This window comes from Streptomyces ficellus, from assembly GCF_009739905.1.
GTDB classification, from domain to species: Bacteria; Actinomycetota; Actinomycetes; order Streptomycetales; family Streptomycetaceae; genus Streptomyces; species Streptomyces ficellus_A.
In genome coordinates this window covers 5,340,832-5,454,199 of sequence record NZ_CP034279.1, presented here as the reverse complement: position 1 = coordinate 5,454,199, position 113,368 = coordinate 5,340,832, and the positions used below count along the sequence as shown (strand labels likewise).

Below are 113,368 nucleotides of genomic sequence, written 5' to 3'. Positions count from 1 at the left end.
TGCCGTACTGGCCGGTCTCGTCCGGGAGCGGCTCCGGGGCGTAGACGGCCGTGGTCTCGGCGGCCGTCGGCTCGTGTTCCCGGTCCTCCTGCTGCTCGTAGGCGAGGCTGGACACCTCCAGCGTCGGGCCGGCCGCGGCGGTCGCGGAACCCGCTTTCCGGCGGCGGCTGGCCCCGGGGCGGCCACCGATGGCCCACCCGGTCGAGAAGCCGCGCCGGAAGGAGAGCGTGACGTAGGTCTGGCCGATCGCGAAGGCGATCGCGCCCGCGGCGATCACCGGGACGGACGGCAGCAGCACCCCGAGGACCACGCCCAGGAACCCGGTGAAGGCGAGCAGCCGCCAGCGCAGCCGGGCCTTGTACTGCAGGAGCACCTCACCGAGCAGCCACAACGCCACGACACCGAACGCGATGTAGAGGACCGTCCAGCCCATGCCCGCCCCTCTCGTACGGCCGCCGCCACGAGGGGTGTGACGGGTACGGCCGGTCAGGACTGCTCGTGCAGTCCGAGATTCTCGTAGATCTCGAGCGTGGCGGTGGAGTTGTTGAGCGTGATGAAGTGCAGCCCGGGGACACCCTCGGACAGCAGCCGCGCGCAGAACTCCGTCGCGTACTCGATGCCAATGGAGCGTACAGCGGCCGGATCGTCCTTGACGGCGTGGATCCGTTCTTTCAGCTCGGGCGGGAAGTGGGCGTTGCTGAGCTGGGCGAACCGCTCGATCTGTTTGACGCTGGTGACCGGCATGATCTCCGGGATGATCGGCGTCTCACAGCCCTGGGCGGCGACGCGGTCGCGCAGGCGCAGATAGTCCTCGGGAAGGAAGAACATCTGGGTGATCGCGTAGTCCGCGCCGGCCCGGCACTTGTCCACGAAGTGCCGGATGTCCGTGTCCCAGTCGGTGGAACGGGGGTGCATCTCGGGGAAGGCGGCGACGCCGACGCAGAAGTCGCCCGACTCCTTGATCAGCCGCACCAGGTCCGCGGCGTACCGCACGCCCCGGGGGTTGGGGACCCACTCGCCCATGGGGTCGCCGGGCGGGTCCCCACGCACGGCGAGGATGTTCCTGATATCGGCGTCCGCATACTGGCCGATCATGTTGCGCAGCTCGGCGATCGTGTGGTTGACCGCGGTGAGGTGCGCGACGGGGGTGAGCGTGGTGTCGGCGGCGATCTCCTGGGTGGCCTTGACCGTCCCGGCCCTCGTCGACCCGCCGGCCCCGTACGTCACGGAGACGAAGCTGGGGGCCACCGCCTCGACCCGGCGCAGCGCGTTCCAGAGGTTCCGCTCGCCCTTCTCGGTTTTGGGCGCCCAGAACTCGAAGGAGTACGTCGTCTTGCCGGTCGCGAGCAGGTCACGCACCGTTCGCGCGCGATCTGTCCTGGTGGAAGGTGTGCCAAGGGCCATACGGGCAGGTTAGCCACGGGTCGGGCGTCACCCAACCAGAGCAGGGTAATTTGTCGGTATTGCCTGGTTGTTGTCCACGCCTTGGACACTCGTGGACACTTGGCGGCGTGCGCGGCGGCAGGTCAGGCGGAACGCTCCCGGACCCGCTTGGCCAGGGCGGCGGTGGCCGCGGCCGGGTCGTCGGCCTCGGTGATCGCCCGGACGACCACGATCCTGCGGGCACCGGCGTCCAGCACCTGGTCCAGATTGCCCGCGTCGATGCCGCCGATCGCGAACCACGGACGCCGCTGGTCGAGCGAGGCCGCGTACCGCACCAGGTCCAGCCCCGGCGCGTACCGCCCGGGCTTGGTGGGCGTGGGCCAGCACGGGCCGGTGCAGAAGTAGTCCACGCCGGGCTCGGCGACCGCCGCGTCCACCTCGGCCTCCCCGTGTGTGGAGCGGCCCACCAGCACGTCCTCGCCGAGGATGGCGCGGGCGGCCGGGACGGGCAGATCGCCCTGACCCAGGTGCAGCACGTCGGAACCGATGGCGTGCGCCACGTCGGCCCGGTCGTTCACCGCCAGGAGCGTGCCGTGGCGTCGGCAGGCGTCGGCGAACACCGACAGGTGCTCCAGCTCCTCGCCGGCCTCCATGCCCTTGTCGCGCAGCTGCACGATGTCCACGCCGGAGGCGAGCACCGCGTCGAGGAACTCGGGCAGGTCGCCCTGGCGCTTGCGCGCGTCCGTGCAGAGGTAGAGCCGGGCGTCGGCCAGCTGGGCGCGTGCGGTGGACATGAGGTGTTCCCCCCGTTGGTACGGCGGCGCCCGGGCCGGGAAGGAGCCTCCCCGGCCCGGGCACCGCCGGGTGTCGGTGTGCCGCCCGGCGTGCGCCGCCGGGGCGTTTCAGGACGTCAGACGGCGAGCGCCTGGGCGCGGCGCTTCACCTCCGTGCCGCGATTCTCGCTGAGCGCCTGCGCGGGCGTGCCCGGCAGGGTCGGGTCCGGGGTGAAGAGCCACTCCAGCATCTCTTCGTCGGTGAAGCCGTCGTCCTTCAGGAGCGTCAGGGTCCCGGCGAGACCCTTCACCACCTTGCCGTCCTTGATGAAGGCGGCGGGCACCTGGAGGGCCCGGTTCTCCCCGCGGCGCACGGCGATCAGCTGGCCCTCCTTGACCAGCTGCCGCACGCGCGTCACCTCGACATCGAGCATTTCCGCGATGTCGGGCAGGTGCAGCCAGGCGGGGACGAGAGCATCGATCTTTGCGTCAATCTCGGTCACGGGTCTAGCGTGCCATCCCGCACTGACAGTGGGTAGCCGGGCTACGCCGGACCGGCCGCCGCTACCCCCGGGCGGCCGACTTCAGCGGGACCGCCGGGTCCGCCACGAGCGCCGGGCCGAGCGGCGTCCCGGACTCGATGAGCTTGCGCCCCTGGGCCAGGTCGCGGGGGCGCCCCACGGCCAGCAGCGCCACCAGGGCCCCCTCCCGCAGCCACACCACCGACCACGCGGCCTCGGCCGGGTCGCCGCGCCACACCATCGCGTCGGCCGCCGCGTGATGGCCCGCGTACTGCACGAACCGCCCGAACTGCTCCGACCAGAAATACGGCACCGGGTCGTACGGGCGCGGGCTCTCACCGACCACGGCGGCGGCCACCGTACGGGGACCCTGAAGGGCGTTGTCCCAGTGGTGCACCATCAGCCGCTCGCCGTAGCGGGCGGAGGGGAACGAGGCGCAGTCGCCCACCGCGTACACGTCGGGCACGGACGTGCGCAGGTGGTCGTCGGCGACGATCGCGCCCTCCGGGCCGAGGGCGACGCCGGAGCCGGCCAGCCAGTCCGTGGCGGGCCGGGCGCCGATGCCGACGACCACCGCCCCGGCGGGCAGCAGCCGGCCGTCCTCCAGGGCCACCTCGCCCGGTTCGACGTGCCCCACGCGCGCGTGCGTCAGGAGGTCGGCGCCGCTCTCCGCGTACCAGTCGGCCATCGGGCGGGCGACCTCGGCGGGCAGCGCGCCGGCGAGCGGACGGCCGGCGGCCTCGACGACGGTGACCGCGCAGCCCGCCTCCCGGGCGGCCGTGGTGAACTCGGCTCCGATCCATCCGGCGCCGACCACCACCACGTCGTGCTTCTCCGCGAGGACGGGCCGCAGCCGCTCGGCGTCGTCCAGGGTGCGCAGCAGGTGGACGCCGCGCACCCCCTCGGCGCCGGGCAGCGCCAGGGGCCGGGCACCGGTGGCGACGACCAGGACGTCGTACGGGACGGGCCCGTCCTCGGTGTCCACCTCGTGCGCGCCGGGCCGCAGGGCGGTGACCTCGACGCCCAGGCGCAGGCCGATGCCGAGCGCCTCGAAGTCCACGTCGAACGCCGATCCCTCGGCCGTGCCCAGGAGGACCGCCTTGGACAGCGGCGGCCTGTCGTACGGCTGGTGCGGTTCGGCCCCGATCACCTGCACGGCACCGGTGAAGCCCTGCTCGCGCAGCGCCACGGCCGTCTGCACCCCTGCCATGCCGGCGCCCACGATGACGACGCGCCGCTCTGCTTCCATCCGCTCGTTCACCCGCCCACCTTATGCAGCTGAAAATACGTCAGGAAGGGGGTTCCTCCACCACGCTGGTACCGCTGCCCTCCTGGGACTCCCATTCCCAGGTCTCCTCCAGCCGGACCCGGCCGTCCGGCAGGTCGACGACCGTGGACACGCAGTGCCCCGACGCCGTGCTCCCGTCCCGCTTCAGCTGGACGTACCGAAAGTCGAGGCGATCTCCCTCACGGGTCCCCAGGAGGTGACCGCGCACCACGTCACCGCCCGCGTAGTCGGCCCAGATCCGGCCGTCCTCCTCGTGGTACGCGAACCGGGTCGCCGTACCGACCTGGCCGGGCGCCTGGTCCGCGACCGGCGAGAGGACGAGTCCGTCGAGCGACCGCGCCACGGTGAAGCTCCCTTACTGCGGGTTGCCGGGTGGGGTTAGTCTGGCCACCGTAGAGCACTCGCGGGAGCCCGGACGCACCGGGCTGAGAGGGAGGCTGGGACGGCCTCCGACCGTACGAACCTGATCCGGGTCATGCCGGCGAAGGGAGGGGCTGGACGCCCATGCATCCACGTACGTCAGACGTCCTCGTCGTCGGGGGCGGAATCATCGGCCTGGTCACGGCCTGGCGGACGGCGCAGCGCGGCCTGCGGGTCGCCGTCGTCGACCCCGAGCCGGGCGGCGGGGCCGCGCAGGTCGCGGCGGGCATGCTCGCCGCCGTCACCGAACTCCACTACGGCGAGGAGACGCTCCTCGGGCTCAACCTGGAGTCGGCCCGCCGCTACCCGCGGTTCGTCGCCGAACTCCGGGAGGCGTCGGGCGGGATGGACGTCGGCCACCGCTCCTGCGGCACGCTCGCCGTCGCCCTGGACGCCGACGACCGCGCCCACCTGCGGGAGCTGCACGCCCTGCAGCAGCGCTCCGGCCTGGAGTCGCAGTGGCTCACCGGCCGCGAGTGCCGGCGCCTGGAGCCGATGCTGGCACCCGGTGTGCGGGGCGGTCTGCGGGTGGACGGCGACCACCAGGTCGATCCGCGGCGCCTGACGGCCGCCCTGGTGGCCGCGTGCGAGCGGTCCGGGGTCACGGTCCACCGCGCCTGGGCCGAGCGGCTGGTGGTGTCCCGGGAGCGGGCGGCGGGAGTGGTGCTGGACGACGGCACGGAGCTCGCCGCCGGCCAGGTCGTCCTCGCGGCCGGCAGCCTCAGCGGCCGGCTCGGCGGCGTGCCGGACGAGGTGCTGCCGCCCGTACGCCCGGTCAAGGGCCAGGTGCTGCGGCTGTCCGTGCCGCCCGCGTACGCGCCCTTCCTGAGCCGTACGGTCCGGGCGGTCGTCCGCGGCAGCCACGTGTACCTGGTGCCCCGCGAGAACGGCGAACTGGTCGTCGGCGCGACCAGCGAGGAGCTGGGCTGGGACACCACGGTCACCGCGGGCGGGGTGTACGAGCTGCTGCGCGACGCGCACGAGCTGGTGCCCGGCATCACCGAGCTGCCGTTGACCGAGACCCGCGCGGGGCTGCGGCCCGGCTCCCCCGACAACGCGCCCCTGCTGGGCCCGACCGCGCTGCCCGGCCTGCACCTGGCGACGGGTCACTACCGCAACGGGGTGCTGCTGACCCCCGTCACGGGGGACGTGATGGCCACCGTGCTGACCACCGGGGAACTCCCCGAGGAGGCGCGCGCCTTCGCCCCGGCCCGTTTCGGGTCCGCGTCCCCCGCCACCTCCGCCTCCCCCGCCTCCTCCTCACCGTCCCTCTCTCCGGCAGGAGTGTCATGAACGTCTCCGTCAACGGCGAGGCCCGGCGGCTCGCCGCCCCCACCACCCTCGACGCCCTGGTCGCCACGCTCACCTCGGCGCCCTCCGGGGTCGCCGCCGCGGTCAACGAGACCGTCGTCCCGCGCGGCCAGTGGTCCGGGACCCTCCTCGGCGAGGGCGACCGGGTCGAGGTCCTCACCGCGGTCCAGGGGGGCTGAGCCATGGCCGACGACCGTCTCACCATCGCCGGGACCACCTTCGACTCCCGGCTGATCATGGGCACGGGCGGGGCGCCCAGCCTCGACGTGCTGGAACGCGCGCTCACCGCGAGCGGCACCGAGCTGACGACCGTGGCGATGCGCCGCCTCGACCCGACCGTGCGGGGGTCCGTGCTGTCCGTCCTCGACCGGCTCGGCATCCGGGTGCTGCCCAACACCGCGGGCTGCTTCACGGCCGGCGAGGCGGTGCTGACGGCCCGGCTCGCCCGGGAGGCGCTCGGCACGGAGTGGATCAAGCTGGAGGTCGTGGCGGACGAGCGGACGCTGCTGCCCGACCCGATCGAGCTGCTCGACGCCGCCGAGACGCTGGTCGACGACGGCTTCACGGTCCTGCCGTACACGAACGACGACCCCGTGCTGGCGCGGAAGCTGGAGGACGTCGGCTGTGCGGCGATCATGCCGCTCGGCTCGCCCATCGGGTCGGGGCTCGGCATCCGCAACCCGCACAACTTCCAGCTGATCGTGGAGCACGCGCGCGTGCCGGTGATCCTGGACGCGGGTGCGGGCACGGCCTCCGACGCGGCGCTGGCGATGGAGCTGGGGTGCGCGGCGGTGATGCTGGCCTCGGCGGTGACGCGGGCGCAGGAGCCGGTCCTGATGGCCGAGGCCATGCGGCACGCGGTCGAGGCGGGCCGCCTGGCGCACCGGGCCGGCCGGATCCCGCGCCGGCACTTCGCCGAGGCCTCGTCCCCGGTGGACGGCCGGGCGGCCCTGGACCCGGAGCGACCGGCGTTCTGACCCCGGCCTCAGGGGGCGGCGGCTGCGGGGGGGGGTGGCTCGCCCCGAGCGCGTTCCGGGCACCGGCGCGGCGGCCGGGCGCGGCTCGGTGGCATGCCAGGTCGGCGGGCGGGTAGGGGCCCGGGTTCGGCGGTGGCCGTGGGGTGTTACAGGTCGGCTGCAGTCCAGGCCGGGGCGGGGGCGGGGCGGCCGGGGTGTCGGTACGGGCTCGTAGACTCGGCCGGGTGGATACGACCCTGCACGACCCCCTCGTCGGCCAGCTGCTCGACGGCCGCTACCGGGTCGACGCGCGCATCGCCGTCGGTGGCATGGCCACGGTCTACCGGGCCGTCGACACCCGGCTCGACCGCCTGCTCGCCCTGAAGGTGATGCACCCCGCCCTGGCGACCGACGCGACGTTCGTCGAGCGGTTCATCCGCGAGGCCAAGTCCGTGGCGCGGCTCTCGCACCCCAACGTGGTCGGGGTGTTCGACCAGGGTGCCGACGGGGCGTACGTGTACCTGGCGATGGAGTACGTCGCCGGGTGCACCCTCCGCGACGTGCTGCGCGAGCGCGGGGCGCTCCAGCCGCGGGCGGCGCTCGACATCCTGGAGCCCGTCCTCGCCGCGCTGGGGGCGGCGCACCGCGCCGGGTTCGTCCACCGGGACATGAAGCCCGAGAACGTCCTGATAGGGGACGACGGCCGGGTCAAGGTCGCCGACTTCGGGCTCGTCCGCGCGGTGGGCGCGGCCACGAACACCACGGGGTCCGTCCTTGGCACCGTGTCGTACCTGGCGCCCGAGCAGATCGAGCACGGCACGGCCGACACCCGCGCGGACGTCTACGCCTGCGGAATCGTCCTGTACGAGATGCTGACGGGTGCCAAGCCCCACGCGGGCGACACGCCCGCCCAGGTCTTGTACCAGCACCTGAACGCGGACGTTCCGCCCCCGTCCGCCGCCGTTCCCGGCCTCGCCGCCGAGCTGGACGACCTGGTGGCGAGCGCCACCGCCCGCAACCCCGAGGTGCGCCCGCACGACGCGGTGGCCCTGCTGGCCCAGGCGCGGGAGGGCCGGGCGCTGCTCGGCGACGACCAGCTCGACCTCGTTCCGCCGCGTGCCGGCTCGCCCGCGGACGAGGCCGCCGGCAGCGGTCCGGAGGACGCCACCAGCGTGATCGCCAGGGCCCTGCCCGGTGAGGACGACGGCGTCCAGCGCACCAGCCGGCTGGCCACCCCTCCGCAGCCGGGCCCGGAAATCGGCCAGGTGCCGGAGCCGGCGGGCCACCGGCCCGCCCGTGGCCCGATCGGGGGCGCCCGTCGCGGTCTGCTCGCCGCCGTCGTCGCCGTACTGCTCGTCCTGGGCGTCGGCGGGGGCGTCTGGTACATCAACTCGGGGCAGTTCACGAAGGTCCCGACGGTGCTCGGACAGACCCAGGCGGAGGCGGAGAAGCGGCTCACCGACGCGGGGCTGGACGTGAAGGGCGTCAAGCGCGACTACAGCAGCGCCTACAAGCGCGGCACCGTGATGGCCGCCGACCCCGCCCCCGGCGACCGCATCCGGGGCAACGGGTCGGTGACCCTGACCGTCTCGCGCGGCCCGGAGATCGTGAAGGTGCCGAACCTCAAGGGGCTGCCGCTCGCCGACGCCAAGCGCGACCTGGCCAAGGCCGGTCTCGCGCCCGGCAAGATCACCCGGGCCTTCAGCCAGGAGTCCGAGCAGAACACGGTGATCAGCACCGACCCGAAGGCGGGTACGGAACGCAACCCCGACTCCGCGGTCTCCCTGGTGGTCAGCAAGGGCGCCCCCGTCGACGTCCCGGGTGTCACCGGCGAAACGGTCGAGGACGCCACCCGTACGCTGGAGGAGGCCGGGCTCACCGTGAAGGTCGCCTCCGCGCGGGTCCACTCCCCCGAGGACGCGGGCAGCGTGGCCGCCCAGTCCCTCGCCGAGGGCAAGCAGGCCGCCAAGGGCGACACGATCACGCTCACCGTCTCCAAGGGCCCGCGCATGGCCGACGTCCCGGACGTCACCGGCAAGAACGTGGACGACGCCACGCGCGAGCTGGAGGGCGCCGGCTTCAAGGTCGAGGTCGAGAAGAAGTTCCCGTTCCTCGGCGACACGGTGGCCAGCCAGTCCGTGAACGGCGGCGAGCAGGCGCCCGAGGGCAGCACCATCACCATCACGACCAAGGGACTCTAGACACCCATGCTCCCCCACGATCCCGGCTCCACCCCTCGATCAGGGAGCGCCCGCACGCCCGACGGCACCCGCACGCCCGACGGCATCCGTTCGTCCGGCGGCACCCGCAACCCCGTAGGCAGCCATGTCCCCGTGGCCGGCGGCCTGGCGAAGACCGGTCTCACCTACGCCCGCGAGATCGGCGCCGAGGCGGTCCAGGTCTTCGTCGCCAATCCGCGCGGATGGGCGACGCCCGTCGGCAACCCGGTGGAGGACGAGCGGTTCCGGGAGGAGTGCGCCGCCGCGGGCGTACCCGCGTACGTCCACGCCCCCTACCTGATCAACTTCGGTTCCCACACCGAGGCCACCGTCGAGTTCTCCGTGGCGTCCCTGCGCCACTCGCTGCGGCGCGCCCGGGACATCGGAGCGCTCGGCGTGGTCGTCCACACCGGTTCGGCGACCGGTGGCCGTCCCCGGCAGGAGGCGCTGGACCAGGTGCGCACGCACATGCTGCCGCTGCTGGACGAGCTGGACCACGACGACGACCCGTTCCTGCTGCTGGAGTCGACGGCCGGACAGGGCTCCTCTCTCTGCTCCCGCACCTGGGACTTCGGCCCCTACTTCGAGGCGCTCGACGCCCACCCCAGGCTGGGCATCTGTCTGGACACGTGCCACATCTTCGCCGCCGGGCACGACCTGACCGGCGACCACGGCGTACGGCAGACCCTGGACCTGCTCGTCGGCACGGTCGGCGAGAGCCGGCTGAAGCTGATCCACGCCAATGACTCGATGGACGTCGTCGGCGCCCACAAGGACCGTCACGCCAACATCGGCGCCGGTCACATCGGTGAGGACCCGTTCCGTGAGCTGATGCGCCACCCGGCGACGGAGGGCGTGCCGCTGGTGATCGAGACGCCGGGCGGCAAGGAAGGGCACGCGGGTGACATCGAACGGTTGAAGAAGCTCCGGGACAGTTGAGGAATACCCCAGGGGGGTATACGGTTCCTGTCATTGACAGGAACCGCTACCGCCACATGACCCCGGGGGCTCTCATGCAGCACGACGGTCACACTCAGCACGGCGAGCACGCGCACCACGGCGACCACGCCGCCCAGCACGAACACCACGGCAAGGTGAGCTGGTCCATGGCCGCGCAGGCCACGCTGCACTGCCTCACCGGCTGCGCCATCGGCGAGGTCCTCGGCATGGTCATCGGCACGGCCCTGGGCTGGGGCACCGTGCCCACGATGGCCCTCGCCATCACCCTGGCCTTCTTCTTCGGCTACGCGCTCACCCTGCGCGGCATCCTGAAGGCCGGTGTCGGGTTCAGGACCGCCTTCCGGGTCGCCCTGGCCGCCGACACGCTGTCGATCGCCGTCATGGAGCTGATCGACAACGGCGTCCTGGCCCTGTGGCCCGGCGCCATGGACGCGCACCTCACCGACGGGTTCTTCTGGGGCGTCCTCGCCTTCGCGCTCTTCGCCGCATTCGTCATCACCACACCCGTGAACAAGTGGATGATCGGCCGCGGCAAGGGCCACGCGGTGGTGCACCAATACCACTGAGGGGTATCAGAGCTCCGGGCCGTCCCCCGGTTCCTCCTGGTACGAGTACCGCTGCTCCGTCCACGGATCGCCGATGTTGTGGTAGCCGCGCTCCTCCCAGAAGCCCCGGCGGTCGGCAGTCATGTACTCCACGCCCCGGACCCACTTGGGCCCCTTCCAGGCGTACAGGTGCGGAACGATGAGCCGCAGCGGGAAGCCGTGCTCCGCGGTGAGCAGCTCACCGTCCTTGTGGGTGGCGAAAATCGTTCGGTCCGAGGCGAAGTCGGAGAGCCGCATGTTGGCGCTGAACCCGTACTCCGCCCACACCATCACATGAGTGACACCCGCGGCCGGTGGCGCGGTCTCCAGGATCGTCCGGGCCGGGACCCCACCCCATTCGGCCCCCAGCATGCTGTACTTCGTCACGCAGTGCAGATCGGCCACGACGGTCGAGAACGGCAGCGCCGAGAACTCCTCATGGTTCCAGCAGTGCTTGTCACCGCCGGCCGTGGCGCCGAAGACCCTGAACTCCCAGCGATCCGGCTTGAACTTGGGGACCGGCCCGTAGTGGGTGACCGGCCAGCCGCGCTGCAGCCGCTGTCCCGGCGGAAGCTCGGACTCCCCTGCTGCCCGATGTTCCCCGCTCCCTGGCTGACCCATGACTCAATGGTGACAGACAGGGAAGGGTGGTCATGACACTGGCACGAGGCAGATTCGGGCAACTCCTACTAAGCATGCACTTACTGGACGCTCCCCTCCAGCGGTGCGAGGATGCGCGGCATCTGCCCCTTTCACACGCGCGGAAGGAGCCTCTGCGATGCAGGGCGACCCCGAGGTCATCGAGTTCCTCAACGAGCAGCTCACGGCCGAGCTGACGGCGATCAACCAGTACTTCCTGCACGCGAAGATGCAGGAGAACTTCGGGTGGACAAAGCTCGCCAAGTACACCCGTGCGGAGTCCTTCGACGAGATGAAGCACGCCGAGGTCTTGACCGACCGGATCCTCTTCCTGGACGGCCTGCCGAACTACCAGCGGCTGTTCCACGTCCGCGTCGGCCAGACCGTCACGGAGATGTTCCAGGCGGACCGCCAGGTGGAGGTCGAGGCGATCGACCGGCTGAAGCGCGGCATCGAGGTCATGCGTGCCAAGGGCGACATCACGTCGGCGAACATCTTCGAGTCGATCCTGGCCGACGAGGAGCACCACATCGACTACCTCGACACGCAGCTGGAACTGGTCGACAAGCTCGGCGAGGCGCTCTACATCGCCCAGCTCATCGAGCAGCCCGACAGCTGAGCGGCCCTGACAGCCGAGCGGCCGGACAGCTGAGGCGCCGGACAGCCGAGCGGCCGGACAGCTGAGGCGGCGGCCTTACGCGGCTTCGGGCAGCTCGGCGAGTTCCGCGGCCGGGACGGTCGCGGCGGCCGCGAGAGCGGGCTCGCCCTGGTCCACCAGCTCCCGCCGGGGGCAGTTGCCACGACCGAGGATGGACTGGATACGGCGTACGCAGGATCCGCAGTCGGTGCCGGCCTTGCAGGCCGAGGCGATCTGGCGGGGCGTGCAGGCGCCGGCGTCCGCGTGTTCCTTGACCTGCTTCTCGGTGACACCGAAGCACGAGCAGACGTACACGCGGTTCACCTCCCTGCGGGGCTCGACGGGATCGACAATCTCGCAACCCCGCCCTGATCGGTGAGGCTAACCTAACCTTACCCGGCGGCGCCGGCGCGGAAAAGCCCGGCGTACGCCGATGGGGCGCGGATCACATGGATCCGCGCCCCATCGGTACGTCAAGGCGACTTCTCGCCAAAATCAACTGGCTTGGATCACTGGTTGCGGTACATCTCCGCCACCAGGAACGCCAGGTCCAGCGACTGGCTGCGGTTGAGCCGCGGGTCGCAGGCCGTCTCGTAGCGCTGGTGCAGGTCGTCGACGAAGATCTCGTCGCCGCCGCCCACGCACTCGGTGACGTCGTCGCCGGTCAGCTCCACGTGGATGCCGCCCGGGTGCGTACCCAGCGCCTTGTGGACCTCGAAGAAGCCCTTGACCTCGTCGAGCACGTCGTCGAAACGGCGCGTCTTGTGGCCGGAGGCGGCCTCGAAGGTGTTGCCGTGCATCGGGTCGGTGACCCAGGCGACGGTGGCCCCGGAGGCGGTGACCTTCTCGACCAGCTCGGGGAGCTTGTCGCGGACCTTGTCGGCGCCCATGCGGACGATGAAGGTCAGCCGGCCCGGCTCACGGTCCGGGTCGAGGCGGTCGACGTACGTGAGCGCCTCGTCGACCGTGGTGGTCGGGCCGAGCTTGATGCCGATCGGGTTGCGGATCCTCGACGCGAACTCGATGTGCGCGCCGTCCAGCTGGCGGGTGCGCTCACCGATCCACACCATGTGGCCCGACGTGTCGTACAGCTGCCCCGTCCGGGAGTCGACGCGGGTCAGCGCCGACTCGTAGTCGAGCAGCAGCGCCTCGTGCGACGCGAAGAACTCCACCGTGCGGAACTCGGCCGGGTCGGTACCGCAGGCCTTCATGAAGTTCAGCGCGTTGTCGATCTCGCGCGCCAGCTGCTCGTAGCGCTGGCCCGACGGCGACGACTTCACGAAGTCCTGGTTCCAGGCGTGCACCTGGCGCAGGTCGGCGTAGCCACCGGTGGTGAAGGCGCGCACCAGGTTCAGCGTCGAGGCCGACGCCTGGTACATGCGCTTGAGCCGCTCCGGGTCCGGGACCCGCTCCGCCTCGGTGAAGGCGAAGCCGTTGACGGAGTCGCCGCGGTAGGTCGGCAGCGTCACCCCGTCGCGGGTCTCGGTCGGCTTGGAGCGCGGCTTGGAGTACTGGCCCGCGATCCGCCCCACCTTCACGACGGGGACGGACGCGGCGTACGTCAGCACGGCGCCCATCTGGAGCAGGGTCTTGAGCTTGTTACGGATGTGGTCGGCCGACACGGCGTCGAATGCCTCGGCGCAGTCGCCGCCCTGGAGCAGGAACGCCTCGCCCCTGGCGACGGCTCCCATCCGGGCGCGCAGCTGGTCGCACTCGCCCGCGAAGACGAGCGGCGGATACGACTCGAGGTCCGCGATCACATCGCGCAGAGCCTCGGCATCGGGGTACTCGGGCTGCTGCGCCGCGGGAAGGTCTCGCCAGGTGTTGCCACCGGTTGCGGTGGGCTTAGCGTTCACGGTCACGTGCACAACCTTACGGGGTGTTCCCATTCGTCCATCTGGGCGCTCACCTGATGAGACGAGAAATCCCGGGGATTCCCGGGATTCCTGGGGTAGGGTGCGGCTCATGTTCGCGCACTCGACCCAGAACTGGTGGTGGACCGCTCATCCGGCGGCCCACTGACTGCGCGTACGACGATCATCACGCGAAGGCCGCCCGGGGGGCGGCCTTCTTCCGTTTGCACGGGCCGTTCCTCTCCACCTGGATCCACCTGGACCACCACCGGAAGGAACGCCGCACATGGAATGCGATCGGGAATTCGATCGGCGATTCGATCTCAGCCGGCTGCTCGACGAGACCGGCCCGCCCTTCGCCCTGCTGCGCCGCCGCACCCCGGGCCGCGACCACGACACCGTCGAGGTGCTGATCGGAGCCGTCCACGAGGCGCGGCGCCTGGCCGAGATCCCCGTCGGCGACCGCCCCACCCTCGCCCTGGTGCCCTTCCGTCAGCTGCGGGAGCGCGGCTTCGACGTCCGGGACGACGGAACGCCGCTGTCCGTGCTGGTCGCCGACGAGACGTACGAGGTGCCACTCGACCGGGCGCTGGAGCGACTTCCCGGGCACGACGTGACCGTCGAGGACGGCGCCTTCGACGTCCCGGACGAGGAGTACGCGAAGGTCGTGCGGCGCGTCATCGACGACGAGATCGGGCGCGGCGAGGGCGCGAACTTCGTGATCCGCCGCACGTACGAGGGGCGGATCCCCGGCTTCGGGCGGCGGGACGCGCTGGCGCTGTTCCGGCGGCTGCTGGCGGGCGAGCGGGGCGCGTACTGGACGTTCGTGGTGCACACCGGGGACCGCACCCTGGTGGGGGCGAGCCCCGAGGTGCACGTACGGATGTCGGGCGGCACGGTCGTGATGAACCCGATCAGCGGCACGTACCGCTACCCGGCCGGCGGGCCGACCCCCGAGGACCTGCTGGGCTTCCTCGCCGACCGCAAGGAGACCGACGAGCTCTCCATGGTCGTGGACGAGGAGCTGAAGATGATGTGCACGGTCGGCGACCGGGGCGGGGTGGTGGTCGGGCCACGGCTGCGGGAGATGGCGCACCTCGCGCACACCGAGTACGAGCTGCGGGGCCGCACCTCGCTGGACGTGCGGGAGGTGCTGCGGGAGACGATGTTCGCGGCGACGGTCACCGGGTCGCCGGTGCAGAACGCCTGCCGGGTCATCGAGCGTCATGAGCCCGCCGGGCGGGACGGGGCCGGCCGCGGCTACTACGCGGGCGCCCTCGCGCTCCTCGGCACGGACGCGGGCGGGGCGCAGACCCTGGACTCGCCCATCCTGATCAGGACCGCCGACATCGCCGCCGACGGCCGGCTGCGCGTCCCGGTCGGCGCCACGCTCGTACGGCACTCGGACCCGGCGGGCGAGGTCGCCGAGACACACGCCAAGGCGGCGGGGGTCCTGTCGGCGCTCGGGGTGCGCCCCGGGCGGCCGCCCGAGGAGGCGGTACGGCCCCGGCTGGCCGACGACCCGCGGGTGCGGGCCGCGCTGGACGCCCGCCGGGCCGACCTGGCGCCGTTCTGGCTGAAGATGCAGGAGCAGCCGGCCGAGACGGCCGGGCATGCCCTGGTGGTCGACGGCGAGGACACGTTCACCGCGATGCTCGCGCACCTGCTCCGCGCCTCCGGCCTGCGGGTCACGGTCCGCCGGTTCGACGAGCCGGGGCTGCGGGAGGCGGCACTCGCGCACGAGGGCCCGGTGGTGCTGGGCCCCGGGCCCGGTGACCCCGGCGACCCGGACGACCCGAAGATGCGCTCCCTGCGGGCGCTGGCCGCCGATCTCGTACGCGGGCACCGGCACGGGCTGCTGGGCGTGTGCCTGGGCCATGAGCTGATCGCCGCCGAGCTGGGCCTGCCGATCGTGCGCAAGGCGGTGCCCTTCCAGGGCGCGCAGGTACGGATCGACCTGTTCGGTACGGAGGAGACGGCCGGCTTCTACAACAGCTTCACGGCCCGGTGCGACGGGGAAGCGGCGGCCGGGCTGGCGGCGCACGGCGTCGAGGTGAGCCGCGACCCCGCGACCGGCGAGGTGCACGCCCTGCGCGGCCCCGGCTTCGCGAGCGTCCAGTTCCACCCCGAGTCGGTACTCACCCTGCGGGGCGCGTCGGTCGTCCACGACCTCATGCGGGAGCTGGCCACGACACGGGGCTGAGACCCGCGGCGGAAGGGTGGGGTGCGGGCCCCACCTCCCCGCCCGGTTCCTCAGCCGAAGAAGACGCCGACCTCCGCGTAGAGCTTCGGGTCCACCGTCTTCAGGCGCGCGGTCGCCTCGCCGAGAGGTACGCGGACGATGTCCGTGCCGCGCAGGGCGACCATCGTCCCGAAGTCACCGTCGCGCACCGCGTCGATGGCGTGCAGGCCGAAGCGGGTGGCGAGCCAGCGGTCGAAGGCGCTCGGGGTGCCGCCGCGCTGGACGTGGCCGAGGACGGTGGTGCGCGCCTCCTTCCCGGTCCGTTTCTCGATCTGCTTGGCGAGCCATTCGCCGATCCCCGACAGCCGCACGTGGCCGAAGGAGTCCAGCGTCCCGTCCTTGAGCACCATGTCGCCGTCCCGGGGCACGGCGCCTTCGGCGACGACGACGATCGGGGCGTACGACGCCCGGAAGCGTGAGGTCACCCAGGAGCAGACCTGGTCCACGTCGAACCGCTGCTCGGGGATGAGGATGACGTTGGCGCCGCCCGCCAGGCCGGAGTGCAGGGCTATCCAGCCGGCGTGACGCCCCATCACCTCCACGACGAGGACCCGCATGTGGGACTCGGCGGTGGTGTGGAGGCGGTCGATCGCCTCGGTCGCGATGCCGACGGCCGTGTCGAAGCCGAAGGTGTAGTCGGTGGCGGACAGGTCGTTGTCGATGGTCTTCGGTACGCCGACGCAGGGGATGCCGTGCTCGCCGCTCAGGCGTGCGGCGACACCGAGCGTGTCCTCGCCGCCGATGGTGATCAGCGCGTCCACGCCGTGTCGGGCGAGGGTGTCCCTGATGCAGCGGACACCGTCCTCCGCCTGAAGCGGGTTGGTGCGCGAGGAGCCGAGGACGGTGCCACCGCGCGGCAGGATGCCCCGCACGGCGGGGATGTCCAGGCGTACGGTGGCGTCGTCCAGAGGGCCGCGCCAGCCGTCCCGGAAGCCGGTGAAGGAGTAGCCGTACTCCTGGACGCCCTTGCGGACGATGGCGCGGATGACCGCGTTGAGACCGGGGCAGTCGCCGCCGCCGGTCAGCACTCCGACCCGCATGGATACTTCCCTTCGCCGTCGATCGGGACGATGGAGCCGTACACGGGTCACGCTAGTGGTGACCCACGTCACTCCGGGACGGGACGAAAGGTGAATTCCGGGTGGGCGTAGGAGAGTTACGCGTCAGGCGTCGTCCAGGCCTCGCTCTATCGCGTACCGCACCAGCTCGACGCGGTTGTGGAGCTGGAGCTTGCCGAGGGTGTTCTGCACGTGGTTCTGGACGGTGCGGTGCGAGATCACCAGGCGCTCGGCGATCTGCTTGTAGCTCAGGCCCTTGGCGACCAGCCTCAGCACCTCGGTCTCCCGCTCGGTGAGCTGCGGGGCCTTCGGGTCGTCCGGGCCGGCGGCCGGCAGCGGCTCGGAGGCGAGGCGGCGGTACTCGCCGAGGACGAGGCCCGCCAGGCCAGGCGTGAACACCGGGTCCCCGGCGGCCGTGCGCCGCACGGCGTCGATCAGCTCCGCCGTGCTGGCCGACTTCAGCAGGTATCCGGTCGCGCCGGACTTCACCGCCTCCAGCACGTCGGCGTGCTCGCCGCTGGCGGAGAGCACCAGCACCCTGAGCGCGGGGTCGGCGCCCACCAGCTCCTTGCAGACCTGCACGCCGGGCTTCGCCGGCAGGTTCAGGTCGAGGACCAGCACGTCGGGGCTCACGGCGCGGGCGCGGCGCACGGCCTGCTCGCCGTCGCCGGCCGTGGCGACGACGTCGAACCCGGCCTCCGCCAGGTCGCGGGCGACCGCGTCCCGCCACATCGGATGGTCGTCGACGACCATCACCTTGATCTGCTGCTCGCTCATGTACCCGCCTTCCCCCGTGTCCCCTTCGGGACCTTCAGTTCCACTTCCGTGCCCTGCCCCGGCACCGAGACCAGCTCGGCGGTGCCGCCCAGGTCCCGGAGCCTGCCGCGAATGGACTGCGCGACACCGAGCCGCCCCTCGCCCTCCGCCTGCGCGAGACGCCCGTCCGGTATGCCCGGCCCGTCGTCCCGCACCGTCACGATCACCTCGTCCGTCCAGTCCTCCACCAGGATCCAGGCCCTGGCGTCCTCACCCGCGTGTCTGTGGACATTGTCCAGGGCGGCACTGACAGCGGCCGCGAGTTCCCTCGCCGCCGCGGGCGCCAGCAGGACCGGAGCTCCCGGTTCCGAGAAGGTGACCCGGGCCCCAGCGTGCGGGGCGAGCAGGGTGCGCAGGTCCGCCGGGCCGCCGGGCGGGCCGTCGTCGGGTTCCTCCACCTCGCGGACGACGGCGCCCAGCGACTCGTCCTCCGAGACGTGCGAGGTACGGGTCAGGCCGCCCGTGACCAGGGTGCGCAGCGCCACCTCCTGCTCCCCCGCCATCCGGCCCAGCTCGGCGGCCTCGCCGCCCAGGGCCGTGCCCCGGCGCTGGACCATGGCCAGCACCTGGAGGACGGAGTCGTGGATGTCTCGGGCCAGCCGCTCCCGCTCCCGGGTGGCCGCCTCGATCTCCAGGGCGCGCGCGAGGGTCCGCTCGGACGCGCGGGCGACCTCGACGACGTACCCGATCGCGATGGAGGCCACCCACACCAGCAGCACGTTGTGCAGTGTGTCCCGGCTGGGGTCGCCGCGCTCGACGATGTTGGCGACCGCGACCAGGGACGACGCGAACGCCGCCCAGCGCCAGCCGCCCTTGATGGCGTACGCCAGGACCGAACCGGCCGTCCAGATGCTCGGCAGCGTCGGGCCGTCGAACGTCTGGGCGTGCACGTCGGCGAGCGGGGTGAGCAGGATGCCGGTGAGCGCGACGGTCAGGTCCGCGACCAGGAACCGCCTGGTGCAGGCGACGGCGCCGGCCACCTTGGGCAGGGTGGCCAGCGTCCAGACGGACATGACCGCGAGGAACGCCACGGCCACCCAGGGGCGCTCGAACTTCTGCCGGGTGAAGACGAACAGGAGCACCGCGTACACCAGGGTGAGGACCCGGTACGCGGTCAGCGCCCGCCACAGCGGCTGCTCGACGGACATGCGGACGACGCGCTCGCGCTTGGCCAACTCCCCCACCCCATGGACGAACGGCGCCCTTGTGCGCCGGACTGCGGTTACGCCCCCGACGGGCCGCTCTGGGCCTTCGCCGCGTCCTTGGCCGCCTCCTTGGCGGCTTCCTTCGCCGCCTCCTTGGCGGCCTTCTCCGCGTCGGCGATCTGCCGCTTGGCGGCGGTCGCGTAGATGTCGACGTACTCCTGGCCCGACAGCTTCATGATCTCGTACATCACCTCGTCGGTGACCGAGCGCAGGATGAACCGGTCGCCGTCCATGCCCTGGTAGCGGCTGAAGTCCAGGGGCTTGCCGATCCGGATGCCCGGGCGCATCAGCTTGGGGACGACCTTCCCCGGCGGCTGGATCTTCTCGGTGTCGATCATGGCGACCGGGATCACCGGCGCGCCCGTGGCCAGCGCCACGCGCGCGAGGCCACCGGGCTTGCCCCGGTAGAGCCGCCCGTCCGGCGAACGGGTCCCCTCCGGGTAGATGCCGAAGAGCTCACCGCGCTCCAGGACCTCGATACCGCTCTTGATCGCGGCCTCGCCCGCACCGCGCGCACCCGAGCGGTCCACCGGCAGCTGGCCGACGCCCTTGAAGAACGCGGCGGTGAGCCTGCCCTTCACGCCCGGCGAGGTGAAGTACTCCGCCTTCGCGATGAACGTCACCTTGCGGTCCAGGACCGCCGGCAGGAAGAAGGAGTCCGAGAAGGAGAGGTGGTTGCTCGCGAGGATCGCCGGCCCCTCGGCGGGAATGTTCTCGAGGCCCTCCACCCAGGGCCTGAAGGCGAGCTTCAGGGATCCTCCGATGGAGAACTTCATTGCGCCGTAGATCAACTCGAATGCCTCCTGTGTTCCGTCGATCAGACCTTAACCCGAGCGGCGGCCCCGCTCCCGCCCCCGGCCGTGCGGGGGCCGCGACGGACCTGGTCGGTGTCAGCCCGGTCGCGTACGGTGAAGTACACCTTCCCGAGACCCATCGAACCCCCCGAACAGGAGACCCCGGTGCCGGTCCTCCCTGGAGCCGAGCCGTACCGCCACGAGGGCGGAGAGGTCGGCGTGCTGCTCTGTCACGGCTTCACCGGTTCGCCGCAGTCGCTGCGCCCCTGGGCCGAATTCCTGGCCGAGCGCGGCCTGACCGTGTCGCTGCCGCTGCTCCCCGGGCACGGCACCCGCTGGCAGGACATGCAGGCCACCAGCTGGCAGGACTGGTACGCCGAGGTGGACCGGGAGCTGCGCGTCCTGCGCGAGCGGTGCCGGGACGTCTTCGTCTTCGGCCTGTCCATGGGCGGGGCGCTGGCGCTGCGGCTCGCCGCCAGGCACGGCGACGCGGTCCGGGGCCTGGTCCTGGTGAACCCGGCGAACAAGGTGCACGGCCTCGCCGCCCACGCGCTGCCCGTGGTGCGCCACCTGGTGCCCTCGCAGCCCGGCATCGCGAGCGACATCGCCAAGGAGGGCGTCACCGAGCTGGCCTACGACCGGGTGCCGCTGCACGCGGCCCACTCGGTGCGCCAGTTCTTCCGGATCGTGGACGCGGAGCTCCCGCAGGTCACGCAGCCGGTGCTGCTGCTGCACAGCCCGCGGGACCACGTCGTGCCGCCCGCCGACTCGGCGCGGATCCTCGGCCGGATCTCCTCCACGGACGTCAAGGAGATCCTGCTGGAACAGAGCTACCACGTCGCGACGTTGGACCACGACGCGGAGCGGATCTTCGAGGAGAGTCACGCGTTCACCGGCCGGCTCGCTCCGGGCGCCGGCCCAGTGGGGTCCCCCATGCCGGAGGGCCGGGGAGGGAGCACGACCGGTGGCTGAACAGCACGACTCGGACAAGCGGGACGAGCAGCCGTTCGACGAGGAGGCGGCCTGGGCGGCGATCGTCGCCGGGTACGGCGAGGAGCCGGCGGATCCGCCGGGCGCCAAGCCGTTCAAGCCGATCGAGGACCTGGCCCTGCCCGCGGACGACGTCAACGAGGTGCCGGACGGCCCGTCGGCGGAGGCGGAGAAGCCGGACAAGCCGCTGGGCAGCTCCGTGGTGTTCGCCCCCGGCGTGGGCGCGGCGGGCCCCCGGGACTACGACGTGGCCGAGGCGAAGGACGACGACCTCGACGAGACGGACGAGGGCCACTTCGTACCGCCGGAGCCGCCGCCGCTGCCCGAGGCCGACGCGACCGCCAAGTTCGCCTGGCTCGGGGTCGTCGGCGGCCCCGTGCTGATGCTGCTGGCCGTGGTCCTCGGATGGGACATGACCTGGTGGCTCACCACGCTGTGCATCGGCGGCTTCCTGGGCGGCTTCGCCACCCTGGTGGCCCGGATGCGGGTCGGCGACGACGAGGACGACGACCCGGGCCGCGGCGCGGTGGTGTGAGCGGCCGGGCTGCCGCCCCGGTCAGTTCGCCGGCACCCTCAGGGCCGCGAGGACCGGGAGGTGGTCCGTGGCCGCGCGCAGGTCGGCGCCGTCGAGGCCCGGCACGTCCCGCGGGCGCGGGACGCCGCAGCCCAGCACCTCGATGCCCTTGGTGGCGAAGACCGCGTCGATCCGCTTGTGCGGGTCGGCCGGGTTCCAGGTGTGCTCGCCGCCCCAGGGGCGGACCGCCCAGCAGTCCTGGAGGCCGTCCGCCAGCCGCTGGAAGGAACGTCCGCCGGGCTGCTCGTTGATGTCGCCGGCCGCGATCGCGTGGGGCGTGTCCAGGGCGGCCAGCCGGTCCAGGAGCATCCCCGCCTGGTCGTAGCGCTCCCGCGCCTGGAGGCTCAGGTGGCAGCCGAGCAGCCCCAGCCGGGCGCCCCCGATCCGTACGACCGCGGTCGCGAAGCCCCGCCGGTGCAGCCCCGGGGTGAGCGGCAGCAACACGTCCTCCGTGCGCTCGACCGTCGCCCGCAGCGAGCACATCAGCAGCGGACCGGCCGCGGTGGCGCCCCCGCTCAGCGTCACCAGCTCGCTCTTCGCCGCCAGCCGGGCGGCGTGCTTGCGCCAGCGGAAGAAGCGGGGCGCCTCCTGGACGAAGACGAGGTCCGGCGCGCAGGCCCTGATCACCCGGGCCAGGGCGTCCTCGTCGTCCCGCATCGAGCGGATGTTGTAGCTGAGCACCCGGACCACGGCGGAACCGTCCGGCTCGGTGCGCGAGTTGGGCAGCTCGGTGATCGGCATACGAGCACGATATGACGGTGCCCGCCGCATCCGGGTGAGGACGCGGCGGGCACCGTCGTGACGAGCGGGGGCGTCAGCCCTGGCGAGCCAGGTCGGCCGCGCCGACCAGCCCGGCCTCGCCGCCGAGCTGCGCGGCGACCACCTGGGCGTGCGGCCGCCACTGGCCGCCGATCAGCCAGCGGCGGAACGACTTGCGGATCGGGTCGAGGACCAGGTCGCCCTCGTCCGAGACGCCGCCGCCCACGATGAACGCCGACGGGTCGAACAGCGACGCCAGGTCGGCCAGGCCCGCGCCGGCCCAGCGGGCCAGCTCGCGGAACGAGTCGACGGCCACCGGGCAGCCCTGGCGGGCGGCCGCGGAGATGTGCTTGCCCTCGATGCCGGCGGGCGTCCCGTCGCCGAGGCCGAGCAGGATCGTGGCGTTCTCGGGGGTGGCGTTGGCGCGCTGCTTGGCGTACCGCACGAGGGCGCGGCCCGAGGCGTACTGCTCCCAGCAGCCCTGGCTGCCGCAGCCGCACAGCAGGCCGTCGGGGACGACCCGGATGTGGCCGAACTCGGCGGCCACGCCGAAGCGGCCGCGGCGCAGCTTGTTGCCGATGATGATGCCGCCGCCGAGCCCGGTGCCCAGCGTGATGCAGATGACGTCCTCGTGGCCCTTGCCCGCACCGAACTTGTACTCGCCCCAGGCCGCGGCGTTGGCGTCGTTCTCGACGACCACGGGGAGGCCGACGCGCTGTTCGACCTTGTCCTTCAGCGGCTCGTGGCGCCACTGGATGTTGGGCGCGAACAGGACGGTGGCGCGCTTGTCGTCCACGTACCCGGCGGCCCCGATGCCGACCGCCTCGATGTCGTGACCCTTGCCGGCTTCGGACACCGCGGCGCAGATCGCGTCGACGATGCCTTCGGCGGTCGGCGGCGTGGGCACCTTGTGGTCGTCGAGGATCGTGCCCTCTTCGTCGACCACTCCGGCCGCGATCTTCGTGCCGCCGATGTCGACGCCGATGGTGAGTCCCATGTGTCCCTCAGTTTTCGGTCGAGCCCCGCTACGGCCAACCGTACCCGGTGTCAGTCCAGGTCGATGTGCTCGGTGGGTCCCGGACCGTCGTCGTCCCTCTTGTCCCCGGCGGACGGGTCGCCGGGGGGCGGGGCGTCCGGGCCGCGGGTCCAGCGGCGCTCCTGGCCCTCGACCGCGGAGCGGTAGGCGGCGAGCAGTTCGTTGCCGGCGGCGGCGAGGTGGTCGAAGACCTGCGGGTTGCGCTCGATGACGGGCTCGACGGCGGCCTTGGCCTGGCTGACGAACTGCTGCACGGCGTCCTGGGCGCCCATGCCGAGCAGCGGGGTGCGCAGCGAGGCGACCTTGTCGGCGACCGCGTCGACGAGCTTGCGCAGCTCCTCGGCGGCGGTGCCGGGCGGCGGGCCCGCGGTCCCGCGGCGGCGGGCCTTCTCGGCGGCCAGGTCCTCGGCGCAGGCCTTCGCCCAGGCGTCGGCGTCGGGATGCTGGGTGGCATCGCTCATGGCGTACTCCTGCGGCAGCGCGGGTGGTACCACCGACGTTACCGCGTGCGGGGCCACACATCGGGGTCGGGGGCGAAGCGGACGCCCAGCGTCCCGTCGTCGAGGCCCGCCCCGGTGACGGTGCAGCGGCGCAGGGCGGACGGCAGGGGGACGACGCGGCGGAACGGGCCGGTCGTCAGGACGAGTTCGTCGCCGCGGCGGACGAGGCCGAGGTCCTGCTTGGTGGCGCCGGGCAGGGGGATGCGCCACACCAGGACGCCGTCGTCCTCGCGCCGGTCCTCCACGGTCCAGTCCGGGGCGGGGGCGGGCGGGACGGGGGGCGGGTCCAGCGGGGCGAGGTCGTCGGCGGTGCGGGGATCGCGGCCGAGGTGCGGCAGCTCGTGCGCCTCGCCCAGCGCCTTGAGGTGGGCCTGCTGCTGGGCGGCGAGGCCGGAGAGCCAGGGGTCGGGGGACGTGGTGGGCAGCATCCGGTTGGCGACGACCGGCTCGACGGCGAGGCGGTGCAGGGCGAGGCCGGTGCGGGCGGTGCGCAGGGCCTCGGCGGCGGCCGGGCCCGGTTCGGCGACCAGGCGGACGGTGGTGGTGGGGGCCTCCATCAGAGCCTGTACGGCGGCCAGCTCGGTGTCCCAGCGGGCGGCGGTCTCGTACAGCCACGCGGCGGGCATGGGGACGCCGGCGAGCTGGGCGAGCATCGGCCGCAGCGCACGGGCGGCCTGCCGCTCGGGCGGCAGGAGCCGGCGCAGGTAGCGGCGCAGCTGCTCGGGCAGGCCGAGGACGGCCACGGCGTCGGGCAGGGGCGGCAGGTCGGCGACCACGAGGTCCCAGTCGCCGGCGGCGGCGTCCCGCAGGGCGCGCAGCAGCGCGAACCGGTCGCTGCCGGGCAGCTCGGTGAGCTCCTCGTCGGCGAGCGGGGTGGCGCCGAGCAGCCCGAGGGCGGCGGCGGCGCGGTCCTGGAAGGCGAGCATCTCGGCGCGGAAGTGGGCGCCGGAGTGGACACGGCGGACGACGGGCCCGCCGTCGCCCGCGAACCAGTCGTCGGGCACCGCCCGGTCGCCGGTGAGGAACAGGACCCGCTGCCCGCGCCGCGCCCCACCGAGGGCGGTCGCGGCGGCGACGGTCGTACGCCCGGCGCCGCCGGGGCCGGTGACCAGGACGGTGCGCAAGGTCAGCCCTTGCGCGGGGATTCGACGCGCTTCTTCAGTCCGGCCAGGGCGCGGTCGATGATGACCTTCTCGGCCTTCCGCTTGATCATGCCCAGCATGGGGATCTTGACGTCCACGGTCAGCTGGTACGTCACCTCGGTGCGGGCGCCGCCGGCCAGCGGCCGCAGGCGGTAGGAGCCGTCCAGGGCGCGGAGCATCTGGGACTTGACCAGCGTCCAGGACACCTCGTCGTCGCCGGTCCAGGTGTACGCCAGGGTGTGGTCGTCCTTGATCGCGCCGGCGTCCAGCAGCAGGCGGACCTTCTCGGCGCGGCCGGCGGCGTCCTTCTCCAGGACCTCCGCCTCCTTCACCTCGCCCGTCCACTCCGGGTAGCGCGCGAAGTCGGCGATCACTCCCATGACGTCGGCCGGTGCCGCCTCGATCTCGATGCTCGAGCTGGTGTGTTCCGCCATCGCCGTGGCTCCTCCAGTGCGGTACCGGTTCCTGTAGGGGTGAAGGCTATCGCGTGGGCGCGGCTCACCATTCCAGGGCCCAGGGCCTCCCGGTCGCCGCGAAATGCCCCACGTTCACGCACTCGGTCGACGCCACCCGCATCCGCCGCACCAGCGGCTGGTGGACGTGGCCGAAGAGCGCGTACCGGGGCCGGGTCCGGCGGATCGCGTCGAGCAGGGCCCGGCTGCCGCGCTCGAAGCGGCGCGCGACGGTGTCGTACGTCAGCTCCGGCACGTCCGGCGGGATGTGCGAGCACAGCACGTCGACCTCGCCCAGCGCCTCGACCTTGGCCGCGTACTCCTCGTCGGAGATCTCGTGGGGCGTCCGCATCGGGGTGCGCAGCCCGCCGCCGACGAAGCCGAAGACGAGGCCGCCCAGCTCGACGCGCTGCCCGTCCAGGACGGTGGTGCCGGGGCCGGCGTACTCGTGCCACAGGGACGGTATGTCGACATTGCCGTAGGTGGCGTACGTCGGGGTGGGGAACGCGGCGAACAGGGCCGCGTACTGCCGGCGTACGGCCTGGTCGATGGCCGTGTCGCGGTCCACGTCCAGCTCCGCCCACAGCCGGCGGCCGAACTCGCGGGCCTGGTCGAAGCGGCGGGCCGTGCGCAGCTCCACGATCCGGTGGGCGTTCCGGACGCCGAAGAGGTCGGGGAAGATGCCGCGCGAGTGGTCGTGATAGTCCAGGAAGAGCACCAGGTCACCGAGGCATATGAGGGCGTCGGCACCCTCGCCCGCGGCTGCCAGGTCCTCGGCGTTCCCGTGCACGTCGCTGATCACGTTGACCCTCATGGCCACCCACCCTAGGCGGTCGGACCTGCGGTTACTTCCACCTCGTCACAACTGTGGACTACTGTGCGTCAAGTACAGCCAGTGACGTGTGACGCAGCGAACATCTCGCCGACGCCCCTATCGGGAACCGAGTACTGGTGGGTAACGTCCGGGCAGTCCAGTCGTGCTCGCCCCCACCGAGTACGTGCCCGACCGTGGACCGCAACCGGTGCATCACACAGAGCCGTGGCGCCGGCGCCCGATGAGGAGCAGCAGTTTTGCGCGAGTTCAGCCTTCCGGCCCTGTACGAGGTCCCCACGGACGGCAACCTGACGGATCTCATCCGCCGCAATGCCGCGCAGCACCCGGACACGGCCGTCATGGGCCGCAAGGTGGCCGGTGCGTGGGTGGACGTCACCGCCACCGAGTTCCTCGCCGAGGTCCGGGCCGCCGCCAAGGGCCTGATCGCCCTGGGCGTGCGCCCCGGTGACCGGGTCGGTCTGATCTCCCGCACCCGGTTCGAGTGGGTCCAGATGGACTTCGCGATCTGGAGCGCCGGCGCGGTGACGGTGCCGGTGTACGAGACGAGCTCCGCCGAGCAGGTCCAGTGGATACTGGGCGACTCGGGCGCGGTCGGGGTGATCGTGGAGACCGAGGCGCACGCGACGGCGGTGGAGTCGGTGCGCGGGAACCTCCCGGAGCTGCGGCACGTCTGGCGCCTGGACCGGGACGCCGTCGGCGAACTGACCGCCGCCGGGGCCGACGTACCCGACGAGACGGTCGACCGGGCGATGTCGTCCGCCAAGGCCGACGACATCGCGACGATCGTCTACACCTCCGGCACCACGGGCCGCCCCAAGGGCTGCGTCCTGACGCACCGCAACTTCTTCGCCGAGTGCGGCAACGTCGTCGAGCGGCTCAAGCCGCTGTTCCGCACCGGGGAGTGCTCGGCCCTGCTGTTCCTGCCTGCCGCGCACGTCTTCGGACGGCTCATCGAGGTCGGCTCGGTGCTGGCGCCGATCCGCCTGGGCTGCGTACCGGACATCAAGAACCTCACCGACGAACTGGCCGCCTTCAAACCGACGCTGATCCTGGGCGTCCCGCGCGTCTTCGAGAAGGTGTACAACTCGGCGCGCGCCAAGGCGCAGGCGGACGGCAAGGGCAAGATCTTCGACAAGGCCGCGCAGACGGCCATCGACTACAGCCGCGCCACCTCCGGCCCCGAGGGCCCGTCGCTGGCCCTGAAGCTGAAGCACTTCGTCTTCGACAAGCTGGTCTACAACAAGCTCCGCGCGGTGCTGGGCGGGCGCTGCCAGGCGGCCGTCTCGGGCGGCGCGCCCCTGGGCGAGCGGCTGGGCCACTTCTACCGCGGCATCGGCCTCACCGTCCTGGAGGGCTACGGCCTGACGGAGACGTGCGCGGCGACCGCGTTCAACCCGTACGACCGCCCCAAGATCGGCACCGTCGGGCAGCCGCTGCCGGGCTCGGTCGTCCGCATCGCCGACGACGGCGAGGTCCTCATCCACGGCGAGCACGTCTTCTCGGGCTACTGGCAGAACGAGTCGGCGACCGCGGAGGCGCTGGCCGACGGCTGGTTCCACACCGGTGACATCGGCACCCTCGACGAGGACGGCTACCTGGCGATCACCGGCCGGAAGAAGGAGATCCTGGTCACCGCGGGCGGCAAGAACGTCGCCCCCGCGGTGATCGAGGACCGCATCCGCGGCAACGCGTTGATCGCGGAGTGCATGGTGGTGGGCGACGGGCGCCCCTTCGTCGGCGCGCTGGTCACCATCGACGAGGAGTTCCTCGGCCGCTGGGCCGCCGAGCACGGCAAGCCGGCCGGTTCGACGGCGGCGTCGCTGTGCGAGGACCCCGACCTGCTGGCGGAGGTGCAGCGGGCCGTGGACGAGGGCAACGCGGCGGTCTCCAAAGCGGAATCGGTCCGCAAGTTCAGGATCCTGAGCTCCCAGTTCACCGAGGAAGCCGGCCACATCACGCCGTCCCTCAAGCTCAAGCGCAACGTGGTGGCGAAGGACTTCGCGGACGAGATCGAAGCGATCTACCGCGCGTAGTCCTCCGCGATGACCCGGCTCATCGTCCGCTCGGCCAGGGCCGTGATCGTCACGAACGGGTTGACACCGATGGATCCCGGTACGAGGGATCCGTCGGTGACGTACACGCCCGGAGCGCCGCGTACCCGCCCGTAGTCGTCGGTCGCCCTCCCCAGCACGCACCCGCCCAGCGGGTGGTACGTGAAGTCGTCGGCGAAGGTCCGGTTGCCGCCGAAGAGGTCGTACCGGTAAATCGTGGCGTTCCGGGCGTTGATCCGGTCGAACAGCCGCTTCGCCGACGCGGCCGACACCTGGCTCTGCGCCCGGTTCCAGTCCAGCCGCACGCCGTCCGTCGCCGGGTCGTACCGGAACGTGCCGCGCTCCGGGTTGCGGGTGATCGCCAGATACAGGCTCACCCAGTGCTCCAGGCCGGTCGGCAGCGGGGCGATCTCCGCGAACACCGGGTTGTCGGGGTTGTCCCGGTCGTCGATGCCCATCACCGGCATCGTCGACTGGTTGGCCCCGACGGTGTCCCACAGGTGGTTGGCCCGGCCGGTCATGACGTTGCCGTTGGGCCCCCACCCCCGCCCCACCTCGTCGCTCAGCCCGGGCAGGGCGCCGGTCTCCCTGGCCCGCAGCAGCAGCTCGGTCGTCCCGAGGCTCCCCGCTCCGAGGAAGAGCCGCTCGCAGCCGAACTCCCGGGTCTCGACCACCTTCCCGGCCAGGTCGATCCGGTCGGCCGTGACGACGTACGTGCCGTCGCGCTCCCTGCGCACGGCTCTCGCCCGGTGCAGCGTCTCGATGGTGACGTTTCCGGTGCCGAGGGCGGCGGCGAGATACGTACGGTCCAGGCTGCGCTTGCCGTGGTTGTTGCCGTAGATCACCTCACCGCCCAGCGCGGACCGCACCGCCGTACCGGCCGCTTCCCGCTGCATGTACCCGAAGTCGTACACGTTCGGCACGAACGTCGTCCGCAGCCCCGCCCTCGCCGCGTGCTTCCGCGAGACGCGGCTGAAGCGGTACCACTCGGTGGTCTCGAACCAGGCGGGGTCGATGCTGTTGACGCCGAGCATGGCGTTGGCGCGCGGGAAGTACGTGCGGTACATCTCGTCGGCGTCCACGTGCGGCAGCATCTCGGAGAAGTACGCGCGCTGCGGCGTGACGGCCATGCCGCCGTTGACCAGCGACCCGCCGCCCACCCCCCGCCCCACGAACACCGACATGTCGGCGAACCGCACCCGGTCGAGGACCCCGGGGTACGGGCTGATGTTCTTGTTCACCACGTCCAGCCACAGGAACGTGGCGAGCGGCGCCTCGGTGCGAGTGCGGAACCACATGGACCGGTGGTCGGGGGCGGCGGTGGAGCAGAACACCCGCCCGTCGGGGCCGGAGCGGTTCCACAGGGCGCCCATTTCGAGGACGGTGGTACGGATGCCGGCCTCGCCGAGGCGGAGCGCCGCGACGGCGCCGCCGTAGCCGGTCCCGACGACCAGGGCGGTGCCGTGTTCCGGGGCGTTCGCCCGGCCGATCCGGGTGAGCCCGAGGGCGGCGGCGGTCTGGAGGGCGCCGAGGCCGAGGAGGTGACGGCGCGTCAGTTTTGGTGTCATGGTCGGAGCATCGACGGAACCCGCCGATCCGCCCATAGCCCGCGCGCCCCCAATCCCCCACGGCCCGCACCCGGCCACACACCGGGGCGGGGCCGTGCAGGGTCGCCCCCGCAGGGGACCGGCGGCGCTACCGGGGCTCCCTATCCCGTAACCCGAGGCCGCCGGCCCCGAGGAGGCGAGCCCGGAGGGGCCACGCCCCCCACCCACCGACCGGCACCGGCACGAGGCACCGCCCGCAGGCGAACCGGGAACAGGCACCGCCCCTGGGCGAACCGGGACGAGGCACCGCCCCGGTCCCGTTGTGCCCACCCGTCCCGCCCTGCGGGACGATTGCCCACAACGGGGTAGGCAGGGTGGGAGCCCCCGCAGGGCGAGCCCACTCCGGGGGGTGGGAGCCGTCCAGCGGGGCGAGCCCTCAACGGGCGGGTGGGAACCCAGCCGGGTGAGCCCGCAACGGGTGGGGGGAGCCCCAGCCGGGCGGTTGCCCGCCCGCAACGGGGGCGAGGCGGGGCGTCCGCCACAACGAGCCTCGCCGCGCCCCCCTCAGAGCAAACGCTTCAGCGACTCCGCCAAGAGATCCCAGCGCCATTTGTCCTCGACCCAGGCGCGGCCGCGTTCGCCCATGCGGCGGCGTAGGTCCGGGTCCTCCAGGAGCGTGACGATGCGGTCGGCGGACTCGTCCGGGGACGAGCCGCGGACGACCCAGCCCGTCTCGCCGTCCAGGACGGCGTCCGGCGCGCCGCCGGAGTCGCCGGCGACGACCGGGAGCCCGGTCGCGGAGGCCTCGAGGTACACGATGCCGAGGCCCTCGACGTCCAGCCCGCCCCGCCGGGTGCGGCAGGGCATGGCGAAGACGTCACCGGCTCCGTAGTGCGCGGGGAGCTCCGCCCACGGCACCGATCCGGTGAAGCGCACCGATCCGGCCACGCCGGTCTCCGCGGCGAGGCGGCGCAGGTCCTTCTCGTAGGGCCCGCCCCCGACGATCAGCAGGACCGCGTCGGGCACCCGCGCGAGGATCGACGGCATGGCCCTGATCAGCGTGTCCTGACCCTTCCGCGGCACCAGCCGCGAGACGCAGACGACCACCGGCCGCTCGGCGAGCCCGAGCCGTTCGCGCACCGCGTCGCCGCCGGACCCGGGGTGGAAGGTCTTCTCGTCGACCCCGGGCGGCAGCTGGACCATGCGCCCGGCGGCCGCGGGAGTCAGCGCGCCGGCGATCCGGGAGCGGGTGTACTCGCCGAGGTAGGTGAGGGTGTCCGTTCCCTCGCCGATCCTCCGCAGCAGCTGCCGCGAGCCGGGCAGCTGGGCCCATCCGGCCTCGTGCCCGTGCGTGGTGGCGACGATCCGCCGTGCGCCCGCGCGGCGCAGCGCGGGGGCCATGAGCCCGAGCGGGGCGGCCGCGCCGAACCACACGGATTCGCAGCCGTGCTCGCGCAGCAGGCCGACGGCCCGCGCGGTCACACGTGGCGTGGGCAACAGCATCGTCGTAGGGTCCCGGACAACCTGGAACGGCTGTTCGTCGTCGAACAGAGCGGTCGCCTCGGCACCTTCCCGGCCGCGCTTCCACGTGGAGGCGTAGACGACGATCCGTTCCGGGTCGAGTCGGAGCGCCATATTGTGCAGAAACGCCTGGATCCCGCCGGGTCTGGGCGGAAAGTCGTTGGTTACGATCAAGGTCTTGTGCATCGCATGCCGACAGTACCCAACGGCGCCGCTCCACCGCTTCCGCACCGTCCCGCCCGGCACCACGGAACCGATCCGACCGAAGACCACCCCCACCCACCCGGACGAGGTTTGCATGAAGGGCCCCAGCGGCATCCGGCTCCCGTTCACAGTCGTCGGCATATGGCTTCTGACCAGGACGCTCCTGCTGCTCTGCGTCTTCAAGGTCTTCGTCCTGCCGGGGCCGGACATAACGAGCGACGTCTCGGTGATCTACCAGGGCTGGTACGACGTGCTGCGCACGGGCACGTACCCGCTGGACGACGTCACCTGGCAGTACCCGCCGGCCGCGGCGCTCGCCATCCTCTCCCCCGGGATGCTGCCCTTCCTGGACTACCCGTCGGCCTTCTTCCTCCTCACCTTCGCGTGTGACGCGGTGGTTTTCGGCCTGTTGCTGTACGCGGGGCGGCGCCCCGGGAAGTGCTTGTCCGGGGCGTGGGTGTGGGTGGCGGGCGTGCCGCTGCTCGGCCCGACCGGGTACGCGCGCTACGACCTGATGGTGACGGCCGTCGCGGTCGCCGCGCTGCTGGCCGGGGTGCGGCACCCGCGGGTGATGGGCGCGCTGGCGGGGTTCGGCGCGCTGGTGAAGGTGTGGCCGGTGCTGCTGCTGGCGGGCACCCGGCGCGGCCGGGTCACCGTGCGCTCCTGGACGGCGGCGGTGGTCACGGGCACCGCGGTGCTGCTGGCCTGTGTGGCGGCGATGCCGGGGGCGCTGGCGTTCCTCACCTTCCAGCGGGACCGGGGCACGGAGGTGGAGTCGCTGGGTTCGCTCGTCTTCCACGTGGCGCGGAACTTCGGCTGGGAGGGGCAGGTGCTGCTGAACTACGGGTCGGTGGAGTTCCTCGGCCCGTACGTGCCGGTGGTGTCCGGTGCGGCGCTGGCGCTGACGGTGGCGGCGTTCGGCTGGCTGCTGGTGTGGCGGGTGCGGGCGCGCGCGTTCGGTACGACGACGCTGCCGGACGCGGCGTTCGCGGCCGTGCTGCTGTTCACCACCACGAGCCGGGTGATCAGCCCGCAGTACATGATCTGGCTGGTGGGGCTGGCGGCCGTGTGCCTGGTGTTCCGGGGCAGCCGGATGGCCCGGCCCGCGAAGATGGTGCTGGTGGCGACGGGGGTGACGATGCTGGAGTTCCCGATCTGGTTCACGCACGTGGTGCACAGCGACCTGTGGGGCATCGTGCTGCTGACGGTGCGCAACGGGCTGCTGGTGGCCGCCTCGCTGACCGCCTGCCGGGAGCTGTGGCGGCAGACGGTGACCGAACCGCGGCTGCGGGAGGGGCACGCGACGGTGCCGGCGCAGGCCACCCGGGACAAGGAACTGCTCACCTCATGAGCTGCCCAGCTGCTCCCGCAGGTGGGCCCGCCACAGGGCGGTGAAGGCGTCGGGGGTCGTCGCGAGGACCTCGCGGAGCGCCGTCTCCGGGCCCTTGTCCCCCGCCGCCCGGTAGAAGTCCCGCAGCTTCGCCTCGCCCCACCGGCCGGCGATCAGGTGGCAGGCCAGCCAGCCGCCCTCGTACGCCCGGGCCAGGGCCTTGCCGTCGGCGGCGAACGAGTAGTCGCCGTCCGTGGGCAGGGCGGCCGGTACGGCGCCCGCGCGGACGGCGTCGCGCAGCCCGGGCGCCGCCTCGGCGGGCGTACGGTACGCACCGGAAGCACCAGCCCCGCCCGACCCATCCGACGTACCGCGGTGGGCCACCCAGTCGGCGAAGCCCTCGGAGAGCCACAGCGGCGTCAGCTCGGAGGTGTCGGTCCGGGTGGCCACGTGGGTCGTCTCGTGGGCGAGGACGAAGCGCCGCCCGTAGTCGCCGAGCACGGCGTAGGCCTCCGGGTTGACGATCACCCGGTCCGCCGGGGCGCCGGGCCCGCCGCCGGCCCGGCCGGTGGTGACCGCCGCGATACCGCGGTACCCCGCCGCCGGCTCCCCCAGCAGCGCGCCCATGTCCTTGAGCGAGCCGGGCACGAGGACCACCACGCGGCGGGCCCAGCCCTCGGGCCAGGCGTCCGACACGGCGGGCACCGCCCGGTCGGTGGCCGCGGCGACGGCCCGCAGCCGTGCGGTGTCCCGTCCGGCGCCGAGGACCAGGCTCCGTTCGCCCCGGACGACGCCGACGGCGCCCTGCTCCCACAGCTGCGGGGCGGCGCCCTTCGCCGGCCGGTCGGACGTGACCGTCCAGCTCCCGCCGCGCCGCGCGAACCCGAGGGCCCGCTCGGCGGTCACGGCGCCGTCGTCGTACCCGGCGAGGCGGTAGCTCAGCTCGGCGCGCGCGGTGGCCCGGTCGTCGCCGTCAGGCCGGACGTCCGTCACCCGGTACGACCAGGCGGCGAGCGGGACCGCGGCGAGCTGCCCGGTGCGTACGGCGGAGGCCCGCCGGTCCGCCGCCGTCTGGAAGGCGGCCGTGCCGGGCGCGGGCGCCGGCCCGGGCGCCGTGCAGCCGGTGAGCAGCAGCAGGCCGAGCACCGCCGCCACCGCACGTCTCCGGACCCACATTCCCCCGATCGTACGGCGTGCCGTCACGGGGCCGTCAGACCCGCGTGACCGCCGAGACGGGCATCATGCCGACCGGGTCGTAGCGCACGGGCGCGCCCGGGTAGGGGGCGTGGACCACCTGGCCGTTGCCCACGTACATCCCGACGTGGCTGGCGTCGTCCCGGTAGGTCACCAGGTCCCCTGGGCGCGCCTCGGACAGCGGGACGTGCCGTCCGGCGTTGCGCTGGGCCTGGGAGGTGCGGGGGATGCCGACGCCGGCCTGGGCGTACGACCACTGCATCAGTCCGGAGCAGTCGAAGCCGGAGGGGCCGTTGGCGCCCCACACGTACGGCTTGCCGACGGCGGAGCGGACGGCGGCCACGGCGGCGGCGGCCCGGCCCGTCGCGGCCTCGCCGCCCGCGGGCGGGAGGTCGTCGCGGCCGGAGCGGGACGCCCGGTCGTAGGCGTCGCGCTCGTCGGTGGGGAGGGAGTTGAGCAGCGCGCGCGCCTCGGCGAGCTTGCGTTCGACGGTGCGCTTGTGGAGGGCGACGGCGGCCCGGCTGCGCTCCAGTTCGGTGAGCGTCCGGCCGGCTTCGGCGCGCTGCTGGGCGAGGATCCGCTGGGCGCGGCGCAGTTCGGTGAGGGCGCTGGACTGCCGCTCGCTGATCCGGTCGAGCGCGGCGGCCTTGTCGAGGTAGGTGTCGGGGTCCTCGGAGAGGAGCAGGGCGAGCGCCGGGTCCATGCCGCCCGACCGGTACTGGGCGCCCGCGACGACTCCGAGCGCGCCGCGCATGCGGTTGATCCGCTCCTGACCGCGGGCCACGCTGTCCTGCATCCGCGAGACCTGTTCGCGGAGCGCGTCGGCGCGCTCGTCCGCCTTGTTGTAGCCCTCGGTGGCCTTCTCGGCCTGTTCGTAGAGCAGGTCGATCTTGGCGCGGGTGGTCTCCGCCGGGGAGCCGGGGTCGGCGTTGGCCGGGGCGGTGCCGAGCGCGGCGGCGGTGGCCGCCGCCGCGGCGGAGAGGACGGTGACCTTCGCGCTCCGGGAGAATCCGGAGGACGAGGATGCCGGGGACCGGCGATGGGACGCCACGAACCGCGCTCCGTTCCGCTGCGTTGGGGCCGTGCAGGCTGTGCTGGCTGTTGCGCGCCAGACAGTAGCCGGGTGACTACGCGGCGGCCAGCGACCGTACGGGCGTCGAACAACGGCGCCCCGCCCGAGACCACAAGGTCACCGGCGGGGCGGAGCGTCAGCTTGGGGGGCGGCAAACCACCCGATCGGGCGCGCGGTTCGGGCGCGTCAGACCGTTGCGGCGGTGCGTGGACCGCTGCGGCGGGGTGTCAGATGCGTACGCCGAACTGGAAGTCGCCGAGGTACTCCATCGCCTCGTAGCGGACGTTGGTGCCCGGGTAGGGGGCGTGCAGGACCTGGCCGTTGCCGGCGTAGAGGCCCACGTGCGACAGGTTGCTGAAGAAGACCAGGTCGCCGGGCTTGAGTTCGCCGCGGCCGATCTTCACGCCGTCGTTGTGCTGGGTGTAGGTGGTGCGGGTGATGCTCACGCCGGCCTGGCGGTAGGCCCACTGGGTCAGGCCCGAGCAGTCGTAGGCGTTGGGGCCCTCGGCGCCGGAGATGTACGGCTTGCCGACCTGGGTGTCGGCGGCGGCGAGCGCGGCGGCGCCGCGCTGGGAGGCGGGGACCTCGTTGCCGAGTTCGACGCGCTCGCCGGCCTCGCGGCTGGCGCGCTGCTCCTGCTCCTGGATCTTGGCGCGCTCCTCGGCGGTCAGGGTGTTGAGGAGTTTCTGCGCCTCGGCGAGCTTGCCCTGGTAGGACTTCTTCTTCTCGGCGAGGGTCTTGCGCACGTCCTCGAGGTCGGCGAGCTTGCCGGTGGCCTCGGCCCGCTCCTGCGCCAGGGTCCGCTGCTTGGCCTGGATGGTCTCCAGGGCCTCGGCCTGCTTGGCGCTGATGGCGTCGACGGCGGACGCCTTGTCGAGGTAGCTGTCCGGGTCGGAGGAGAGCAGCAGCTGGAGGGAGGGGTCCATGCCGCCGGAGCGGTACTGGGCGGTGGCGACCGAACCGAGGCCGTTGCGCAGCTCGTTGAGCTCCTGCTGGCCGCGCGCGACCTTGTCCTGGAGGGCGTCGACCTCCTTCTGGAGCTTGCCGCGCTGCTCGTCGGCGAGGTTGTACTGCTCGGTGGCGACCTCGGCCTCGTGGTGGAGCTTGTCGACCTTGGCCTTGACCTCGCTCTTGCTCGGCTTGGGGTCTGCCTGAGCGGCGTGGGAGGACAGGGCGACGGCAGCGGCGGCGGTCGCGGTGAGCACGGTCACGCGTGCGCGGCTCGGCTGCTTGGGACGACGGTGGGACGCCACGGAGGCGAGCTCCTTCTTCCTCTTTCAGCCGCCTGCCGGGCTGTGGGGTCGGGGCCCCGGCTCCGCGCACCCGTCCGGCACCCCCGCAAAACAGGCCGGACCGCACGGAATTAGGCGGTTCCTCCGCTGCCACTCCCGATGAGTGATCACCTGCGCGGAGGTGTGAGGCCAGACCCTAGTGACCATCTTGTGATCAGTTCAAATCCTCATGCGAAAAATCTCGCTCAGGGGGCACATTCTTTACACACAGCACACGGTGCGTCATGGGCACTTGACGTTACGTTTCCCGAAACCGGGCATTGCGCCCACGGGTTACGACTGTCACGAGGCGCGCGAAAGCCGCTTCAGCAACAAGGCGGACGCGACGGGCCGGGCGCCGGACTTGGCCACGCCGTCGGCGACTTCGCGGTCGGTCGAGACCACGACGACCGGCCGGCCGGGCGGCTCGGCCCGGACCAGCTGGCGGATCAGCTCGTCCGCCGTCACCCCCGGCTTGGAGAACAGCACCCGTACGCCGCGCGGCGGCGCGAGCAGCACCGGGGCGGCCAGTTCCGCGCCGTCGAAGACACAGGTGACCTCGGCGCCGCTGCGGGCGGCCAGCGCGGACAGGCCGCCGAGCAGCCGCAGCCGCTGCTTCTCCAGCGGCATCGTCGGATAGCCGGTCTTGGTGACGTTGTAGCCGTCCACGACCAGGTGCGCCTGCGGCAGCGCCAGCAGCTGGTCCAGCAGCGCTGGGTCGGTCTCCGACAGCGCGCGGGCGGCGATGTCCTTCGGCGACATCCGGCCCGGCTCCACCGCGTCGACGGTGTCGGCCGGGTGCACCGAGACCGGCGGCAGCGCCAGCTCGCGGCGCAGCCCCTGGGCCGACTCCAGGACGGTGTCCAGCAGCAGCCGCAGCCGCATGTCCTCCACCGAGCGGCCCTCGCGGGCGGCCCGGCGGCTGGCCTCCAGCGCGGCCTCCGCCTCGCCGAGGCGGGACTTCAGGCGCCGTGTCTCGCTCTCCGCGGCGGACACCTGGGCGGCCGCCTCGGCGCGGACGCCGTCGATGTCGGCCTGGCTGCGGCGCAGCGCCGCCTCGCCGCGCTTGACGTCGCTCTGGGCGCTGCGCAGCTTGCGCTGAAGCGATTCCGCTTCCTTCTTCGCGGCGTCCAGTTCGGTGCGCAGCCGCTCCGTCTCGGCCCTGGTGTGCGCGCGGGCCTCGGCGAGCTCGGCGCGCAGCCGCTCCAGCTCCTGCCGGCCCGCCTCGTCGGCGCGCTCGGCGTCGGCCCGCTGGGCCTCCTCACCGGCGGCGGCGACCAGCTTGACCCAGCCGGCGGGGCGCAGGACGTAGGCGGTCGCGGCCACGTCCACCGGGTCGGCGGCGGCCGGCGGCGAGCCGGACTCGACGGCGTGGGCCAGCTCCGGCTGCCCCTCCTTGAGCCGCTCGCCGATCCGCTGCCGGAACAGCGGGTCGCCCTCCAGGGCGGCCGCCATGGCGTTGCCGGCGAACTTGGCCCGCCGGGAGGGGGTGAACCGGGCGTACTGGCGCAGCTGCGCGGGCAGTTCCCCGACCGTCAGGCCGCCGAAGGCGTCCGAGACGAGGGCGACGACCCGGCGCCGCACACCTTCGGGCAGCGGCCGGTCGAGCGCCTCCGCGGCGTCACCGGCCGCACCGGCCGGCTCGGCTCCGCTGTCGGGCTGCTCCACTGTTCGTCACCCCACTACCCGTCCGTGTCTTGGCCCGCCGGGGCGCTCCCGGTTCTCAGGAAGCGGCGCCCGGCCTGTCCACCAGCTCGATCTGGTCCACCGCGTTGCACCAGCGGCAGCGGACCGACTCGATGGTCTCACTGACCACCTCGCGCTCCTCCACCGTGGGCTCACCGGCGAGGTCCAGATGGACGTACTCCACGACCTTGGACGACCGTGTGACGTCGAAGCGGGTCAGGTTGCCGCAGAGCGTGCAGCGCCAGCGGGTCGTCGCGGTCGGCAGGGGAACCGTCGTCATCGTTCCGTCCTCTTCCATGGTGCCGGGTGCGGGAGCCGCGGTGCGCCGTCGAACTGCGGGTGTACGTGCCGTAACCCTACGGCCTCGCGGGTACCCCGTGGTGCGGCGAGGCACCCTGTCCCGCTCCCTCCGTTTACGTCATGATCTGTCCATGATCGCTTGGCGCGGACCCGTCGTGACGTACGCCGTCATCGGCGCCTGTTTCCTGGTCTTCGTGATCAGCCCGGTGTCGGGGCTGAACCCGTCGTACGGCACCGGTGACGCGCTCCTCGCCGCCCAGAGCTCGTACTTCCACCGCTGGGGCATCGTCCCGGCCGAACTGCTGAGCGGCTCGCCGGACGTCCTGCTCACCCCGCTGACCGCGCTGTTCGTCAGCGGCAGTTGGCTGCACCTGCTCGGCAACATGCTCTTCCTGTACGTGTTCGGGGCGATGACCGAGGAGCGGATGGGGCACGTGCGGTTCGCCGCCTTCTACGCGGGCTGCGGCTGCCTCGCCCTCCTCGGGTACGCGGCGGCGCACGCGAACTCCGAGCAGACCCTGGTCGGCGCGTCCGGGGCGATCTCGGGGGTGCTGGGCGCCTTCCTCCACCTCTTCCCGAGGGCGCGGGTCACCAGCCTCTTCCCCTTCCTCTTCTTCCTCCCGCTGCGGTTCCCGGCCTGGATCGTGCTGATCTTCTGGTTCGTCCTCCAGTGGCTGGCCGCGCGGGGCGCCGACAGCGGCCCGGGAGTGGCGTACCTCGCCCACGTCGTGGGCTTCTGCCTGGGCTTCCTGTACGCGTGGGTGCGGTTCGGGCGGGGGGCTAGAGTGAAGGCCCACCCAGCGGCCACCGAGGGAGAAGGACAGCCGTGATCACCGCGATCGTGCTCATCAAGACCAGCGTGGACCGCATCCCCGAGATCGCCGAGTCGATCGCCTCGCTGGACAGCGTCAGCGAGGTCTTCTCCGTCACGGGTACGTACGACCTGATCGCCATGGTCCGCGTCGCCCGCCACGACGACCTGGCGGACGTCATCCCCGGCCGGATCAGCAAGATCCCGGGCGTCGAGGCGACGGACACGCACGTCGCGTTCCGCACGTACTCGCAGCACGACCTGGAGGCGGCGTTCGCGATCGGCCTGGACGCGTAACGCCCCGAGGCACGGGCCCCGCTCGCCCGCGGCCGCCCGGCCTCACCCGGACGGATGACGCCCGGGGTGGTCGCGCGCGGCCCCGCCGGGACCGCCGGTTCATGAAGAAGCCTTCATCCCGCGCTCATCCACGCCGGTGCGCCGCCCGACCAGGATGGGCGCATGGCCTTCTCCCTTCGTATGGCGACGCTCGCCGCCGTCGTCGCCATTCCGCTCGGCATCGCCGCGACCAGCTACACGCTGACCGACTCGCCCGAGGCGCCCAAGGTGCCGCCCGAGGTGGAGCTGGGCGCCACGCCCCGGCCGGCCGGGAGCGGGGCGAGCGCGACGACGGGAGCCACGCCGGGCGGCACGGGCGCGGGACCGGGCCGGACGCCCGGGCCGGCGGCCACCCCCGCGGGGACGCCCACCGCCGTCCCGGTACCGGGCACGGCGCCCGGCCGGACCGCCGAACCCGCCCGGAGCGCCGAACCGGGCCGGAGCGCGGCGCCCGCCCCGAGCGCGGCGCCCGGCGGCACCGGGCCCACCCGGACCACGCCCACCGACACCGTGGTGCCCGGCCCGCCGGCCACCGGCGGGGACGACGACGATGACGACCGCGGTGACGACTTCGGTGACGACAACTGACCGCCGCGTCTCCGCCCGCGTACGGATCCTGCTCTGGCTGCTGCTGGTGATGGCCGTGGCGCTGGTCGCCGTGGCGATGACGACCCGCTCCATCCTGCTGCGCGACGTGGACCACCGGATCAGCCAGCTCCTGACGCAGGAGACCCGCGAGTTCGCCAACTTCGTCGACCAGGGCGTCGACCCTGACACCGGCGACGCGTTCACCGAGCCGCGCCGGCTGCTGGAGGTGTTCCTCCAGCGCCAGTACTCCGACCCCGACGAGGAACTCCTGGGCCTCACCCGGGGCACCGGCGGCGCGCCCGCCGTGCTGCGGCAGCCGCGCGACACGACCGGCGCCGCCCTGCACCGCGACCGTGACGCGCTCGCCCGGATCTTCGCCTCCCCCGCCCGCTCCGGCACCCTGGACCGCCCGCAGGGCGAGGTGCGGTGGGCCAAGGTGGCCATCCAGCCGGCGGGCGACACCCCGCCCGGGGCGTTCGTCGTCGCGTTCCACGCCGGCCACGAGCAGGCCATCGCCGCCGAGGCGTTCCGCACCCAGCTCGCCATCTCGGGCGTGGCGCTGCTGATGACGACCGGTATCGGCTGGGCGGTCGCGGGCCGCATCCTCGCCCCCGTACGCCTGGTCCGCCGCGCCGCCGAGCAGCTCACCGAGCAGGACCTCACCCGCCGCATCCCGGTGCGCGGCCGCGACGACATCGCGCTGCTCGCCGAGACGTTCAACGCCATGCTGGACCGGCTGGAACGGGCGTTCGCGGCCCAGCGCGAGTTCGTCGACGACGCCGGGCACGAGCTGCGCACGCCCATCACGATCGTGCGCGGCCACCTGGAGCTGATGGGCGACGACCCGGCGGAGCAGGCGGAGACCGTCCGGCTGGTCACCGACGAACTGGACCGGATGAGCCGGATCGTGGAGGACCTGCTGCTCCTCGCCAAGGCCGAACGCCCCGACTTCGTCACCCCCGAGCCCGTCCAGCTGGGCGAGCTGACCGCCGACGTGTTCGTGAAGGCGCGGGCGCTCGGCGAGCGCGACTGGGTCCTGGACGGCGTCGCCGACCGGCAGGCGGAGCTGGACCCGCAGCGCATCACCCAGGCGATGGTGCAGCTGGCGCAGAACGCCGTCCAGCACACCGTGCCCGGGCAGCGGATAGGGATCGGCTCGCGCGCGGCGGGCGGCCGGATCGAGCTCTACGTCGCCGACACCGGGCCCGGTGTGCAGGCGGAGGACGCGGCCGTGATCTTCGAGCGGTTCCGGCGGGGCACGGCCCGCCGGGGCACCCGCGCGGGCGGCGGCGCCGGGCTCGGGCTGTCCATCGTGAAGGCCATCGCCGAGGGCCACCGCGGCCGGGTGGAGCTGCGCACCACCGAGGGCGGCGGGGCCACTTTCGTACTCGTACTGGAGGAGGACGCGTGAACCGCATCCTGATCGCCGAGGACGAGGAGCGGATCGCCTCCTTCGTCGAGAAGGGCCTGCGCGCCAACGCCTTCACCACCACCGTCGCGGCCGACGGCGACACCGCGCTCGACTACGCCGTCACCGGCGGCTTCGACCTGATGGTGCTGGACATCGGCCTGCCCGGCCGGGACGGCTTCACCGTGCTGCGCCAGCTCCGCGAGGCCCGGGTGACGCTCCCGGTGATCGTGCTGACGGCCCGCGACTCGGTGCGCGACACGGTGGCCGGTCTGGAGGGCGGCGCCGACGACTGGATGACCAAGCCGTTCCGCTTCGAGGAACTCCTGGCGCGGGTACGGCTGCGGCTGCGCACCGCCGCCCGCGCGCCCGAGGTGACGGTGCTGCGCAGCGGTGACCTCAGCCTGGACCTGCGCACCCGCCGGGCCCGCGCCGACGCGCGCACGGTCGACCTGACGGCCCGTGAGTTCGTGCTGCTGGAGCTGTTCCTCCGCCACCCCGGTCAGGTCCTGTCACGCGAGCAGATCCTGTCCCACGTATGGGGGTACGACTTCGACCCCGGCTCGAACATCGTGGACGTGTACGTGCGGGCGCTCCGCAAGAAGCTGGGCGCGGGGCGGCTCCAGACCGTGCGCGGCATGGGCTACCGGATGCCCTGAAGCGCCCCCTTCCATGAAATTCCCTTAACAAAGCACTCATTGAGGGCTCACGGGGCGTACCGAGACTGATCACCGTGATCCTCTCCCCCAGCCGGGCGGCATGGCTCGGCGGCGCGCTCGGTCTGTGCACGCTGCTGGCCGTGCCGTCGCGCTTCCCCGGCCTCGGCGCCGACGCGCGCCTGACGCTCGCCGTCTTCGTGCTCGCCGCCGTCGCCTGGATCGCGACCCCCGTCGACGACACCTACGTCGCCCTGGGCGCGGGGCTCGCGCTCACCGCGACCGGGGTGATCAGCAGCGAGACCCTCTTCGCCACCCTCGGCGACGAAACGATCTGGCTGCTGATCTGCGCGTTCGTCCTGGCCGCCGCGGTCACCCGGACGGGCCTGGCCGGGCGGGCGGCGGCCTTCCTGGTCGGCGGCGCCCGTACGGTGCGCCAGCTGGTCCACCTGACCACCGCCGCGCTCGTCGTCACCTCGTTCGCCGTGCCCGCCACCTCGGGGCGGGCCGCGCTGGCGCTGCCCGTGTTCCTGGCCCTGGCCAGGGTCCTCGCGGACCGCCGGCGGCTGGTGGTGATGCTGGCGCTGCTGTTCCCGACGGTGGTGCTGCTGTCCGCCGTCGCCACCCTGATCGGCGCAGGGGCGCACCTGATCACCGTCAACGTCCTGTGGGAGCAGACCGGGCAGCGGCTGGGGTTCGTCCAGTGGCTGCTGCTGGGGCTGCCGCTCGCGATCGTGTCGTCCCACCTCGCCGCGGAGGCCGTCCTGCTCACCACCACCACCCGGGCCGACCGGCGCGCCCCGGTGCGCGTCACCCCCGCCGACATCGGGGCCCACTCCCCCACCCCGGTCACCGGGCCCCTGTCCCCCACCGAGTCGCGCTGCGCCCTGCTGCTGGCCACGGTGGTGGTGCTGTGGTGCAGCGAGCCGTTGCACCGGGTGCCCCCGGCGGTGGTCGCGCTGATCGGCGCGGTGGTGGCCGCGTCACCGGCGCTCGGGACGGTACGCCTCAAGGACGGCCTGCGGACGGTCCCGTGGCCGCTGCTGCTGTTCATGGCGGCGACGATGGCGATGGGCGTGGCGCTCGCCGACTCGGGCGCCGCCTCCTGGCTGGTGGCGGGTCTGCCGGTGCACGCGCCGCCGTGGCTGTTCCTCACCGTCGTCGTCCTGGTGAGCACCGCCGCCCACCTCGTCCTCCAGTCCCGCTCGGCCCGCTCGTCGGTGCTCGTGCCGCTGGTGGTCGTCGCGGCGGCCGCGGCGGGCGTCAACCCGGTGGCCGCCGCGCTGGCCTCGACCGCCGCGGCCGGGTTCTGCCACACGCTGCCCGCCTCCGCGAAGCCGGTCGCCCTGTTCTCCGACCTCCCCGACGGGGTGCCCACCTACACCCCGCGCGACCTGCTGCGGCTGTCGGCGGTGCTCGCCCCGCTCACGGCGGGCCTGGTCCTGCTGTTCGCCCTGACCGTCTGGCCGCTGCTCGGCGTGCCCGTCCTCCTGGAGACCCAGCCATGAGCCACCCGTACCGCATCGCCGTCGCACCCGGCGGCTTCAAGGAGTCCCTGTCCGCGCGGCAGGCCGCCGACGCCATCGCCGAAGGGCTGCTGCGGGTCCTGCCCGACGCGGAGCCGGACCTGATCCCCCTGGTCGACGGAGGTGAGGGTACGGCCGAGGCGCTGGCCGCCGCGACGGGCGGGCGGCTGGTGCCCCGCACCGCCACGGGCCCCCTGGGCGACCCGGTGGACAGCCACTTCGCGCTCCTCGGGGACGGGTCGGCGGTCGTGGAGATGGCCGCGGTCGCCGGGCTGGCCCTGGTGCCGCCGGACCGCCGCGACCCCGGCGCCACCACCACGTACGGCGTCGGCGAGCTGATCCGCGCCGCCCTCGACGCGGGCGCCCGGCGGATCCTGGTCGGCTGCGGCGACTCGGGCACCTCCGACGGCGGCGCGGGCGCCCTCCAGGCGCTGGGCGTCCGGCTCCTCGACGCCTCTGGCACCGAACTCCCCCACGGCGGAGCCGAGCTCTCCCGGCTCACCACCCTCGACCTCCGCGCGCTCGACCCCCGGCTGGCGGACACCGAACTGCTGGTGGCGTGCAACCCGTACAACGTGCTGTGCGGCGAGCGGGGCGTGGCCCGGGTGTTCGGCCCCCAGAAGGGCGGTGGCCCGGCGCGGTGCGAGGAGCTGTCGGTCGCCCTGGAGCACTGGGCGGCCGCCCTGACCAGTGCTTGCGCCCCGCAGGTGGACCTGCGCACCGCGCCCGGCACCGGGGCGTCGGGCGGGCTGGGCGCGGGGCTCGCCGCGGTGGGCGCCCGGCTGCTCCCGCGCTTCGAGGTGCTCCTCGACGGGCTGGACCTCACCGCCCGGCTGGCCCACGCCGACCTGGTGATCACCGGCGAGGGCGCCCTGGACGCCCAGACCACGCGGGGCAAGGTCCCGGGCGAGGTGGCGCGGCGCGCCCGGGAGGCGGGCGTCCCGGTCCTCGCCCTCGCCGGTACGCTCGGCGAGGGCGCCATGAACGCGGGCCTCGACGCCTACGAGTCGATCGCGCCCGGCCCGCTACCGCTTCCGGAGGCCCTGGACCGGGCCGCCGAACTCCTCGCGGACGCCGCCGAACGGGCGCTGCGGACGATCCTGATCGGCACCCGGATCAGCCGCGGTCGGGCACACAGCGCCCGTCCTCCGTACGGTAGTTCCAGCGTGCCCCGTCCCGGACGAGCTCCTTCACGGCCCGAACGAACCGGTCGACGTGCTCGTCCGGCGTCCCCGCCCCGAAGCTGACGCGGATGGCGTTCAGCGAGGTCGTCCCGCCGTCGGGCGCCCCGCACTCGCCGACGTCCTGCGGGTCGCTGCCCAGCAGGGTGCGCACCAGCGGGTGGGCGCAGAACAGGCCGTCGCGGACGCCGATTCCGTACTCGGCGGAGAGGGCCGCCGCGAAGTGCGAGCTGTTCCAGCCCCGCACCACGAAGGAGATGACACCGACCCGGGGCGCCTCGTCGCCGAAGAGCGACAGCACCTTCACCTCGGGCACCTCGGCGAGCCCCTCGCGGACCTTGCCGATCAGGTACTGCTCGCGGGCGACCAGGTCGCCGAACCCGGCCTCGGTCAGCGCCTTGCACGCGGAGGCGATCGCGTACACCCCGATGACGTTGGGCGATCCGGCCTCGTGCCGGGCGGCGGTGGTGTGCCACTCGACGTCCACCCCGCCGTCGGTCCGCCGAGCCACCTTGCGGGACGCGCCCCCGCCGGCCAGGTACGGCTCGGCCCCGGTCAGCCAGTCGGCCCGCCCGGCGAGGACACCGGAGCCGAACGGCGCGTACAGCTTGTGCCCGGAGAACGCCACCCAGTCGACGTCCAACTCCCGCACGGACACCGGGTGGTGGGGCGCCAGCTGGGCCGCGTCCAGGACGATCCGGGCGCCGTGCGCGTGGGCGGCGGCGGCCAGCTCCCGCACCGGCCACAGCTCGCCGGTCACGTTGGACGCGCCGGTCACACACACCAGGGCCGGCCCGTACGGGTCCCGGTCCGCCAGCGCCCTCTCCAGCGTCCGGACCGCCTCGCCCGGGGTGCGGGGCGCGTCGAGGTAGGTGACCCGCGCGTCCCGCCAGGGCAGCAGCGAGGCGTGGTGCTCGGTCTCGAACACGAAGACCTGGCAGCCCTCCGGCAGCGCGGCGGCCAGCAGGTTCAGCGAGTCCGTGGTCGACCGGGTGAAGACGACCTGGTCGTCCTCGCGGCAGTCCAGGAACTCCGCCACCGCCACGCGGCTGTTCTCGAACAGGTCGGTCGACAGCTGCGACAGGTACCCGGCGCCCCGGTGCACGCTGCCGTAGTACGGCGCGTACGCGGCCACGTCGTCCCACACCCGCTGGAGGGCCGGGGCGCTGGCGGCGTAGTCGAGCGCGGCGTAGGTGACCTCACCGCCGGTGACCAGCGGCACGGTGACATCCCGCCCCAGAACGGACAGATGGGCACAAACGGACTGGTCGGCGGCAATGGTGGTGACAGACATGGCGAACTCCCGTACGGGGCAAGGCGAAAAGGGGACACCGAAGAAGGGGCGCTACGCCCTATCGCATTCGCTTGCTCACGAGACTGCTCCCTTGAGGACCAGGACCCCAGGGTGTGCAGGGGTCCGCGCTTGCCGCGGACTTCACCGCCTGCGGCCTGGTCTTCACCCGGGGCACCCCGCCACGGACGGAGGGTTGCCGGACAGCGGGCCGGGGCCGTAGTCGCTGTCACTCATGACCTGCGCCGAACTTAACGGCACGCGCCGCCTGCCGCAACCCACGTCCGAACTCCGGACGCCCCGCAGGGCGGCTCCTACCCCACCCGTTGTGGGCAATCGTCCCGCAGGGCGATGGGGGTCCCCCCTGCTCGAGCGAAGCCGAGAGCTTGGGGGAGGGTGGGCACAACGGGACCGGAGCGGTGCCCGTCGTCAGTTCCCTGCGGGGCGGTGCCTTGGGTGCGGTGCCCCCCCGGTGGGGGTGGGGCGTGGCCCCTCCGGGCTCGCCTCCTCGGGGCCGGCGGCCTTGGGTTACGCGTAGGGGAGCCGCGCCTGCGCCGCCAACCCCTGCGGGGGCGACCCTGCACGGCCCCACCCCGGGTACGTCGCCGACCGCGGGACGTGGGTGGTCCGGGTACGCCCGGGTACGTCGCCGGGTGCGGGGCGGTGGGTGGCCGGCCGGGCCGACAGGCCACCGCCCCGCAGGGGTTACGCGTTGCTCGCCGTGACCCAGCGTTCCAGCGCCGCCCTCGCCGCGCCCGTGTCGACGGCTTCGGCCGCGCGGCGGATGCCCGACGCGAGGCGGTCCGTCAGCGGCGCGTCCGAGGGCTCCAGGGCGACCAGCGCGGCCGCCGCGTTGAGCAGGACCGCGTCCCGTACGGGCCCGGTCTCGCCGCCCAGCATCCGGCGGGCCACGTCCGCGTTGTACGAGGCGTCCGCGCCGCGCAGCGCCTCGACGGGCACGAGGTCGATGCCCACGTCACGCGGGTCGAACGTCTCCGCTCGCACCGAGCCGTCGCGGACGACCCACACACGGGAGGTGGCCGTGGTGGTCAGCTCGTCCAGCCCGTCGTCGCCGCGGAACACCAGGGCGGAGGAGCCGCGCTCGGCGAGCACCCCGGCCATGATGGGGGCCATCCGGGCGTCGGCGACGCCGGTGGCCTGCGCCCGCACGCGCGCCGGGTTGGTCAGCGGGCCGAGGAAGTTGAACGTGGTGCGGATGCCCAGTTCCTTGCGGGCGGCGGCCACGTGGCGCAGCGCGGGGTGGAACTTCACGGCGAAGCAGAAGGTGATGCCGGCTTCTTCGGCGACCTCCGCGACCCGCCGGGGCGTGAGGTCGAGGTTGACGCCCAGTTTCTCCAGGACGTCGGAGGAGCCGGAGGCGGAGGACGCGGCGCGGTTGCCGTGCTTGACGACCTTGGCGCCGGTGCCGGCGACGACGATCGCGGCCATGGTGGAGATGTTGACGGTCTTGGCGCCGTCGCCGCCGGTGCCGACGAGGTCGACGGTCGGGCCGGGGACGTCGATGAGGTTGGCGTGCGCGTACATGGCGCGGACCAGGCCGGTGATCTCCTCGACGGTCTCGCCCTTGGCCCGCAGCGCGACGGCGAAGCCGGCGATCTGGGCGTCGGTGGCCTCGCCCCGCATGATGCGGTCCATCGCCCATGCCGTGGCGTCGGCGCTCTGGTCGCGTCCTTCCAGGAGGGCGTTCAGGACGTCGGGCCATGAGCGGCCCGCCGCGGTGTCGCCTCCAGCGGGGTTCACAGCGCTCATGGTCGCTCCTGGTGTCCGTGCGTACAGCGGTGAGCACAGCCTATCGACCCCCGGGCACGGCAAAGGGCCCCGTCCAGCGAATGGACGGGGCCCGATGACGTGGCGACAGCCGTGACGGCAGGCGATCAGTGGTGGCCGTGGCCGCTGGTGATCTCCTTGTACTCCTCGACGGTGGCCTTGGGGATCTGGTTCCCCTCGGCGTAGTAGCCCTTGCTGAGCTTGGCGCGGAGCCGCTGCGTGCGCGACGGCTTGCGCTCGACGCCGTTCTCGTCGACCGTCGGGCCGATCTCGGCCGGCTGGTACTGCTCGTGCGCGGTGAGCGCGTGCAGCTGGGCCTGGCTGAGGGGCTCGTGGATCTCGACGAACTCGCCGTGCGGGAGGCGCTTGATGATGCCGGACTCGCGTCCGTGCAGCACCTTGTCCTTGTCGCGCCGCTGGAGGCCGAGGCAGATCCGCTTGGTGACGATGAACGCGATGACCGGGCCGACGAAGAACGCGATCCGGACGAACCAGCTGATCGCGTTGAGCGACAGGTGGAAGTGGGTCGCGACGATGTCGTTGCCACCACCGATCAGCATGATCATGTACGCGGTCACCCAGGCGACACCGAGCGCGGTACGGGTCGGCGCGTTGCGCGGGCGGTCCAGCAGGTGGTGCTCGCGCTTGTCACCGGTGATCCAGGACTCGATGAACGGGTACAGCGCGATCAGGGCCAGCATGACGCCGAACACGACCAGCGGGATGAGCACGCCCAGGACGAGCGTGTGGCCCCACAGGTTGATCTCCCAGCCGGGCATCACACGGACGAGGCCTTCGGCGAAGCCCATGTACCAGTCGGGCTGGGCGCCGGTGGACACCTGGTCCGGGCGGTACGGGCCGAGCGCCCAGATCGGGTTGATCGTGAACAGCGCGGAGATGATCGCGATGACACCGAAGACCAGGAAGAAGAAGCCTCCGGCCTTGGCCATGTACACCGGCAGCAGCGGCATGCCGACGACGTTCTTGTTCGTGCGGCCGGGGCCGGGGAACTGCGTGTGCTTGTGGTAGAAGACCAGGATCAGGTGCGCCACCACGAGGCCGAGCATGATGCCCGGCAGCAGCAGGATGTGGATCGAGTAGAACCGGGCGATGATGTCGTGGCCCGGGAACTCCCCGCCGAACAGGAACATCGAGATGTACGTGCCGACGATCGGCATGGACAGGATCGCGCCCTGGGTGAAGCGGACACCGGTGCCGGAGAGCAGGTCGTCCGGGAGCGAGTAGCCGGTGAAACCGGTGAACATGCCCAGGACGAACAGCAGGAAGCCGAACAGCCAGTTGATCTCACGCGGCTTGCGGAACGCGCCGGTGAAGAAGACGCGCATCATGTGCACGAACATGCCCGCGAGGAAGATCACCGCGGCCCAGTGGTGGATCTGCCGGATGAGCAGGCCACCGCGGACGTCGAAGCTGATGTCCAGGGTCGAGGCGTACGCCTCGGTCATGCGGATGCCCTGCATCGGCACGTACGAGCCGTGGTACTCGATCTCGTTCATGCTCGGGTGGAAGAACAGCGTCAGGTACACACCCGTGAGGATGATGATCAGGAAGCTGTACAGGCAGATCTCACCCAGCATGAAGGACCAGTGGTCCGGGAAGATCTTGCGCATGTTGGCCTTGGCGAGGCCGTAGATCCCCAGCCGGCCGTCGGCCCAGTCGGCGACACGCTCGCCGGCGGGCGCCTTGCGCTTGGCGTCGCTTGCGGTCGTGGTGCTCATCCGCGCTCCCAGAATGCAGGGCCGACGGGCTCGGGGAAGTCACCGAGCGCTTCGAGGAAGCCCTCTGCGTTCACGCCGATCTGAAGCTGCGGCAGCGGGTGACCGGCCGGGCCGAAGATGACGCGGGCGCCGTCGGCGAGGTCGAAGGTGGACTGGTGGCACGGGCAGAGGACGTGGTGGGTCTGCTGCTCGTACAGGGAGATCGGGCAGCCCACGTGGGTGCAGATCTTCGAGAAGGCGACGATGCCCTCGTGCGACCACTCCAGCTCGCGCTTGTCCTTGATGTCCTCCGGCTGGATCCGGACGATCATCAAGGCGTCCTTGGCGATCTTGTTGTTGAAGTCGTGGTCGGACTCCTCCAGGCCCTCGGGCTTGGCGAAGGTCAGCGAGCCCACCGCGACGTCCTCGGGACGCAGCGGCTCATTGGTGTTCATGTTGATGAGCTGCTTGCCCTTGCTCCATCCGGTGTGGAAGAGCTTCTTCTCGGGCAGCGGGCCCAGCTCGCGCAGCAGCACCACGCCGGAGAGCGGCACCATGGCCAGCGCGCCGAACATGGTGTTGCGGATCAGCGGGCGGCGGCCGATCGCGGACTCCCGCGCACCGTCCGCGAAGTCCGCCATGACCTTGGCCTTGACCTCGGGCGTCGCCTCGATGGCGTGCCGGTCGTCGGCGACCTCCTCGTCGGACATCAGGGTGCGGGCCCAGTGGACCGCGCCGGCGCCGATGCAGAAGAGGGCGAGGCCCAGCGTCAGACCCAGCGACAGGTTGGTCGCGCTGACGTGACCCAGCGGCCAGACGTAGACGATCTTGTCGACCGGGAAGATCACGAAGGAGGCGATGAAGCCGATCGTGGCCAGCATCGACACGGTGAACAGCAGGGCGACCGTGCGCTCGGAGCGCTTGGCGGCCCGCTCGTCGATGTCCTGGATGCGCGGCTTGTGGGGCGGCAGCCCCGGGTCGGCGAACGGGTTCTCCGCCACCGCCTTGCCGTGCGTGGTGTCCTGCTCGTGCGGCAGGTCTGCTTCTGAAATCTCTTGGCTACTCATGACTTCTTGGCCTTAGCGGTGTGGGCCGCGACCCAGACGGCGACAGCGATCAGGGAACCCAGACCGAAGATCCATCCGAACAGGCCTTCGCTGACCGGACCGAGACCACCGAGGGCGAAGCCTCCGGGGGTCGGCGTCTCGTCACCGTTGACGCTGTTGATGTACGCGATGATGTCCTTCTTCTCCTTCTCCGGCATCGTGGTGTCGGGGAAGGACGGCATGTTCTGCGGGCCGGTCTGCATGGCCTCGTAGATGTGCTTCTGACTCACACCCTCGAGGCTGGGGGCGAACTTGCCGTGCGTCAGGGCACCGCCCTCGCCGGTGAAGTTGTGGCACTGGGCGCAGTTGGTGCGGAAGAGGTCGCCACCACGGGCGATGTCCGCGCCTTCCGGGCTGTACTGCTTCTCGGTCGGCACGCTCGGGCCGGGGCCGAGGGACGCGACGTACGCGGCGAGCTGGTCGATCTCGGCCTGCGAGTAGATGTTCTTCTTCTTCGGCACCTGGGCGCCGGGCTGCTGCGCCGGCATACGGCCGGTGCCGACCTGGAAGTCCACCGCGGCGGCGCCGACGCCGACGAGGCTCGGGCCGTCAGTGGTTCCCTGACCGCCGGTCCCGTGGCAGCTGGCGCAGCCGACGGTGTAGAGCTTCTTGCCCTCCTCGATGGCGAGGGACTGGGCGGTTTCGTCTGCCTGCGCCTTGCCCGCGGGCGCGAACGCGGCGTACAGCCCCCCAGTGGCCGCCAGCGCGAGGAGTAGGACGACGACCGCCGCCAGCGGATGGCGTCGTCGTGCGGAGAGCTTTTTCACGGATTACCCCGGTGTCAGGATCTTCTGCGTCGATGCTTGCTGGATGTGCCGGTCGTACCCGACGGGTACGGACCCGGCTACTTGATCATGTAGATCGTGGCGAAGAGGCCGATCCAGACGACATCGACGAAGTGCCAGTAGTAGGACACGACGATGGCGGCGGTTGCCTGCTCGTGAGTGAATCTCTTGGCCGCGTACGTACGGCCGAGGACCAGCAGGAAGGCGATGAGACCGCCCGTCACGTGCAGGCCGTGGAAGCCGGTCGTCAGGTAGAACACGGAGCCGTACGGGTCCGACGAGAGCGAGAGGCCCTCGTGCTTGACCAGCTCGGTGTACTCGAAGACCTGGCCTCCGATGAAGATCGCACCCATCACGAACGTGATCACGAACCACGTGCGGAGCTTCTTCACGTCACCCCGCTCGGCGGCGAACACGCCGAGCTGGCAGGTGAGCGAGGAGAGCACCAGGATCGTGGTGTTGGTCGCCGAGAACGGGAAGTTCAGCGTGTCGGCTTTCTCTGCCCAGAACTCGGCACCCGTCACCGATCGCAGGGTGAAGTACATCGCGAAGAGGGCCGCGAAGAACATCAGCTCGGAACTCAGCCAGATGATGGTTCCGACGCTGGTGAGGTTCGGCCGATTGACCGACGGGTGCGCGTGCCCGGTTTCTACTGTCGTTGCTGTCGCCACGACCGACATTATGTCGGTCGCTTATCCCGCCCTCACTCCGGGGGGTGCCGTTCGGTGTGTTGGTGCGCTCCGTCCAGCCCGAACGGCCCACAGGAACGGGTGTCGAAGGGGTGTCCGAACCGGTGCTGACCGGCGGTGGGGAGGAGTAGCATCCGGCGCATCGGTACCTGCCTTCCTGCCCATGCCGCCGACGTACTCGGAGGAACAATGCAGTCGAGCGCCACCGTCCTGGTCTACAGCGACGACGCCAACACCCGCGCGCAGGTGCGGCTGGCGGCCGGGCGCAGGCCCGCGGCGGACGTTCCGCCGGTCGAGTACATCGAGTGCGCGACACTCCCGGCCGTGCTGGAGCACCTGGACGCGGGCGGCGTGGACGTCTGCGTGCTGGACGGCGAGGCGGTGCCCGCAGGCGGCATGGGGGTGTGCCGCCAGATCAAGGACGAGGTCTTCCGCTGCCCGCCGGTCCTGGTGCTCATGGGGCGCCCCCAGGACGCCTGGCTGGCCACCTGGAGCCGCGCGGACGCCGCGGTCACCCTTCCGGTCGACCCGGTCGAGCTCGCCGACTCCCTGGCCGCCCTGCTGCGCAGCCGGCTGGCCGTGGAGGCGTAGGCCCACGGAGGAGGCCCGCGCCGCACCGCGGGGGTGGGGCGCGGGCCTCGGGCCGGGGCCCTCAGACGGACGGCAGCAGGCGGACCTGTTCGGTGCGGGGTGCGGTGGCCTTGGCGGCGCTGCCCGTCTGCCACTTGTCCCAGGGCAGGTTCCAGTCGCCGAAGCCGTTGCCGAAGTGGTCCATCTCCTTGCCCTCGCTGTTGATGACGTGGACGAGGTCGCCGGGGCGGATGTTCTCGTAGAACCAGGCGGCGTTGGCGGTGGACATACCGGTGCAGCCGTGGCTGACGTTGGCGGAGCCCTGGGAGCCGACGGACCAGGGTGCCGCGTGGACGTACTCGCCGCTCCACGTCACCCGGGTGGCGTAGTAGACCGGCAGGTCGTACGACTCGCTGCTGCCCGCGGCGATGCCGACGGTGGTGCTGCGCATCCGGACGAAGTACTCCTTGCCGAGCACCACCTTGATGCCGTTACGGGTGGAGAAGCCCGGTTTTCCGGTGGTCACCGGAATGGTATTGATCACCTTTCCGTTGCGCTTGACCGTCATCTGGTGGCTGCCGGCGTCGGTGATGGCCTCGACGCGGTCGCCGATGCTCAGGTTGAGCGACTTGGCGGTGCCGCCGTAGAGCTTGTCGGCGATCTTCACTCCCGCGAGGTTGCCCGTGGCGGTGACGGACGCGCCGACGGGCCAGTACTCCTTCGGGCGGAAGTGGAGCTTCTTGTCGTCCACCCAGTACCAGGAGCCGGTGACCGCGGGCCGGGAGCGCACCTTGAGGGAGCGTTCGACGGCGGCCCGGCCCTCCTTGGTGGTGACGGGGGCGCTGAGTTCCGCCGTGATGGGCTGCCCGACGCCGTACTTGCCCGGCTCCGGGCCGAATTCGACGTTCAGGAGCCGTTTGGCGGCGGCGGTCTCGAAGGTCAGCGTACGGGCGCCTGGGGCGCCTTCGCCGTCCTCCGTGGAGACCCTGACGGTGTAGCGCGTGCCGGCGGCCAGCGGGGCCGTGGAGCGCCAGCGGCTGCCGTCGGCGGAGAGTTCGCCCGCCAGGTAGTGGCCGGCCGTGTCGACGGCGGTGACGTCCGTGATGCGGCCGTCGTCGCCCTTGGCGGTGACCTCCAGCGGCTTGTCGAGCGCTGCCTTGGCGGTGCCGGACGGGGTGTTGAAGGACACCTGGTTCGCCGCGTCGTAGGGCTTCGCGGAGAGCGGGTGGCCGTCCGGACCGCCGCACGCGGTAGCGCTCGCGCCGGTGACGGCGACCAGCAGGGTGCAGCTTATGGCGGTGCGCATGCGGGGCGTGTGGCTCATAACCACACCGTAGGAACGTGTGTCAGCAGCGGCACGCCGGATGACTCCGAACGAGTGGCCCGGCACCCTCCTTACGGAGGCTGCCGGGCCACTGTCATGACGGGTTTTCGCGGACTACTGGTTCTGGTTCTCGCCCCGGTAGTACTCGAAGACCCAGCCCCACAGGCCGATCAGGATGAGCGGGGCCGAGAAGTACATCAGCCACCAGCCCAGCGCGATGGACAGGAAGGCGAAGGCACCACCGATCGCCAGGGAGAGCGGCTGCCAGCTGTGCGGCGAGAAGAAGCCGACCTCACCGGCCTCGTCCGCGACGTCGGCCTCCTTGTCGTCCTGCGCCATGGCGTCCACGCGCCGGGCCGTGAAGGCCAGGTAGTAGCCGATCATGATCGCCAGACCGAAGGCCAGGAACAGCGCCGTCGTACCGGCCGGCTCCTTCGACCACACGCCATAGAGGATCGCCATGGCGAGGATGAAGATGCTCAGCCAGATGAACATCTTGCCCTGGATCTTCACTTGCCGACCTCCTTGCCACCGAACAGCGCGGTGTCCTTCTGCCCGTGGTTCTCGAGCTGGCCGACAGCGGCGATCTCAGGGTGATGCAGGTCGAACGCCGGGGATTCCGAGCGGATGCGCGGCAGCGTGAGGAAGTTGTGCCGCGGCGGCGGGCAGGAGGTCGCCCACTCCAGCGAACGGCCGTAACCCCACGGGTCGTCGACCTCGATCTTCTTGCCGTACTTGGCGGTCTTCCAGACGTTGTACATGAACGGCAGGATCGACAGGCCCAGCAGGAACGAGGCGATCGTGGAGATCGTGTTCAGCAGGGTGAAGCCGTCGGCCGCCAGGTAGTCCGCGTAACGGCGCGGCATGCCCTCGGCGCCCAGCCAGTGCTGCACCAGGAACGTGCCGTGGAAGCCGATGAACAGCGTCCAGAACGTGATCTTGCCGAGGCGCTCGTCCAGCATCTTTCCGGTGAACTTCGGCCACCAGAAGTGGAACCCGGCGAACATCGCGAACACCACGGTGCCGAAGACGACGTAGTGGAAGTGCGCGACGACGAAGTACGAGTCCGAGACGTGGAAGTCCATCGGGGGCGAGGCCAGGATGACACCGGTCAGACCACCGAAGGTGAAGGTGACCAGGAAGCCGATGGTCCAGAGCATCGGTGTCTCGAAGGACAACGACCCCTTCCACATGGTGCCGATCCAGTTGAAGAACTTCACACCGGTTGGCACCGCGATCAGGAAGGTCATGAAGGAGAAGAACGGCAACAACACGCCGCCGGTGACATACATGTGGTGCGCCCACACCGTCACGGACAGACCGGCGATCGCGATGGTCGCGGCCACCAGGCCGATGTAACCGAACATCGGCTTGCGGCTGAAGACCGGGATGATCTCCGACACGATGCCGAAGAACGGCAGGGCGATGATGTACACCTCTGGGTGACCGAAGAACCAGAAGAGGTGCTGCCACAGCAACGCGCCGCCATTGGCCGCGTCGAAGATGTGGGCACCGAACTTGCGGTCCGCCTCCAGCGCGAAGAGCGCCGCGGCCAGCACCGGGAAGGCGAGCAGGACCAGCACACCGGTCAGCAGCACGTTCCAGGTGAAGATCGGCATGCGGAACATCGTCATGCCGGGCGCGCGCATGCAGATGATCGTGGTGATGAAGTTGACCGAACCGAGGATCGTGCCGAAGCCGGAGAAGGCCAGACCCATGATCCACATGTCGGCGCCGACACCCGGCGAACGGACCGCGTCCGACAGCGGGGAGTAGGCGAACCAGCCGAAGTCGGCCGCACCCTGCGGGGTGAGGAAGCCGGCCACCGCGATGATCGAGCCGAAGAGGTACAGCCAGTACGCGAACATGTTCAGCCGCGGGAACGCCACGTCGGGCGCGCCGATCTGCAGCGGCATGATCCAGTTCGCGAATCCGGCGAACAGCGGCGTCGCGAACATCAGCAGCATGATCGTGCCGTGCATCGTGAACGCCTGGTTGAACTGCTCGTTCGACATGATCTGCGTACCCGGACGGGCCAGCTCGGCGCGCATGAAGAGCGCCAGCAGACCGCCGATGCAGAAGAAGGCGAACGACGTGACCAGGTACAGCGTGCCGATGGTCTTGTGGTCGGTGGTGGTCAGCCACTTCACGACCACACCGCCGGGGGTACGGCGCCGGACGGGCAGCTCGTTCTCGTACGGCTCACGCGAGCCGTCGGCTGCCGTGGCGGCACCCTGAGGTTCGTTGAGGATGCTCACAGTTGGTTGCTCTCCGCATTCCTGGCCGGGTCCGTCTGCTGAATGCCCGACGGGATGAAGCCGGTCTGCCCCTTCTCGGCCAGCTCCTTCAGGTGCTGCTGGTAACGCTCCGGCGAGACCACCTTGACGTTGAACAGCATGCGGGAGTGGTCGACGCCGCAGAGTTCGGCGCACTTGCCCTTGAAGGTGCCTTCCTGGGTCGCGGTCACCTCGAAGACGTTCGTGTGACCCGGGATGACGTCCTGCTTGAACAGGAAGGGGACGACCCAGAAGGAGTGGATGACATCACGGGAGGTCAGGATGAACCGGACCTTCTCGCCCTTCGGCAGCCACAGGGTCGGACCCGGGTTGCCGTTCTGCGGGTTCCGCGTGCCGGGGATGCCGTAGTCGTAGACGCCGTCGGCTCCCTGGGGGAAGTCCTTCTGGTACTTGTCCGGAATGGCGGCGAGGGACTTGTCGGTCTCGGCGGCCGTGTTGGGCTTGCCGTCGACGTTCTCGATGTAGTTGAAGCCCCAGCTCCACTGGTAGCCGACCACGTTGATGGTGTGGGCGGGCTTGTCGGAGAGGGCGAGGAGCTTCGACTCGTCACGTGCGGTGAAGTAGAAGAGCACCGAGACGATGATGAGCGGGGTCACCGTGTACAGCGCCTCGATGGGCATGTTGTACCGGGTCTGCGGAGGAACCTCGACCTTGGTGCGGCTCCGCCGGTGGAAGATGACGCTCCACAGGATCAGGCCCCAGACCAGCACGCCCGTGGCGAGCGCAGCCGCCCACGAGCCCTGCCAGAGGGACAGGATCCGTGGGGCCTCCTCCGTCACCGGGGTGGGCATACCAAGGCGGGGGAAGTTTTCCCAGTTGTACGAGCAACCGGAGGCGGTAGCCAGGACTAGGCCCGCAGTCAGCACCTGCGGCAGCTTCCGCCGCATCGGGCGCCGCGACGAGCGGTCGGAGCCGTTGGGACTCACGTAGCGCCTTCCCGAGAGTCTCGCCCGCGCGGTCGGCTGCGGCCGTCACGCTGGTCGGTCGCCGGCCCTGACGCGGGCAGGGGTTTGGATGTTTATGCGGACCAAACCCTACTGGACGCTATTTGGGGTCGCGCGGGGAGGGTGCCCAACGCGCCGCAGCGCCCCTCTTTAGAGGGCTCGGTTCGCCTCCGGGGCGCCTCGGACGGTGTCGACGGTCGATCGTGCTCGGCTCGTTCGTCCCTCGCGAGCCTGCGCGCGTTCTCCCTTTCGGCACCGCCGCGCCCCTTCGGCTCACTCGCCTTCACGTGCCGGGAGGAGCCGCCGGGGTGGGCCGACAGCGTTAGCTTGGGCGTATGCCGTACTTCGACGCCGCTTCCGCCGCTGCCCTCCACCCTGTGGCCCGTCAGGCGCTGGTCGCCGCCTTGGACGAGGGGTGGGCGGACCCCGCGCGGCTGTACCGGGAGGGGCGGCGGGCGCGGATGCTGCTGGACGCGGCGCGGGAGGCCGCCGCGGAGGCGGTGGGGTGCCGGCCCGACGAACTCGTCTTCACTCCTTCGGGTACCCGCGCGGTGCACACCGGGGTTGCCGGGGCGCTCGCCGGGCGGCGCCGGGCGGGGCGGCACCTGGTGCTGTCGGCGGTGGAGCACTCGTCCGTGCTCCACTCGGCGGCGGCGCACGAGGCGGACGGCGGGACGGTGACCGAGGTTCCGGTGGACCGGACCGGGCGGGTCGCGCCGGACGCGTACGCCGGGGCGCTGCGGGCCGACACGGCGCTGGCCTGCCTCCAGTCGGCCAACCACGAGGTGGGGACCGAGCAGCCGGTGGCGGAGGTGGCCCGGGCGTGTCGCGAGGCGGGGGTGCCGCTGCTGGTGGACGCGGCGCAGTCGCTCGCGTGGGGACCGGTGCCGGGCGACTGGTCGCTGCTGGCCGCGAGCGCGCACAAGTGGGGCGGGCCCGCCGGGGTGGGGCTGCTGGTGGTGCGCAAGGGTGTGCGGTTCGCGCCGCAAGGTCCGGCGGACGAGCGGGAGTCGGGGCGGGCGGCCGGGTTCGAGAACATCCCGGCGATCGTGGCGGCGGCGGCGTCGCTGCGGGCGGTGCGGGCGGAGGCGGACGCGGAGGCCGCGCGGCTGCGGGAGCTGGTGGAGCGGATCCGCGCGCGGGTCGCGCGGTCCGTGGGGGACGTGGAGGTGGTCGGCGATCCGGAGCGGCGCCTCCCCCACCTGGTGACGTTCTCGTGTCTCTATGTCGACGGGGAGACCCTGCTGCACGAACTGGACCGGGCGGGCTTCTCGGTCTCCTCCGGTTCGTCCTGCACGAGTTCGACGCTGACTCCCAGCCACGTCCTGCGCGCGATGGGCGTGCTGTCGGAGGGCAACGTCCGGGTGTCGCTGCCGGCCGGCACGGCGGAGGAGGACGTGGACCGGTTCCTGGAGGTACTGCCGGGCCTGGTCGCCGGCGTACGGGAGCGGTTCGGCGCGCCGGGCGGGGCGCCGGCGGGCGGGGGTGAGGAGTCGCTGGTGGTGGACGCGCTCGGCAGGAGGTGCCCGATCCCGGTGATCGAGCTGGCGAAGGTGTTCGGTGAGGTCCCGGTCGGCGGCACCGTGACGGTGCTGTCCGACGACGAGGCGGCTCGCCTGGACATCCCGGCCTGGTGCGAGATGCGGGGCCAGGAGTACGTGGGCGAGCGTCCGGCGGACCACGGCACGGCGTACGTGGTCCGCCGGACGTCCTGAGTCCGGGCGGCTACGGCAGGTGGGCCTGCACCTCGGCGGCGGCCTCATGGCCGTACGCCTTGGTGAAGCGGTCCATGAAGTTGGCGCGGCTCAGGGTGTACTCCTGGGTGCCGAGCGTCTCGATGACCAGCGTGGCCAGCATGCAGCCGACCTGGGCGGCGCGCTCCAGGCCCACGCCCCAGGACAGGCCGGACATGAAGCCGGCCCGGAAGGCGTCGCCGACACCGGTCGGGTCGACCTTGGCCTCCTCCTCCGGGCAGCCGACCTCGATGACCGGCCCGTCGACGCTCTCGATCCGCACGCCCCGCGAGCCGAGGGTGGTGACGCGGTGGCCGACCTTGGCGAGGATCTCCCCGTCGGTCCAGCCGGTCTTGGACTCGATGAGCCCCTTCTCGTACTCGTTGGAGAAGAGGTACGTCGCGCCCTCCAGGAGGGTGCGGATCTCCTCGCCGTCCATGCGGGCGATCTGCTGCGAGAAGTCGGCGGCGAACGGGATGCCGCGGGCGCGGCACTCCTCGGTGTGGCGGAGCATCGCCTCGGGGTCGTCCGCGCCGATCGACACCAGGTCGAGGCCGCCGACGCGGTCGGCGACGGCCTTGAGCTCGATGAGGCGGGCCTCGCTCATGGCGCCGGTGTAGAAGGAGCCGATCTGGTTGTGGTCGGCGTCGGTGGTGCAGACGAAGCGGGCGGTGTGCAGGACCTCGGAGATCCGTACGGAGCCGGTGTCGACGCCGTGCCGGTCGAGCCAGGCGCGGTACTCGTCGAAGTCGGAGCCCGCGGCGCCGACCAGGACGGGGCGGGTGCCGAGCTGGCCCATGCCGAAGCAGATGTTGGCCGCCACCCCTCCCCTGCGCACGTCGAGGTTGTCGACCAGGAAGGAGAGGGAGACCGTGTGCAGCTGGTCGGCGACCAGCTGGTCGGCGAATCGGCCGGGGAAGGTCATGAGGTGGTCGGTGGCGATGGAGCCGGTGACTGCGATACGCACGGCTGGGCGCTCCTGCGGGGAGGTGGAGTTGACGGTTCACGCTACCGGGTCCGGCGAGGACCCCACATGCGGAAACTACCCGATAGTAGGTCTTTTTCGGCCGGGTCCCCCGTGCGTACGGTGCGGTTATGCCTATGTTCAGCGTTCCGCGTGAGCAGCACGAGTCCGATCTGAGCCTGGCCGAGCTGCGCGGGGACAGCGCGCGCATGGTTCCGCACTGGGTGGTTCCGGCGGAGGGCGCACCGCCCGGTCCCGTGTCGCCCTCCCTGATCCACGGTGTCGTCGTCCCGCCCGCGTCCGCCCGGCTGATCGACGCCACGCCGGAGTACGGGGCCTGAGGGAACCGACTGCTCCCGCGTTCCGTCCCACGGATGTCTCCCGTCAAGGGGCCACGGCGTTCGAAGGAGCAATGCGGTGAGCAGTACGGAGCCTGAAGCGGCCACGGAGCCGACACAGGAGAGCCCGCGCCGACGGCGTTCGCAGTTCGCCGTCGCCTCGGTGGCGGCGGCGGTGCTGCTCGCCGGGGGCGGTGGCGCGTACTTCGCCACGGCGGCGTCCGACGGTGACGACCGGCGCGGTGGGGTGCCCGCGGCGGGCGGTACGAAGCCGCCGCCGCTCGCGCTGGACGGTCACACCGAGAGCGGGACGGGTCCGGGGATCGCGCCCGGCGAGCCGGACCCGGGCGGCGTGGTCTACCGGGCCTCGGGTGAGCTGCCCGAGGGTCCCGCCTCGGCGCGCGTGTACCGCCCCCAGGGCACCGTCGGCGCCACCGAGGTGGCCCGGCTCGCGAAGGCGCTCGGTGTGGCGGGCACGCCCACGCTGGCCGGAACGGCGTGGAAGGTGGGCCCCGACAAGGACGGAACGGGTGCGACGCTCCAGGTGGAGCGCCAGGCGCCCGGCGTGTGGACGTTCGGCACGGCTCCGGTCGGGGACAACTGCCTCAAGGGCAAGGACTGCCCGTCGACCAGCGTCATGCCCCCGGACGGTCCGGGGGGCGGCCAGGGCGGCCGACCGGTGAGCGAGGAGGCCGCGAAGAGGGCCGCGGCCCCGGTCCTGGAGGCGCTGGGCCAGCAGGACGCCGACCTGGACGCGACGCAGGTCATGGGTGCGGTACGCGTCGTCAACGCCGACCCGGTCGTGGGCGGGCTGCCGACGTACGGCTGGTCGACCGGCATCCAGGTCGCCGCCGACGGTTCGCTCAGCGGCGGCAGCGGGCGGCTGAAGGCGCCCGCGAAGAGCCACGAGTACCCGGTGATCGGCGCGGCGGAGGCCCTGAAGCAGCTGAACGCCGGGACGGGCGACGGCCGGGTGGGCATCGGCGGGTGCGCCACACCGGCTCCGCTGGAGGACTCCGGTACGAAGCCGGTGGCTCCCTGCGAGCCGGGGACGGCGGCCCCGAAGGAGACGGTGACCATCACCGGGGCGGTCTTCGGGCTGGCGTCGCACTACACGGCCGGGCGCCCCGCGCTCGTACCGTCGTGGCTGTTCGAGGTGGCGCCGAAGGGCGACGCGCCGCGGTCCGTGATCACCCACCCGGCGGTGGCACCCGAGCACCTCGCCCCAGCGCCGCCGCCGGCGAAGCCGGATCCCACGGACAGCCCCGGGAAGGCGCCGCGGCAGGTCGAGTCGTACGGCATGGACGGGAAGATCCTGACGGCGCGCTTCTGGGGCGGGGTGTGCAGCAAGTACACCGTCAAGGCCGAGGAGAGCGCCACGCAGATCAGGCTGACGGTGACCGAGACACCGGTCGAGCCGGGCAAGGTCTGCATCCTGATCGCCAAGGAGGTCACCGGGACGGTGACCCTGGACCAGCCGGTCGGCGACCGGCAGGTCGTGGACGCGGCGAGCGGCGAGCGGGTGCCGCGGCGGTAGCGGTTCGGGCACGGACAAGGCGGCGGCCCCGGAGGTGTCCGGGGCCGCCGCCTCACGTTCGCCCGCCGGGGGCGTCAGCTGAAGGAGTCGCCGCAGGCGCAGGAGCCGGTGGCGTTCGGGTTGTCGATCGTGAAGCCCTGCTTCTCGATCGTGTCGACGAAGTCGATGGAGGCGCCACCGAGGTAGGGGGCGCTCATGCGGTCGGTGACGACCTTGACGCCGTTGAAGTCCTTGACGACGTCGCCGTCGAGCGACCGCTCGTCGAAGAAGAGCTGGTAACGCAGGCCGGAGCAGCCACCGGGCTGAACGGCGACGCGCAGTGCCAGGTCGTCGCGGCCTTCCTGGTCGAGCAGGGCCTTGACCTTGGCCGCGGCGGCGTCCGACAGGAGGATGCCGTCGCTGACAGTGGTCTTCTCGTCCGATACGGACATCTGCTTCTCTCCCGGGTTGTACGGAGACTGCTTGCCGACCGGTTGCAACCGGCGGGGCCGCGGATTCATTCCGGGCACAGCGCTTGTCTTTCCCCTTCATGCTCGCACACCGGGCCTCAAGCAAGCACCGGCGCGTGGAGGGGGGATGTGTCACATCGACACTATGGCCATCGTCAAAGTGACGTGAAGCGGTTATGATAGATAGCGTCATTTCGACGAGAAGGTTCACCGCAGAGAAGAAAGGGTGCGTGACGTGACCACCGCCCAGCCCCTGGACGTCCAGCCGTCGCCCCTCGCCCTGCTGCTGCTCGGCCGCGAGGCCGACCCGAAGAGCGAGCGGGGCGTCGACTGCCCCGGTGACCTGCCCTCGCCCTCCGACCCCGACCTCGTCGAGCGCGCCCGCGCGGCGAAGGAGAAGCTCGGCGACAAGGTCTTCGTGCTGGGGCACCACTACCAGCGCGACGAGGTCATCCAGTTCGCGGACGTCACCGGCGACTCCTTCAAGCTCGCCCGGGACGCGGCGGCACGGCCGGAGGCCGAGTACATCGTCTTCTGCGGTGTGCACTTCATGGCCGAGTCGGCGGACATCCTGACCGGCGACGAGCAGAAGGTCGTCCTGCCCGACCTGGCCGCCGGCTGCTCCATGGCCGACATGGCGACGGCCGAGCAGGTCGCCGAGTGCTGGGACGTGCTCACCGAGGCGGGCGTCGCCCAGGCCACCGTCCCGGTCTCGTACATGAACTCCTCCGCCGACATCAAGGCCTTCACCGGCAAGCACGGCGGCACGATCTGCACCTCCTCCAACGCCAAGCGCGCGCTGGACTGGGCGTTCGAGCAGGGCGAGAAGGTCCTGTTCCTGCCGGACCAGCACCTCGGGCGCAACACCGCCGTGCGGGACATGGGCATGTCGCTCGACGACTGTGTCCTCTACAACCCGCACAAGCCGAACGGCGGCCTGACCCCCGACGAGCTGCGCGCCGCGAAGATGATCCTGTGGCGCGGCCACTGCTCGGTGCACGGCCGCTTCTCCCTGGACTCCGTGAACGACGTACGGGAGCGCATCCCGGGTGTGAACGTGCTGGTGCACCCCGAGTGCAAGCACGAGGTCGTGGCCGCGGCGGACTACGTCGGCTCGACCGAGTACATCATCAAGACGCTGGAGGCGGCCCCGGCCGGCTCGAAGTGGGCGATCGGTACGGAGCTGAACCTGGTCCGCCGCCTGGCGAACCGTTTCGCCGACGAGGGCAAGGAGATCGTCTTCCTCGACAAGACGGTCTGCTTCTGCTCGACGATGAACCGCATCGACCTGCCGCACCTGGTGTGGGCGCTGGAGTCGCTGGCCGAGGGGAACCTGGTCAACCGGATCCAGGTCGACCGGGAGACGGAGAGCTTCGCGAAGCTGGCGCTGGAGCGGATGCTGGCGCTGCCGTAGCGGTGACCACACGGCCCACGACCCCGCACCCGGCCGCGCGCCCGGGGTGGGGCCGTGCCCACCACCCACCGTCCCGCACCCGGCGACGCACCGGGGGTGGGGCCGTGCAGGGTCGCCCCCGCAGGGGTTGGCGGCGCAGGCGCGGCTCCCCTACGCGTAACCCGAGGCCGCCGGCCCCGAGGAGGCGAGCCCGGAGGGGCCACGCCCCCACCCCACCGGGGGTGACCGCAGCCCACCGAGCCGCACCGGAGCGAACCGGGAGAAGGCACCGCCCCCGGAGCGAACCGACGACAGGCACCGCCCCGGTCCCGTTGTGCCCACCCGTCCCGCCCCAGCGGGACGATTGCCCACAACGGGGATGGGAGCCCCAGCGGGGCGAGCCCACAACGCGTAAGGGGGGAGCCGTCCACAGGACGGCTCCCCCCTTTTGGCGTGCGGTCAGGCGTTCGCCGGGGTCGGGGTGTCCTCGTGGTGCGGGGACTCCGGGGCCGGCTTGGCCGCGCGCTTCGCGGCGCGCTTGGCGCGGCGGCGTTCCTTGCGGAGCTCCACCATCGCGTACAGCGTCGGGACCAGCAGCAGCGTGAGCAGCGTCGAGGTGACCAGGCCGCCGATCACCACCACCGCGAGCGGCTGGGCGATGAAGCCGCCCTCGCCCGTGATGCCTAGCGCCATCGGGAGCAGCGCGAAGATCGTCGCCAGCGCGGTCATCAGGATCGGGCGGAGGCGGTGGCGGCCGCCCTCGACGACCGACTCGACGACTCCGAGGCCCTGGGCCCGGTACTGGTTGATCAGGTCGATCAGGACGATCGCGTTGGTGACCACGATGCCGATCAGCATCAGCATGCCGATCATCGCGGGGACGCCCATCGCCGTGTCCGTGGCGACCAGCAGACCGATGGCGCCGGTGGCCGCGAAGGGGATGGAGACCAGCAGGATCAGCGGCTGGACCAGGGACTTGAAGGTCGCCACCAGGAGCATGAAGACGATCGCGATGGCCGCGAGCATCGCGAGGCCAAGGTTCGCGAAGGCCTCCTCCTGGTCCTCGGAGACGCCGCCGATGGAGGCGGTGGCGCCGTCGGGGAGGTCCAGGGCGTTGATCTTCGACTGGAGGTCGGCGCTGACCGCGCCGGTGTTGTCACCGGTCGGCTTCGCGGTGATGGTCGCGGCGCGCGAGCCGTCGATGCGGGTCATGGAGACCGGTCCGGGGACCAGCTTGACGTCGGCGACGTCGCCGAGCTTCACCGGGCCGAGGGGCAGCTGCTGGAGCTGGGCCATGGTCCTGGCCGGGACCGCGGAGGTGATGACGACGTCGCGCTCGGTGTCGTTCAGGATCGCCTTGCCGGCCGGGGTGCCGCGTACGGCCTGGGCGACCGCCCCGCCGAGGGCGGCGTCGGTGAACCCGGCCTGGGCGGCCTTGGCGTTGGCCTTGACGGAGATGCGGGGGACGGACTGCGACAGGTCGCTCTGGACGTCGGTGACGTCCTTCAGCCCGGCGACCTCGGCGCGGACCTGCTCGGACGCCTTCTTCAGGGTGGCCGCGTCGGCCGCCTTCACCACGACGCTGAGGTCCTGGCTGCCGAAGCCGTCGCCGGCCGCGATGGTCGTGTCGCCGATGCCGTCGAGCTTGCCCAGCTCGGCGTCGATGCCGTCGCGGGCCTTCTCGTACGAGGCGGAGTCCTTGAGCGTCACCTGGTAGGAGGCCTGGTTGGCGCCCGTACCGCCGCCGAAGGCCGCCATGAAGCCGGACGAGCCGACGGTGACCTGGTAGTCCTTCACCTCGTCCGTGGCGGCGAGGACCTTCTCGACCTTCTTCGCCGCGGCGTCGGCCGCCTCCAGGCTGGTGCCTGCGGGCAGCTCCTGCTTGATGGAGAGGATCTCCTGCTCGCCCTGGTCGAAGAAGTTGGTCTTCAGCAGGGGTGCCATGCCGAAGGTGCCGACCAGGACGACGAGCGCGAGGGCGACGCTGGTGAGGCGGCGGCGGGTGGCGAAGCGCAGGACGGGAACGTACATGCGCTGCAGGACGCTGCGGTTCTCCTTCTCCTCCGCCTTGCGGCGTGCCTCCTCCGGGTCGCTGGACGTGCCCTTGGGGGCGCGCAGGAACCAGTACGACAGGACGGGCACGACGGTCAGCGAGACCAGGAGCGAGGCGAGCAGGGCGGCGGTGACGGTGAGGGAGAACGAGCCGAACAGCTCGCCCACCATGCCGCCGACGAGGCCGATCGGGAGGAAGACGGCGACGGTGGTGAGGGTGGAGGAGGTGACGGCGCCCGCCACTTCGCGTACCGCCGTGAGGATCGCGGCCTGGCGCTCCTCGCCGTAGCCGAGGTGCCGCTTGATGTTCTCCAGGACGACGATCGAGTCGTCGACGACCCGGCCGATCGCGATGGTCAGCGCGCCCAGGGTGAGCATGTTCAGCGACAGGTCGCGGGTCCACAGGACGATCAGCGCGAGGACCACGGAGAGGGGGATGGAGACCGCGGTGACCAGGGTGGAGCGCAGGGAGGCGAGGAAGACCAGGATGACGAGGACGGCGAAGACCAGGCCGAGGGCGCCCTCGGTGGTCAGGCCGGAGATCGACTTGGAGACCGCCGGGCCCTGGTCGGAGACGACGGTCAGCTCGGCGCCCGCGCCGAGGTCCTCGCGCAGTTCGGGGAGCTTGTCCTTGACCGCGTCGGAGATGGCTACGGCGCTGCCGTCCTTGTCCATGGTGGCCATGACGGCGAGGCTGGGCTTGCCGTTGGTCCGGGTCAGGGAGACCCGGCGGGACTCCTCCTGCTTCACGGTGGCGATGTCACCGAGGCGGACCGCGTCGCCCTTCCCGGGCTTGATGGTGAGGTCCTCGATCTGCTTCAGCGAGGTGAAGCCGCCGCCGACCTGGACCGTGCGGCTCTTGCCCGCCTCGGAGAACGAGCCGGCCGGGACGGTCGCGCCGCCCGCCTGGAGCGCCTCGGACAGGGTCATCGGGTCGAGGCCCGCCGCGGCGAGCTTCTTGCCGTCGGGCGTGACGGAGACCTGGAGGTCCTGTACGCCGTCGATGGACACCTGGCCGACTCCGTCGATGTCCTCCAGGGCGGGGACGACGGTCCGTTCCAGCTGACCGGCCAGGGCCTGCTGGTCCTGGTCCGAGGTGACGGCGAGGACGACGGTCGGGATGTCGTCGGTCGAGCCGGCGACGACCTGCGGGTCCACCTCTTGCGGCAGCTGCGCGCGGGCGCGGTTCACGGCCTGCTGGACGTCGGCGACGAGCTGCTTGGTGCCCTCGTCGCCGTAGTCGAAGGTGGCCATGATCAGGGCGTTGCCCTCGCTGGCCGTGGAGGTGACGCCCTTGATCCCGTCGACCGCCTTGATGCTGCTCTCGAGCGGTTCGACGACCTGCTTCTCGACCACGTCGGGGGACGCCCCCTGGTAGGGCGCGAGGACCGACACCATCGGCAGTTCGATGGAGGGCAGCAGTTGCTGCTTGAGCTGCGGAATGGCGATCGCCCCGAAGACGATCGCCACGATGGACATCAGCCCTATCAGGGCCCGTTGCGCGAGGCTGAATCTGGACAGCCAGGACATGGGGTCTCTCTTCTGTGGCGGATCGGCAGGTATTCATACGATCAGCCATGGAGGAGGAGGATCCGTCGCCCCCAGGTCCCGTTTGCTTATGCCCGGCCTACACCGAACGGAGTACACGGCGGTACTCGCTCACTCCACCCTGGGGCGGACCAACCCCGACTCGTAGGCGGTGACGACCAGCTGGGCCCGGTCGCGGGCCCCCAGTTTGGCCATGGCCCGGTTGACGTGGGTCTTGATGGTGAGCGGGCTGACCTCCAGCCGCTCGGCGATCTGGTCGTTGGAGAGGCCGCCGGCGACCAGGACGAGGACTTCGCGTTCGCGCACGGTGAGGGCGGACAGGCGTTCCGCGTAGCCGCCCCCGTCCGGGCCGGCCGGGTCCGCGCTGCCGCCCTGGGCGAGGAACGTGGCGATCAGCCCCTTGGTGGCGGCGGGCGACAGGAGGGCGTCGCCGGCGGCGGCGATCCTGATCGCGTTCAGCAGTTCGTCCGGTTCGGCGCCCTTGCCGAGGAAGCCGGACGCCCCGGCGCGCAGCGACTGCACCACGTACTCGTCCACCTCGAAGGTGGTCAGCATGACGACGCGTACGCCGGCCAGGTCCGGGTCCGCGCTGATCATGCGGGTGGCGGCGAGACCGTCCGTGCCCGGCATGCGGATGTCCATCAGGACGATGTCGGCCCGCCGGGAGCGGGCGAGCGCGACGGCCTCGGCGCCGTCCGCGGCCTCCCCGACGACCTCCATGTCCGGCTCGGAGTCGACGAGCACCTTGAACGCGCTGCGCAGCAGCGCCTGGTCGTCGGCGAGCAGCACCCGGATGGTCATGAGGCCTCCCCTGTACGTGCGGTGAGCGGCAGTATCGCCTGGACGCGGAACCCGCCCCCGTAGCGGGGGCCCGCGGTGAGGGCGCCGCCGAGGGCGGTGACCCGCTCGCGCATGCCGAGGAGCCCGTGGCCGCCGCCCTCGCTCCCGGCTCCGGCCTCCGTGTCGGCCGCGGTGCTCGCACCGGGCGGTACGCCGTCGTCGAGGACCGTCACCTCGACCGTGCGGCCCACGCGGACGACGCTCACCTCGGCCCTGGCGTCGGGGCCGGCGTGCTTGCGCACGTTCGTCAGCGCCTCCTGGATGATCCGGTACGCGGCGAGGTCGACGGCGGCGGGGAGTTCGGTGCCCTGGTCGGTGCGGGCCAGTTCCACCGGCAGGCCGGCGTGGCGGAAGGTGTCCAGCAGGTCGTCGAGGACGGCGAGGCCGGGGGCCGGTTCGGTGGGTGCCTCGGGGTCGCCGGACTGGCGCAGCAGCCCGACCGTGGCGCGCAGCTCGTTGAGGGCGGAGCGGCTGGCCTCCCGGACGTGCGCGAGGGCCTCCTTGGCCTGGTCGGGGCGCTTGTCCATGACGTGGGCGGCGACGCCCGCCTGCACGTTGACGAGCGCGATGTGGTGGGCGACGACGTCGTGCAGGTCGCGGGCGATGCGCAGCCGCTCCTCGGCGACCCGGCGGCGGGCCTCCTCCTCCCGGGTGCGCTCGGCGCGGTCGGCGCGCTCGCGGATGGCGTCGACGAAGGCGCGCCGGCTGCGTACGGCGTCGCCGGCTGCCGCGGCCATGCCGGTCCACGCGAAGACGCCCAGGTTCTCCTGGCTGTACCAGGGCGCCGAGCCGCACAGCATGGCGGCGCCGGTCAGGACGGCCATGGTGAGGAGGCCGACACGCCAGGTGGTGGGCCGGTCGGTGCGCGCGGCGACGGTGTAGAGGGCGACGACGGCGCTCATGGCGACCGGGGCGGGCGGGTCCTGCGCGATGTGTTCCACGAGCGTGACCGCGCCGGTGAACAGCAGGACGCCCAGCGGGTTGCGGCGGCGCAGGACGAGGGCTGCGGCGCCGATCAGCATCAGCAGCACGCTGCTCGCGTCGGGGGTGCGTCCGCCGAAGTCGGGCGTGCCGTGCGGCCCGCCGTGCCGGTCGACGAACGAACCGGCGACCATGCACACGAGCACGCCCAGGGCCAGGGCGGCGTCGAGCGCGAGGGGGTGCTCGCGCAGCCGTCCGCGCCCGCGCGCGAGCCGTTCTCCGAGGGTGGTCACGGGAGGAAACGGTACGGCCTGGCGCGACGGGCCCCTACCCGCCCGTGCCCGGTGAGGCCCTCGCCCGGGAACGGCCGTGCCCCGCTCCCGGGGTGTCCGGTGCGGGGCACGGCGTGTGCTGGAGTGGCTGCCGGGGCGGCGGTCAGCCCGGGATGAGGCCGTCGTCGGAGAGCATCGCGCGGACCTCGTCGAGCGTCGCGTCCGGTGACGGCAGGATCAGTTCGGAGGGTTCGAGCGAGTCGTCGGGCAGCGGTTCGCCGAGCTGGCGGACCGTGTCCAGCAGGGCGTGGAGCGTGCGGCGGAAGCCCTCGCCGTCGCCGCGCTGCATCTCCGCGAGCAGTTCGTCGTCCAGCTTGTTGAGTTCGGCGAAGTGGCTGTCGGCCAGCTCCACCTGACCCTCCCCCATGATCCTGACGATCATGATGCGCCGTCCTTAGCTCTTGTCGAACCGGGTCTGCGACTGCGACTGCTGCTGCGCCTGGTCCTGCGGGGTTCCCGCGCCGCCCTCCAGGGCCTGCTGCGAGGTGGACCCGCCGGCCAGCTCGGCCCTCATGCGCTGGAGCTCCAGCTCCACGTCCGTACCGCCCGACAGGCGGTCCAGCTCGGCCTGGATGTCGTCCTTCTGGAGGCCGGACTGGTCGTCCAGCGCCCCGGAGGCGAGGAGCTCGTCGATCGCACCCGCCCGCGCCTGGAGCTGCGCGGTCTTGTCCTCGGCGCGCTGGATGGCGACGCCGACGTCGCTCATCTCCTCGGAGATGCCGGAGAACGACTCGGCGATCCTGGTCTGCGCCTGGGCGGCGGTGTAGGTGGCCTTGATGGTCTCCTTCTTCGTGCGGAAGGCGTCGACCTTGGCCTGGAGGCGCTGCGCGGCCAGCGTCAGCTTCTCCTCCTCGCCCTGGAGGGTCTGGTGCTGCGTCTCCAGGTCGGTGACCTGCTGCTGGAGCGCGGCCCGGCGGGACAGCGCCTCCCGCGCCAGGTCCTCGCGGCCCAGCGCGAGCGCCTTGCGGCCCTGGTCCTCCAGCTTGGAGGACTGGCTCTGGAGCTGGTTCAGCTGCAACTCCAGGCGCTTGCGCGAGGTGGCCACGTCGGCCACGCCGCGGCGCACCTTCTGGAGCAGCTCCAGCTGCTTCTGGTACGAGTAATCGAGGGTCTCGCGCGGATCCTCGGCCCGGTCAAGGGCCTTGTTTGCCTTCGCGCGGAAGATCATCCCCATACGCTTCATGACACCGCTCATGGGCTTCGCGCGCCCCCTTCTGACGGACTTCGGCTCCAGCACTCCAACAGAACCCACAGTACGGGCCCTACATCCATTACCGCACTGTTCGGGCGCGGATGCGCTCATCCCCAAGGACGACTGCGAAGCCCCCGGATCCGGCGCAGGGAGTAGGGATCCCTCCCGGGGGGACGCAGGCCGTTGCCGGATCGTTCCCCGCGGGGGTGGGGTCCATGCGGCGCACCCCGTACCCTTGGGCTTTGTGTTCCGTAGCCGTTCGAAGGATGAGAAGGCCCCCACCGACAAGGTGACGGCGGACCTCTCCAAGCAGCCCCGCGACCCCGAGGCCCCCAAGGGCCGCCCGACCCCGAAGCGGAGTGAGGCCCAGACGCAGCGCCGTCGTGCCCAGACCGTGCCGACCGACCGCAAGGAGGCCATGCGCCGCCAGCGCGAGGCCCGCCGCACGGACCTGGCCAGGCAGCGCCAGGCACTCGCCAGCGGTGACGAGCGCTACCTGCCGGCCCGCGACAAGGGTCCGGTCCGCCGCTTCGTGCGCGACTACGTGGACTCGCGCTTCTGCGTCGCCGAGTTCTTCCTGCCGCTCGCGGTCGTGATCCTGATCCTGTCCAGCCTGCCCAGCACCCAGCTGAAGAACATCTCGCTGCTGCTGTGGCTCGCGGTGATCGCCCTGATCGTCCTGGACTCCGTCGGCATCTGGCTGCGGCTGAAGAAGCAGCTCGCCACCCGCTTCCCGAATGAGCCCAAGCGCGGCGCCGTCGCGTACGGCCTGATGCGTACGCTCCAGCTGCGCCGGCTGCGGCTGCCCAAGCCGCAGGTCAAGCGCGGAGAGCGGCCCTGAGCACCCTGGTCTCCGGTTTCGGAGGCGCATCGGGGAACTGGCTCGACGGGCTCGGCGGACTGCGCAACACGGTCCGCCAGGAGCTCGTCGCCCGCCAGCTGGACGAGCAGATAGCCGCCCGCTACCCGGTGGGGCAGCGGCTGCGGATCCTCGACGTCGGCATGGGGCAGGGCACGCAGGCGCTGCGCCTGGCCCGGGCCGGGCACACCCTCACGGGCCTGGAGTCCGACCCGGAGATGCTCAGGGCCGCCCGCGAGTCGCTGGCGGCCGAGCCGGCCGGTATCCGGGAGCGCGTGCGGCTCATCGAGGGGGACGGCCGGGAGACCGGCGTGCACTTCCTGCCGGGCAGCTTCGACGTGGTGCTGTGCCACGGCGTGCTGATGTACGTGGAGGAGCCCGAGGCCATGCTGGCCGGGCTCGCCCGGATGCTCGCGCCCGGCGGCCTGCTGTCGCTGCTCGTGCGGAACGCGGACGCGCTGGCCATGCGGCCGGGGCTGGCCGGTGACTGGGCCGGGACGCTGTCCGCGTTCGAGTCGGACGCCTACGTCAACCGTCTGGGGCTCCCGGTGCGGGCCGACCGGCTGGACCGGCTGACGGCGACGCTCGCGGGGATCGCGGCGCCCCTCCACGCCTGGTACGGCGTCCGGGTCTTCACCGACAACGTCCCGGACGAGGAGGGCCTGCCTCCCGCGGACGAGCTGGAACGGCTGCTGGCGGCCGAGGACCGGGCCGGGCGCACCGAGCCCTACCGGCGGGTGGCGGCGCTGCTGCACCTGTGCGGGGTGCGGGGCTGACACCGGGTCGTCCGCCGCTCAGGTGGACACCGGGTTCTGGCGTCCTCCTGTGACGTGAGCATCAAGGAGACAGGCACCAGCACGCCCAGGCTTCCCGCCCGCGACACCTGGCGGGCGCTGTACCGGCACTTCCGGCCGCACCGGTGGACCGTCGCGCTCGGCACCCTCCTGGCCCTGGTCGGCGCGGGCACCGGCATCCTCCAGCCGCTGGCGGCCAAGGCGCTGGTGGAGCGGCTCGGCCAGGACGAGCCGGTCGGCCAGGTGCTGCTGGCGCTGACCGCGCTGGTGGTGCTCGGCACCGCGATCGAGTCGGTCGGCGCGTACGTACTGGAGCGGACCGCCGAGTCGGTCGTGCTCGCCGCCCGCCGCACCCTCATCGGCCGTCTGCTGCGGCTGCGGCTGCCGGAGGTGGAGCGCACCCAGCCCGGTGACCTGATGTCCAGGATCACCTCCGACACCACGCTGCTGCGGGCCGTGACGACCGACTCGATCGTCTCCGCCGTGACGGGCGGGCTCGCGTTCCTCGCCACCCTCGTGATGATGGCCGTGATGGACGCGGTGCTCCTCGCGGTGACGCTGGGCGTGATCGTGCTGATCGGCGGCGCCATGGCGCTCGTCATGCCGCAGATCTCGCGGGCCACCCGGCGCTCCCAGGAGGCGGTCGCCGAGATATCGACGCGGCTGGAGCGGGTGTTCGGCGCGTTCCGCACGGTGAAGGCGTCGGGCGCGGAGGCGCGCGAGGCGGCGGTCGTGGAGGCGGCGGCCGAGGAGGCCTGGCGGCAGGGGCTGAGGTCGGCGAAGTGGCAGGCCGTGTCGGGCTCGTCGGTGGGGCTGGCCGTGCAGGTGTCGTTCCTCGCGGTGCTGGGCATCGGCGGCGCGCGGGTGGCGTCGGGCGCGATCTCCGTGGCGGACCTGGTCGCCTTCCTGCTCTACCTCTTCTACCTGACGGAGCCGATCTCCAAGCTGGTGTCGGCGGCGACCGAGTACCAGGTCGGGTCGGCGGCCGTGGCGCGGATCGAGGAGGCGGAACGGCTGGCGGCGGAGGGCCCCGGCGGGGTCGTCGTCCCCGCGGGCGGCGGGCCCGCCACGGTCGTCTTCGAGGACGTCGCCTTCCGCTACCGGGACGATCTGCCCCACGTCCACCACGGGGTGTCGTTCGAGGTGCCCGGCCCGGGGATGACGGCGTTCGTCGGACCGTCGGGGGCGGGCAAGACGACGGTGTTCGGACTCGTCGAGCGGTTCTACGAGGCGACCGGCGGCCGGGTCCTGGTCGACGGCAGGGACGTACGGGACTGGCCGCTGGCCGAACTGCGCGCCGCCATCGGCTACGTGGAGCAGGACGCCCCGGTCCTGGCCGGGACGCTGCGCGAGAACCTGTGCTTCGCCGCGCCGGACGCGACGGAGGAGGAGATCCGCGAGGTGCTGCGGCGGGCCCGGCTGGACGGGCTGGTGGAGCGGCTGCCGGAGGGGCTGGAGACCCCGGTCGGGCACCGCGGTTCGAAGCTGTCGGGCGGTGAGCGGCAGCGGGTGGCCGTCGCGCGGGCGCTGCTGCGCAGGCCGCGGCTGCTGCTGCTCGACGAGGCGACCTCGCAGCTCGACGCGGTCAACGAGCTGGCGCTGCGGGACGTCGTCGCGGAGGTGGCGCGGGAGGTGACGGTGCTGGTCGTCGCGCACCGGCTGTCCACGGTGACGCTCGCGGACCGGATCGTCGTCATGGACGCGGGGAGGGTGCGGGCGGTGGGCACCCATGCGGAGCTGGTGGCGGCGGACCCGCTGTACGGGGAGCTGGCGGCGACGCAGTTCCTGACGGCCGCCCCGGGGTGAGGGGCTGGGCGCCCCCGCCCCGGGTGGCGGGGCCGGGGGCCCCGCCGGGTGGGTGGGCCTACGCGTTCTCCGCGTGGAGGCTCATCGGGCCGTAGACCTTCGCCTCGTCCTCGAAGAGGACGACCTGGTCGGCGCCGCCCTCCTTGAGGGCCTGCCAGTGCTCGCCGACCCAAGATTCCGCGTCGCCCTGGGTGGTGAAGTCCTCAGGGTCGACCGCCGGCTGGACCTCCGTGCCGTCGGACCGCTCGAACCGCCACGTCCATGCCATGTGGGCCTCCAGATGATCGGTTTCCTGCCCGCAGCGTAGCCGGGCGCGCACCCCGCGCGGGGACGCGGGAGGATCGTCCCGTGGAAGTGACTCTGCTCGGTACCGGCGCCCCCGAGGGCCTGCCCCGCCCCGACTGCCCCTGCGCCGCCTGCGCCGCCGCCCGCGGCACCGGGGCGCGTGCCGCCACCGCGCTGCTGGTGGACGGGGCGCTGCTGCTCGACCTGACGCCCGGCGCCGCGCTGGCGGCCGCGCGGGCGGGGCACTCCCTGACCGGGGTGCGGCAGGTGCTGCTCACCCATCCGCACGACGGGCCCGCCCTGGAGCTGCCGGCCGGGCTGCCGGCGGCCGGGCGCGTACCGGACGGGCGGGAGCTGACCCTGATCAGTGGGCATCGGGTGCGGGCCGTGCCGATGGACTCCCCCGGCACCGGGTACGAGGTGACGTCGCCGGAGGGGGTGCGCCTGCTGTACCTGCCGCCGGGCGGCGCCCCCGCCGGGGTGGCCGAGGTCGGGCGGCCGTACGACATGGTGGTGGCCGACGTGATGGGCCGGCCGGACGGGCTGGCCCGGCTGCGGGCGGCCGGGGGTGTGGGGGCGGCGACGGACGTGGTCGCCGTGCACCTGGACCACGACGTGCCGTCCTGCGGCGAGGTGGACCGGCGGCTGGCCGCGGCGGGCGCGCGTGCCGTGCCGGACGGGTCGACGCTGGTCGTCGGCGAGTACCACGCGGTGCCGGACGTGCCCCGGCGCACGCTGGTCACCGGCGGGGCGCGGTCGGGCAAGTCGCTGGAGGCCGAGCGGCGTCTGGAGTCGTTTCCGGAGGTGCTGTACGTCGCGACGGGCGGGGCGCGGGACGGTGACACCGAGTGGGCGGCCCGGGTGACGGCCCACCGCGACCGGCGGCCCGGGTCGTGGCGTACGGAGGAGACGTGCGAGCTGGCGCCGCTGCTGGGGCGGGACGGGCCGCCGCTGCTGATCGACTGCCTGTCGCTGTGGCTGACCGACGCGATGGACCGGGTCGGGGCGTGGGACGACGACGTCTGGGCGAAGAGCGGTGAGCGGGAGCTGCGGGAGCGGGTGGCGGAGCTGGTCGGGGCGGTGCGGGCCACCGCCCGTACGGTCGTGGCGGTGACGAACGAGGTGGGCGCGGGGATCGTGCCGGGTGACGCGGGCACGAGGCGGTTCCGGGACGAGCTGGGGCGGCTCAACGCGGCGTTCGCCGACGAGTGCGAGCACGTGCTGCTGGTGGTCGCCGGGCAGGCCCTCGGCTTGCGGGGGTGACCGGTACTGTTCAGCGAATGAGCAGGCTGAATCTCGACGACTTCTCCGATCTGATCGAGCGCCCCGACAGCGGTACGCGGCGTGACGCCGAGGAACGCCGGGAGCGCCTCACCGTGCCGCCGGGTGCGCTGGGGCGTCTGGACGAGCTGGGCGAGTGGCTGTCGGCCGCGCAGGGGGCCGTCCCGGTGCGGCCGGTCGAGCGGCCGCGTGTGGTGCTGTTCGCGGGCGACCACGGGGTGGCGGAGCTGGGCGTGTCCGGGCGGCCGGCGGGCGGGGCGTACGCGCTGGTGCGGGACGTGCTGGACGGGGCGAGCCCGGTCGCGGTGCTGGCGCGGCGGACGGGTGTGCCGGTGCGTGTGGTCGACGCGGGGGTGGACTGCGATCCGGAGCTGCTGCCCGCCGAGGTGGTGCGTCACCGGGTGCGGCGGGGCAGTGGCCGTATCGACGTCGAGGACGCGCTGACGGCGGAGGAGGCCGAGGCGGCCGTACGGCTGGGGATGGCGGTCGCGGACGAGGAGGCCGACTCGGGCACCGACCTGGTCGTGCTGGGCGATCTCAGTGTGGGCGGTACGACGCCCGCCGCCACGCTGATCGCCGCCCTGTGCGGGACGGACGCCTCGGTGGTGACCGGCCGGGGCGGTGCGGGGATCGACGACCTGGCGTGGATGCGCAAGTGCGCGGCCGTGCGGGACGCGCTGCGCCGGGCGCGGCCGGTGCTGGGTGACCAGCTGGAGCTGCTGGCCGCGGTCGGCGGGGCGGACCTGGCGGCGACGACCGGGTTCCTGCTGCAGAGCGCGGTGCGGCGGATGCCGGTGGTGCTGGACGGGGTGGTGTCGGCGGCGTGCGCGCTGGTGGCGCAGCGGGCGGCGTTCCGGGCGCCGGACTGGTGGCTGGCCGGGCACGTGAGCGGTGAGCCGGCGCAGTCGAAGGCGCTGGACCGGATGGCGCTCAACCCGCTGCTCGACCACGGGGTGACGGTCGGGGAGGGGACGGGGGCGCTGCTGGCTCTGCCCCTGGTGCGGGCGGCCGCGGCGTTCGCGGCGGACCTGCCGGAGCGGAAGGCGCCGGAGGAGACGCCGCCGGAGGACTGAGGGGATGGCGGGCGGCCGCCGCCGGGGCGGCCGCACCGCTGGACCGGCCGGGTCGCGCGATGCCCCATATGATCACTTTTCATGGGAGATGTTCGGCCGGTCGGCGAAACCCCCCGAGGCACCGTCCGCTCGCGGCGCTGCGCCGCCTTCGCCGTCTGGTACCTGCGGCTCGCCACCTGCGTCAACCTGCTGGGCGCCGTGTGGGTCTCCTTCGGCCAGGACCTGCGCCGGCACAACACGGACGACCACTTCACGCCGTACCTGCTGACGGCCGGCTTCGCCTCCGGCGCGTTCACGCTGTTCCTGGCCATCACCATGCGCCGCCGCAAACGGGCCGCGTGGATCCTCAACCTGGTCCTCAGCGCGCTGTTCCTGCTGGTCTTCGCGTTCGCCATGGCCTTCCCCGAAATCCGGGGGCACGCGCAGAACTGGGTCTCGCTGACCCTGACCGCCGCCTTCGTCCTGGCGCTGCTGCTGGGCCGCCGGGAGTTCTACGCCAAGGGCGACCGCGCCAACCCCCTGCTGGCCACGGCCGTCGCCGTCGGCGGGCTGCTGGTCACCTCGCTGCTCGCAGCGCTGCTGGTCACCGCGACCGACACCACCCCCTCCACCTTCGCGGAGCGCTGGCGCTACGGCGTGCTGCGCCTGATCACGCTGGCCACCGACACCTCCCCCGACATCGTGACGCCCGGCTGGGTCGACGTCCTCGTCAACATCATGTCGACGGTGCTGTTCGTCTCGGTGCTGTACGCCGCGTTCCGCTCGCGCCGGGCCGTCGACCCGATCGGCGAGCGGGACGAGGAGGACCTGCGGGCGCTGCTCGCACGGCACGGTGAGCGTGACTCGCTCGGCTACTTCGCGCTGCGCCGCGAGAAGAGCGTCGTGTGGTCGCCCAGCCGCAAGGCGGCGGTCGCCTACCGGGTCGTCGGCGGTGTGTCGCTCGCCTCCGGCGACCCGGTCGGTGATCCCGAGGCGTGGCCGGGCGCCATCGAGCCGTGGCTGGCCCAGGCCCGGGCGCACGGCTGGGTCCCGGCCGTGATGGGCGCGAGCGAGGAGGCGGGCACCGTGTACGCCCGGCACGGCCTGGACGCCCTGGAGCTGGGCGACGAGGCGATCGTGGAGACGGCCGAGTTCACCCTGGAGGGGCGGGCGATGCGGACCGTGCGCCAGGCGTACAACCGGGTCCGCCGCGCCGGCTACGAGGTGCGGATCCGCCGGCACGAGGACATCCCCGCCGACGAGATGGCCGCTCTGCTGGAGCTGGCCGACGACTGGCGCGACGGCGCCACGGAGCGGGGCTTCTCGATGGCGCTGGGCCGGCTCGGCGACCCCGCCGACGGGCGGTGCGTGATGCTGGAGTGCGCCGACGCCGACGGCGTACCGCGCGCCCTGCTGTCGTTCGTGCCCTGGGGTCCGGACGGGCTGTCGCTGGACCTGATGCGGCGGGACCGCGACGCCGACAACGGCCTGACGGAGTTCATGGTCATCGAACTCCTCCAGCGCGCCGGAGAGATCGGGATCACTCAGGTGTCGCTCAACTTCGCGATGTTCAGGTCGGTCTTCGAACGTGGCGCGAAGCTCGGGGCGGGTCCCGTGCTGCGGCTGTGGCGGTCCCTGCTGAGCTTCTTCTCCCGCTGGTGGCAGATCGAGTCGCTGTACCGCGCCAACGCCAAGTACCGACCGATCTGGGAGCCGCGATTCATGCTCTTCGAGAAGAGTTCCGACCTGTTGCGCATCGGCCTGGCCGCGGGGCGGGCCGAGGGGTTCCTGGAGGCGCCCGGTCTGCCCAAGTGGACGCACCGGCACCTGGAAGGCCGGCGCCGGTGAGACGGTTCGCGCGGCGCGAGTGGGGGACGCTGTACGCGGCCGTGCGCACGGCCCTGGTGACGCGGAGGTGGCGGGCGGTCGCCATGACGCTCGGCGCGGTGTGCCTGACGGCCTCCTTCCAGGTCGTGCAGAACCAGCCCTGGGGGTACGGGCTGGTTCAGGGCATCGGCTCGGTGCGGGCCGAGGACCCGCTGTGGCAGGCGCTGCTGCGTACGCCGCTGTCGCTGTTCGTCCCGGCGCTGGACCTTCCGGTGTGGGGCGCGCTGGCGCAGATCCTGCTGGTGTTCGGCATCGCCGAGATCTGCCTGGGCCGGCTGCCCACCCTGCTGATCGCGTACGCGGCGACGCTGGCCGGGACGATGTACGCGCGGATCGGCCTCGCGCTCGGACCGGACGTGCCGCTCGGGCTGGGGCTGCCCGCCTCCGACGCGCACGTGGTGGACACGGGGCCGTCGGCGGCGGTCGTCGGGCTCGCGGTGTTCGTGTGCTGGCGCCGGAGGGCGTGGGTCACGGGCGCCCTGGTGATCGTGGCGATGGTGGTCGAGGTGCTGATCAAGTGCAACCTCGCGGGCAAGGAGCACCTGGCCGCCATCGCGGCGGTACTGGTGGTGTGCGCGGTGCTCTCGTGGCGTCAGCGCCGGTCGGGCGGCCCGGGATCCGGCGGGGGCGCCGCCGGGGGTTCCGGCGGGGCTTCCGGCGGGGTTTCCGGCCTGTCGTCGCCGGGCGCCGCGCGCTCCCCGGGCGGGTGGCGCAGGGGCAGGACGCGGTCGGGGGCGCCCGCGATCAGGTCCTGAAAGCGGCGCCTGACCCGGTTCCAGCGCTGGTCGTGGTGGAAGGCCCGCAGCCCGGCCTTCGCCCGCGCCCGGGGCCTGCCGCGATAGAAGCGGCGGGCCCACAGGGACCCCGGGCGGGCCAGGCGCAGCGCCCCGAAGATCGCGACGGGTGACAGGAACAGGCCGATGACGGCCATCCGGAACTTGCCCTTGAACAGCGTGATCAGCGCGAAGAGGAAGTTCAGGAACAGATTGAGGATGAAGCTGCCCCTCCCCTGCCGCTCCTCCGGGGTGACCTCGTCGACGCCCCACGGCGCGAAGCCCCCGAGGACGAGCAGCAGGAGGGCGGTGGTGAGGACCACGGCCTCCACGCTCTGGCGGCCCTGCTCGGTCCAGTACACGTCGTCGAGGTGCAGGATCAGCGCGAACTCGTCGAGCACCAGCCCCGCGCCCATCCCCACGAGCACCGCGCAGATGATGGGCCCCGGCCCGTGCCGTCCCACCGCCACCGCGCCGAAACCACCGATCAGGGTGAGGACGACGCCGGGCACCACGTGGTGGATGTGCAGCCCGCCGGGCCGGATGTTGCGGAAGGGCCCCCTCCCGGCCCGGATCAACCGGGTGATGGTGCGGGTGGCCAGGAAGGTCAGGACGAACGAGGCGAGGGCCACGAGCAGCGGGAGTTTCCCCGGTTCGACGATGTTGCGATAGAACCAGCTGCCCATCCACCCGCTCCCGGCTCGTGCGTCGTACCGACTACCCTGCGCGCGGTGACCACATCCCGCACCGTTACCCACGTCCGTACGAGCGTCGACGGCATACGTTTCGCCTTCGGCACCCTCACCGTCCTGCCGGTACGGGTGAGCCGCTGGGACCGCGGGGCGGCCCGCGCGGGGATGCTGGCGGCGCCGGTGGCCGGCCTGGTGGTGGGCCTGGCCTCGGCGGCGGCCGGCGGGCTCTTCTGGCTGCTCGGGGCGGGCCCGCTGCTCGCCGCGGTGGCCTCGGCCGCCGTCCCCGCCGTCCTGACCCGGGGCCTGCACCTCGACGGGCTCGCGGACACCGCGGACGGGCTCGGCAGCGGCAGGCCCGCCGAGGACGCGCTGCGGATCATGAAGCAGTCGGACATCGGGCCGTTCGGGGTCATCACGCTGCTGTTCGTGCTGTTCGCCCAGGTGGCCGCGGTGCACGAGCTGTACGCGGCCGGCGGCTGGGCGCACGGCGCCGCGGGTGCCGTCACCGCGGGCGTGGTGGCCCGGCTGGCGCTCACTCTCGCCTCCCGCGCCTCCGTCCCGGCGGCCCGCCCCGAGGGGCTGGGCGCGGTCGTCGCGGGCACCGTCCCGGTGCGGCCCGCCCTGGCGGTCACGGCGCTGGTCCTGGCCGGCGCGGCCGGGCTGGGCGCGGCGCTGGACGGCCCGTACGGGGCGCTGCGGCACGCCGTGGCCGTGGTGGTGGCCCTCGTGGCGGCGCAGTGGCTGCTGGGGCGCTGTGTGCGCCGGTTTGGCGGCGTGACGGGCGATGTGTTCGGGGCGGTGGAGGAGACGGCGCTGACGGTGACGCTGGTGGTGCTGACGTTCGGCTGAGACCCGGCCGCCGCCTCAGCAGGGCTTGCGCCAGGCGTCCAGCTCGTACCGCTTCAGCATGGAGCTGAGCCCCAGCCGCTTCGCCTCCGGGCAGAACTCCCGCGTGGGCAGCTCGTACTCGACGTGGAAGACCGCCTTCCCGGCCGCGACGAACGGGCTGAGCGCCGCGCACTCACCGTATTCGGCGCACTGCTCGTTGACCGCGAAGTCGAAGTCGTCCAGCAGCTGCGGAATCTGGTCCAGGTCGTTCTTGAGGCCCACCGCGAGGCCCCGCTCATGCGCGAGGCGGGCGACGAGGCGGTTGTAGCGGAGCTGGTCGGCCGCGGTGAGGGGGAAGCCGGTCCTGTTGGCGTAGCCGTCCATGTTGTCGGGCTCCACCGCGTCGAAGCCCTTGTCCCGGCACATGTCGATGCGGCCGGCCATCAGCGGTTCGAGGACGTCGGTGCGGCGGATGTCGAGCCACCGCTCGCCGTCCCAGCCGTTGCCCCTGCCGAGGACCGAGCGGGGGAACTTCCCGGCGTCCGGGCGCCAGTCCTCCCACGCTCCGGTGGACAGGTAGCAGATGACCTTGCGGCCCCGCTCGTGCAGGGAGGTGACGGTGGAGGCGGGGTGGTCGAAGCCGTCGATGTCGTACACCGGCACGTCGACGGACGTGTCGAGCCGGCCGCTGAGCTGCCACTGCCACGGCACGCCCGGCTCGGGCTGCCAGCGGCCGGCGGCGTGCGGCGGGTCCGGGTCGTCGTCGTCCCCGGGCGAGCCGGTGCAGCCGGCGAGGAGGAGCAGCAGGGCGGCGAGGAGGAGCGGTACGCGGCGGTTCACGGGCACTCCAGCGCATGGGGGAGGGTTCCCCAGGGATGTGCCCCGCCGCCGGGGACCGCGCACTTCACGCGCGTGGAGAGGCGTGCACTCGCCGGGGCGGCGTACACCAGGTGGCAGTAGTGGTCGGCGACCGGCAGGTCCAGCTCGCGGTAGGTGTCCCAGGGCCCCTCGAACGTGACGAGCAGGTCGGCCACCTCGGCGTACGAGGGGTGGGGCTGGGCCCCGTGGTTGAGGACGACGGTGGCCGCGCCGGCCGCGCGGGCGGCCACGCCCAGGCGCCCGTAGTGCGCGGTGGCCTCGGGCGCGGTCGGCACCTGGTCGAAGAACGCCCCGTCGGCGCCGTACCAGTCGCGGTGGCGGACCAGGTCGGTGAGGACGTCGGCGTGCGGGCGGCGCCCGTAGTCGGTGTCGGTGTAGCCGAGGACGCACACCCCGGCGGCGCGCAGCCGGTCGGCGACGGTGACGAACGCCGGGTCGGGCGCCCGGCCCGCGCCGCTCGCCGGGTTGAGCACCACCCCGTACAGCAGTGGGGCGGCGGCGACGAGCGCGTCCCACTCGGCGGGGCGGAGGGTCGGGTGCTCGTAGTAGGGCACCAGCAGGTCCACGTGCGCATCCTTCGTGTGGTCACGGACGGTGGGCGGTCGCCCGCCCGAGCAGTACGCCGCCGAGCAGGGCCAGCACCAGGGCCGCGGCGCCGGCGACGCCCGCGCCGACCAGCCGCGGGTCGCCCGCCCCCGAGACGAGGGCCACCGTCTGCGCGGCCGTCGCCGCCCCGCACACCACCGCCGCGCTGAGCGCCGCCCCGAACGACTGGAGCAGCAGCGCCGCCCACAGCACCGTACCGATCAGGAGCAGGGACGCGAGGCGGATTCCGCCGATGTCCGGGGCGCCCGGCCACAGCAGGGTGCCGGTCACCGCGAGGGCCAGCAGCACCGCGAGGTACACGGTCAGGCACAGCGCCAGGGTGCCGGCCGTGGCGCGGCGGAAGGCGCGGGCGCTGGTGGTGGCCCGCAGCCCGGCGAGGCTCTCGCGGCGGAAGCGGTACAGCAGCCACTCGGCGGGCCCCATGGACAGGGTGAGCGCGACGGCGGTCGGCCCGGCCACCGACGCCCCGGCGCCGGCGCCCAGGGCGATCACGTCGCCGATCGCGGCGTACAGCACGAGCCCGCCCGTGCCGAGCCCGAACAGCCCGTACGGCACGGACGCGGCGAGCCGGGGCCCGGCCCTTCCGGGGGCGTCCCCCGGGGGTGCCGGCGCCGGAGGCAGCAGTTCCCGCCCGGCGAGGGCGACCGCCAGGGCCAGCGACGTGCCGAGCAGGGCCGCCCGGGCCGGGTCGGGCAGGCCGAGCCAGAAGGCGACGGGCGTGCCGGCGACGAGCGGGGCGAGCGCGGCGAGCAGCGCCCGTTCCCGGCCGAGGACCAGCAGCACGGTGGCGGCGCCCAGATACACCGCCTGGCCCGCCGCGAACACGGCGCCGCCCCACTCCCCCGGGCCGGCCGCCGCGGCGAAGGCCACCAGGGCGCCGAGCAGCGCTCCTGCCGGGGCGCCACGCAGCAGGGTCCGGGCGGCGGCGCGGCGGTCGCCGAGGCCGAGCCAGGAGTGGGCGCGGTGGGACAGGGCCTGGTTCCACACCCAGCCGGTGACCGCCCCGGCGAGCAGCGGGACGGTGCCGGCGGGCAGGCCGGGCGCGCTGGGCGAGCCGGTGAGGAGCGGGGCGCCGAGGACGTAGGCGAGGCCGGGCAGGGCGAAGACGAGGCCGCGCAGCAGGCAGCCGCCGAGGCCGGTGTGCCACAGGTCGGAGGGCGGGCCCTCCGGCTCGGTGAAGCGCCGCTCCACGCGCGCGTAGAGGTCCTCGGCGAGGGCGAAGGAGTCCTCCCGGCCGTAGGTGAGCCGTATGTGGTCGTCCGTCATGCCGTCGGACTCGAGGATGGCGGCTATCTCGTCGGGGTGGACGGCGGCCGCTATCACCTCCTCCAGGCGGGTGGTCAGTTCGTCGATGGGGTCGGCGGCGGCCCAGCTGGGCCGGGGGCGGGGCAGGGCGGGCAGGGTGTCGAGTCCGGCGGACTCCTCCTTCAGCCACAGGGAGCCGCTCATCAGGCCGCCTCCCCGGTGACGAGGTCGTCGTCGCACGCGTCGTCGGCGGCGAGGTCGCGCCAGGGGTCGGTGATGCGGAGCTGGAGCGTCCAGTCGCGGATGTCGTCGACGGCCGGTGCCGGGTCGGGATGTCCGGCCAGCTCCCGGTAGATGCGGCGGAAGCCGTCGACCGAGCGGCGCAGGGTGAACTGGTCGACCACCCGCTGCCGGGCGCGCCTGCCGAGGGCCGTGCGGCGGTCGTCGTCGCGCAGCAGGGTTACCACGGCGTCGGCCATCACGGCGGGTTCGCGGGGCGGCACCACGAGCCCGGTGTCGCCGACGGCCTCCCGTACGCCGCCGACGTCGGTGGAGACGGTGGCGCGGCCGCACGACATGGCTTCGATGAGGGAGAAGGGGAACCCCTCGCTGATGGAGGACAGCATCACCAGGGTGCCCGCCGCGTAGGCGCTCGCCACGTCGGTGATCCGGCCCTCGTAGGTGATGCCGTCGGTGACGCCGAGTTCGGCGGCGAGCTTCTCCAGCCTCGTCCGGTAGTCCTCGTTGCCGGCCGGGACGGGGCCGAACAACCGCAGCCGCAGCGCGGGGAGTTCGGCACGGGCGATGGCGTACGCCCTGATGAGTGTCTCCAGGTCCTTGATGGGGTCGACCCGGCCGCACCAGCTGAGGGTGGGCACGTCCGGTTCGGGTCCCGCCAGGGGGAAGGCGTGCGGGTCGACACCGTTGTAGACGGTGCGGATGCGCTCGGTGGGGGCGCCGCCGCGCTCCTCCCAGCGGCGGTTGTACTGGTTGCAGGGGGTGATGAGGTCGGCCTTGCGGTAACCGAGGGTGTTGAGCTCGCGGTAGAAGCCGAGCATCAGGGCCTTGACGGGCCAGCTCTGGGCGGCGCTGCGGTAGCCGAGGTAGCGCTCGCGCAGGTAGATGCCGTGCTCGGTGAGGAGGAACGGCACGCCGTCGAAGTGCTGGGCGGCGAGGGCGGGGAGGGTGGCCAGGCCGCTGGAGACGGCGTGGGCGACGCTGTCGCCGGGGACGCGGGCGGCGAGCGGCCGGAGCGCGTGCTCGAGGAGGTCGGTGGCGGTCAGGGCGTCGTGGACGGTGGGGCGGGCGGCCGCGGTCCTCAGGTGGGGCAGGGTCCATATCCACATCAGCGAGCGGAGCGCCGATTCGGAGCGGAGGGCCGCCGAGAGCCTGCCGCGCCGGGCGAGCTCGGCGAGGGCGTACAGGCCCTCGCCGAAGTCGCAGCCGGCGGACGGGTCGAGCACCGACAGCAGGAACCGCTCGTAGGTGTCGGTGAAGCGGCGCCGCTGCCGGCCGACGAGGGGCCGGCCGCGCCCCTGGGCCGGCCCCCACAGCGGGAACGAGGTGTGCCGGTAAAGGTTGGGCGGCAGTTCCCAGGTGACCGGTTCGCGGCCGCTGCCGGTCAGTGCCAGGACGTGGAAGTCGACTTCCGGCATGCCGCGGACGAGTTGGTCGCACCAGGTGCTGACGCCCCCGTGGACGTGCGGATAGGTGCCTTCGGTGAGCATGGTGACATGGCGGCCACTGCTCGGCATTGGTGTCCCCCCGGATGAGAAGTGGTCAGGTGGTGGTCGGCAGCGTGAGGGTGATCGCGGACTGGAGCACCTCGGGGGTGGTCCAGGCCGAGCGGCCACCCGCGTACGCCGTGCCGAACGCCGCCGTGCCGAGCAGCAGGTTCTTGCGGGTCCCTTCGGGGGCGGTGAGAGGGGCGTGCACTCCGGCGGGGGCCGTGACGGTGACCTTGTTGCCGATGCGGTACGCGGTGACCCTGCCCTCGGCGAGTGCCTTGTCCCAGGCGGTGCGCCGGGACAGTTCCGTGCCGGCGTCGCGGTGGCGGGGGACGACGAGCGGGGTGTTGTCGGCGAACAGGCCCCGGTAGTCGGCGAGGATCCGGTCGAGGACGGGGTAGAGGATGCGGTCCTCGGCGAGGTTGGACTGGTGGACGTAGTGCGGCCGGGGGTCGTTCGCCATGACGTGGCCGAGGGCGATGCGGGCTTCCTGCGGGACGATGTGGTCGGCGTACCCGGTGGTCACGTCGAGCGGTTCGGGCAGACAGGTGGAGGCGGGGTTGGTCTCGCAGACGCCGCTGCCGCCGTCCTCGCGGGAGGTGTAGATCCAGTTGTACTCGTCGGCCATCTCGGCGGCGGTGCCCACGTTGTAGTACACGTTCATCGGGTGGCGCGGGACGGTGCTCGCGGCGCCGACGGGGCGCTGCTGGGGTTCGCGGGAGTTGTCGCTCGCGATCCACTTGACGCCGTTGTCGGCGAGGGCGCCGGCGAGGTTGGGGTTGTCGGCGGGCTGCTGCGGGAGGGTCTTGAGGCCGGAGTGCTCGCCGGTGACCAGTTCGGTGCGGTCGACGGGGATGCCCTTGGAGACGGCCCAGTTGTGGTTGTCGCGGATCTGGGCGGCGATCTCGGCGCGGCTCATGTAGCGGGTCTTGCCGGTCGCGTCCTTGGCGCAGGTCCACGGGACGGTGGAGGTGTCCTGGACGCAGCCGAGGAAGGGGTGGGTGTAGGTGTGGTTGATCCAGCGGTACTGGGCGCGGTCGGCCACCAGTCGCGCGGTGAGCGGGTCGCTGCCGCCGTTCTGCGTCTTCCACTCCTCGCCGGAGCCGGCGTTGTAGACCATGTCCATGGTGAAGCCGGAGGAGCGCTGCCACTGGGCGGCGTACTGGGCGTCGGCCGGGGTCATCCGGATGGGCGGGGTGGACTCGCCGCCGCCGTCGGCGCAGTCGATGTCGCCGGGGGTGCAGTTGCGTTCGGTGTCCCAGCGGGCGTCGGGGGCGAAGACGTCGTCGACGTGGACGGAGAAGTAGTTGCGGTTCTGGCCGAGGTGGACGCCGTCGGTCAGCCACTCCACGATGCCGCGGGCCAGGGCGCGGAACTGCCGCTGGTGCTGGTTGTAGGCGAAGGTGACGACGAGTTCGCGCCGCCCGTCGTGGGCGTACTGCCCGATGAGGCTGGCGCGGCCGCCGCCGTCGACCGGCACGTCGAGGTAGCTGGTGTAGCCCGCGCGGGGCCGGCCCGCGTACCCGTAACTCTCGGCGACATCGGGGGCGTTGTCCTCGAAGGTGAGCGGCCCGTCGAGGTACCGGAACGGGCCGGCCCTGCCGGCAGCGGTGACGTCCGTGCGGACGCCGTCCATCACGCCGGAACGGCCGCCCTCGCTGGTGTAGTCGAGGCCCACGCCCGGGTGGGCCCAGGTGTAGGCGTCGACCTGGGGGATGGCGTACTTCTGCTCGTACGCGGTGAGGGCGGCCCGCTCGGCGGCGCCCAGGGCCTGCGGCGCCTCGTCCGGCAGGACCACGCCCTGGTACTTGGCGCGGGGCCGCCCGGAGACGGTGTCCGCGAGGAACGCGGCGTCGATGACGGGGCGGGCGGGGTCGGAGAGGCGGACGGTGCGGTACGGGACCCCGGAGCCCTTGAGTTCGGAGGTGATGGCGCCGACCGCGCCGCCCCCGTCGTCCACGACCAGCACGGTCAGGTCGACGCGCGGCGCCGGGTCGGCGGCGGCGGCCGGTCCGGCCGGGACCGTCGTGGCGAGCAGGGCTGTGACCAGCAGTGTCGCGGCGGGCAGCGCTCCGGCCGTTCTCCCGCCGCGGACTCCGGATGTCTGCATGTGACTTCCCCCCTGATGGGTCCTCCGCGCGCGTGGAAGCACCGGGAGGATCTGTGGAGATGATGCAAAGGGGTACGTTGCTCCCTTGCACGAATGCAGGGAGTGTGACGCAGCTCTCAACTGTTGACCCGGCAATCGTTGGGCAGACGCCACGGATGAGTGAATCGCCGCCGCCGTGAGCGAAACCGGGCGGCACGCGTAGGCTCGTTCCCGGTCTTTCCCGGTCTTCCCCGGGCGCGACCGCCCGGCCCTCCCGGACGCGACTTACGATGCGGCAGGACCCGGTCGCCCCACCCCTCGACCGCCTCAGAACTCAATGAAAGCGAGATTTCACCACCGTGACTGCTCTCACTCTCAGCACCGCCGGCGCGGCGACCCTGCGCGCCGACGCTCTCGTCGTCGGCGTCGCCAAGAGCCCGAAGGGCGGCAAGGGACTCGTCGTCGCACCGGGCGCCGAGGCCGTGGACAAGGCGTTCGACGGAAAGCTCGCCACCGTCCTGGAGACCCTCGGCGCCTCGGGCTCCGAGGGCGAGGTGACCAAGGTGCCCGCGCCGTCCGGCCTGAAGGCCCCGGTCGTGCTCGCGGTGGGACTCGGCGCGGCTCCCGAGAAGGACGAGACGTACGACGCCGAGGCCCTGCGCCGGGCCGCCGGCTGCGCCGCCCGCGCGCTGAACGGCACCAAGAAGGCCGCGTTCGCCCTGCCGGTCGAGGCCGTGGAGGACGCCGAGGCGATCGCCGAGGGCGCGCTGCTCGGCGCGTACGCCTTCACCGCCTACCGGGAGCAGGGCAAGGACGCCAAGGGCCCGCTCGCCGAGGTGACCCTGCTGGGCGGCAAGCCGCGCGACAAGGCGTTCAAGGCCGCGGCCGAGCGCGCGGCCGCACTGGCGGAGGAGATCAACCGCGCCCGCGACCTGGTCAACACCCCGCCGAACGACCTGTACCCCGAGTCCTTCGCGGCCATCGCCACCGCGGCCGGCAAGGAGCACGGCATCAAGGTGCAGGTCCTCGACGAGAAGGCGCTCGTCAAGGGCAACTACGGCGGCATCGTCGGCGTCGGCCAGGGCGCCGAGCACGGTCCGCGCCTGGTGCGGCTCGCCTACACGCACCCGAAGGCGGAGAAGACCCTGGCCCTGGTCGGCAAGGGCATCACCTACGACTCGGGCGGCATCTCGCTGAAGCCGGCCGGCCACAACGAGACGATGAAGTGCGACATGAGCGGCGCCGCCGCGGTGTTCGCCGCCGTCGTCACGGCCGCCCGCCTGAAGCTGCCGGTGAACGTCACCGGCTGGCTGGCGCTCGCCGAGAACATGCCGTCCGGTTCCGCCGTCCGCCCCGGCGACGTGCTGCGGATGTACAGCGGCAAGACCGTCGAGGTGCTGAACACCGACGCCGAGGGCCGCCTGGTCCTGGCCGACGCCCTGGCCAAGGCGTCGGAGGAGAACCCGGACGCCATCGTGGACGTCGCCACCCTCACCGGCGCGATGGTCCTCGCCCTGGGCAACCGCACGTTCGGGATCATGGCGAACGACGACGCCTTCCGCACCTCGATCCACGAGATCGCGGAGGAGGTCGGCGAGCAGTCCTGGCCGATGCCGCTCCCCGCCGACCTGCGCAAGGGCATGGACTCCCCCACCGCCGACATCGCCAACATGGGCGAGCGGATGGGCGGCGGTCTGGTGGCCGGCCTGTTCCTCAAGGAGTTCGTGGGCGAGGGCATCACCTGGGCCCACCTGGACATCGCGGGCCCGGCCTTCAACGAGGGCGGCCCCTTCGGCTACACCCCGAAGGGCGGCACCGGCTCCGCCGTCCGGACCCTGGTCCGCCTCGCGGAGCGCACCGCCGCGGGCGACCTCGGCTGACACGTGCCGTGACGGCACGGTCACGGCCCCGGACCCCCGGTCCGGGGCCGCGGCCGTACCGGCCCCTGAGGAACGAGCGAATCGAGCACGGTCGACCGTCGACGCCGTCTGAGGCGCCCCGGAGGCGTACCGAGCCCGTAATCACACAGCCCCGCGTCCCGCCTCCCGCCAACAAGTGCGAAGATGGGTTCTCGGCAGGACAGGGCCCCCACCACAGGGCCGACGAAACAGCGGCCGAACACCAGCCGCCGCCCGGTCGCGACGACCGGCGACCGGCGCACATGCATGGAGGACGTGACGTGGCGAACGACGCCAGCACCGTTTTCGACCTAGTGATCCTCGGCGGTGGCAGTGGCGGGTACGCCGCGGCCCTGCGGGGTGCGCAGCTGGGCCTGGACGTCGCACTGATCGAGAAGAACAAGCTCGGCGGCACCTGCCTGCACAACGGCTGCATTCCCACCAAGGCCCTGCTCCACGCCGGTGAGATCGCGGACCAGGCCCGTGAGGCCGACCAGTTCGGTGTGCTCACCACCTTCGAGGGCATCGACATCAAGGCCGTCCACAAGTACAAGGACGATGTGATCTCCGGCCTGTACAAGGGCCTGCAGGGTCTCGTCGCCTCGCGCAAGGTGACGTACATCGAGGGTGAGGGCCGGCTGTCCTCCCCCACCTCCGTCGACGTGAACGGCCAGCGGGTCGAGGGCCGCCACGTCCTCCTCGCCACGGGTTCGGTGCCGAAGTCCCTGCCGGGCCTGGAGATCGACGGCAACCGCATCATCTCCTCGGACCACGCGCTGACGCTGGACCGGGTGCCGGAGTCCGCGATCATCCTGGGCGGCGGCGTCATCGGCGTCGAGTTCGCCTCGGCGTGGAAGTCCTTCGGCACGGACGTCACGGTCATCGAGGGCCTGAAGCACCTCGTCCCGGTCGAGGACGAGAACAGCTCGAAGCTTCTTGAGCGCGCCTTCCGCAAGCGCGGCATCAAGTTCAACCTCGGTACGTTCTTCCAGAGCGCCGAGTACACCGACAACGGCGTCAAGGTCACCCTGGCGGACGGCAAGACCTTCGAGGCCGAGGTGCTGCTCGTCGCCATCGGCCGCGGCCCGGTCTCGGCGGGACTCGGGTACGAGGAGCAGGGCGTCGCGATGGACCGCGGCTACGTCCTGGTCGACGAGTACATGCGGACGAACGTGCCGACGGTCTCGGCCGTCGGTGACCTGGTCCCGACGCTCCAGCTCGCGCACGTCGGCTTCGCCGAGGGCATCCTGGTGGCGGAGCGTCTGGCCGGTCTGAAGACCGTTCCGATCGACTACGACGGCGTGCCCCGGGTGACGTACTGCCACCCCGAGGTCGCCTCCGTCGGCATCACCGAGGCGAAGGCCAAGGAGATCTACGGCGCGGACAAGGTCGTCGCCCTGAAGTACAACCTCGCGGGCAACGGCAAGAGCAAGATCCTGAAGACCGCGGGCGAGATCAAGCTCGTCCAGGTCAAGGACGGTGCCGTGGTCGGCGTCCACATGGTCGGTGACCGCATGGGCGAGCAGGTCGGCGAAGCGCAGCTGATCTACAACTGGGAGGCGCTGCCGGCCGAGGTCGCGCAGCTCATCCACGCCCACCCGACGCAGAACGAGGCGCTCGGCGAGGCGCACCTGGCGCTGGCCGGCAAGCCCCTCCACTCCCACGACTGAGCCCCCAGTCAGGGCGCGACGACCACTTTCCGCAATTCGTTAGGAGCAACTGAAACCATGTCGGTTTCCGTAACCCTGCCGGCGCTCGGCGAGAGCGTCACCGAGGGCACTGTCACCCGCTGGCTGAAGGCCGAGGGCGAGCGCGTCGAGGCCGACGAGCCGCTGCTGGAGGTGTCGACGGACAAGGTCGACACGGAGATTCCGGCGCCCGCGTCCGGTGTCCTCGCCTCCATCAAGGTCGCCGAGGACGAGACCGTCGAGGTCGGCGCCGAGCTGGCCGTCATCGACGACGGTTCGGGCGCCCCGGCCGCCGAGGCCGCCCCCGCCGCCGAGGCCGCTCCGGCTCCGGCGCAGGAGGCCCCGGCGCAGGAGGCCCCGCAGGCCGCGCCGTCCACCGAGGCGGAGGCCCCGGCCCCCGCCCCGACCGCCGAGGCCGCCGCCGGCGGCGGTTCGGCCGAGGGCACCGACGTCGTGCTGCCCGCGCTGGGCGAGTCGGTCACCGAGGGCACCGTGACCCGCTGGCTGAAGGAGGTCGGCGAGGAGGTCGCGGAGGACGAGCCGCTGCTCGAGGTCTCCACGGACAAGGTCGACACTGAGATCCCCGCTCCGGCCGCCGGTGTGCTGCTGGAGATCGTGGTCGGTGAGGACGAGACCGCCGAGGTCGGCGCCAAGCTGGCCGTCATCGGCGCGAAGGGTGCGGCCCCGGCCGCCGCCCCGGCGCAGGAGGCCCCCAAGCAGGAAGCCCCGGCTCAGGAGGCCCCGAAGCAGGAGGCTCCCCAGCAGGAGGCCCCGGCGCCCGCCCCGGCTCCGGCGCAGCCCGCGCCCGCCGCCCCGGCGCCGCAGGCCGCGCCCGCCACGCCCGCGCCCGCCCCCGCTGCCGCACAGCCGGCGGAGGACGGCGCGTACGTGACGCCGCTGGTCCGCAAGCTGGCCGCGGAGAACGGTGTCGACCTGGCGTCCGTCAAGGGCACCGGCGTCGGTGGCCGTATCCGCAAGCAGGACGTCGTCGCGGCCGCCGAGGCCGCGAAGGCCGCCGCCGCTGCCCCGGCTCCGGCCGCGGCCGCCCCGGCCGCCGCCAAGGCCCCGGCCCTGGAGACGTCCCCGCTGCGCGGGCAGACGGTCAAGATGACCCGCATGCGCAAGGTCATCGGCGACAACATGATGAAGGCGCTGCACTCGCAGGCCCAGCTGACCTCGGTCGTCGAGGTCGACATCACCAAGCTGATGAAGCTGCGCGGCCGCGCGAAGGACGCGTTCGCCGCCCGTGAGGGCGTCAAGCTCTCCCCGATGCCGTTCTTCGTGAAGGCGGCGGCCCAGGCGCTGAAGGCCCACCCGGTCATCAACGCCCGGATCAACGAGGACGAGGGCACGATCACGTACTTCGACTCGGAGAACATCGGCATCGCCGTGGACTCCGAGAAGGGCCTGATGACCCCGGTCATCAAGAACGCGGGCGACCTGAACATCGCCGGCATCTCCAAGGCCACCGCCGAGCTGGCCGGCAAGGTCCGCGGCAACAAGATCACTCCGGACGAGCTGTCCGGCGCGACCTTCACGATCAGCAACACCGGCTCGCGCGGTGCGCTGTTCGACACGGTCATCGTGCCGCCGAACCAGGTCGCCATCCTGGGCATCGGCGCCACCGTCAAGCGTCCGGTGGTCATCAACCACCCGGACCTGGGCGAGACCATCGCGGTCCGCGACATGACGTACCTGTCGCTGTCCTACGACCACCGCCTGGTGGACGGTGCCGACGCGGCCCGGTACCTGACGGCCGTCAAGGCCATCCTGGAGGCCGGCGAGTTCGAGGTCGACCTCGGCCTGTAACCGCCTGGCCACCGCACCTTTCGCGGCGTACGACAGCGGCGCCCGCGACCGGAACGTTCCGGTCGCGGGCGCCGCTGTCGTGTCCACGGCACCAGGCGTGACGGGTGTCTCGCACCTGAGGCGGCCGCTCGGGGTTACCGGGCGGGAATAATGGCCAGCGACCGCCGCAGCAGCGAAGGAGCCCCCATGACCCCGCCCGTCGTCCACTCGCTGCGCGAGCAGATCCGCGAGCACATCGTGGAGGGCATCGTCAGCGGCCGCTGGAAGCCGGGGGAGCGGATCGTCGAGCGGCGCATCGCCACCGAGCTGGCGGTCAGCCAGACCCCGGTGCGCGAGGCGCTGCGCGAGCTGGAGAGCCTGCGGCTGATCGAGTCGGCGCCCAACAAGGGCGTCCGGGTGCGCAACCTGACCGCGGCGGACCTGGAGGAGAGCTACCCGGTGCGGGCGGGCCTGGAGCAGATCGCCGCCGAGCTGGCGGCCGGCCGGCTGGGCGAGGACTGCTCGGCCCTGGAGCCCCACGTGGCGGCCCTGTACGAGGCGGACGCGCGGGCGGACGGTACGGCGCAGGTGCGCCACACGGTGGGCTTCCACCGCGAGCTGGTGCGGGCGGCGCACAACAGCGTGCTGCTGCACACCTGGGAGGGCCTCGGCATCGAGGTCTTCACGGCACTGTCGATCCGCTGGCTCGGCACCGTACAGAAGTCGTACGCGGAGGAGCACGAGGAGCTCGTCCAGGCCTTCCGCCGCGGCGACCCCCGGATCGGCGTCCTGGTGAAGGAACACGTCCTCGGCTGCGCCCCGCGCGCCTGACCCCGCCCCCTGGGCGCCTCCCGCGCGCCCCCGCGTACGCCCGGCGCTCATCGGGCGGCGCACGCGCTCATCCGGTGCTCTCGCCTGCGAAAACAAGGCACCGGGTGCCCATTTTTGTGGCACCGAATGCCGACTTTGGCCTCTGGGGCAAGAATTTTCGCCCAACGCTTTGATCGATCATCGATCACGGTCGTACAGTCGTCCGCGGACTTCAACAGAGGTCCCCTCGCCCTGTCCTGCCAAGACCAAGGGCTCCACACCCCTTCGACTCCGGAAGGCGGCGACTATGACCGACCCCACCCGCATCCAGCCGAGCGAGCTCGACCAGCTGCCGGACCGCGACCCCGAGGAGACCGCCGAGTGGCAGGCGTCCCTCGACGCCGTCGCCAAGGCCGCCGGGCCGCACCGCGCCGCGTACCTGATGCGACGCACCCTGGAGCGCGCCGAGGGCGCCGGTCTCGCGCTGCCCAAGCTGCTCGAAACCGACTACGTGAACACCATCCCCACCGCCTCCGAGGCCGGCTACGGCTTCGACGGCGACGAGGAGATGGAAGCGAGGATCACCGCCTGGAACCGCTGGAACGCGGCCGCCATGGTCTCCCGCGGCTCCAAGTACGGCGTCGGCGGCCACATCGCCACCTTCGCCTCCGCGGCCTGGCTCTACGAGACCGGCTTCAACCACTTCTTCCGCGGCAAGGAGCAGGACGGCTCCGGCGACCAGCTCTACATCCAGGGCCACGCCTCGCCCGGCATATACGCCCGCGCCTTCCTCGACGGCCGGCTGTCCGAGCAGCACCTGGACAACTTCCGCCAGGAGGCCGGCGGCAACGGCCTGCCGTCCTACCCGCACCCCCGCCGCCTGCCCTGGCTGTGGGAGTTCCCGACGGTGTCCATGGGCCTCGGCCCGCTGTCGGCGATCTACCAGGCGCGGTTCAACCGCTACCTGACCAACCGCAACATCAAGGACGTCTCGAACTCCCACGTGTGGGCGTTCCTCGGCGACGGCGAGATGGACGAGCCCGAGTCGACGGCGGCCCTCGCGCTCGCCGCCCGTGAGGAGCTCGACAACCTCACCTTCGTCATCAACTGCAACCTCCAGCGCCTCGACGGCCCCGTCCGCGCCAACTTCAAGATCGTGCAGGAGCTGGAGGCCCAGTTCCGCGGCGCCGGCTGGAACGTCGTGAAGTCGCTGTGGGGCACCGCCTGGGACGAGCTGTTCCAGCTCGACACCACCGGCGCGCTGGTACGCCGGCTGCGCGAGGTGCCGGACGCGCAGATCCAGACGTACCAGACCCGCGACGCGGCCTACATCCGCGAGGACTTCTTCGGCAAGGACCCCGCCCTCGCCGAGATGGGCCGGCTGCTGTCCGACGACAAGATCATCGAGTGCTTCCAGTACTCGCGCGGCGGCCACGAGCCCCGTAAGGTCTTCGCCGCGTACAAGGCCGCCCTCTCGCACAAGGGCGCGCCGACCGTGATCCTCGCCCAGACGGTGAAGGGCTTCACGCTCGGCAAGGGCTTCGAGTCCAAGAACGCCAACCACCAGATGAAGAAGCTCTCGGTGGACGAGTTCAAGGGCATGCGGGACCTGCTGGGCCTGCCGATCTCGGACAGCGACTTCACCGACGGCCAGGTGCCCTACGGCCACCCCGGCGCCGACTCCCCCGAGGTCCGCTACCTCCAGGAGCGCCGCGCGGCCCTCGGCGGCCCCGCCCCGGCGCGCCGGATGCACGCGCTGGACCCGCTGCCCGCGCCGGCCGACAAGACCTTCGCCGCCTTCGACAAGGGCTCCGGCTCGCAGTCGGTCGCGACGACCATGGCGTTCGTCCGTCTGATGAAGGACCTGATCCGCGACAAGCAGACCGGCAAGCGCTGGGTGCCGATCGTCCCCGACGAGGCCCGCACCTTCGGCATGGAGTCGCTGTTCCCGTCGCTCGGCATCTACTCGCCGAAGGGCCAGACGTACGAGCCGGTCGACCGCGACCAGCTGATGTACTACCGCGAGGCCAAGGACGGCCAGATCCTCAACGAGGGCATCACGGAGGCCGGCTCGATGGCCGACTTCATCGCCGCGTCGACCGCGTACTCCACGCACGGCGAGCAGATGATCCCGTTCTACATCTTCTACTCGATGTTCGGCTGGCAGCGGACGGCCGACCAGATGTGGCAGCTCGGCGACCAGCTCGGGCGCGGCTTCCTCGTCGGCGCCACCGCCGGCCGCACCACGCTGACCGGTGAGGGCCTCCAGCACGCCGACGGCCACTCCCCCGTCATCGCGGCGACGAACCCGGCGGCGCTGACGTACGACCCGGCGTTCGCCTACGAGGTCGCGGTGATCGTCAAGGACGGCCTGCGCCGGATGTACGGCGAGACGGCACCGGGCGAGGACCCGAACGTCTTCTACTACCTGACCGTCTACAACGAGCCGATGCCGCAGCCGGCCAAGCCCGAGGGCGTGGACGAGGGCATCGTCAAGGGCCTGTACCGCTTCAAGGAGGGCACCGCCCCGGCGGCGGACGCCCCGCGCCTCCAGCTGCTGTCCTCCGGCACGGCGATCCACTGGGCGCTCAAGGCGCAGGACATGCTGGCCGCCGACTGGGGCGTGACCGCCGACGTGTGGTCCGCGACCTCCTGGTCGGAGCTGCGGCGCGACGCGCTGGAGGCCGACGCGGCGCTGCTGCGCGGCGAGGAGCGCGTGCCGTACGTGCGCCAGGCGCTGGCCGACGCGCAGGGCCCGGTGCTGGCGGTCACCGACTACATGCGCCAGGTCCCGGACCAGATCGCGCAGTGGGTCGAGCAGGACTACAGCTCGCTCGGTGCCGACGGGTTCGGCCTGTCGGACACCCGCGAGGCGGCCCGCCGCCACTTCGGCGTGGACGCCGAGTCCGTGGTGGTCGCCGCGCTGGCGCAGCTCGCCAAGCGCGGTGAGGTCCCGGCCTCCCTGGTGAAGGACGCCCGCGAGCGCTACGGCCTGTAGGAACGGTGCTCAGGAAGGCCCCCGCCGCGGCGGGGGCCTCTTGCATGATGTGTCCATGCGCGCTGCCCGCCTGATCAAGATGGTGCTCCTGCTCCAGTCCCGTCCGTCCATGACGGCCGCCGAGCTGGCGCGCGAGCTGGAGGTGTCCGAGCGGACCATCACCCGGGACGCGCTCGCCCTGTCGGAGGCCGGGGTGCCGGTGTACGCCGACCGGGGCCGGGCGGGCGGCTACCGGCTGATCGGCGGCTACCGGACGCGCCTGACGGGACTCGCGCGCAGCGAGGCGGAGGCGTTGTTCCTGTCGGGGGTGCCGGGGGCGCTGCGGCAGATGGGGCTTGACGACGCGGCGTCGGCGGCCCGGCTGAAGGTCTCGGCGGCGCTGCTGCCGTCGCTGCGGGACGCGCCGTCCTCGGCGGCGCAGCGGTTCCACCTGGACGCGCCCGGCTGGTACCAGGAGCCCCGGACGCCCGAGCTGCTGCCGGTCCTGGCGGAGGCGGTGTGGGACGACCGGACAGTGTCGGTGCGCTACCGCCGCGGGGCCCGGGCGGCGCGGCGGGACGTGGAGCGGGAGCTGGAGCCGTACGGGCTCGTGCTGAAGGCGGGCGTCTGGTACCTGTGCGCCCGCGCCGGGACGTCCTTCCGCGTCTACCGGGTGGACCGTTTCACCGCCGTCACGCCCGTGGAGGAGCGGTTCTCGCGGGACGAGGGGTTCGACCTGCCGGCGTTCTGGGAGGAGCGGGCGGCTGAGTTCGCGCGGTCCATCCTGCGGGCGGAGGCGGTGGTGCGGCTGACGGAGGCGGGCGCGCGGAGCCTGCCGCACGTGACGGACCGGGCCGCCGCCCAAGAGGCCCTGGCGGCGGCCGGCCCGCCGGACGCGGAGGGCCGGGTGACGGTGACCCTGCCGGTGGAGTCGGACGAGGTCGCCTACGCCCAGCTGCTGCCGCTCGGGCCCGAGGCGGAGGTGCTGGAGCCGCGGTCGCTGCGGGCACTGTTCGCGGACGCGGCGACCCGGCTGGCCCGGCTCTACGGGTAGCCGTCTCCACCGGGAGCCGTCTCCACGGGTAGCCGCATCTGCGGGTAGCCCTACCGGTAGTCGTCGGCGGTGGCGTCCTTGCCGCCGTGGACGACGTCGATGAAGTACGCCCAGCCGTCGGGCCGCGACCCGTCGGTGTCGGTGAAGCCGTACTCCCGGGCGAGCTGCCCGCTGGACAGCGACCGGCCGTTCCAGCGGTGCCGGCCGGGGTCGGCGGCGAGCGCGGCGACCGCCCGGCCGACGTACGCCGGGGATTCGGCGATCGCGAAGTGCGGCTCGCGGGCCACGGCGTCGCGCCAGTTCTCCTCCGTGACACCGTAGATGTCGAGCATCATCTCGGAGCGGAGGTAACCGGGGCTGAGCGCCACCGCGGTGCCGCCCACCTCCTTCAGGTCCTCCCCGAGGCTGAAGGCCATCCGCAGGGGTGCGTTCTTGGCGAGGTCGAAGTAGAAGTTCTCACGGAACCGCGCGTTGTACTCGGACGTCCCGTCCGTCATCTCCACGACCAGCCCTCCCGGGTTCCGGACCAGCAGCGGAAGCGCGCAGCTGCTGGTGATGACGTGGCTGCGGACGCCCAGTTCCAGCATCCGCAGGCCCTGCTCCAGGTCGGTGTCCCACATCTTCCTGCCCCAGGGGATGAGGTGGTCGCCTCCCCACAGGCTGTTGACGAGGACGTCGAGCCGCCCCCGCTCGCGGTCGATACGGGTGACCAGCGCGCGCACCTCGTCGGGCACGAGGTGGTCGGTGGGCACGGCGATGCCCTCGCCGCCCGCCGCCGTGACGAGCTCGGCGGTCTCCTCCACGGTCTCGGTGGGCCGCCCCACCTCGCTGACACGGGTCCGGGTGGTGCGGCCGGTGACGTACACCGTCGCTCCGGCGGCGCCGAGCTGTACGGCGATGGCGCGGCCCGCGCCACGCGTGGCGCCCGCGACGAGGGCGATCGTTCCGGCGAGGGGGGTGCGCTGAGGCGTGTCGTTCGTCATACGGTCACCATGCCCGGCAAACCCGACATCCTCTGTCCGGTTTCATTTTGGCCGCTCCGCGTGCACGGTCCTCCCCGACCCAGGATGCTGGTCCCGTGATGGACGAGACGGAGTTCTGGGAGATCATCGACACCACCCGCGAGGCCGCCGAGGGCGACCCGGAGGACCACGCCGAGCTGCTCGTGGAGCGGCTGCTCCAGCTCGACCCCGACTCCGTGCTCGACTTCGCGCGGCACTTCGAGGCCCGCTACAACCGCGCGTACACCTGGGACCTGTGGGGTGCGGCGGCCGTGTTGCTGGGCGGCGCGAGCGACGACGCCTTCGACTACTTCCGCTGCTGGCTGATCGGCCAGGGCCGGGAGGTGTTCGAGGGGGCGGTGCACGAACCGGACGCGCTGGCGGAGCTGCTGGACGACTTCGACGAGGAGATCGACGGGGACGGCGAGGAGCTGGGGTACGCGGCGGACGAGGCGTACGAGCAGCTCACCGGCGTCGTCGCACCCGATCTGGGGATCGCGCCCCAGGCCCCGGAGCCGGCGGGCACCCCGTTCGACTTCGACGACGACGCGGGCCTGGAGGAGCGCTTCCCCCGGCTCTGGGACCGGTTCGGGGTGTGAATCAGACCAGGGCGCGCCCCATGAAGACGTCGTCGACGTACCGCCCGTCCAGGAAGAACTCCCCCGGCAGGACGCCCTCGACGGCGAACCCCTCCGACGCGTAGAGGGTGCGCGCGGGCTTGTTGTGGCCGAGGACGCGCAGGGTGATCCGGGTGGCGCCCTGGCGGAGCGCCTCCTCGCAGGCCGCCCGCAGCAGGGCCCGCGCGAGGCCCCGGCCGCGCGCCCAGTCGGCGACGGCGAGCCCCTGGATCTGCCGTACGTGCGCGTTGCACGCGAGGCGCGTGGGGGGCACGAGCCGTACGTATCCGGCGGGCCGCCCGTCGGCCTCGGCCACGAGGTAGTCGTCCGGGCGGTGGCTGGAGTCGAAGAACGGGTCGTACGGCGGCTGCGGCCGCGGCTGTACGGCGTGCAGCGGCGACCAGGTGTCGCGGTCGAGCCGCGCGAGGGCGTCAGCGTCCTCCTGGCGCGCCGGGCGTATGTGCGGGGTCGTCATGACCGCCACTGTGCCACGGGGCAGGATGGGCCCATGAAAAATATCGGTATCGCCCGTGTCGCGGTCACCGGCTCCTCGGGGCTCATCGGTACGGCCCTGGTCCGCTCGTTGCGGGCCGACGGCCACGAGGTCGTCCGGCTGGTGCGCCGCCCGGCGCGGTCCGGTGACGAGGTCGAGTGGGACCCGCGGCGCCAGTACGTGGACGCCGCCGGGCTCGCCGGGTGCGACGCGGTCGTCCACCTCGCGGGGGCGGGGGTCGGTGAACGCCGCTGGACCGAGGCGTACAAGAAGGAGATCCGGGACAGCCGGGTGCTCGGCACGGCGGCGATCGCGGAGGCCGTCGCGTCGCTGGACGTCCCGCCGAAGGTCCTGCTGTGCGGGACGGCGCTCGGCTACTACGGCGACACCGGCTCGCGGGCGGTGGACGAGACGGCACCCGCGGGCGACGGTTTCCTGCCGTCCGTGTGCGTCGAGTGGGAGGAGGCCGCGGCGGCCGCGGAGGAGGCGGGGATCCGTGTCGCGTACGCCCGCACCGGCCTGGTGGTGGCGCGCGAGGGCGGCGCGTGGGGGCGGCTGTTCCCGCTGTTCCGCGCCGGGCTGGGCGGCCGGCTCGGCGACGGTGAGCAGTACTGGAGCTTCATCTCCCTGCACGACGAGGTGGCCGCACTGCGGCACATCCTCGACACCGAGTCGCTCGCCGGCCCGGTGAACCTCACCGCCCCGGACCCGGTCACCAACCGGGAGGTCACCGCCGCGATGGGCCGCGTCCTGCGCCGCCCCGCCTTCCTCCACGTCCCGGCCCCGGCCCTCCGGGTCGCCCTCGGCGACTTCGCCTCCGACGTCCTCGGCAGCCAGCGCGTGCTCCCCACCCGGCTCCTCGGCTCGGGCTTCCGCTTCGCGTTCCCCACCATCGACACGGCGATCGCGTCGGCGGCGTAGCAGCGTTCCCGCGGGCCGCGCCGGCCTGCGGGGGGCGGGGTCGCCGCGCCCGGGGGAATTCCGGCCGTGTGCGACCCCCGTTGCTTCGGTGACCCCGATCGCGCGCGTGTGACCAGGCACACCGCTCGCTCGTACGCTCGGAGCCCGAACTCGGGTATTCCTCCGCCCTGTTAAGGGCATGAGCCCCCCACGCACCGAACCGCCACCCCGGGGAGGGACACGTGCTCAAGCACGCACGCCACGCGGACGTCGTCATCGTAGGAGCCGGAATCGCGGGCCTTGCCGCGGCTCAGCATCTGACCAGTGCGGGAGTGACCGTCAGCGTCCTGGAAGCCGCTTCGCACATCGGCGGCCGGATGGCCACCGAGCACATCGACGGGTTCCGGCTCGACCGGAGCGGGCAATGGCTCAGCACCTCGTACCCCGGCCTGGGCGGCGCCGGGCTCCGGCTCTTCCAGCCGGGGGTCCTGGTGCACAGCGAGGGCCGGCTGCACCGCACCGGAGAGGTCGGCAGGAGCGCCGCCCGGTGGGCCAGGGCGCGGGCCCTGGCGAGCGCGCCGCGCCCCCTGGACCAGGCCCGGCTGGGCGCCTCGCTGGCGCGGCTCGCGGCGGCCGGGGACGCCCGGCTGCTGGCCCGCCCCGAGCGTCCGGCGCTGGACGCGCTCGCGGGCCGCGGGCTGCCGGCGCGTACCGTCAACGGGTTCGTCCGCCCACTGCTGTCGGCGCTGCTGTGCGACCCGGACCTGACGACGTCCAGCCGCCCAGCCGACCTCGCGCTGCGGGACTACGCGCGCGGCCGGCTGTGCGTACCGGCGGGCGGCGCCGCCGCGCTGCCCGAGCGGCTGGCGGCGACGCTGCCGCCGGACACGGTGAAGACCGGCGTGCACGTCAAGGACGCCTCCATCAACAAGGTCGTCACCGCCGAGCACGGCGAGCTGGGCTGCCGGTCCCTGGTGGTGGCCACCGGCGCCCGCGCGGCGGCGGAACTGCTGCCGGGGCTGCGCGTACCGGGCTTCCACCCGGTCACGGTGGTGCACCACACGGCGCCGGCCGCCCCGCCGACGGAGGCCGCGCTCGTCCTGGACGCCGACCGCACGGGCCCGGTGTCGCACACGGCCGTGATGAGCGAGGTCGACCCGGCGCGGGCACCGCACGGCCGCGTGCTGGTCAGCTCGACGGTGCTGGGCGCCCCGCCCGAACGGCTCGAGCACCGGGTGCGCAGGCACCTGGCGGCCCTGTACGGCACCGACACGGACGACTGGGAGCCGCTGGCCGTGCACCACGACCCGGAGGCCGTCCCGGCGATGCCCCCGCCGCACGATCCGCTCCGGCCGGTCCGGCTGCTGGGCGGGCTGTATGTGTGCGGCGACCACCGCGACACGAGCACCGTCCAGGGCGCGTACCGGTCCGGCCGCCGTGCCGCGGAGGCGGTGCTCCGCGACCTCGGCGTCCCGGTCCCGTCGTCCCGCGACACGACCGCGCTGCGGGCGGCCGCCTAGGACGGCTGCGCGACCTCACGCACACGCCCTAGCCGATGGCGCCGATCCGGTCCCGATAGTTCCGGACGGCGCTCGCGTCCCGGTAGGGCTCCAGTCGACGCTCGAAGTCGCGGACGTACTCCACCGCCCGTGCCGAGCGCATCTCGGAGGCCTGCTGGGCGGCCTCCGCGCCGAGCGCGCACGCCTGGTCCAGCTCGCCGAGGCCCAGGCGGGCGGTCGCGAGGACGAGCCGGCAGAAGAGGCGGCTGCGCGCGAAGGCGGGCGCGCGCAGTTGCAGGGAGCGTTCCGCGTGCTGCGCGGCGGCCCGGTACTGCTGGAGGTCGCGGTGGCAGTGGCCGAAGTCGTCCGCGAGCTGGGCCTCGTCGAAGAACCGCGCCCAGTGCGGGACGTCGTCGCCGGGCCGGGCGGCGTCCAGCGCGCGCTCGGCCCTGACGAGGGACGAGGTGCAGGCCCGTACCTCGCCGAGGACGGCGTGGCCGCGCGCCTCCACGGCGTGGAGCATGGCCTGGACGACGGGCGGCGCGGCGGAGCCGACGCCCTGCTGGGCGACGCGCGCCAGCTGCACGGCCTCGCGTCCGTGGCCGAGGTAGACGGCCTGGCGGCTCATGGTGATCAGGACGTACGAGCCGTAGGCGCGGTCGCCGGCGGCCTGGGCGAGCCGCAGGGCCTGCACGAAGTACCGCTGGGCGAGGCCGTGGGCGGCGATGTCGTACGAGGTCCAGCCGGCCAGCCGGGTCAGGTCGGCGGCGGCGCCGAAGAGCCGGCGCCCGACCGTCTCTCCGTACACGCCGCGCAGCATCGGCTCGGCCTCGTGCTCCAGGTAGCGGACGAGGGCCTGGCGGGCGTGCCCGCCGCCGTAGGCGTGGTCGAGGGTGCGGAACAGTTCGCCGACGGAGCGCAGGGCGGCGATGTCCCCGCCGGTGACGCGCTGCCCGGGGCCGCGGTCGGTGGAGCGCTGGCGCGGTACGGAGGCGGCGGGGGCGGGTGAGCGGCCCTGGACGTGGCCGGCGGCGGGGGCGCGGCCCTGGGCGGGGACGCGGGGTTCGGCGAGGCGGGGCGCGTCGGCGCGGCCCGGCCGTTCATCGGGGCGTCCGGCGCGTTCGTCGGCCCGGCCGACGCGTTCGTCGGCCCGGCCGATGAGCCAGTCGCGGCTGGGGACGACGAGTCCGGCCGGGGTGAAGGCGATCTTGCGGAGTTCGGCGTGGCTGCCGGAGTCCTTGCGCCACAGGCCGCTGACGATGTCGACGGCCTCCTCCGGCGTCGCGGCGAACTCGAGCCCGGCGTACACCGGCGCGCAGGCGTCCAGGCCCAGGTCCTGGGCGGACAGCCGGCGGCCGAGACGGCGGGTGAACACCTCGGCGATCAGCGCCGGTGTGGTGCCGCGCGGCTGCTGTCCGCGCAGCCAGCGGGTCACCGACGTCTTGTCGTACCGCAGGTCGAGGCCGTGTTCGAGTCCCAGCTGGTCCACGCGTCTGGCGAGGCCGGCGTTGGAGAACCCGGCTTCGGCGATGAGGGCGGCGAGCTGGCGGTTGGGGGTGCGCTGCGGGGGGCGATCCGTCATCGGCTGTGCGGTCTCCTGCCTTGCCTTCTGGGCCGGGGTGCAGACCCCCTTGGAACGGCGCGAATTTAACTGCCTTCGACGTCCGTACCGCCGCCTTCGCCCCACATTCATCCGATCGTGTGAGGATTGAGGGCGCTGCTGACGGGAAGCGTCCGGGCCTCCGAGGAGCCGTACCTGCCCGTCCGCGGCCGCCGGCGCCGCCGTACAGTGGCGTGGGGCGCGATGAATGCACGCTGCAAGATTCTTGTGCAAGGTTCTAGGGAGGCGTTGCCGTGAGTGAGCTGCGATTCGTCCATGTGGGCTTCGGCGCGGACGCGGTCGAGTACCAGCTGGCGTGGGACAGGCAGCGCGAGGTCCACGCCGCTCGTTTCGCGGACGAGATCCCCGACACCTGCCTGCTGCTGGAGCACCCGCCGGTGTATACGGCCGGGCGGCGCACCGAGGACAGCGAGCGCCCCCTGGACGGTACGCCGGTCATCGACGTGGACCGCGGCGGCAAGATCACGTGGCACGGACCGGGCCAGCTCGTCGGCTACCCGATCATGAAGCTTCCGCGCCCGGTGGACGTGGTGGCTCACGTACGCCGCCTGGAGGAGGCGTTGATCCGCACGGCGGCGGAGTTCGGCGTGGGGACCACGCGGATCGAGGGCCGCAGCGGGGTGTGGGTGCTGGGCGACCCGGTGGCGGAGCGCCCGGCGCTGGGCGGGCTGTCGCTGGACTTCGATCCGCGCCTGCACGACGACGAGTTCGACCCCCGGCTGAACGGCCCCGAGTACGCCCCGTCCAACGCCGGCCAGCGCCGCGAGGACCGCAAGCTGGCGGCGATCGGCATCCGGGTCGCCAAGGGCGTCACGATGCACGGGTTCGCCCTGAACGTGAACCCGGACAACACCTGGTTCGACCGGATCGTCCCGTGCGGGATCCGGGACGCGGGGGTGGCGTCGCTGTCGGAGGAGCTGGGCCGGGAGGTGACGATCGCCGAGGTGCTGCCGGTGCTGGAGCGCCATCTGCGGGAGGTGCTGGAGAACGCCGACCTGCGACCCCGTACGGTCGAGTCCGCCGCGGCGGCCGTTACGAAGACCGCCGCCGGGACCGTTCCGGGGGCCGTCGCGACCGCCTAGGCGGCGCCTGGGAATGCGCCTCTTGGGCCAGAGGTTGGCCAGGCGTAACGACAGTCGCCGAGAGGCCACACTTTTATCGGGCGTACCCTGGTGTTCGCCGACGAATCGAAGCCGTAGGAGCCAGCCGTGTCCGCAGTCGCACCCGACGGACGCAAGATGCTGCGCCTGGAGGTCCGGAACAGCCAGACCCCCATCGAGCGCAAGCCCGAGTGGATCAAGACCCGGGCGAAGATGGGTCCCGAGTACAACCAGCTCCAGAAGCTCGTGAAGAGCGAGGGACTGCACACGGTCTGCCAGGAGGCGGGCTGTCCCAACATCTTCGAGTGCTGGGAGGACCGCGAGGCGACCTTCCTCATCGGTGGTGACCAGTGCACCCGGCGTTGTGACTTCTGCCAGATCGACACGGGCAAGCCGCAGGCGCTGGACCGTGACGAGCCGCGCCGGGTGGGCGAGTCGGTCGTCGCCATGGACCTGAACTACGCCACGATCACCGGTGTCGCGCGTGACGACCTGGACGACGGCGGCGCCTGGCTGTACGCGGAGACCGTGCGCCAGATCCACGCCATGACCGCGGAGCGCGAGGGCGGCCACACCAAGGTCGAGCTGCTGATCCCCGACTTCAACGCGGTGCCCGAGCAGCTCGCCGAGGTCTTCTCGTCCCGCCCCGAGGTGCTGGCCCACAACGTCGAGACGGTGCCGCGGATCTTCAAGCGCATCCGCCCCGGTTTCCGTTACGAGCGTTCGCTGGAGGTCATCACCAAGGCCCGCGAGGCCGGTCTGGTGACCAAGTCGAACCTGATCCTCGGCATGGGCGAGACCCGCGAGGAGGTCAGCGAGGCGCTCCAGCACCTGCACGACGCGGGCTGCGAGCTCATCACGATCACCCAGTACCTGCGCCCCTCGGTGCGCCACCACCCGGTGGAGCGCTGGGTGAAGCCGCAGGAGTTCGTGGAGCTGCAGGAGGAGGCCGACGAGATCGGCTTCTCCGGCGTGATGTCGGGCCCGCTGGTCCGCTCCTCGTACCGCGCGGGCCGCCTCTTCCAGCAGGCCATGGAGCGGCGCAGCCGAGCCGCAGCGTAGGTTGCGGGTCCGCCCGAGGTACGAGGGCGGGCACGCGGCCGCAGCGGAGGCGAGGCGGAGCGCGACCAGCAGGCGCTGGGCGGCGCGGCCGAGCCGCAGGTGGGGGTCCCCCCTGCTCGAGCGAAGCCGAGAGCTTGGGGGAGGTTGCGGGTCCGCCCGAGGTACGAGGGCGGGCACGCGGCCGCAGCGGAGGCGAGGCGGAGCGCGACCAGCAGGCGCCGGGCGGCGCAGCCGAGCGGCCGCGTAGAGCGGCGACTGTGTGAATCGGCGCACAAGCTAAGAGTGGTCCATGACGCGGCCCGTGCGAGTTCCCCTGGTGGGGGGCGTGCGCGGGCCGCTTCGTGTGGCGGGGGCGTGGCACACGGTTTCACCGGCGTTTGACCCGTCGGTCACGCCCTGGTAACACCAGTCTGTGACGATGCTTGTACGCCCCGCGCACACGCCGCCGCGCGCGGAGCGCCGAGCACGCCCGAGCACGCCCCCCACTCCCGCAGAACCCGCTCCCAGGGAGGACCCTGATATGCAGTCCGCGACCCCTCAGGTACGCGAGGCACAGCAGGCGAGCCGGACACGGCCGATACGCGACGTCCACGAGGTCCGGGCCAACGCCTTCCCGACCGTGACCGACGCCCTGCGCGCCGTCGAGTCGCTGTTCCTGCGCGGTGGGCAGCGCACCGCCCGCCGCAACGCCTGGACGTCCGTCCTGGAGGACCGGCGCCGGGCCAGGGACCGGGTGGAGGCACAGCACGTACTGGAGGCCGTGGCGGGCCGCACTTCGCGGGCCACGTAAACTTCACAGCATGGCGAGGAAGGCAAAATCAGACAGCGGTGACACCGCTGCGAACCCCGGGCGACTGAAGCAGATCGCTCTGACGTACAAGATGACCCGAAAGGCCGATCCTAAGGTCGGTCTTGTCGTCGCGGGTGTGGGACTCGCCGTCTTCGGCGTCCTCCTCGCGATCGGCTTCCTGATCGGGCATCCCGTTTATCTGGGCATCCTGGGCTTCCTGCTGGCCTTCCTCGCGATGGCGATCGTCTTCGGGCGCCGCGCCGAGCGGGCGGCCTTCGGGCAGATGGAGGGCCAGCCGGGTGCGGCGGCCGCCGTCCTGCAGAACGTGGGCCGCGGCTGGACGACCACCCCCGCGGTGGCGATGAACCGCAACCAGGACGTGGTGCACCGGGCGGTCGGCAAGGCCGGCATCGTGCTGGTCGCCGAGGGCAACCCGAACCGGCTCAAGACGCTGCTGGCGGCCGAGAAGAAGCGCATGGGCCGCATCGTGGTGGACGTGCCGGTGCACGACATCATGGTCGGCAACGGCGAGGGCCAGGTGCCGCTGAAGAAGGTCCGTACGACCATGCTGAAGCTGCCGCGGGTGCTCTCCGGCCCCCAGGTGACGACCACCAACGACCGGCTGCGCGCCATGGGCGACCTGATGAGCAACATGCCGCTGCCGAAGGGCCCGATGCCCAAGGGCATGCGGATGCCGCGCGGCGGCAAGATGCGCTAGGCGGCGCACACGTACGAATACGAGGAGGGGCGCCCCGCCACGACGGCGGGGCGCCCCTCCTCGTATCGCATGGGGGCCGGACCGGATCAGGCCCGATCAAGCCCGATCAGGTGCGCACCTGCACGGCGCGCGCGAGCCGGTCGTGCAGCCCGCGGCCGTCGCGGTCCCAGATGAGCGCGGGGACGGCGAGGCACAGCAGCACGCTGCGGACGACGACGCGCCCGAAGCCCAGCCGCTCGCCGTCCACGGAGATCACCCGCAGCCCGAGCAGCCGCTTACCGGGCGTGCTGCCGATCGTGCCCACGGTGAGCACGCTGAGTAGGAACAGCACACCGACGGCCCAGTTGCCCGCAGCCGCCTGATCACCCCGCGCGATCAGGCCGTATGCGATCAGCATGCACAGCGTCCAGTCGATGAACAGGGCGCCGAAACGGCGTCCGAGGGGGGCGGCGGAACCGGGACCCTCCTGCGGCAGGCCGAGCCGTTCACCCCGGTAGCCGAAGTCGGCACCCATTTCCTCGGCGGCCGCGCGCGGCCCGGAGAGCCACGATCCGATTGCTTGCCTGTTGTCCACCCGACAACCGTACTGTGCCCGCTTTCGATCACTTCGACCCGGGTCTGCCGGGGCGCGCGGGGACGCGAGCCGGTTAACTTGGTCGAAACAAATGGGTCACGCTCGAGAAATCCCGCGTCCCTAGGGTCGGAACGAGCGTGTGCCACCGCACTGGCCGCACGACCGAGCTACAACCCCGCCCTCCCCCGGGTGGGAGTAGGAGGAGTTGGATGTTCCAGAACGCCGACGACGTCAAGAAGTACATCGCGGACAACGACGTCAAGATGATCGACGTCCGCTTCTGCGACCTTCCCGGCGTGATGCAGCACTTCACGATTCCGGCCACGGCGTTCGACCCGTCCGAGGAGCTGGCCTTCGACGGCTCGTCGATCCGCGGCTTCCAGGCGATCCACGAGTCCGACATGGCGCTGCGCGCGGACCTGTCGACGGCGCGCGTGGACCCCTTCCGCCGTGACAAGACGCTGAACATCAACTTCTTCATCCACGACCCGATCACGGGCGAGCAGTACAGCCGCGACCCGCGCAACATCGCCAAGAAGGCCGAGGCGTACCTGGCCTCCACCGGCATCGCGGACACGGCGTACTTCGGCCCCGAGGCGGAGTTCTACGTCTTCGACTCGGTGCGCTTCAACACCTCCGCGAACGAGGGCTTCTACCACATCGACTCCGAGGCCGGCGCCTGGAACACCGGCAAGGTCGAGGACAACCGCGGCTACAAGGTCCGCTACAAGGGCGGCTACTTCCCGGCCCCGCCGGTCGACCACTTCGCCGACCTGCGGTCGGAGATCTCCCTGGAGCTGGAGCGGGTCGGCCTGCAGGTCGAGCGCCAGCACCACGAGGTGGGCACCGCCGGCCAGGCCGAGATCAACTACAAGTTCAACACGCTGCTGGCCGCGGCCGACGACCTGATGCTCTTCAAGTACATCGTGAAGAACGTCGCCTGGCGCAACGGCAAGACCGCGACCTTCATGCCCAAGCCGATCTTCGGTGACAACGGCTCCGGCATGCACGTCCACCAGTCGCTGTGGCAGGGCGGTTCCCCGCTCTTCTACGACGAGCAGGGCTACGCGGGCCTGTCGGACACCGCCCGCTACTACATCGGCGGCATCCTCAAGCACGCCCCGTCGCTGCTGGCGTTCACCAACCCGACGGTGAACTCGTACCACCGCCTGGTGCCCGGCTTCGAGGCCCCGGTCAACCTGGTCTACTCGCAGCGCAACCGCTCCGCCGCGATGCGCATCCCGATCACGGGCTCGAACCCGAAGGCCAAGCGCGTCGAGTTCCGCGCCCCGGACCCGTCCTCGAACCCGTACCTGGCGTTCTCGGCGCTGCTCCTCGCGGGCCTCGACGGCGTCAAGAACAAGATCGAGCCGGCCGAGCCGATCGACAAGGACCTCTACGAGCTGGCCCCCGAGGAGCACGCGGGCGTCCCGCAGGTCCCGACCTCCCTCCCCGCGGTCCTGGACGCGCTGGAGGAGGACAACGAGTACCTGCAGGCCGGCGGCGTCTTCACGTCCGACCTGATCGAGACGTGGATCGACTACAAGCGCACCAACGAGATCGCCCCGATCCAGCTGCGCCCGCACCCGCACGAGTTCGAGCTGTACTTCGACCTCTAGGAGGCGGGGCTGGGCGACCTGGGCCGAAGCTTTGGAAACAGGCTGTGACCTGTGAAAACTCTTGCCAGAAGTTCTCACCGTCACCGCCTGCTTTCCGCCCCCTTGCGCACCGAGTGTGCACCGCCCGGCCAATCCTCTGGCTGTTGTCAGAACGCCGCGAGGGCCGCTACCCCATAGTCGGGGTGGCGGCCCTCGCCGGCTCGTGGTCCACACCCGGTTCACGAACCCCGGACGGGCGGCGGACGGGCGGGTACGTTGCCCTCATGGCGGACTTCCTGATCATGATCACGACCGTGGACAACCAGGACGCCGCGCGGAAGCTGTCGCGCTCGGCAGTGAGAGGCGAGTCTGGCCGCCTCCGGACAGGTGACCAGCCCCATCGAGACGACGCACCGGCACCTCGGCGAAGTCTCCCACCTGCATCTCCATGACCTTTACCGCTGGGAGGACGGTACCTACGTCTTCGAGGCAGAACTGATTGACTACATCGTCCAGCCCGTCAGCTCCCCGGAGACCCCCGGCCTGACCGAGGACCCTGGTCTGCCGAACTCCTGGTGGGCGACGCTGCGGGAGAGCCTGGACGAACTCAGCACCGCCGAGCCGCCCCGCGAGACCATCCGGCAGTCATGGGCGGACCGTGTGTTCCCCGAGTTCCTCGGCACCCCCGCGCCGGCCATCACCGAACGCATCACCGGCCACGCCGATCTCCAGTGGGCGAACCTCACCCACCACCCCCTCGTCATCCTGGACTGGGAGCGCTCAGGCGGACAGTTCGGCCCACACCAGCTGGCCGGTGTCCGTAGGCCGGGCGCCCCAGGCACAGCTCAGAGCGGCGACCAGTTGCAGGCCTCGGCCCGAGCAGCTCTCGCCCGGGTCAGGGCCCGGGCGCACGGGCGTAGCGGAACGGGGGTCGAAGCCCGGGCCGGTGTCCTCGACCTCCAGGCGCACCACCCGGCGGCCCGGCTCGGCTTCGCGCAGCGCCAGGGTCACCCGGGCGCTGGTGCCCGCGTGCTCCACCGCGTTGGTGGCCAGCTCGGTCGCGATCAGGGCGAGGTCGTCGTGGAGGCGGCGCAGTTGCCAGCGGTCCAGCAGGCCCGCGATCCACGTCCGCAGCGAGTGCGTGGCCCCGACGTCGGCGGCCAGCTCGCAGCAGTGCGTGCCCGGGGGCGTCCGGCGGGAGCAGGTACCGGGCGGGACGAGAGTGGCGGGGCGAGGCATGGGAACTCCTCGGATGGTGGGTGCGGCGTACGCCCGGGGAGGGGAGCACGCTCGGGAGCGCCGCCGGCGGAAGGGTGGCATGGGGGTGGTACCACCCCTCGCACCGGCCGGAAAGGAACCGGACGCGACCGCCGACGGCGGCATCCTCCCGGATGCCGGCCGCGTACGTCCGGATCGTCCGCCGTGGACCACAACGGTCGCGCCGGGCGCCGCGACACCACCACCACACCGCGTGGATCAGTAGGTATTCAATCCGGGTCCCTACCTAAGTCCGTCCCGGTCACCCCCTCCCCCGCACCGAGCGCGCCCGGGCCACGACGCGCCCGCGGGACTAAAATGGGGGCCACGCGCCGTGGTCCCCCGTCTTCCGGGGAGTGCGAACGGGCGCGGGGAGCGGCCATGGACGATGTCAGTCGGCAGGGGGCCGCCGCCGGGCTGCGGGGCTGCGCTTTCGCGGGCCGCGCCGAGGAGCTGCGGACGCTGCTCGCCGCCGTGTCCGACGCCCGCCCGGCGGTCGTCCGGATCGAGGGCGAGGCCGGCATCGGGAAGTCGCGGCTGGTCGCCGAGGCCTCGGCGGTGTGGGAGGCGCGAGGGCTCCGGGTCATGACGGGCGCCTGCCATCCGCTGCGCGAGCCGCTGGCGTACGGGCCGGTCATCGACGCGCTGCGCCGGGTGAAGCCATGGCTGCCGTCCACGGACCGGATGGGTGCGTCGGCGGGGGCGCTGGCACCTCTGCTGCCGGATCTGGCCGAGGCGCTGCCCGCGGAGCCGCCGCAGGTGCCGTCGGGTACCGGCGCGCCGGGCGCGGAGCGGTTCCGGGTGGTGTCGGGTGTGCGGACGCTGCTGGCGGCGGTAGGGCCCGCGGTGCTGGTGGTCGAGGACCTCCACTGGGCGGACGACGCGACCAGAGAGCTGGTGTTCCTGCTGGCCAGCGACATGCCCGCGGACACCGCGTTGGTGCTCACCTACCGTACGGAGGACCTGCCGGACCCGGGTCTGGTCCTGGGAACGGCGTTCCGGCGTCCCCTGGGCACGGGCGGGGCGGACATCGCCCTCGGGCCGCTGGGCGAGGCTGAGTTGCGGACGATGGCACGGGACATGCTCGCCGAGGAACCGGCGCCCGCCCTGGTGCGGGCGCTCCTGAGGCGCAGCGAGGGTCTGCCGCTGGTGATCGAGGAGGACCTGATCACCCTCGCGCGGTCGCGGGGAGCGTCAGGTGATCCGGCGGAGGCGGGCGGGCGGACCGGCGGCCCCGGCGGCGCCCGCGCCGGTTCGCCGGAGGCCGCGGCCATAGACGCGCTGGGGGTGCCGCGGAGTCTGAGCGAGGTGCTGGCCGGCCGGACCGGCCGGCTGGGACCGGACGCGTCGGCCCTGGTCGAGGCGGCGGCGGTGCTGGCCGTCCCGGCCGGGGAGACGCTGTTGGCCGAGACGGCCGGCCTGGACGCGGAGCGCGGTGGCGCGGCGCTGCTGGAGGCGCTGAGGGCGGCGGTCCTGCGCCAAGTGGGGCCGGACTCCTATGGATTCGCGCACGTGCTCGCGCAGCAGGCGGTGTACGACGGCCTGCCCGGGCCGGTGCGGTCGCGCGTCCACCGGCGGGTCCTGGCGGTGCTGGAGGCGCGGGATCCACCGCCCCTGGTGCAGATCGCCCACCACACCCGCGCGCTGGGAGACCGGGCGGCCTGGCTGACGCGGGCCCAGGCCGCCGCCGACCACGCCGCGGAGGTGGGCGACTACGGCACCGCCGCCGTCGTCCTGCGCGCCGTCCTCGACCAGCCCGACCTGACCCCGGACCAGCTCAGCCGCGCCGCCCGGGTCATGGCGGAGGCCGCCTCGTTCGGTTCCGAGCACACCACCACCGTCGCGGCCCTGCGCCGGATCCTGTCGCTGCCCCGGCTGCCCGCCCCCGTCCGGGGCGAGATCAGGATGTGCGTGGCGGCGCTGCTCATCTACCGCGCGGGCGACCAGGCGGGCGAGGAGGAGCTGGTGACCGCCCTGTCGGAGGTGGAGGGGACCAATCCGGCGCTCACCGCCAGGCTGCTGGGCTACCTCGGTCTGTCGCAGTCGGGCCGGTTCTCCCTCGCCGAACAGCGCGCCATGGTCGAGCGGGGCTTCCGCCTGTCGGAGTCCGGGCAGGACCCGCTCGCCCAGCTGATGCTGTACCTCGCCGACATCGTGCAGCGAGGCATCGCGGCCGACCCGGCCCTGCCCGAGCTGCTGGCGGCGCTGCCCCGGGAGGGCGATGTGCAGACGCTCCAGGGCGCGGCGCTCCTCCTCAGCGCCGGCACCGGCTGCGCGATGGGTGTCGGGCACGACCGGCGGGCGGCCGCGATCCTCGCCGAACTCCGTTATCTGGGGCCGCGCGTCCACCTGCCGATCCTGGATCTCTACGTCGACTACCACCAGCTGGAGCTCGACTGGCTGGCCGGTCGCTGGGACGAGGCCCAGCGGGGCGTGGCCACCTTCCGGGAACGGCACCCGGACACGCGGCTGGACTCGGGAGGGATGGCGGCCACCATCCGGGGACTCGTCGCGGCCGCCCGCGGCCGACGCGCGCAGGCCGCCGCCGCGTTCGACCGGGTCCTCGCCCGTGAGGGCCTGCACGTCTTCTCCGTCGCCGCCGCCGCGGGCACGGCGCGCCTGCACCTCGGGGACGGTGAACCCGAGGCCGCCTGGCGGGCCCTCACCGACCCTCACGACT

The 113,368-nt window shown here is 72.5% G+C and carries 101 protein-coding genes, 2 pseudogenes and 2 riboswitches (2 of these 105 running past the window's edge); of the genes and pseudogenes, 48 read left to right on the top strand and 55 right to left on the bottom strand.

From position 1 onward, the window contains the following. From EIZ62_RS24405 to EIZ62_RS24380, 6 genes are all read right to left on the bottom strand, one after another. On the bottom strand, positions 1 to 433 hold the 5' portion of the coding sequence (locus EIZ62_RS24405) for a hypothetical protein (RefSeq protein WP_156694829.1). Its footprint begins 371 nt before the window's first position; the window shows 433 of its 804 coding nt (coding positions 1–433); its start codon is at positions 431 to 433; the stop codon falls past the left edge of the window. Positions 434 to 486: 53 nt separating this feature from the next. Next, positions 487 to 1,404 carry a methylenetetrahydrofolate reductase [NAD(P)H] gene (metF, locus tag EIZ62_RS24400; RefSeq protein ID WP_156694828.1) on the bottom strand — a complete coding sequence of 306 codons (918 nt, stop codon included), beginning with the start codon at positions 1,402 to 1,404 and terminating at the stop codon, positions 487 to 489. Positions 1,405 to 1,526: 122 nt separating this feature from the next. Continuing rightward, on the bottom strand, positions 1,527 to 2,177 hold the full coding sequence (gene thiE / locus EIZ62_RS24395; protein ID WP_156694827.1) for a thiamine phosphate synthase: 651 nt from the start codon (positions 2,175 to 2,177) through the stop codon (positions 1,527 to 1,529). A gap of 116 nt (positions 2,178 to 2,293) precedes the next feature. After that, a complete protein-coding gene (locus tag EIZ62_RS24390; RefSeq protein WP_073752235.1) occupies positions 2,294 to 2,659 on the bottom strand; it encodes an Rv2175c family DNA-binding protein in 366 nt (121 codons plus the stop codon). A gap of 61 nt (positions 2,660 to 2,720) precedes the next feature. After that, entirely contained in the window at positions 2,721 to 3,926 is a 1,206-nt protein-coding gene (locus EIZ62_RS24385) for an NAD(P)/FAD-dependent oxidoreductase (protein WP_156696577.1), read from the bottom strand. Between the two features lie 40 nt (positions 3,927 to 3,966). Then, positions 3,967 to 4,308, bottom strand: coding sequence for an avidin-fold protein (locus EIZ62_RS24380; protein WP_156694826.1), 342 nt, complete (start codon positions 4,306 to 4,308; stop codon positions 3,967 to 3,969). 50 nt (positions 4,309 to 4,358) lie between these two features. Next, positions 4,359 to 4,472: riboswitch (TPP riboswitch) on the top strand. Here EIZ62_RS24380 and thiO point away from each other — a divergent pair. From thiO to EIZ62_RS24350, 6 genes are all read left to right on the top strand, one after another. Then, entirely contained in the window at positions 4,470 to 5,678 is a 1,209-nt protein-coding gene (gene thiO / locus EIZ62_RS24375; protein WP_156694825.1) for a glycine oxidase ThiO, read from the top strand. (Overlaps the previous riboswitch by 3 nt.) Then, positions 5,675 to 5,875, top strand: a complete 201-nt coding sequence (gene thiS, locus EIZ62_RS24370) for a sulfur carrier protein ThiS (protein WP_156694824.1) — start codon at positions 5,675 to 5,677, stop codon at positions 5,873 to 5,875. The genes thiO and thiS overlap by 4 nt, the downstream gene beginning before the upstream one ends. 3 nt (positions 5,876 to 5,878) lie before the next feature. Further along, positions 5,879 to 6,673 (top strand): thiazole synthase, encoded by a 795-nt coding sequence (locus tag EIZ62_RS24365; RefSeq protein ID WP_156694823.1) that lies wholly within the window; start codon positions 5,879 to 5,881, stop codon positions 6,671 to 6,673. Positions 6,674 to 6,897: 224 nt separating this feature from the next. Beyond that, positions 6,898 to 8,853, top strand: coding sequence for a Stk1 family PASTA domain-containing Ser/Thr kinase (gene pknB, locus EIZ62_RS24360; protein ID WP_208828028.1), 1,956 nt, complete (start codon positions 6,898 to 6,900; stop codon positions 8,851 to 8,853). Between the two features lie 6 nt (positions 8,854 to 8,859). Continuing rightward, positions 8,860 to 9,810 (top strand): deoxyribonuclease IV, encoded by a 951-nt coding sequence (locus EIZ62_RS24355; protein WP_156694822.1) that lies wholly within the window; start codon positions 8,860 to 8,862, stop codon positions 9,808 to 9,810. A gap of 74 nt (positions 9,811 to 9,884) precedes the next feature. After that, positions 9,885 to 10,397: a DUF4396 domain-containing protein gene (locus EIZ62_RS24350; protein WP_156694821.1), complete on the top strand. Its 513-nt coding sequence runs from the start codon at positions 9,885 to 9,887 to the stop codon at positions 10,395 to 10,397. Positions 10,398 to 10,403: 6 nt separating this feature from the next. On the opposite strand, the gene EIZ62_RS24345 is transcribed toward EIZ62_RS24350, so the two are convergent. Beyond that, on the bottom strand, positions 10,404 to 11,036 hold the full coding sequence (locus tag EIZ62_RS24345; RefSeq protein ID WP_156694820.1) for a sulfite oxidase-like oxidoreductase: 633 nt from the start codon (positions 11,034 to 11,036) through the stop codon (positions 10,404 to 10,406). A 157-nt stretch (positions 11,037 to 11,193) separates the two neighbouring features. On the opposite strand from EIZ62_RS24345, the gene bfr reads away from it, so the two are divergent. Continuing rightward, the gene (gene bfr, locus EIZ62_RS24340) at positions 11,194 to 11,673 is read left to right on the top strand and encodes a bacterioferritin (RefSeq protein ID WP_156694819.1); all 480 of its coding nucleotides are present in this window, start codon (positions 11,194 to 11,196) and stop codon (positions 11,671 to 11,673) included. A 75-nt stretch (positions 11,674 to 11,748) separates the two neighbouring features. Here bfr and EIZ62_RS24335 read toward each other — a convergent pair whose 3' ends face one another. Together EIZ62_RS24335 and EIZ62_RS24330 are read right to left on the bottom strand one after the other, a co-directional pair. Beyond that, entirely contained in the window at positions 11,749 to 12,015 is a 267-nt protein-coding gene (locus EIZ62_RS24335; protein ID WP_156694818.1) for a (2Fe-2S)-binding protein, read from the bottom strand. 185 nt (positions 12,016 to 12,200) lie between these two features. Beyond that, positions 12,201 to 13,553, bottom strand: coding sequence for a class II 3-deoxy-7-phosphoheptulonate synthase (locus EIZ62_RS24330; RefSeq protein ID WP_156694817.1), 1,353 nt, complete (start codon positions 13,551 to 13,553; stop codon positions 12,201 to 12,203). A 103-nt stretch (positions 13,554 to 13,656) separates the two neighbouring features. Between EIZ62_RS24330 and EIZ62_RS32975 the strand changes: the two genes are divergently transcribed. Both EIZ62_RS32975 and EIZ62_RS24320 read left to right on the top strand, forming a co-directional pair. Next, entirely contained in the window at positions 13,657 to 13,713 is a 57-nt protein-coding gene (locus EIZ62_RS32975) for a trp operon leader peptide (RefSeq protein WP_071528813.1), read from the top strand. A gap of 117 nt (positions 13,714 to 13,830) precedes the next feature. Beyond that, positions 13,831 to 15,747 carry an anthranilate synthase family protein gene (locus EIZ62_RS24320; RefSeq protein ID WP_156694815.1) on the top strand — a complete coding sequence of 639 codons (1,917 nt, stop codon included), beginning with the start codon at positions 13,831 to 13,833 and terminating at the stop codon, positions 15,745 to 15,747. A gap of 50 nt (positions 15,748 to 15,797) precedes the next feature. Here EIZ62_RS24320 and EIZ62_RS24315 read toward each other — a convergent pair whose 3' ends face one another. The 4 genes from EIZ62_RS24315 to EIZ62_RS24300 form a co-directional block, all read right to left on the bottom strand. Next, positions 15,798 to 16,826, bottom strand: coding sequence for a 6-phosphofructokinase (locus EIZ62_RS24315; protein ID WP_156694814.1), 1,029 nt, complete (start codon positions 16,824 to 16,826; stop codon positions 15,798 to 15,800). Positions 16,827 to 16,949: 123 nt separating this feature from the next. After that, positions 16,950 to 17,621: a response regulator gene (locus EIZ62_RS24310; protein WP_208828026.1), complete on the bottom strand. Its 672-nt coding sequence runs from the start codon at positions 17,619 to 17,621 to the stop codon at positions 16,950 to 16,952. Further along, a complete protein-coding gene (gene macS, locus EIZ62_RS24305; RefSeq protein WP_156694813.1) occupies positions 17,618 to 18,835 on the bottom strand; it encodes a MacS family sensor histidine kinase in 1,218 nt (405 codons plus the stop codon). The genes EIZ62_RS24310 and macS overlap by 4 nt, the downstream gene beginning before the upstream one ends. A 47-nt stretch (positions 18,836 to 18,882) precedes the next feature. Continuing rightward, positions 18,883 to 19,641: a lysophospholipid acyltransferase family protein gene (locus EIZ62_RS24300; protein ID WP_156696574.1), complete on the bottom strand. Its 759-nt coding sequence runs from the start codon at positions 19,639 to 19,641 to the stop codon at positions 18,883 to 18,885. Positions 19,642 to 19,824: 183 nt separating this feature from the next. Here EIZ62_RS24300 and EIZ62_RS24295 point away from each other — a divergent pair, with 183 nt between their 5' ends. Further along, positions 19,825 to 20,631, top strand: a complete 807-nt coding sequence (locus EIZ62_RS24295; RefSeq protein ID WP_156694812.1) for an alpha/beta hydrolase — start codon at positions 19,825 to 19,827, stop codon at positions 20,629 to 20,631. Further along, positions 20,624 to 21,184 (top strand): hypothetical protein, encoded by a 561-nt coding sequence (locus EIZ62_RS24290; protein ID WP_156694811.1) that lies wholly within the window; start codon positions 20,624 to 20,626, stop codon positions 21,182 to 21,184. The genes EIZ62_RS24295 and EIZ62_RS24290 overlap by 8 nt, the downstream gene beginning before the upstream one ends. Positions 21,185 to 21,205: 21 nt before the next feature. Here the strand turns inward: EIZ62_RS24290 and EIZ62_RS24285 are convergent, their stop codons facing one another. From EIZ62_RS24285 to EIZ62_RS24260, 6 genes are all read right to left on the bottom strand, one after another. Beyond that, positions 21,206 to 21,964 carry an endonuclease/exonuclease/phosphatase family protein gene (locus tag EIZ62_RS24285; protein WP_156694810.1) on the bottom strand — a complete coding sequence of 253 codons (759 nt, stop codon included), beginning with the start codon at positions 21,962 to 21,964 and terminating at the stop codon, positions 21,206 to 21,208. A 73-nt stretch (positions 21,965 to 22,037) separates the two neighbouring features. Next, a complete protein-coding gene (locus EIZ62_RS24280; RefSeq protein WP_156694809.1) occupies positions 22,038 to 22,979 on the bottom strand; it encodes an ROK family glucokinase in 942 nt (313 codons plus the stop codon). A 50-nt stretch (positions 22,980 to 23,029) separates the two neighbouring features. After that, entirely contained in the window at positions 23,030 to 23,479 is a 450-nt protein-coding gene (locus EIZ62_RS24275) for a DUF5304 domain-containing protein (RefSeq protein ID WP_156694808.1), read from the bottom strand. A gap of 38 nt (positions 23,480 to 23,517) precedes the next feature. Continuing rightward, entirely contained in the window at positions 23,518 to 24,642 is a 1,125-nt protein-coding gene (locus EIZ62_RS24270) for an ArsA family ATPase (RefSeq protein ID WP_156694807.1), read from the bottom strand. 2 nt (positions 24,643 to 24,644) lie between these two features. Beyond that, the gene (locus EIZ62_RS24265) at positions 24,645 to 25,094 is read right to left on the bottom strand and encodes an SRPBCC family protein (RefSeq protein WP_156694806.1); all 450 of its coding nucleotides are present in this window, start codon (positions 25,092 to 25,094) and stop codon (positions 24,645 to 24,647) included. A 64-nt stretch (positions 25,095 to 25,158) separates the two neighbouring features. Next, entirely contained in the window at positions 25,159 to 25,926 is a 768-nt protein-coding gene (locus EIZ62_RS24260) for a metallophosphoesterase family protein (protein WP_156694805.1), read from the bottom strand. Between the two features lie 257 nt (positions 25,927 to 26,183). On the opposite strand from EIZ62_RS24260, the gene EIZ62_RS24255 reads away from it, so the two are divergent. Continuing rightward, positions 26,184 to 27,980, top strand: coding sequence for an AMP-dependent synthetase/ligase (locus EIZ62_RS24255; protein WP_156694804.1), 1,797 nt, complete (start codon positions 26,184 to 26,186; stop codon positions 27,978 to 27,980). Here EIZ62_RS24255 and EIZ62_RS24250 read toward each other — a convergent pair. Then, positions 27,968 to 29,566, bottom strand: a complete 1,599-nt coding sequence (locus tag EIZ62_RS24250) for a GMC oxidoreductase (RefSeq protein WP_156694803.1) — start codon at positions 29,564 to 29,566, stop codon at positions 27,968 to 27,970. The two genes, EIZ62_RS24255 and EIZ62_RS24250, sit on opposite strands and share 13 nt — an antisense overlap. A gap of 543 nt (positions 29,567 to 30,109) precedes the next feature. Continuing rightward, the gene (locus EIZ62_RS24245; RefSeq protein WP_156694802.1) at positions 30,110 to 31,252 is read right to left on the bottom strand and encodes a glycosyltransferase family 4 protein; all 1,143 of its coding nucleotides are present in this window, start codon (positions 31,250 to 31,252) and stop codon (positions 30,110 to 30,112) included. A gap of 112 nt (positions 31,253 to 31,364) precedes the next feature. Between EIZ62_RS24245 and EIZ62_RS24240 the strand changes: the two genes are divergently transcribed. Beyond that, positions 31,365 to 32,621 carry a glycosyltransferase family 87 protein gene (locus EIZ62_RS24240; RefSeq protein ID WP_156694801.1) on the top strand — a complete coding sequence of 419 codons (1,257 nt, stop codon included), beginning with the start codon at positions 31,365 to 31,367 and terminating at the stop codon, positions 32,619 to 32,621. On the opposite strand, the gene EIZ62_RS24235 is transcribed toward EIZ62_RS24240, so the two are convergent. The 5 genes from EIZ62_RS24235 to EIZ62_RS24215 form a co-directional block, all read right to left on the bottom strand. Continuing rightward, positions 32,616 to 33,776, bottom strand: coding sequence for a hypothetical protein (locus EIZ62_RS24235; protein WP_156694800.1), 1,161 nt, complete (start codon positions 33,774 to 33,776; stop codon positions 32,616 to 32,618). The genes EIZ62_RS24240 and EIZ62_RS24235 overlap by 6 nt on opposite strands. A 34-nt stretch (positions 33,777 to 33,810) precedes the next feature. After that, the gene (locus EIZ62_RS24230) at positions 33,811 to 34,845 is read right to left on the bottom strand and encodes a C40 family peptidase (protein ID WP_156694799.1); all 1,035 of its coding nucleotides are present in this window, start codon (positions 34,843 to 34,845) and stop codon (positions 33,811 to 33,813) included. 248 nt (positions 34,846 to 35,093) lie between these two features. Continuing rightward, positions 35,094 to 36,119 (bottom strand): C40 family peptidase, encoded by a 1,026-nt coding sequence (locus tag EIZ62_RS24225; protein WP_156694798.1) that lies wholly within the window; start codon positions 36,117 to 36,119, stop codon positions 35,094 to 35,096. Positions 36,120 to 36,440: 321 nt separating this feature from the next. Continuing rightward, the gene (locus EIZ62_RS24220; protein WP_156694797.1) at positions 36,441 to 37,805 is read right to left on the bottom strand and encodes an NYN domain-containing protein; all 1,365 of its coding nucleotides are present in this window, start codon (positions 37,803 to 37,805) and stop codon (positions 36,441 to 36,443) included. A gap of 55 nt (positions 37,806 to 37,860) precedes the next feature. Next, a complete protein-coding gene (locus EIZ62_RS24215; RefSeq protein WP_126882978.1) occupies positions 37,861 to 38,103 on the bottom strand; it encodes a hypothetical protein in 243 nt (80 codons plus the stop codon). A 151-nt stretch (positions 38,104 to 38,254) separates the two neighbouring features. On the opposite strand from EIZ62_RS24215, the gene EIZ62_RS24210 reads away from it, so the two are divergent. From EIZ62_RS24210 to EIZ62_RS24180, 7 genes and pseudogenes are all read left to right on the top strand, one after another. Further along, positions 38,255 to 38,953 carry a rhomboid family intramembrane serine protease gene (locus EIZ62_RS24210; RefSeq protein ID WP_156694796.1) on the top strand — a complete coding sequence of 233 codons (699 nt, stop codon included), beginning with the start codon at positions 38,255 to 38,257 and terminating at the stop codon, positions 38,951 to 38,953. After that, positions 38,950 to 39,231, top strand: a complete 282-nt coding sequence (locus EIZ62_RS24205) for an Lrp/AsnC family transcriptional regulator (protein ID WP_064071695.1) — start codon at positions 38,950 to 38,952, stop codon at positions 39,229 to 39,231. The genes EIZ62_RS24210 and EIZ62_RS24205 overlap by 4 nt, the downstream gene beginning before the upstream one ends. Positions 39,232 to 39,393: 162 nt before the next feature. After that, on the top strand, positions 39,394 to 39,858 hold the full coding sequence (locus EIZ62_RS24200) for a hypothetical protein (RefSeq protein WP_156694795.1): 465 nt from the start codon (positions 39,394 to 39,396) through the stop codon (positions 39,856 to 39,858). Beyond that, entirely contained in the window at positions 39,821 to 41,269 is a 1,449-nt protein-coding gene (locus tag EIZ62_RS24195) for a sensor histidine kinase (RefSeq protein WP_156694794.1), read from the top strand. Before EIZ62_RS24200 ends, EIZ62_RS24195 begins: the two co-directional genes overlap by 38 nt. Then, entirely contained in the window at positions 41,266 to 41,925 is a 660-nt protein-coding gene (locus tag EIZ62_RS24190; RefSeq protein ID WP_156694793.1) for a response regulator transcription factor, read from the top strand. Before EIZ62_RS24195 ends, EIZ62_RS24190 begins: the two co-directional genes overlap by 4 nt. A gap of 74 nt (positions 41,926 to 41,999) precedes the next feature. Further along, complete coding sequence (locus EIZ62_RS24185; RefSeq protein ID WP_156694792.1) at positions 42,000 to 43,430, top strand: SLC13 family permease; 1,431 nt, start codon at positions 42,000 to 42,002, stop codon at positions 43,428 to 43,430. Beyond that, positions 43,427 to 44,569 (top strand): annotated as a pseudogene (locus tag EIZ62_RS24180) (glycerate kinase family protein); the annotation flags it as partial. The gene EIZ62_RS24185 and the pseudogene EIZ62_RS24180, both read left to right, overlap by 4 nt. On the opposite strand, the gene EIZ62_RS24175 reads toward EIZ62_RS24180, so the two are convergent. The 6 genes from EIZ62_RS24175 to ctaE form a co-directional block, all read right to left on the bottom strand. Further along, complete coding sequence (locus EIZ62_RS24175) at positions 44,565 to 45,923, bottom strand: aminotransferase class V-fold PLP-dependent enzyme (protein ID WP_156694791.1); 1,359 nt, start codon at positions 45,921 to 45,923, stop codon at positions 44,565 to 44,567. The pseudogene EIZ62_RS24180 and the gene EIZ62_RS24175 sit on opposite strands and share 5 nt — an antisense overlap. Positions 45,924 to 46,043: 120 nt before the next feature. Further along, positions 46,044 to 46,161: riboswitch (SAM riboswitch) on the bottom strand. Between the two features lie 464 nt (positions 46,162 to 46,625). Next, on the bottom strand, positions 46,626 to 47,690 hold the full coding sequence (gene trpD, locus EIZ62_RS24170) for an anthranilate phosphoribosyltransferase (RefSeq protein WP_156694790.1): 1,065 nt from the start codon (positions 47,688 to 47,690) through the stop codon (positions 46,626 to 46,628). Between the two features lie 125 nt (positions 47,691 to 47,815). Beyond that, positions 47,816 to 49,447 carry a cytochrome bc1 complex cytochrome b subunit gene (gene qcrB, locus EIZ62_RS24165; protein ID WP_156694789.1) on the bottom strand — a complete coding sequence of 544 codons (1,632 nt, stop codon included), beginning with the start codon at positions 49,445 to 49,447 and terminating at the stop codon, positions 47,816 to 47,818. Then, positions 49,444 to 50,493, bottom strand: a complete 1,050-nt coding sequence (gene qcrA, locus EIZ62_RS24160) for a cytochrome bc1 complex Rieske iron-sulfur subunit (RefSeq protein ID WP_156694788.1) — start codon at positions 50,491 to 50,493, stop codon at positions 49,444 to 49,446. The genes qcrB and qcrA overlap by 4 nt, the downstream gene beginning before the upstream one ends. Beyond that, positions 50,490 to 51,299, bottom strand: coding sequence for a cytochrome bc1 complex diheme cytochrome c subunit (gene qcrC, locus EIZ62_RS24155; RefSeq protein WP_156694787.1), 810 nt, complete (start codon positions 51,297 to 51,299; stop codon positions 50,490 to 50,492). Before qcrC ends, qcrA begins: the two co-directional genes overlap by 4 nt. A 77-nt stretch (positions 51,300 to 51,376) precedes the next feature. Then, complete coding sequence (gene ctaE, locus EIZ62_RS24150; protein WP_064071066.1) at positions 51,377 to 51,997, bottom strand: aa3-type cytochrome oxidase subunit III; 621 nt, start codon at positions 51,995 to 51,997, stop codon at positions 51,377 to 51,379. A gap of 198 nt (positions 51,998 to 52,195) precedes the next feature. Between ctaE and EIZ62_RS24145 the strand changes: the two genes are divergently transcribed. After that, positions 52,196 to 52,597: a DNA-binding transcriptional response regulator gene (locus EIZ62_RS24145; RefSeq protein ID WP_156694786.1), complete on the top strand. Its 402-nt coding sequence runs from the start codon at positions 52,196 to 52,198 to the stop codon at positions 52,595 to 52,597. Between the two features lie 61 nt (positions 52,598 to 52,658). Here EIZ62_RS24145 and EIZ62_RS24140 read toward each other — a convergent pair whose 3' ends face one another. The 4 genes from EIZ62_RS24140 to ctaC form a co-directional block, all read right to left on the bottom strand. Continuing rightward, positions 52,659 to 53,900: a L,D-transpeptidase gene (locus tag EIZ62_RS24140; protein WP_156694785.1), complete on the bottom strand. Its 1,242-nt coding sequence runs from the start codon at positions 53,898 to 53,900 to the stop codon at positions 52,659 to 52,661. Positions 53,901 to 54,014: 114 nt separating this feature from the next. Further along, a complete protein-coding gene (locus EIZ62_RS24135) occupies positions 54,015 to 54,413 on the bottom strand; it encodes a cytochrome c oxidase subunit 4 (RefSeq protein WP_156694784.1) in 399 nt (132 codons plus the stop codon). Continuing rightward, positions 54,410 to 56,158 (bottom strand): aa3-type cytochrome oxidase subunit I, encoded by a 1,749-nt coding sequence (gene ctaD / locus EIZ62_RS24130; RefSeq protein ID WP_156694783.1) that lies wholly within the window; start codon positions 56,156 to 56,158, stop codon positions 54,410 to 54,412. Before ctaD ends, EIZ62_RS24135 begins: the two co-directional genes overlap by 4 nt. Then, positions 56,155 to 57,123 carry an aa3-type cytochrome oxidase subunit II gene (ctaC, locus tag EIZ62_RS24125; protein WP_156694782.1) on the bottom strand — a complete coding sequence of 323 codons (969 nt, stop codon included), beginning with the start codon at positions 57,121 to 57,123 and terminating at the stop codon, positions 56,155 to 56,157. The genes ctaD and ctaC overlap by 4 nt, the downstream gene beginning before the upstream one ends. A 353-nt stretch (positions 57,124 to 57,476) precedes the next feature. Between ctaC and EIZ62_RS24120 the strand changes: the two genes are divergently transcribed. Continuing rightward, positions 57,477 to 58,856 (top strand): cysteine desulfurase/sulfurtransferase TusA family protein, encoded by a 1,380-nt coding sequence (locus tag EIZ62_RS24120; protein ID WP_156694781.1) that lies wholly within the window; start codon positions 57,477 to 57,479, stop codon positions 58,854 to 58,856. A 10-nt stretch (positions 58,857 to 58,866) separates the two neighbouring features. On the opposite strand, the gene EIZ62_RS24115 is transcribed toward EIZ62_RS24120, so the two are convergent. Beyond that, the gene (locus EIZ62_RS24115; RefSeq protein WP_156694780.1) at positions 58,867 to 59,841 is read right to left on the bottom strand and encodes a carbohydrate kinase family protein; all 975 of its coding nucleotides are present in this window, start codon (positions 59,839 to 59,841) and stop codon (positions 58,867 to 58,869) included. A gap of 128 nt (positions 59,842 to 59,969) precedes the next feature. On the opposite strand from EIZ62_RS24115, the gene EIZ62_RS24110 reads away from it, so the two are divergent. Next, a complete protein-coding gene (locus EIZ62_RS24110; protein ID WP_156694779.1) occupies positions 59,970 to 60,179 on the top strand; it encodes a hypothetical protein in 210 nt (69 codons plus the stop codon). 76 nt (positions 60,180 to 60,255) lie between these two features. Then, positions 60,256 to 61,713, top strand: a complete 1,458-nt coding sequence (locus tag EIZ62_RS24105; protein WP_156694778.1) for a hypothetical protein — start codon at positions 60,256 to 60,258, stop codon at positions 61,711 to 61,713. 74 nt (positions 61,714 to 61,787) lie between these two features. On the opposite strand, the gene erpA is transcribed toward EIZ62_RS24105, so the two are convergent. Beyond that, positions 61,788 to 62,144 (bottom strand): iron-sulfur cluster insertion protein ErpA, encoded by a 357-nt coding sequence (erpA, locus tag EIZ62_RS24100; protein WP_064071056.1) that lies wholly within the window; start codon positions 62,142 to 62,144, stop codon positions 61,788 to 61,790. A 253-nt stretch (positions 62,145 to 62,397) separates the two neighbouring features. Between erpA and nadA the strand changes: the two genes are divergently transcribed. Continuing rightward, on the top strand, positions 62,398 to 63,576 hold the full coding sequence (gene nadA / locus EIZ62_RS24095; RefSeq protein WP_156694777.1) for a quinolinate synthase NadA: 1,179 nt from the start codon (positions 62,398 to 62,400) through the stop codon (positions 63,574 to 63,576). Positions 63,577 to 64,014: 438 nt separating this feature from the next. Here the strand turns inward: nadA and EIZ62_RS24090 are convergent, their stop codons facing one another. The 5 genes from EIZ62_RS24090 to EIZ62_RS24070 all read right to left on the bottom strand — a co-directional run bounded on the left by EIZ62_RS24090 (position 64,015) and on the right by EIZ62_RS24070 (position 70,443). After that, positions 64,015 to 67,137: an efflux RND transporter permease subunit gene (locus tag EIZ62_RS24090; RefSeq protein WP_156694776.1), complete on the bottom strand. Its 3,123-nt coding sequence runs from the start codon at positions 67,135 to 67,137 to the stop codon at positions 64,015 to 64,017. Positions 67,138 to 67,266: 129 nt separating this feature from the next. Further along, positions 67,267 to 67,956: a response regulator gene (locus EIZ62_RS24085; protein ID WP_156694775.1), complete on the bottom strand. Its 690-nt coding sequence runs from the start codon at positions 67,954 to 67,956 to the stop codon at positions 67,267 to 67,269. Continuing rightward, positions 67,953 to 69,209: a sensor histidine kinase gene (locus EIZ62_RS24080; RefSeq protein ID WP_156694774.1), complete on the bottom strand. Its 1,257-nt coding sequence runs from the start codon at positions 69,207 to 69,209 to the stop codon at positions 67,953 to 67,955. The genes EIZ62_RS24085 and EIZ62_RS24080 overlap by 4 nt, the downstream gene beginning before the upstream one ends. A 142-nt stretch (positions 69,210 to 69,351) precedes the next feature. Continuing rightward, positions 69,352 to 69,630, bottom strand: coding sequence for a PspA-associated protein PspAA (gene pspAA, locus EIZ62_RS24075; protein WP_156694773.1), 279 nt, complete (start codon positions 69,628 to 69,630; stop codon positions 69,352 to 69,354). A 12-nt stretch (positions 69,631 to 69,642) separates the two neighbouring features. After that, positions 69,643 to 70,443: a PspA/IM30 family protein gene (locus EIZ62_RS24070; protein ID WP_156694772.1), complete on the bottom strand. Its 801-nt coding sequence runs from the start codon at positions 70,441 to 70,443 to the stop codon at positions 69,643 to 69,645. Between the two features lie 241 nt (positions 70,444 to 70,684). Between EIZ62_RS24070 and EIZ62_RS24065 the strand changes: the two genes are divergently transcribed. Genes EIZ62_RS24065 through EIZ62_RS24055 form a run of 3 tightly spaced genes read left to right on the top strand, consistent with a single transcriptional unit; the run spans position 70,685 to position 73,899 of the window. Further along, the gene (locus EIZ62_RS24065; protein ID WP_156694771.1) at positions 70,685 to 71,281 is read left to right on the top strand and encodes a DUF3043 domain-containing protein; all 597 of its coding nucleotides are present in this window, start codon (positions 70,685 to 70,687) and stop codon (positions 71,279 to 71,281) included. Between the two features lie 59 nt (positions 71,282 to 71,340). Further along, positions 71,341 to 72,075, top strand: coding sequence for a class I SAM-dependent methyltransferase (locus tag EIZ62_RS24060; protein ID WP_280117773.1), 735 nt, complete (start codon positions 71,341 to 71,343; stop codon positions 72,073 to 72,075). A gap of 54 nt (positions 72,076 to 72,129) precedes the next feature. Then, on the top strand, positions 72,130 to 73,899 hold the full coding sequence (locus EIZ62_RS24055) for an ABC transporter ATP-binding protein (RefSeq protein ID WP_156694769.1): 1,770 nt from the start codon (positions 72,130 to 72,132) through the stop codon (positions 73,897 to 73,899). 58 nt (positions 73,900 to 73,957) lie between these two features. On the opposite strand, the gene EIZ62_RS24050 is transcribed toward EIZ62_RS24055, so the two are convergent. Beyond that, the gene (locus EIZ62_RS24050; protein WP_156694768.1) at positions 73,958 to 74,167 is read right to left on the bottom strand and encodes a hypothetical protein; all 210 of its coding nucleotides are present in this window, start codon (positions 74,165 to 74,167) and stop codon (positions 73,958 to 73,960) included. Between the two features lie 80 nt (positions 74,168 to 74,247). On the opposite strand from EIZ62_RS24050, the gene EIZ62_RS24045 reads away from it, so the two are divergent. The 4 genes and pseudogenes from EIZ62_RS24045 to EIZ62_RS32165 form a co-directional block, all read left to right on the top strand. Beyond that, positions 74,248 to 75,447 (top strand): bifunctional adenosylcobinamide kinase/adenosylcobinamide-phosphate guanylyltransferase, encoded by a 1,200-nt coding sequence (locus EIZ62_RS24045; protein WP_167536422.1) that lies wholly within the window; start codon positions 74,248 to 74,250, stop codon positions 75,445 to 75,447. 17 nt (positions 75,448 to 75,464) lie between these two features. Next, positions 75,465 to 76,538: a nicotinate-nucleotide--dimethylbenzimidazole phosphoribosyltransferase gene (gene cobT / locus EIZ62_RS24040; protein WP_156694767.1), complete on the top strand. Its 1,074-nt coding sequence runs from the start codon at positions 75,465 to 75,467 to the stop codon at positions 76,536 to 76,538. 81 nt (positions 76,539 to 76,619) lie between these two features. Then, positions 76,620 to 78,365, top strand: a complete 1,746-nt coding sequence (locus EIZ62_RS24035; protein ID WP_156694766.1) for a phosphatidylglycerol lysyltransferase domain-containing protein — start codon at positions 76,620 to 76,622, stop codon at positions 78,363 to 78,365. After that, a pseudogene (locus EIZ62_RS32165) lies at positions 78,362 to 79,051 on the top strand (hypothetical protein); the annotation flags it as partial. The gene EIZ62_RS24035 and the pseudogene EIZ62_RS32165, both read left to right, overlap by 4 nt. On the opposite strand, the gene EIZ62_RS24025 reads toward EIZ62_RS32165, so the two are convergent. Then, entirely contained in the window at positions 78,997 to 79,863 is an 867-nt protein-coding gene (locus EIZ62_RS24025) for a hypothetical protein (protein WP_425281843.1), read from the bottom strand. The pseudogene EIZ62_RS32165 and the gene EIZ62_RS24025 sit on opposite strands and share 55 nt — an antisense overlap. Before the next feature lie 36 nt (positions 79,864 to 79,899). On the opposite strand from EIZ62_RS24025, the gene EIZ62_RS24020 reads away from it, so the two are divergent. Next, entirely contained in the window at positions 79,900 to 80,718 is an 819-nt protein-coding gene (locus tag EIZ62_RS24020; RefSeq protein WP_156696572.1) for an adenosylcobinamide-GDP ribazoletransferase, read from the top strand. 15 nt (positions 80,719 to 80,733) lie between these two features. On the opposite strand, the gene EIZ62_RS24015 is transcribed toward EIZ62_RS24020, so the two are convergent. From EIZ62_RS24015 to EIZ62_RS23995, 5 genes are read right to left on the bottom strand one after another with little or no spacing between them, the layout of a single operon-like run. After that, complete coding sequence (locus EIZ62_RS24015) at positions 80,734 to 81,537, bottom strand: endo alpha-1,4 polygalactosaminidase (protein WP_156694764.1); 804 nt, start codon at positions 81,535 to 81,537, stop codon at positions 80,734 to 80,736. After that, positions 81,534 to 82,142 carry a spherulation-specific family 4 protein gene (locus EIZ62_RS24010; RefSeq protein ID WP_156694763.1) on the bottom strand — a complete coding sequence of 203 codons (609 nt, stop codon included), beginning with the start codon at positions 82,140 to 82,142 and terminating at the stop codon, positions 81,534 to 81,536. Before EIZ62_RS24010 ends, EIZ62_RS24015 begins: the two co-directional genes overlap by 4 nt. A gap of 19 nt (positions 82,143 to 82,161) precedes the next feature. Next, complete coding sequence (locus EIZ62_RS24005; protein WP_156694762.1) at positions 82,162 to 83,631, bottom strand: hypothetical protein; 1,470 nt, start codon at positions 83,629 to 83,631, stop codon at positions 82,162 to 82,164. After that, positions 83,631 to 85,181, bottom strand: coding sequence for a GT4 family glycosyltransferase PelF (pelF, locus tag EIZ62_RS24000; RefSeq protein WP_156694761.1), 1,551 nt, complete (start codon positions 85,179 to 85,181; stop codon positions 83,631 to 83,633). The genes EIZ62_RS24005 and pelF overlap by 1 nt, the downstream gene beginning before the upstream one ends. A gap of 25 nt (positions 85,182 to 85,206) precedes the next feature. Continuing rightward, positions 85,207 to 87,264, bottom strand: a complete 2,058-nt coding sequence (locus EIZ62_RS23995) for a hypothetical protein (protein ID WP_156694760.1) — start codon at positions 87,262 to 87,264, stop codon at positions 85,207 to 85,209. A 338-nt stretch (positions 87,265 to 87,602) separates the two neighbouring features. On the opposite strand from EIZ62_RS23995, the gene EIZ62_RS23990 reads away from it, so the two are divergent. From EIZ62_RS23990 to EIZ62_RS23965, 6 genes are all read left to right on the top strand, one after another. Then, on the top strand, positions 87,603 to 89,123 hold the full coding sequence (locus EIZ62_RS23990; RefSeq protein WP_156694759.1) for a leucyl aminopeptidase: 1,521 nt from the start codon (positions 87,603 to 87,605) through the stop codon (positions 89,121 to 89,123). A gap of 299 nt (positions 89,124 to 89,422) precedes the next feature. Then, positions 89,423 to 90,811 (top strand): dihydrolipoyl dehydrogenase, encoded by a 1,389-nt coding sequence (gene lpdA, locus EIZ62_RS23985; RefSeq protein ID WP_156694758.1) that lies wholly within the window; start codon positions 89,423 to 89,425, stop codon positions 90,809 to 90,811. Positions 90,812 to 90,868: 57 nt separating this feature from the next. Further along, complete coding sequence (gene sucB / locus EIZ62_RS23980; protein WP_156694757.1) at positions 90,869 to 92,638, top strand: 2-oxoglutarate dehydrogenase, E2 component, dihydrolipoamide succinyltransferase; 1,770 nt, start codon at positions 90,869 to 90,871, stop codon at positions 92,636 to 92,638. Positions 92,639 to 92,824: 186 nt separating this feature from the next. Further along, positions 92,825 to 93,448: a GntR family transcriptional regulator gene (locus tag EIZ62_RS23975; RefSeq protein WP_156694756.1), complete on the top strand. Its 624-nt coding sequence runs from the start codon at positions 92,825 to 92,827 to the stop codon at positions 93,446 to 93,448. Positions 93,449 to 93,734: 286 nt separating this feature from the next. Then, positions 93,735 to 96,425, top strand: a complete 2,691-nt coding sequence (gene aceE, locus EIZ62_RS23970; protein ID WP_156694755.1) for a pyruvate dehydrogenase (acetyl-transferring), homodimeric type — start codon at positions 93,735 to 93,737, stop codon at positions 96,423 to 96,425. 55 nt (positions 96,426 to 96,480) lie between these two features. Next, entirely contained in the window at positions 96,481 to 97,458 is a 978-nt protein-coding gene (locus EIZ62_RS23965) for a helix-turn-helix transcriptional regulator (protein ID WP_156694754.1), read from the top strand. A 50-nt stretch (positions 97,459 to 97,508) separates the two neighbouring features. Here the strand turns inward: EIZ62_RS23965 and EIZ62_RS23960 are convergent, their stop codons facing one another. Beyond that, positions 97,509 to 98,441, bottom strand: coding sequence for an SDR family oxidoreductase (locus EIZ62_RS23960; RefSeq protein ID WP_156694753.1), 933 nt, complete (start codon positions 98,439 to 98,441; stop codon positions 97,509 to 97,511). Between the two features lie 98 nt (positions 98,442 to 98,539). Here EIZ62_RS23960 and EIZ62_RS23955 point away from each other — a divergent pair, with 98 nt between their 5' ends. Beyond that, positions 98,540 to 99,058 (top strand): DUF4240 domain-containing protein, encoded by a 519-nt coding sequence (locus tag EIZ62_RS23955; RefSeq protein WP_156696571.1) that lies wholly within the window; start codon positions 98,540 to 98,542, stop codon positions 99,056 to 99,058. Position 99,059: 1 nt separating this feature from the next. Here the strand turns inward: EIZ62_RS23955 and EIZ62_RS23950 are convergent, their stop codons facing one another. Beyond that, on the bottom strand, positions 99,060 to 99,551 hold the full coding sequence (locus EIZ62_RS23950) for a GNAT family N-acetyltransferase (RefSeq protein ID WP_156694752.1): 492 nt from the start codon (positions 99,549 to 99,551) through the stop codon (positions 99,060 to 99,062). A 33-nt stretch (positions 99,552 to 99,584) separates the two neighbouring features. Here EIZ62_RS23950 and EIZ62_RS23945 point away from each other — a divergent pair, with 33 nt between their 5' ends. After that, positions 99,585 to 100,490 (top strand): TIGR01777 family oxidoreductase, encoded by a 906-nt coding sequence (locus EIZ62_RS23945; protein WP_425281842.1) that lies wholly within the window; start codon positions 99,585 to 99,587, stop codon positions 100,488 to 100,490. 221 nt (positions 100,491 to 100,711) lie between these two features. Then, positions 100,712 to 101,989 (top strand): NAD(P)/FAD-dependent oxidoreductase, encoded by a 1,278-nt coding sequence (locus tag EIZ62_RS23940; RefSeq protein WP_156694751.1) that lies wholly within the window; start codon positions 100,712 to 100,714, stop codon positions 101,987 to 101,989. A 28-nt stretch (positions 101,990 to 102,017) separates the two neighbouring features. Here EIZ62_RS23940 and EIZ62_RS23935 read toward each other — a convergent pair whose 3' ends face one another. Beyond that, complete coding sequence (locus EIZ62_RS23935) at positions 102,018 to 103,550, bottom strand: NsdA family TPR-like regulatory protein (RefSeq protein ID WP_156694750.1); 1,533 nt, start codon at positions 103,548 to 103,550, stop codon at positions 102,018 to 102,020. A gap of 272 nt (positions 103,551 to 103,822) precedes the next feature. On the opposite strand from EIZ62_RS23935, the gene lipB reads away from it, so the two are divergent. The 4 genes from lipB (at position 103,823) to EIZ62_RS23915 (ending at position 107,259) form a co-directional block, all read left to right on the top strand. After that, positions 103,823 to 104,671 carry a lipoyl(octanoyl) transferase LipB gene (gene lipB, locus EIZ62_RS23930; protein ID WP_156694749.1) on the top strand — a complete coding sequence of 283 codons (849 nt, stop codon included), beginning with the start codon at positions 103,823 to 103,825 and terminating at the stop codon, positions 104,669 to 104,671. 126 nt (positions 104,672 to 104,797) lie between these two features. Further along, on the top strand, positions 104,798 to 105,751 hold the full coding sequence (lipA, locus tag EIZ62_RS23925) for a lipoyl synthase (RefSeq protein ID WP_156694748.1): 954 nt from the start codon (positions 104,798 to 104,800) through the stop codon (positions 105,749 to 105,751). 520 nt (positions 105,752 to 106,271) lie between these two features. Next, the gene (locus EIZ62_RS23920; protein ID WP_425281841.1) at positions 106,272 to 106,541 is read left to right on the top strand and encodes an SCO2195 family GlnR-regulated protein; all 270 of its coding nucleotides are present in this window, start codon (positions 106,272 to 106,274) and stop codon (positions 106,539 to 106,541) included. A 10-nt stretch (positions 106,542 to 106,551) separates the two neighbouring features. Continuing rightward, positions 106,552 to 107,259 carry a DUF4191 domain-containing protein gene (locus tag EIZ62_RS23915; RefSeq protein WP_156694747.1) on the top strand — a complete coding sequence of 236 codons (708 nt, stop codon included), beginning with the start codon at positions 106,552 to 106,554 and terminating at the stop codon, positions 107,257 to 107,259. A gap of 106 nt (positions 107,260 to 107,365) precedes the next feature. On the opposite strand, the gene EIZ62_RS23910 is transcribed toward EIZ62_RS23915, so the two are convergent. After that, positions 107,366 to 107,833: an RDD family protein gene (locus EIZ62_RS23910; protein ID WP_156694746.1), complete on the bottom strand. Its 468-nt coding sequence runs from the start codon at positions 107,831 to 107,833 to the stop codon at positions 107,366 to 107,368. Positions 107,834 to 108,042: 209 nt separating this feature from the next. Between EIZ62_RS23910 and glnA the strand changes: the two genes are divergently transcribed. Next, the gene (gene glnA / locus EIZ62_RS23905) at positions 108,043 to 109,452 is read left to right on the top strand and encodes a type I glutamate--ammonia ligase (protein ID WP_156694745.1); all 1,410 of its coding nucleotides are present in this window, start codon (positions 108,043 to 108,045) and stop codon (positions 109,450 to 109,452) included. 759 nt (positions 109,453 to 110,211) lie between these two features. Here glnA and EIZ62_RS23900 read toward each other — a convergent pair. Then, complete coding sequence (locus EIZ62_RS23900; RefSeq protein WP_167536421.1) at positions 110,212 to 110,670, bottom strand: ATP-binding protein; 459 nt, start codon at positions 110,668 to 110,670, stop codon at positions 110,212 to 110,214. Between the two features lie 399 nt (positions 110,671 to 111,069). On the opposite strand from EIZ62_RS23900, the gene EIZ62_RS23895 reads away from it, so the two are divergent. Further along, positions 111,070 to 113,368: the 5' portion of an ATP-binding protein gene (locus EIZ62_RS23895; protein ID WP_167536420.1), read on the top strand. It continues 635 nt past the right edge of the window; the window shows 2,299 of its 2,934 coding nt (coding positions 1–2,299); it begins with the start codon at positions 111,070 to 111,072; its stop codon lies beyond the right edge, outside the window.

Excerpts from the sequence above, each read along its gene's own strand:
- metF (WP_156694828.1), bottom strand. The coding sequence starts at position 1,404 with ATGGCCCTTGGCACACCTTCCACCAGGACAGATCGCGCGCGAACGGTG.
- thiE (WP_156694827.1), bottom strand. The coding sequence starts at position 2,177 with ATGTCCACCGCACGCGCCCAGCTGGCCGACGCCCGGCTCTACCTCTGC.
- EIZ62_RS24385 (WP_156696577.1), bottom strand. The coding sequence starts at position 3,926 with ATGGAAGCAGAGCGGCGCGTCGTCATCGTGGGCGCCGGCATGGCAGGG.
- thiO (WP_156694825.1), top strand. The coding sequence starts at position 4,470 with ATGCATCCACGTACGTCAGACGTCCTCGTCGTCGGGGGCGGAATCATC.
- thiS (WP_156694824.1), top strand. The coding sequence starts at position 5,675 with ATGAACGTCTCCGTCAACGGCGAGGCCCGGCGGCTCGCCGCCCCCACC.
- EIZ62_RS24365 (WP_156694823.1), top strand. The coding sequence starts at position 5,879 with ATGGCCGACGACCGTCTCACCATCGCCGGGACCACCTTCGACTCCCGG.
- EIZ62_RS24355 (WP_156694822.1), top strand. The coding sequence starts at position 8,860 with ATGCTCCCCCACGATCCCGGCTCCACCCCTCGATCAGGGAGCGCCCGC.
- EIZ62_RS24350 (WP_156694821.1), top strand. The coding sequence starts at position 9,885 with ATGCAGCACGACGGTCACACTCAGCACGGCGAGCACGCGCACCACGGC.
- EIZ62_RS24345 (WP_156694820.1), bottom strand. The coding sequence starts at position 11,036 with ATGGGTCAGCCAGGGAGCGGGGAACATCGGGCAGCAGGGGAGTCCGAG.
- bfr (WP_156694819.1), top strand. The coding sequence starts at position 11,194 with ATGCAGGGCGACCCCGAGGTCATCGAGTTCCTCAACGAGCAGCTCACG.
- EIZ62_RS24320 (WP_156694815.1), top strand. The coding sequence starts at position 13,831 with ATGGAATGCGATCGGGAATTCGATCGGCGATTCGATCTCAGCCGGCTG.
- EIZ62_RS24315 (WP_156694814.1), bottom strand. The coding sequence starts at position 16,826 with ATGCGGGTCGGAGTGCTGACCGGCGGCGGCGACTGCCCCGGTCTCAAC.
- EIZ62_RS24310 (WP_208828026.1), bottom strand. The coding sequence starts at position 17,621 with ATGAGCGAGCAGCAGATCAAGGTGATGGTCGTCGACGACCATCCGATG.
- EIZ62_RS24300 (WP_156696574.1), bottom strand. The coding sequence starts at position 19,641 with ATGAAGTTCTCCATCGGAGGATCCCTGAAGCTCGCCTTCAGGCCCTGG.
- EIZ62_RS24285 (WP_156694810.1), bottom strand. The coding sequence starts at position 21,964 with ATGCCGATCACCGAGCTGCCCAACTCGCGCACCGAGCCGGACGGTTCC.
- EIZ62_RS24280 (WP_156694809.1), bottom strand. The coding sequence starts at position 22,979 with ATGGGACTCACCATCGGCGTCGACATCGGCGGCACGAAGATCGCGGCC.
- EIZ62_RS24275 (WP_156694808.1), bottom strand. The coding sequence starts at position 23,479 with ATGAGCGATGCCACCCAGCATCCCGACGCCGACGCCTGGGCGAAGGCC.
- EIZ62_RS24265 (WP_156694806.1), bottom strand. The coding sequence starts at position 25,094 with ATGGCGGAACACACCAGCTCGAGCATCGAGATCGAGGCGGCACCGGCC.
- EIZ62_RS24260 (WP_156694805.1), bottom strand. The coding sequence starts at position 25,926 with ATGAGGGTCAACGTGATCAGCGACGTGCACGGGAACGCCGAGGACCTG.
- EIZ62_RS24250 (WP_156694803.1), bottom strand. The coding sequence starts at position 29,566 with ATGACACCAAAACTGACGCGCCGTCACCTCCTCGGCCTCGGCGCCCTC.
- EIZ62_RS24245 (WP_156694802.1), bottom strand. The coding sequence starts at position 31,252 with ATGCACAAGACCTTGATCGTAACCAACGACTTTCCGCCCAGACCCGGC.
- EIZ62_RS24240 (WP_156694801.1), top strand. The coding sequence starts at position 31,365 with ATGAAGGGCCCCAGCGGCATCCGGCTCCCGTTCACAGTCGTCGGCATA.
- EIZ62_RS24235 (WP_156694800.1), bottom strand. The coding sequence starts at position 33,776 with ATGTGGGTCCGGAGACGTGCGGTGGCGGCGGTGCTCGGCCTGCTGCTG.
- EIZ62_RS24215 (WP_126882978.1), bottom strand. The coding sequence starts at position 38,103 with ATGACGACGGTTCCCCTGCCGACCGCGACGACCCGCTGGCGCTGCACG.
- EIZ62_RS24210 (WP_156694796.1), top strand. The coding sequence starts at position 38,255 with ATGATCGCTTGGCGCGGACCCGTCGTGACGTACGCCGTCATCGGCGCC.
- EIZ62_RS24200 (WP_156694795.1), top strand. The coding sequence starts at position 39,394 with ATGGCCTTCTCCCTTCGTATGGCGACGCTCGCCGCCGTCGTCGCCATT.
- EIZ62_RS24195 (WP_156694794.1), top strand. The coding sequence starts at position 39,821 with ATGACGACCGCGGTGACGACTTCGGTGACGACAACTGACCGCCGCGTC.
- EIZ62_RS24175 (WP_156694791.1), bottom strand. The coding sequence starts at position 45,923 with ATGTCTGTCACCACCATTGCCGCCGACCAGTCCGTTTGTGCCCATCTG.
- trpD (WP_156694790.1), bottom strand. The coding sequence starts at position 47,690 with ATGAGCGCTGTGAACCCCGCTGGAGGCGACACCGCGGCGGGCCGCTCA.
- qcrB (WP_156694789.1), bottom strand. The coding sequence starts at position 49,447 with ATGAGCACCACGACCGCAAGCGACGCCAAGCGCAAGGCGCCCGCCGGC.
- qcrA (WP_156694788.1), bottom strand. The coding sequence starts at position 50,493 with ATGAGTAGCCAAGAGATTTCAGAAGCAGACCTGCCGCACGAGCAGGAC.
- ctaE (WP_064071066.1), bottom strand. The coding sequence starts at position 51,997 with ATGTCGGTCGTGGCGACAGCAACGACAGTAGAAACCGGGCACGCGCAC.
- EIZ62_RS24145 (WP_156694786.1), top strand. The coding sequence starts at position 52,196 with ATGCAGTCGAGCGCCACCGTCCTGGTCTACAGCGACGACGCCAACACC.
- EIZ62_RS24140 (WP_156694785.1), bottom strand. The coding sequence starts at position 53,900 with ATGAGCCACACGCCCCGCATGCGCACCGCCATAAGCTGCACCCTGCTG.
- EIZ62_RS24120 (WP_156694781.1), top strand. The coding sequence starts at position 57,477 with ATGCCGTACTTCGACGCCGCTTCCGCCGCTGCCCTCCACCCTGTGGCC.
- EIZ62_RS24110 (WP_156694779.1), top strand. The coding sequence starts at position 59,970 with ATGCCTATGTTCAGCGTTCCGCGTGAGCAGCACGAGTCCGATCTGAGC.
- erpA (WP_064071056.1), bottom strand. The coding sequence starts at position 62,144 with ATGTCCGTATCGGACGAGAAGACCACTGTCAGCGACGGCATCCTCCTG.
- EIZ62_RS24090 (WP_156694776.1), bottom strand. The coding sequence starts at position 67,137 with ATGTCCTGGCTGTCCAGATTCAGCCTCGCGCAACGGGCCCTGATAGGG.
- EIZ62_RS24085 (WP_156694775.1), bottom strand. The coding sequence starts at position 67,956 with ATGACCATCCGGGTGCTGCTCGCCGACGACCAGGCGCTGCTGCGCAGC.
- pspAA (WP_156694773.1), bottom strand. The coding sequence starts at position 69,630 with ATGATCGTCAGGATCATGGGGGAGGGTCAGGTGGAGCTGGCCGACAGC.
- EIZ62_RS24070 (WP_156694772.1), bottom strand. The coding sequence starts at position 70,443 with ATGAGCGGTGTCATGAAGCGTATGGGGATGATCTTCCGCGCGAAGGCA.
- EIZ62_RS24050 (WP_156694768.1), bottom strand. The coding sequence starts at position 74,167 with ATGGCATGGACGTGGCGGTTCGAGCGGTCCGACGGCACGGAGGTCCAG.
- cobT (WP_156694767.1), top strand. The coding sequence starts at position 75,465 with ATGAGCAGGCTGAATCTCGACGACTTCTCCGATCTGATCGAGCGCCCC.
- EIZ62_RS24035 (WP_156694766.1), top strand. The coding sequence starts at position 76,620 with ATGGGAGATGTTCGGCCGGTCGGCGAAACCCCCCGAGGCACCGTCCGC.
- EIZ62_RS24025 (WP_425281843.1), bottom strand. The coding sequence starts at position 79,863 with ATGGGCAGCTGGTTCTATCGCAACATCGTCGAACCGGGGAAACTCCCG.
- EIZ62_RS24005 (WP_156694762.1), bottom strand. The coding sequence starts at position 83,631 with ATGAGCGGCTCCCTGTGGCTGAAGGAGGAGTCCGCCGGACTCGACACC.
- pelF (WP_156694761.1), bottom strand. The coding sequence starts at position 85,181 with ATGCCGAGCAGTGGCCGCCATGTCACCATGCTCACCGAAGGCACCTAT.
- EIZ62_RS23995 (WP_156694760.1), bottom strand. The coding sequence starts at position 87,264 with ATGCAGACATCCGGAGTCCGCGGCGGGAGAACGGCCGGAGCGCTGCCC.
- sucB (WP_156694757.1), top strand. The coding sequence starts at position 90,869 with ATGTCGGTTTCCGTAACCCTGCCGGCGCTCGGCGAGAGCGTCACCGAG.
- EIZ62_RS23975 (WP_156694756.1), top strand. The coding sequence starts at position 92,825 with ATGACCCCGCCCGTCGTCCACTCGCTGCGCGAGCAGATCCGCGAGCAC.
- aceE (WP_156694755.1), top strand. The coding sequence starts at position 93,735 with ATGACCGACCCCACCCGCATCCAGCCGAGCGAGCTCGACCAGCTGCCG.
- EIZ62_RS23965 (WP_156694754.1), top strand. The coding sequence starts at position 96,481 with ATGCGCGCTGCCCGCCTGATCAAGATGGTGCTCCTGCTCCAGTCCCGT.
- EIZ62_RS23960 (WP_156694753.1), bottom strand. The coding sequence starts at position 98,441 with ATGACGAACGACACGCCTCAGCGCACCCCCCTCGCCGGAACGATCGCC.
- EIZ62_RS23955 (WP_156696571.1), top strand. The coding sequence starts at position 98,540 with ATGGACGAGACGGAGTTCTGGGAGATCATCGACACCACCCGCGAGGCC.
- EIZ62_RS23950 (WP_156694752.1), bottom strand. The coding sequence starts at position 99,551 with ATGACGACCCCGCACATACGCCCGGCGCGCCAGGAGGACGCTGACGCC.
- EIZ62_RS23945 (WP_425281842.1), top strand. The coding sequence starts at position 99,585 with ATGAAAAATATCGGTATCGCCCGTGTCGCGGTCACCGGCTCCTCGGGG.
- EIZ62_RS23935 (WP_156694750.1), bottom strand. The coding sequence starts at position 103,550 with ATGACGGATCGCCCCCCGCAGCGCACCCCCAACCGCCAGCTCGCCGCC.
- EIZ62_RS23920 (WP_425281841.1), top strand. The coding sequence starts at position 106,272 with ATGCAGTCCGCGACCCCTCAGGTACGCGAGGCACAGCAGGCGAGCCGG.
- EIZ62_RS23915 (WP_156694747.1), top strand. The coding sequence starts at position 106,552 with ATGGCGAGGAAGGCAAAATCAGACAGCGGTGACACCGCTGCGAACCCC.
- glnA (WP_156694745.1), top strand. The coding sequence starts at position 108,043 with ATGTTCCAGAACGCCGACGACGTCAAGAAGTACATCGCGGACAACGAC.
- EIZ62_RS23900 (WP_167536421.1), bottom strand. The coding sequence starts at position 110,670 with ATGCCTCGCCCCGCCACTCTCGTCCCGCCCGGTACCTGCTCCCGCCGG.